This is a genomic window from Tardiphaga sp. 172_B4_N1_3, assembly GCF_052076035.1.
In the GTDB taxonomy this organism is placed as follows: Bacteria; Pseudomonadota; Alphaproteobacteria; order Rhizobiales; family Xanthobacteraceae; genus Tardiphaga; species Tardiphaga robiniae.
Genome location: NZ_CP197238.1, coordinates 6,145,850 through 6,259,378, shown reverse-complemented (window position 1 = coordinate 6,259,378; position 113,529 = coordinate 6,145,850). Strand labels below are relative to the sequence as shown.

At 62.7% G+C, this 113,529-nt stretch carries 110 protein-coding genes and 1 riboswitch (2 of these 111 only partly in view); of the genes, 41 read left to right on the top strand and 69 right to left on the bottom strand.

Going from position 1 to position 113,529, the window contains the following annotated elements; genetic code table 11:
• A protein-coding gene (locus tag AB7783_RS29525) for an outer membrane protein (RefSeq protein WP_068731146.1) crosses the window boundary here: on the top strand, positions 1-193 show its end. The gene continues 428 nt to the left of window position 1, outside the view; 193 of the gene's 621 nt are visible here — the last part of the coding sequence; the start codon falls outside the window, past its left edge; it ends in the stop codon at positions 191-193.
• A gap of 151 nt (positions 194-344) precedes the next feature.
• Here AB7783_RS29525 and AB7783_RS29520 read toward each other — a convergent pair whose 3' ends face one another.
• The 4 genes from AB7783_RS29520 to AB7783_RS29505 all read right to left on the bottom strand — a co-directional run bounded on the left by AB7783_RS29520 (position 345) and on the right by AB7783_RS29505 (position 2,946).
• Positions 345-560 (bottom strand): cold-shock protein, encoded by a 216-nt coding sequence (locus AB7783_RS29520; RefSeq protein WP_068731145.1) that lies wholly within the window; start codon positions 558-560, stop codon positions 345-347.
• A 253-nt stretch (positions 561-813) separates the two neighbouring features.
• Entirely contained in the window at positions 814-1,674 is an 861-nt protein-coding gene (locus tag AB7783_RS29515) for a 23S rRNA (adenine(2030)-N(6))-methyltransferase RlmJ (RefSeq protein WP_441279596.1), read from the bottom strand.
• 32 nt (positions 1,675-1,706) lie between these two features.
• Entirely contained in the window at positions 1,707-2,393 is a 687-nt protein-coding gene (locus AB7783_RS29510; RefSeq protein WP_439062927.1) for a ribonuclease T2 family protein, read from the bottom strand.
• Between the two features lie 82 nt (positions 2,394-2,475).
• Entirely contained in the window at positions 2,476-2,946 is a 471-nt protein-coding gene (locus AB7783_RS29505) for a hypothetical protein (RefSeq protein WP_089261833.1), read from the bottom strand.
• Between the two features lie 167 nt (positions 2,947-3,113).
• Here AB7783_RS29505 and AB7783_RS29500 point away from each other — a divergent pair, with 167 nt between their 5' ends.
• The 3 genes from AB7783_RS29500 to AB7783_RS29490 all read left to right on the top strand — a co-directional run bounded on the left by AB7783_RS29500 (position 3,114) and on the right by AB7783_RS29490 (position 4,907).
• Positions 3,114-3,407, top strand: coding sequence for a hypothetical protein (locus AB7783_RS29500; RefSeq protein WP_068731365.1), 294 nt, complete (start codon positions 3,114-3,116; stop codon positions 3,405-3,407).
• A gap of 101 nt (positions 3,408-3,508) precedes the next feature.
• The gene (locus AB7783_RS29495) at positions 3,509-4,000 is read left to right on the top strand and encodes a DUF3617 domain-containing protein (protein ID WP_441279781.1); all 492 of its coding nucleotides are present in this window, start codon (positions 3,509-3,511) and stop codon (positions 3,998-4,000) included.
• 115 nt (positions 4,001-4,115) lie between these two features.
• Complete coding sequence (locus AB7783_RS29490; protein ID WP_441279595.1) at positions 4,116-4,907, top strand: thioesterase family protein; 792 nt, start codon at positions 4,116-4,118, stop codon at positions 4,905-4,907.
• Between the two features lie 4 nt (positions 4,908-4,911).
• On the opposite strand, the gene AB7783_RS29485 is transcribed toward AB7783_RS29490, so the two are convergent.
• Together AB7783_RS29485 and hisS are read right to left on the bottom strand one after the other, a co-directional pair.
• Positions 4,912-5,115, bottom strand: a complete 204-nt coding sequence (locus AB7783_RS29485; RefSeq protein WP_068731140.1) for a tautomerase family protein — start codon at positions 5,113-5,115, stop codon at positions 4,912-4,914.
• A 132-nt stretch (positions 5,116-5,247) separates the two neighbouring features.
• Positions 5,248-6,756 (bottom strand): histidine--tRNA ligase, encoded by a 1,509-nt coding sequence (hisS, locus tag AB7783_RS29480; RefSeq protein ID WP_441279594.1) that lies wholly within the window; start codon positions 6,754-6,756, stop codon positions 5,248-5,250.
• Between the two features lie 184 nt (positions 6,757-6,940).
• On the opposite strand from hisS, the gene AB7783_RS29475 reads away from it, so the two are divergent.
• From AB7783_RS29475 to AB7783_RS29460, 4 genes are all read left to right on the top strand, one after another.
• Positions 6,941-7,534: a phage holin family protein gene (locus tag AB7783_RS29475; protein WP_441279593.1), complete on the top strand. Its 594-nt coding sequence runs from the start codon at positions 6,941-6,943 to the stop codon at positions 7,532-7,534.
• Positions 7,534-8,661 (top strand): YihY/virulence factor BrkB family protein, encoded by a 1,128-nt coding sequence (locus tag AB7783_RS29470; protein ID WP_441279592.1) that lies wholly within the window; start codon positions 7,534-7,536, stop codon positions 8,659-8,661. Before AB7783_RS29475 ends, AB7783_RS29470 begins: the two co-directional genes overlap by 1 nt.
• Positions 8,662-8,814: 153 nt before the next feature.
• Positions 8,815-10,284, top strand: a complete 1,470-nt coding sequence (locus AB7783_RS29465) for an EAL domain-containing protein (RefSeq protein WP_441279591.1) — start codon at positions 8,815-8,817, stop codon at positions 10,282-10,284.
• Positions 10,285-10,298: 14 nt separating this feature from the next.
• Positions 10,299-11,153 (top strand): TIGR01459 family HAD-type hydrolase, encoded by an 855-nt coding sequence (locus AB7783_RS29460; protein ID WP_441279590.1) that lies wholly within the window; start codon positions 10,299-10,301, stop codon positions 11,151-11,153.
• Between the two features lie 1,148 nt (positions 11,154-12,301).
• On the opposite strand, the gene AB7783_RS29455 is transcribed toward AB7783_RS29460, so the two are convergent.
• Positions 12,302-12,697: a response regulator gene (locus tag AB7783_RS29455; protein WP_089263591.1), complete on the bottom strand. Its 396-nt coding sequence runs from the start codon at positions 12,695-12,697 to the stop codon at positions 12,302-12,304.
• A 260-nt stretch (positions 12,698-12,957) separates the two neighbouring features.
• Here AB7783_RS29455 and AB7783_RS29450 point away from each other — a divergent pair, with 260 nt between their 5' ends.
• The 8 genes from AB7783_RS29450 (at position 12,958) to AB7783_RS29415 (ending at position 22,809) form a co-directional block, all read left to right on the top strand.
• Positions 12,958-13,929, top strand: coding sequence for a bifunctional riboflavin kinase/FAD synthetase (locus AB7783_RS29450; RefSeq protein ID WP_441279589.1), 972 nt, complete (start codon positions 12,958-12,960; stop codon positions 13,927-13,929).
• Complete coding sequence (locus AB7783_RS29445; protein WP_441279780.1) at positions 13,926-14,486, top strand: sugar O-acetyltransferase; 561 nt, start codon at positions 13,926-13,928, stop codon at positions 14,484-14,486. Before AB7783_RS29450 ends, AB7783_RS29445 begins: the two co-directional genes overlap by 4 nt.
• Before the next feature lie 179 nt (positions 14,487-14,665).
• On the top strand, positions 14,666-17,698 hold the full coding sequence (gene ileS / locus AB7783_RS29440) for an isoleucine--tRNA ligase (RefSeq protein ID WP_441279588.1): 3,033 nt from the start codon (positions 14,666-14,668) through the stop codon (positions 17,696-17,698).
• Positions 17,695-18,192, top strand: coding sequence for a signal peptidase II (gene lspA, locus AB7783_RS29435; RefSeq protein WP_441279587.1), 498 nt, complete (start codon positions 17,695-17,697; stop codon positions 18,190-18,192). Before ileS ends, lspA begins: the two co-directional genes overlap by 4 nt.
• Positions 18,193-18,292: 100 nt before the next feature.
• On the top strand, positions 18,293-19,006 hold the full coding sequence (locus AB7783_RS29430) for a hypothetical protein (RefSeq protein ID WP_089263592.1): 714 nt from the start codon (positions 18,293-18,295) through the stop codon (positions 19,004-19,006).
• 129 nt (positions 19,007-19,135) lie between these two features.
• Positions 19,136-20,533 carry a M16 family metallopeptidase gene (locus AB7783_RS29425; protein WP_441279586.1) on the top strand — a complete coding sequence of 466 codons (1,398 nt, stop codon included), beginning with the start codon at positions 19,136-19,138 and terminating at the stop codon, positions 20,531-20,533.
• A 29-nt stretch (positions 20,534-20,562) separates the two neighbouring features.
• Positions 20,563-21,897 (top strand): M16 family metallopeptidase, encoded by a 1,335-nt coding sequence (locus AB7783_RS29420; protein WP_441279779.1) that lies wholly within the window; start codon positions 20,563-20,565, stop codon positions 21,895-21,897.
• A 9-nt stretch (positions 21,898-21,906) separates the two neighbouring features.
• Positions 21,907-22,809, top strand: a complete 903-nt coding sequence (locus tag AB7783_RS29415; protein WP_441279585.1) for a ketopantoate reductase family protein — start codon at positions 21,907-21,909, stop codon at positions 22,807-22,809.
• Here the strand turns inward: AB7783_RS29415 and AB7783_RS29410 are convergent.
• Positions 22,806-23,489, bottom strand: coding sequence for an ROK family protein (locus tag AB7783_RS29410; RefSeq protein WP_441279584.1), 684 nt, complete (start codon positions 23,487-23,489; stop codon positions 22,806-22,808). The genes AB7783_RS29415 and AB7783_RS29410 overlap by 4 nt on opposite strands.
• Positions 23,490-23,644: 155 nt before the next feature.
• On the opposite strand from AB7783_RS29410, the gene arfB reads away from it, so the two are divergent.
• The 3 genes from arfB to mutL all read left to right on the top strand — a co-directional run bounded on the left by arfB (position 23,645) and on the right by mutL (position 26,492).
• Entirely contained in the window at positions 23,645-24,061 is a 417-nt protein-coding gene (gene arfB, locus AB7783_RS29405; protein WP_089263593.1) for an alternative ribosome rescue aminoacyl-tRNA hydrolase ArfB, read from the top strand.
• Between the two features lie 45 nt (positions 24,062-24,106).
• A complete protein-coding gene (locus AB7783_RS29400; RefSeq protein WP_441231683.1) occupies positions 24,107-24,502 on the top strand; it encodes a VOC family protein in 396 nt (131 codons plus the stop codon).
• Between the two features lie 169 nt (positions 24,503-24,671).
• Entirely contained in the window at positions 24,672-26,492 is a 1,821-nt protein-coding gene (gene mutL / locus AB7783_RS29395; protein ID WP_441279583.1) for a DNA mismatch repair endonuclease MutL, read from the top strand.
• Positions 26,493-26,603: 111 nt separating this feature from the next.
• Here the strand turns inward: mutL and AB7783_RS29390 are convergent, their stop codons facing one another.
• The 3 genes from AB7783_RS29390 to AB7783_RS29380 all read right to left on the bottom strand — a co-directional run bounded on the left by AB7783_RS29390 (position 26,604) and on the right by AB7783_RS29380 (position 30,393).
• Entirely contained in the window at positions 26,604-26,993 is a 390-nt protein-coding gene (locus AB7783_RS29390; protein ID WP_089261869.1) for a VOC family protein, read from the bottom strand.
• 23 nt (positions 26,994-27,016) lie between these two features.
• Positions 27,017-27,571: a 16S rRNA (guanine(966)-N(2))-methyltransferase RsmD gene (rsmD, locus tag AB7783_RS29385; protein WP_439062912.1), complete on the bottom strand. Its 555-nt coding sequence runs from the start codon at positions 27,569-27,571 to the stop codon at positions 27,017-27,019.
• 482 nt (positions 27,572-28,053) lie between these two features.
• Positions 28,054-30,393 (bottom strand): pseudouridine synthase, encoded by a 2,340-nt coding sequence (locus AB7783_RS29380; RefSeq protein ID WP_441279582.1) that lies wholly within the window; start codon positions 30,391-30,393, stop codon positions 28,054-28,056.
• A 159-nt stretch (positions 30,394-30,552) separates the two neighbouring features.
• Here AB7783_RS29380 and AB7783_RS29375 point away from each other — a divergent pair, with 159 nt between their 5' ends.
• Positions 30,553-30,999 carry a nucleoside deaminase gene (locus tag AB7783_RS29375; RefSeq protein WP_441279581.1) on the top strand — a complete coding sequence of 149 codons (447 nt, stop codon included), beginning with the start codon at positions 30,553-30,555 and terminating at the stop codon, positions 30,997-30,999.
• Here AB7783_RS29375 and AB7783_RS29370 read toward each other — a convergent pair.
• The 6 genes from AB7783_RS29370 to AB7783_RS29345 form a co-directional block, all read right to left on the bottom strand.
• A complete protein-coding gene (locus tag AB7783_RS29370; RefSeq protein ID WP_120288571.1) occupies positions 30,970-31,224 on the bottom strand; it encodes a DUF6894 family protein in 255 nt (84 codons plus the stop codon). The two genes, AB7783_RS29375 and AB7783_RS29370, sit on opposite strands and share 30 nt — an antisense overlap.
• 68 nt (positions 31,225-31,292) lie before the next feature.
• Positions 31,293-32,576 (bottom strand): phosphoribosylamine--glycine ligase, encoded by a 1,284-nt coding sequence (gene purD, locus AB7783_RS29365; protein WP_441279580.1) that lies wholly within the window; start codon positions 32,574-32,576, stop codon positions 31,293-31,295.
• A gap of 103 nt (positions 32,577-32,679) precedes the next feature.
• Complete coding sequence (locus tag AB7783_RS29360) at positions 32,680-33,183, bottom strand: DUF6622 family protein (RefSeq protein WP_441279579.1); 504 nt, start codon at positions 33,181-33,183, stop codon at positions 32,680-32,682.
• A 21-nt stretch (positions 33,184-33,204) separates the two neighbouring features.
• Positions 33,205-33,507, bottom strand: a complete 303-nt coding sequence (locus tag AB7783_RS29355; protein WP_120288568.1) for a winged helix-turn-helix domain-containing protein — start codon at positions 33,505-33,507, stop codon at positions 33,205-33,207.
• Between the two features lies 1 nt (position 33,508).
• On the bottom strand, positions 33,509-34,060 hold the full coding sequence (locus tag AB7783_RS29350) for a hypothetical protein (RefSeq protein WP_441279578.1): 552 nt from the start codon (positions 34,058-34,060) through the stop codon (positions 33,509-33,511).
• A 4-nt stretch (positions 34,061-34,064) separates the two neighbouring features.
• Positions 34,065-35,051, bottom strand: a complete 987-nt coding sequence (locus AB7783_RS29345; RefSeq protein ID WP_441279577.1) for an alpha/beta hydrolase — start codon at positions 35,049-35,051, stop codon at positions 34,065-34,067.
• A gap of 122 nt (positions 35,052-35,173) precedes the next feature.
• Here AB7783_RS29345 and xseA point away from each other — a divergent pair, with 122 nt between their 5' ends.
• Entirely contained in the window at positions 35,174-36,772 is a 1,599-nt protein-coding gene (gene xseA, locus AB7783_RS29340; RefSeq protein WP_441279576.1) for an exodeoxyribonuclease VII large subunit, read from the top strand.
• 120 nt (positions 36,773-36,892) lie between these two features.
• Complete coding sequence (locus AB7783_RS29335) at positions 36,893-37,120, top strand: DUF2093 domain-containing protein (protein WP_441279575.1); 228 nt, start codon at positions 36,893-36,895, stop codon at positions 37,118-37,120.
• 118 nt (positions 37,121-37,238) lie between these two features.
• Here AB7783_RS29335 and lpxK read toward each other — a convergent pair whose 3' ends face one another.
• The 6 genes from lpxK to AB7783_RS29305 form a co-directional block, all read right to left on the bottom strand.
• Positions 37,239-38,249 carry a tetraacyldisaccharide 4'-kinase gene (lpxK, locus tag AB7783_RS29330; protein ID WP_441279574.1) on the bottom strand — a complete coding sequence of 337 codons (1,011 nt, stop codon included), beginning with the start codon at positions 38,247-38,249 and terminating at the stop codon, positions 37,239-37,241.
• Entirely contained in the window at positions 38,242-39,546 is a 1,305-nt protein-coding gene (locus tag AB7783_RS29325) for a 3-deoxy-D-manno-octulosonic acid transferase (protein WP_441279573.1), read from the bottom strand. Before AB7783_RS29325 ends, lpxK begins: the two co-directional genes overlap by 8 nt.
• A complete protein-coding gene (locus AB7783_RS29320) occupies positions 39,539-40,252 on the bottom strand; it encodes a lysophospholipid acyltransferase family protein (protein WP_089261893.1) in 714 nt (237 codons plus the stop codon). The genes AB7783_RS29325 and AB7783_RS29320 overlap by 8 nt, the downstream gene beginning before the upstream one ends.
• Entirely contained in the window at positions 40,249-40,494 is a 246-nt protein-coding gene (locus AB7783_RS29315; RefSeq protein WP_441279572.1) for a DUF4170 domain-containing protein, read from the bottom strand. The genes AB7783_RS29320 and AB7783_RS29315 overlap by 4 nt, the downstream gene beginning before the upstream one ends.
• A 61-nt stretch (positions 40,495-40,555) precedes the next feature.
• Positions 40,556-41,365, bottom strand: a complete 810-nt coding sequence (locus AB7783_RS29310; protein ID WP_441279571.1) for a 3'(2'),5'-bisphosphate nucleotidase CysQ — start codon at positions 41,363-41,365, stop codon at positions 40,556-40,558.
• Positions 41,352-42,752, bottom strand: a complete 1,401-nt coding sequence (locus tag AB7783_RS29305) for a TldD/PmbA family protein (protein ID WP_441279570.1) — start codon at positions 42,750-42,752, stop codon at positions 41,352-41,354. The genes AB7783_RS29310 and AB7783_RS29305 overlap by 14 nt, the downstream gene beginning before the upstream one ends.
• 284 nt (positions 42,753-43,036) lie before the next feature.
• On the opposite strand from AB7783_RS29305, the gene AB7783_RS29300 reads away from it, so the two are divergent.
• Positions 43,037-43,561: a DUF6101 family protein gene (locus AB7783_RS29300; RefSeq protein WP_441279569.1), complete on the top strand. Its 525-nt coding sequence runs from the start codon at positions 43,037-43,039 to the stop codon at positions 43,559-43,561.
• Positions 43,562-43,588: 27 nt separating this feature from the next.
• Here the strand turns inward: AB7783_RS29300 and AB7783_RS29295 are convergent, their stop codons facing one another.
• The 7 genes from AB7783_RS29295 to AB7783_RS29265 all read right to left on the bottom strand — a co-directional run bounded on the left by AB7783_RS29295 (position 43,589) and on the right by AB7783_RS29265 (position 50,078).
• The gene (locus AB7783_RS29295) at positions 43,589-45,031 is read right to left on the bottom strand and encodes an FAD-binding oxidoreductase (RefSeq protein WP_441279568.1); all 1,443 of its coding nucleotides are present in this window, start codon (positions 45,029-45,031) and stop codon (positions 43,589-43,591) included.
• Between the two features lie 20 nt (positions 45,032-45,051).
• Positions 45,052-46,047, bottom strand: coding sequence for a Bug family tripartite tricarboxylate transporter substrate binding protein (locus tag AB7783_RS29290; RefSeq protein WP_441279567.1), 996 nt, complete (start codon positions 46,045-46,047; stop codon positions 45,052-45,054).
• A gap of 115 nt (positions 46,048-46,162) precedes the next feature.
• Entirely contained in the window at positions 46,163-46,759 is a 597-nt protein-coding gene (locus AB7783_RS29285) for a thiamine pyrophosphate-dependent enzyme (RefSeq protein WP_441279566.1), read from the bottom strand.
• Positions 46,747-47,289: a thiamine pyrophosphate-binding protein gene (locus AB7783_RS29280; protein ID WP_089261903.1), complete on the bottom strand. Its 543-nt coding sequence runs from the start codon at positions 47,287-47,289 to the stop codon at positions 46,747-46,749. Before AB7783_RS29280 ends, AB7783_RS29285 begins: the two co-directional genes overlap by 13 nt.
• Positions 47,290-47,436: 147 nt before the next feature.
• Positions 47,437-48,375, bottom strand: a complete 939-nt coding sequence (locus AB7783_RS29275) for a LysR substrate-binding domain-containing protein (protein ID WP_441279565.1) — start codon at positions 48,373-48,375, stop codon at positions 47,437-47,439.
• 19 nt (positions 48,376-48,394) lie between these two features.
• Positions 48,395-49,342, bottom strand: coding sequence for a 4-hydroxybenzoate octaprenyltransferase (gene ubiA, locus AB7783_RS29270; RefSeq protein WP_441279564.1), 948 nt, complete (start codon positions 49,340-49,342; stop codon positions 48,395-48,397).
• Between the two features lie 25 nt (positions 49,343-49,367).
• Entirely contained in the window at positions 49,368-50,078 is a 711-nt protein-coding gene (locus AB7783_RS29265) for a hypothetical protein (RefSeq protein WP_374725691.1), read from the bottom strand.
• Positions 50,079-50,280: 202 nt separating this feature from the next.
• Here AB7783_RS29265 and AB7783_RS29260 point away from each other — a divergent pair, with 202 nt between their 5' ends.
• From AB7783_RS29260 to AB7783_RS29240, 5 genes are all read left to right on the top strand, one after another.
• Positions 50,281-51,045: a 16S rRNA (uracil(1498)-N(3))-methyltransferase gene (locus AB7783_RS29260; RefSeq protein WP_175366453.1), complete on the top strand. Its 765-nt coding sequence runs from the start codon at positions 50,281-50,283 to the stop codon at positions 51,043-51,045.
• A 113-nt stretch (positions 51,046-51,158) separates the two neighbouring features.
• Positions 51,159-52,325, top strand: a complete 1,167-nt coding sequence (locus tag AB7783_RS29255) for an ATP phosphoribosyltransferase regulatory subunit (RefSeq protein WP_175366452.1) — start codon at positions 51,159-51,161, stop codon at positions 52,323-52,325.
• On the top strand, positions 52,322-53,299 hold the full coding sequence (gene hisG / locus AB7783_RS29250; protein WP_068733618.1) for an ATP phosphoribosyltransferase: 978 nt from the start codon (positions 52,322-52,324) through the stop codon (positions 53,297-53,299). Before AB7783_RS29255 ends, hisG begins: the two co-directional genes overlap by 4 nt.
• Before the next feature lie 90 nt (positions 53,300-53,389).
• A complete protein-coding gene (locus tag AB7783_RS29245) occupies positions 53,390-54,436 on the top strand; it encodes a glycosyltransferase family 2 protein (protein WP_089261913.1) in 1,047 nt (348 codons plus the stop codon).
• Positions 54,433-55,278 carry a ChbG/HpnK family deacetylase gene (locus AB7783_RS29240; protein WP_441279563.1) on the top strand — a complete coding sequence of 282 codons (846 nt, stop codon included), beginning with the start codon at positions 54,433-54,435 and terminating at the stop codon, positions 55,276-55,278. The genes AB7783_RS29245 and AB7783_RS29240 overlap by 4 nt, the downstream gene beginning before the upstream one ends.
• Here the strand turns inward: AB7783_RS29240 and AB7783_RS29235 are convergent.
• Both AB7783_RS29235 and AB7783_RS29230 read right to left on the bottom strand, forming a co-directional pair.
• Complete coding sequence (locus AB7783_RS29235; protein ID WP_116661113.1) at positions 55,275-56,243, bottom strand: tripartite tricarboxylate transporter substrate-binding protein; 969 nt, start codon at positions 56,241-56,243, stop codon at positions 55,275-55,277. The two genes, AB7783_RS29240 and AB7783_RS29235, sit on opposite strands and share 4 nt — an antisense overlap.
• A gap of 74 nt (positions 56,244-56,317) precedes the next feature.
• Positions 56,318-57,391, bottom strand: coding sequence for a tartrate dehydrogenase (locus AB7783_RS29230; protein WP_115034037.1), 1,074 nt, complete (start codon positions 57,389-57,391; stop codon positions 56,318-56,320).
• 206 nt (positions 57,392-57,597) lie between these two features.
• Between AB7783_RS29230 and AB7783_RS29225 the strand changes: the two genes are divergently transcribed.
• Complete coding sequence (locus AB7783_RS29225) at positions 57,598-58,503, top strand: LysR family transcriptional regulator (RefSeq protein ID WP_184513707.1); 906 nt, start codon at positions 57,598-57,600, stop codon at positions 58,501-58,503.
• Positions 58,504-58,639: 136 nt separating this feature from the next.
• The gene (locus tag AB7783_RS29220; protein ID WP_309947161.1) at positions 58,640-59,446 is read left to right on the top strand and encodes a DUF2076 domain-containing protein; all 807 of its coding nucleotides are present in this window, start codon (positions 58,640-58,642) and stop codon (positions 59,444-59,446) included.
• 255 nt (positions 59,447-59,701) lie between these two features.
• On the opposite strand, the gene AB7783_RS29215 is transcribed toward AB7783_RS29220, so the two are convergent.
• Positions 59,702-60,493, bottom strand: a complete 792-nt coding sequence (locus AB7783_RS29215; protein WP_441279562.1) for a L,D-transpeptidase — start codon at positions 60,491-60,493, stop codon at positions 59,702-59,704.
• Between the two features lie 296 nt (positions 60,494-60,789).
• Between AB7783_RS29215 and AB7783_RS29210 the strand changes: the two genes are divergently transcribed.
• On the top strand, positions 60,790-61,563 hold the full coding sequence (locus AB7783_RS29210) for a protein phosphatase CheZ (protein WP_089261924.1): 774 nt from the start codon (positions 60,790-60,792) through the stop codon (positions 61,561-61,563).
• A 29-nt stretch (positions 61,564-61,592) separates the two neighbouring features.
• Here AB7783_RS29210 and AB7783_RS29205 read toward each other — a convergent pair whose 3' ends face one another.
• Positions 61,593-62,801: an MFS transporter gene (locus AB7783_RS29205; protein WP_441279561.1), complete on the bottom strand. Its 1,209-nt coding sequence runs from the start codon at positions 62,799-62,801 to the stop codon at positions 61,593-61,595.
• 62 nt (positions 62,802-62,863) lie between these two features.
• On the bottom strand, positions 62,864-63,391 hold the full coding sequence (locus AB7783_RS29200; protein WP_068733601.1) for a hypothetical protein: 528 nt from the start codon (positions 63,389-63,391) through the stop codon (positions 62,864-62,866).
• A gap of 311 nt (positions 63,392-63,702) precedes the next feature.
• Between AB7783_RS29200 and AB7783_RS29195 the strand changes: the two genes are divergently transcribed.
• From AB7783_RS29195 to AB7783_RS29185, 3 genes are all read left to right on the top strand, one after another.
• On the top strand, positions 63,703-63,999 hold the full coding sequence (locus tag AB7783_RS29195) for a co-chaperone GroES (RefSeq protein WP_089261928.1): 297 nt from the start codon (positions 63,703-63,705) through the stop codon (positions 63,997-63,999).
• 155 nt (positions 64,000-64,154) lie between these two features.
• Complete coding sequence (gene groL / locus AB7783_RS29190; protein WP_068733597.1) at positions 64,155-65,810, top strand: chaperonin GroEL; 1,656 nt, start codon at positions 64,155-64,157, stop codon at positions 65,808-65,810.
• A 200-nt stretch (positions 65,811-66,010) separates the two neighbouring features.
• Positions 66,011-67,219, top strand: a complete 1,209-nt coding sequence (locus AB7783_RS29185) for a hypothetical protein (RefSeq protein WP_441279560.1) — start codon at positions 66,011-66,013, stop codon at positions 67,217-67,219.
• A gap of 220 nt (positions 67,220-67,439) precedes the next feature.
• Here the strand turns inward: AB7783_RS29185 and AB7783_RS29180 are convergent, their stop codons facing one another.
• Positions 67,440-67,835, bottom strand: coding sequence for an META domain-containing protein (locus tag AB7783_RS29180; RefSeq protein ID WP_441279778.1), 396 nt, complete (start codon positions 67,833-67,835; stop codon positions 67,440-67,442).
• A gap of 168 nt (positions 67,836-68,003) precedes the next feature.
• On the bottom strand, positions 68,004-69,671 hold the full coding sequence (locus tag AB7783_RS29175; RefSeq protein ID WP_441279559.1) for an L-lactate permease: 1,668 nt from the start codon (positions 69,669-69,671) through the stop codon (positions 68,004-68,006).
• A gap of 277 nt (positions 69,672-69,948) precedes the next feature.
• On the opposite strand from AB7783_RS29175, the gene AB7783_RS29170 reads away from it, so the two are divergent.
• Positions 69,949-71,694, top strand: a complete 1,746-nt coding sequence (locus AB7783_RS29170) for an ABC transporter ATP-binding protein/permease (protein WP_441279558.1) — start codon at positions 69,949-69,951, stop codon at positions 71,692-71,694.
• Positions 71,695-71,710: 16 nt separating this feature from the next.
• Here AB7783_RS29170 and AB7783_RS29165 read toward each other — a convergent pair whose 3' ends face one another.
• The 6 genes from AB7783_RS29165 to AB7783_RS29140 form a co-directional block, all read right to left on the bottom strand.
• Positions 71,711-72,223, bottom strand: coding sequence for an HPP family protein (locus tag AB7783_RS29165; RefSeq protein ID WP_439079505.1), 513 nt, complete (start codon positions 72,221-72,223; stop codon positions 71,711-71,713).
• 69 nt (positions 72,224-72,292) lie between these two features.
• Positions 72,293-73,285 carry a TorF family putative porin gene (locus AB7783_RS29160; RefSeq protein WP_439079504.1) on the bottom strand — a complete coding sequence of 331 codons (993 nt, stop codon included), beginning with the start codon at positions 73,283-73,285 and terminating at the stop codon, positions 72,293-72,295.
• Between the two features lie 466 nt (positions 73,286-73,751).
• Positions 73,752-74,360 carry a hypothetical protein gene (locus tag AB7783_RS29155; RefSeq protein ID WP_441279557.1) on the bottom strand — a complete coding sequence of 203 codons (609 nt, stop codon included), beginning with the start codon at positions 74,358-74,360 and terminating at the stop codon, positions 73,752-73,754.
• A 100-nt stretch (positions 74,361-74,460) separates the two neighbouring features.
• Entirely contained in the window at positions 74,461-75,774 is a 1,314-nt protein-coding gene (gene glcF, locus AB7783_RS29150; protein ID WP_441279556.1) for a glycolate oxidase subunit GlcF, read from the bottom strand.
• Positions 75,775-75,786: 12 nt separating this feature from the next.
• Complete coding sequence (locus AB7783_RS29145; protein WP_441279555.1) at positions 75,787-77,025, bottom strand: FAD-binding protein; 1,239 nt, start codon at positions 77,023-77,025, stop codon at positions 75,787-75,789.
• Positions 77,026-77,037: 12 nt separating this feature from the next.
• Complete coding sequence (locus AB7783_RS29140) at positions 77,038-78,531, bottom strand: FAD-linked oxidase C-terminal domain-containing protein (protein ID WP_441231653.1); 1,494 nt, start codon at positions 78,529-78,531, stop codon at positions 77,038-77,040.
• Between the two features lie 203 nt (positions 78,532-78,734).
• Here AB7783_RS29140 and cycA point away from each other — a divergent pair, with 203 nt between their 5' ends.
• A complete protein-coding gene (gene cycA / locus AB7783_RS29135) occupies positions 78,735-79,130 on the top strand; it encodes a cytochrome c-550 CycA (RefSeq protein ID WP_089261949.1) in 396 nt (131 codons plus the stop codon).
• Positions 79,131-79,198: 68 nt separating this feature from the next.
• Here cycA and AB7783_RS29130 read toward each other — a convergent pair whose 3' ends face one another.
• From AB7783_RS29130 to AB7783_RS29110, 5 genes are all read right to left on the bottom strand, one after another.
• On the bottom strand, positions 79,199-79,873 hold the full coding sequence (locus AB7783_RS29130) for a TetR/AcrR family transcriptional regulator (protein WP_092139147.1): 675 nt from the start codon (positions 79,871-79,873) through the stop codon (positions 79,199-79,201).
• 171 nt (positions 79,874-80,044) lie between these two features.
• Positions 80,045-80,362, bottom strand: coding sequence for an AzlD family protein (locus tag AB7783_RS29125; RefSeq protein ID WP_068733575.1), 318 nt, complete (start codon positions 80,360-80,362; stop codon positions 80,045-80,047).
• Positions 80,359-81,108 carry an AzlC family ABC transporter permease gene (locus AB7783_RS29120; RefSeq protein ID WP_441279554.1) on the bottom strand — a complete coding sequence of 250 codons (750 nt, stop codon included), beginning with the start codon at positions 81,106-81,108 and terminating at the stop codon, positions 80,359-80,361. The genes AB7783_RS29125 and AB7783_RS29120 overlap by 4 nt, the downstream gene beginning before the upstream one ends.
• Before the next feature lie 111 nt (positions 81,109-81,219).
• A complete protein-coding gene (locus AB7783_RS29115; RefSeq protein ID WP_115034027.1) occupies positions 81,220-82,344 on the bottom strand; it encodes a ribonucleotide-diphosphate reductase subunit beta in 1,125 nt (374 codons plus the stop codon).
• Between the two features lie 145 nt (positions 82,345-82,489).
• The gene (locus AB7783_RS29110; protein ID WP_441279553.1) at positions 82,490-85,420 is read right to left on the bottom strand and encodes a ribonucleoside-diphosphate reductase subunit alpha; all 2,931 of its coding nucleotides are present in this window, start codon (positions 85,418-85,420) and stop codon (positions 82,490-82,492) included.
• 119 nt (positions 85,421-85,539) lie between these two features.
• Positions 85,540-85,754, bottom strand: a riboswitch (cobalamin riboswitch).
• Between the two features lie 189 nt (positions 85,755-85,943).
• Between AB7783_RS29110 and AB7783_RS29105 the strand changes: the two genes are divergently transcribed.
• Positions 85,944-86,129 (top strand): hypothetical protein, encoded by a 186-nt coding sequence (locus AB7783_RS29105; protein ID WP_439062287.1) that lies wholly within the window; start codon positions 85,944-85,946, stop codon positions 86,127-86,129.
• Positions 86,130-86,135: 6 nt separating this feature from the next.
• On the opposite strand, the gene AB7783_RS29100 is transcribed toward AB7783_RS29105, so the two are convergent.
• Positions 86,136-87,101 carry a GlxA family transcriptional regulator gene (locus AB7783_RS29100; RefSeq protein ID WP_441279777.1) on the bottom strand — a complete coding sequence of 322 codons (966 nt, stop codon included), beginning with the start codon at positions 87,099-87,101 and terminating at the stop codon, positions 86,136-86,138.
• A 164-nt stretch (positions 87,102-87,265) separates the two neighbouring features.
• On the opposite strand from AB7783_RS29100, the gene AB7783_RS29095 reads away from it, so the two are divergent.
• A complete protein-coding gene (locus AB7783_RS29095) occupies positions 87,266-87,907 on the top strand; it encodes an HD domain-containing protein (RefSeq protein ID WP_439073091.1) in 642 nt (213 codons plus the stop codon).
• Here the strand turns inward: AB7783_RS29095 and AB7783_RS29090 are convergent.
• The 18 genes from AB7783_RS29090 to AB7783_RS29005 form a co-directional block, all read right to left on the bottom strand.
• Positions 87,879-89,075 carry a glycosyltransferase family 87 protein gene (locus AB7783_RS29090; protein WP_441279552.1) on the bottom strand — a complete coding sequence of 399 codons (1,197 nt, stop codon included), beginning with the start codon at positions 89,073-89,075 and terminating at the stop codon, positions 87,879-87,881. The genes AB7783_RS29095 and AB7783_RS29090 overlap by 29 nt on opposite strands.
• 165 nt (positions 89,076-89,240) lie before the next feature.
• Complete coding sequence (gene ftsH, locus AB7783_RS29085; protein WP_441279551.1) at positions 89,241-91,157, bottom strand: ATP-dependent zinc metalloprotease FtsH; 1,917 nt, start codon at positions 91,155-91,157, stop codon at positions 89,241-89,243.
• Positions 91,158-91,390: 233 nt separating this feature from the next.
• Positions 91,391-92,422, bottom strand: coding sequence for a tRNA lysidine(34) synthetase TilS (gene tilS / locus AB7783_RS29080; RefSeq protein ID WP_441279550.1), 1,032 nt, complete (start codon positions 92,420-92,422; stop codon positions 91,391-91,393).
• Between the two features lie 98 nt (positions 92,423-92,520).
• A complete protein-coding gene (gene ybgF / locus AB7783_RS29075) occupies positions 92,521-93,528 on the bottom strand; it encodes a tol-pal system protein YbgF (protein WP_441279549.1) in 1,008 nt (335 codons plus the stop codon).
• 163 nt (positions 93,529-93,691) lie between these two features.
• Positions 93,692-94,186 (bottom strand): peptidoglycan-associated lipoprotein Pal, encoded by a 495-nt coding sequence (gene pal / locus AB7783_RS29070; RefSeq protein WP_175366426.1) that lies wholly within the window; start codon positions 94,184-94,186, stop codon positions 93,692-93,694.
• A gap of 263 nt (positions 94,187-94,449) precedes the next feature.
• The gene (locus AB7783_RS29065; RefSeq protein ID WP_410001772.1) at positions 94,450-95,190 is read right to left on the bottom strand and encodes an N-acyl amino acid synthase FeeM domain-containing protein; all 741 of its coding nucleotides are present in this window, start codon (positions 95,188-95,190) and stop codon (positions 94,450-94,452) included.
• A 161-nt stretch (positions 95,191-95,351) separates the two neighbouring features.
• Complete coding sequence (locus AB7783_RS29060) at positions 95,352-97,679, bottom strand: putative bifunctional diguanylate cyclase/phosphodiesterase (protein ID WP_089261975.1); 2,328 nt, start codon at positions 97,677-97,679, stop codon at positions 95,352-95,354.
• Positions 97,680-97,865: 186 nt separating this feature from the next.
• Positions 97,866-99,191: a Tol-Pal system beta propeller repeat protein TolB gene (gene tolB, locus AB7783_RS29055; protein ID WP_441279548.1), complete on the bottom strand. Its 1,326-nt coding sequence runs from the start codon at positions 99,189-99,191 to the stop codon at positions 97,866-97,868.
• A 76-nt stretch (positions 99,192-99,267) separates the two neighbouring features.
• Positions 99,268-100,299, bottom strand: a complete 1,032-nt coding sequence (gene tolA, locus AB7783_RS29050; protein ID WP_441279547.1) for a cell envelope integrity protein TolA — start codon at positions 100,297-100,299, stop codon at positions 99,268-99,270.
• A 52-nt stretch (positions 100,300-100,351) separates the two neighbouring features.
• Positions 100,352-100,825, bottom strand: a complete 474-nt coding sequence (locus AB7783_RS29045) for a biopolymer transporter ExbD (protein ID WP_093759405.1) — start codon at positions 100,823-100,825, stop codon at positions 100,352-100,354.
• 37 nt (positions 100,826-100,862) lie between these two features.
• Complete coding sequence (tolQ, locus tag AB7783_RS29040; RefSeq protein ID WP_068733549.1) at positions 100,863-101,576, bottom strand: protein TolQ; 714 nt, start codon at positions 101,574-101,576, stop codon at positions 100,863-100,865.
• Between the two features lie 386 nt (positions 101,577-101,962).
• Entirely contained in the window at positions 101,963-102,442 is a 480-nt protein-coding gene (locus AB7783_RS29035; protein ID WP_441279546.1) for a DUF2852 domain-containing protein, read from the bottom strand.
• 107 nt (positions 102,443-102,549) lie between these two features.
• Positions 102,550-103,254, bottom strand: coding sequence for a TetR/AcrR family transcriptional regulator (locus tag AB7783_RS29030; RefSeq protein ID WP_092139180.1), 705 nt, complete (start codon positions 103,252-103,254; stop codon positions 102,550-102,552).
• Between the two features lie 163 nt (positions 103,255-103,417).
• The gene (locus tag AB7783_RS29025) at positions 103,418-103,843 is read right to left on the bottom strand and encodes a YciI family protein (protein WP_439073097.1); all 426 of its coding nucleotides are present in this window, start codon (positions 103,841-103,843) and stop codon (positions 103,418-103,420) included.
• 27 nt (positions 103,844-103,870) lie between these two features.
• Complete coding sequence (locus AB7783_RS29020; protein WP_315840746.1) at positions 103,871-104,287, bottom strand: YciI family protein; 417 nt, start codon at positions 104,285-104,287, stop codon at positions 103,871-103,873.
• Between the two features lie 190 nt (positions 104,288-104,477).
• Complete coding sequence (locus tag AB7783_RS29015; RefSeq protein WP_441279545.1) at positions 104,478-105,374, bottom strand: hypothetical protein; 897 nt, start codon at positions 105,372-105,374, stop codon at positions 104,478-104,480.
• A 251-nt stretch (positions 105,375-105,625) separates the two neighbouring features.
• Entirely contained in the window at positions 105,626-105,991 is a 366-nt protein-coding gene (locus AB7783_RS29010) for a nuclear transport factor 2 family protein (RefSeq protein ID WP_441279544.1), read from the bottom strand.
• Positions 105,992-105,996: 5 nt separating this feature from the next.
• Positions 105,997-106,644: a glutathione S-transferase family protein gene (locus AB7783_RS29005; RefSeq protein ID WP_441279543.1), complete on the bottom strand. Its 648-nt coding sequence runs from the start codon at positions 106,642-106,644 to the stop codon at positions 105,997-105,999.
• Positions 106,645-106,971: 327 nt separating this feature from the next.
• Between AB7783_RS29005 and AB7783_RS29000 the strand changes: the two genes are divergently transcribed.
• The 3 genes from AB7783_RS29000 (at position 106,972) to AB7783_RS28990 (ending at position 112,499) form a co-directional block, all read left to right on the top strand.
• A complete protein-coding gene (locus AB7783_RS29000; RefSeq protein WP_441279542.1) occupies positions 106,972-109,167 on the top strand; it encodes a TonB-dependent siderophore receptor in 2,196 nt (731 codons plus the stop codon).
• A gap of 96 nt (positions 109,168-109,263) precedes the next feature.
• Positions 109,264-110,067 carry an SDR family NAD(P)-dependent oxidoreductase gene (locus tag AB7783_RS28995; protein ID WP_441279541.1) on the top strand — a complete coding sequence of 268 codons (804 nt, stop codon included), beginning with the start codon at positions 109,264-109,266 and terminating at the stop codon, positions 110,065-110,067.
• A 182-nt stretch (positions 110,068-110,249) separates the two neighbouring features.
• Complete coding sequence (locus tag AB7783_RS28990; protein WP_441279540.1) at positions 110,250-112,499, top strand: TonB-dependent siderophore receptor; 2,250 nt, start codon at positions 110,250-110,252, stop codon at positions 112,497-112,499.
• Positions 112,500-112,532: 33 nt separating this feature from the next.
• Here the strand turns inward: AB7783_RS28990 and AB7783_RS28985 are convergent, their stop codons facing one another.
• Both AB7783_RS28985 and AB7783_RS28980 read right to left on the bottom strand, forming a co-directional pair.
• Positions 112,533-113,015 (bottom strand): anthrone oxygenase family protein, encoded by a 483-nt coding sequence (locus tag AB7783_RS28985; RefSeq protein ID WP_093759414.1) that lies wholly within the window; start codon positions 113,013-113,015, stop codon positions 112,533-112,535.
• Positions 113,016-113,055: 40 nt separating this feature from the next.
• Positions 113,056-113,529: the end of a multidrug effflux MFS transporter gene (locus AB7783_RS28980; RefSeq protein WP_441279539.1), read on the bottom strand. The gene runs 726 nt beyond the window's last position; only the last 474 of its 1,200 coding nucleotides appear in the window; its start codon lies off the right edge, out of view; the stop codon is at positions 113,056-113,058.

Sequence of the window (113,529 nt, the reverse complement as noted above, 5' to 3'; positions counted from 1 at the left end):
CGGCCTGCAGCAGTCCCAGACTTCGGTCGGCTGGACCGCCGGCGTCGGCGCCGAGGTCGGCATCTACCAGAACTGGACCGCCAAGATCGAATATCTCTATGTCGATCTGTCCAAGAACACCTACACGCTCACCGGCACCGACAGCGCGCTCAGCTTCGGCACTGTGCGTATCGGCGTGAACTATCACTTCTAAGTCCGGCTCCGGACGCCTCGCGTCCGGACCTCTACTCAAGTACTTCGTCTCCAGATACGTCGACTCCAAGTACAAGAAACCATTGCCATCCACTCCCGGCCGCGCTGCGGCCGGGATTTTTTTATGGCCCACTCCCAAGCTGGATCCGCCGCTATCCTGTGATGACCAGATTGACCGCTTTGGGGCCCTTGCCCTTCTTGTCGGGCTCGACCTCGAAGGTGATCCGCTGTCCTTCGATCAGGTCCTTCAGGCCAGCGCGCTCGACTGCGGTAATGTGCACAAACACGTCCCGTCCGCCATCGTCCGGCTTGATGAAGCCGTAGCCACGCTCGCCATTGAAAAACTTGACCGTACCGCTCATGCCCATCGGGTCCCTCCCCGCAATGCTCCGCCGCGGCGCTTTCGCGCTGCGACCGACCGGACATTCACTCCACGGAAGCTAGGCCTTGTTTCAATATCGATTTGGGCCACGTCACTCCGCCGCAACCATTCGCGGAAGCGGAACGTAAAGCCAGTCATAATGCCAGCAGCTTAATACGGTTCCGCCGGGATTGACTACCGTTTTTGGCGGCGCCGTTTGATAGTTGGAGTTTGCGTAGTTCGGCGCAGGCCGTGCGACGTCAGGGTTTGGCGGTCTCAAGCCGGAAGCGTCCGGCGCCGCCAAGGCCAAGCGGCTTCTCGAGTTGCGGCAGAATTTCCTTGAGCTCCGCAGCAAGCTTCCACGGCGGATTGACGATCAAAAGTCCCGTCGAGGTCAGCGGGCCATCCGCCGTTTGCGGTGCAACGCTGAATTCGAGGCGCAGGCATTTACCAGGTGTGGCAGATGCAGCAGCCGTCGCGGCGACGTGCTGCGCCAGCTCATCGGTGGCGCGGCGGCTCTTGGCGGGATACCACAGCATGTAAATGCCGGTCGCCCATTTGGCATAGACCTGCTCGAACACCGCAGCCATCCGCGCGAATTCGTTCTTGTCTTCATAGGGCGGATCGATCAGCACCACGCCGCGTCGTTCCTTCGGCGGCACATAGGCCGGCAGACCTATCCAGCCATCGATATCGACCACGCGCGCCTGCTCGTCCCTGCGCAGCGCTGAGATCAGCTTCTTGCGCGCCGTGGGCTCGACCTCGCAGCACACCATGCTGTCCTGCGGCCGCATCAAGGCGCGCGCGATCAGCGGCGAGCCGGGATAGGCCTTGAGTTCGCGCGGCGCATTGAATGACCGGACGATGTCGAGATAGGGCGCGACCAGCGGCACACTGGCTTCGCTGAACCGCGCCTGCAGGGCGCGCGCGATGCCGGTGGTCCATTCGCCGGAGCGCGTGGCTTCATCGCCGGTCAGGTCATAGAGCCCGGCGCCGGCATGACTGTCGATGACGCGGAACGGCGCCGGCTTCTCCTGCAGATGCGTCAGGATGCGGACCAGCACGATATGCTTGATGACATCGGCAAAGTTGCCGGCGTGAAAGGCGTGTCGATAATTCATGCGCCAGCAGTACGCTAGGAATGCCGGTTGAGCTAGCCGCCTCGCATCGGCGGCATCACCACCTGGTCGCGGCGGCAGGCGCGGCGATCGATCTCCTCGCAGGCGCGGAACTGGAGATCCTTGCTCATGCAGACCCGGACCTCGGTCAGGCGGTTACGATCGCAGGTCACGGCGATGGCCGAATTGCTGAGGCCCGGATTGACCTTGATGAAGGCTTCCTCGATTGCGTCCGGCGCAATCGTCTTGGCCTGCTGCAGATCGAGAAATTCGTCGGGAATTTTGATACCGGCGCGCGCCTTGCGGATGGCTTCGAAATAGGCGCGCTGGCCGAGGCCGGAGCAGGTGCCGTGCTTGTCCCATTCATTGAAGATCAGGCCGGGCGCCGGCATCAGGTCGAGCATCGACTGCATGATATTGCGCGCCAGCCGCGGGGCCGGACGCTCGCAGTAATTCGGGAAGCCGCGGTCATATTGCGGCCACAGGCCATGAACCACGAAAGAGTAAGGCCGGCCGCCGCATTGCATCTGGGCTGAGCGGTTGTTGCCGCCGCGCTCCTGGGCCGCCTCGCAGAAACTCGGCGACCACGACAGCGACAATACGTAAAAATCGAATTCGCCCGGCGCATTCTGCCGGCGGTCCTGTGCTGAGGCCGGATCGACGCTCAGCGCCGCGAGCGCCAAAAACCCAAGCGAAATGACAAGTCGAAATGCCTGAAACATGACGCGCCCCACCCCTGAGAAGGGCAAACCTAATCAGGCATCAAGAACAATTCAAGAACAAAATGGGTTGGATCCGCAAAGCTTAGTGCTTCGCGGCCCGGCAACGCGGGTTATAGGCCCAGTCGCGGTCGAGACCGACGACGCACCATTCCACGCCCTGGCCGTAGCCGGCAAAGCCGCCATCCTCGATGATCGAGTAATGCACCTGGCGCGTCTTGCCATCGGTCAGCATCGCGTCGGCGGTGCAGTAGCGGCGCGGGATGTTGTCGGAGGTCCAGGGGCGGAATGCCGTCTCATGGACGCGGCTGAAGCCGGTGATCTGCAGCGCCGAATTCCAGAAGGTGCTTTCCTTGTCCTGGAACTGCGACGAAATCGTCGAGAGCCCAGCTTCGCAATCTGCCAGACGGCCCTCGTAGTTCGGCCCGGACAGCCAGAAGTTCAGCTCGAGCAGGTTCGCAGCCTGTGCGCCGGGAGCCAGGGTCATAAGCCCGAGAACGGCGCCGGTAACGGCAGCCAGGACGGCTTTCTTCCAGGATGAAATGAGGTCGCGCATGGGGAATCCGCCGTCTGATGATTGTTCCCGGAACGTGCCGCGAAGCCCGTGCAGGGTCAAGTGCATCGCGGCCACACCCAGCGCACAACTCTGTCAGAACCTGGACGGCGTTCTTTTCAGCGTCGCCGATGCCCTCTAAGGTGCCCATAACGACGATGGAGACGGTGATGCGAATGATTCGGTTGGCGATTTTGGCTGCAGGTCTGAGCGGTGCGATCATGAGCAGCGCGGCCAAGGCCGACTGGGTGCCGCCATTCAAGGGCAACGACACCGGCGGCATCATCTCCACATCCCTGATCAGCCAGACCGACATTCGCGCCCTGGCGATCGATCATTGCGCGCGTTACGGCAAGGTCGTGAAATTCCTGAGCGCACCGCAGGAATATGGCGCCTACGTCTCGTTCGCCTGCCGCTGGGTGCCCTATGGCGCCTCGGATCGGCCGCTCCGCGTTCGCTACTGAACCTTTTTACGCGACACAGCGTCTCATCGGCTTGGGGAGAACCAAGCATGATGAGACGCTATGTTTCACTGTTGAATGTTTCCGTTTTGAGCGCGACTGCGATGTTGTGGGCAATCCCCGCCATCGCCGATCCCATCGAGTTGCCGGCGCGCAAGGCCGGGCTCTGGGAAATGAAGATGCAGGGCAGCGCCGGGATGCCCGGCATGACGATGCAGCACTGCACCGACGAGACCACCGACAAGTTCATGAACACGACCTTCTCGCCGATGGCGAAGGACATGTGTTCGAAGAACGAGATGAAGAAGACCGCGACGGGCTATGTCACGGATTCGGTCTGCAATATCGGCGGCACCACCAGCACGTCGCATGCCGAGATCACCGGCGACTTCAACTCCGCCTATACGATGAAGATCACGTCGCAGAGCACTGGCGGCGCCAAGGCTAATACTGGTGACAACACCACGCAGCTGGACGCAAAATGGCTCGGCGCCTGCAAGCCGGACCAGAAGCCCGGTGACATCATGATGCCCGGCGGCATGAAGATGAATGTCAAAGACATCGAGAAGATGAAGGGCATGCACCGGCCGCAATAGAGCCGCGCGCCCGCTGACTGGATGTTTCCCACCGTTGTGTTCCCCGCTATAGATGATGCTAATCATCCCAATGGCGCGTTACGACGCCGGCGACAGGAAACATCAGGAACACGCAATGACCGAATTCACCGCATTGATGTCGTCCATGACGCGCTCCGGCGACGGCTGGGCCGTCAGCGTCAGCGACGACTGGCTACAGGGCCGTACCGTCTATGGCGGTCTGGCCGCGGCACTGTGCATGCAGGCTGCGCTCAATGAATTCGGCGCCGTCCCGCCGCTGCGCTCGGCGCAGATCGCTTTCGTCGGCCCGGCCCCCGGTCCACTGCAGTTGCGGGCCAGCGTTCTGCGCAAGGGCAAATCGACACTGTTCGCCAGTGTCGATCTTGTCGGCGAAGCAGGCCTCGCGACCCGCGCCATGTTCTGCTTCGGCGCCGCGCGTGAATCGGCTTTTGCTCATGTGGTTACCGGGACGCCGGAACTGAAAGCACCGGAGCATTGCCCGGACTTCTTTCGCCGCGCGCCTCCGACGCTGCGTTTCCTGGAGCATATCGAAGGCCGGCATATGGGGGGCTCGATGCCGTTCAGCGGCAGCGAAGATCCGCAGATGATGCTGTGGCTGCGCCACCGCGAGCCCGGCATCCAGCCATCGCTGGTGGCGTTGCTGGCCTTGGCCGACGCGCCGCCGCCGGCAGCTTCCGTCCGATCCACAACGCCCTCGCCGATCAGCACGATGACCTGGTCGATCGACATGCTCACCGACGAGATCACCACCGATGACGGCTGGTGGCTGATCCGCAATGTCGCCGAGCAGATCGCCGGCGGTTATTCCAGCCAGGCGATGACGCTGTGGAATCGAAACGGCCGGCCCATCATGGCCAGCCGTCAGAATATCGCAGTGTTTGGATAGACGCTTACTTCTTCGCGGCGGCGGCGCGCTCGACGAAGGTCTGGCCACCCTTCATCTTGTTGTTGAGCGGCGCTTCGTTGATCTGGATGACGACGGCATCGGCGGTGACGCCGAGATTCTTCACCAGCGCCTGGGTGATGTCGAGCATCATGCCCTTCTTCTGCTCGTCGGTGCGGCCGGCCGCCAGGTTGATCGTGATCTCAGGCATTGATGTCTCCTTTTATGATTTCACTCTCGTCATGGCCGGGCTTGTCCCGGCCATCCACGACTTTCTCAATCGACCGTATCAAACAAGACGTGGATGCCCGGGACAAGCCCGGGCATGACGATCAACTGATGGTTATGAGCTCCACTTCACGCCGTGCTTGTCGAGAATCTTGCGGACCTCGCTCACGAGATCGTTTTCCGCGATTTTGGTCTGCGCCTCTGCCTGCTTCTGCAGATAGGCGTCGCGATCGCCTTCCAGATCCGACAATCCGGCACCGAGGATCAGATCCTTCAGCATCACTTCGCCGGTCGCCTTTTCGTCGGAGCCTTGAATGATCACACAGGGTGAATTGCGCCGGTCGGCATATTTCAGCTGGTTGCCCATGCTCTTGGGGTTGCCAAGATAAAGCTCAGCGCGGATGCCGGCATTGCGCAGGCTCGCGACCATCTTCTGATAATCGGCGACGCGGTCGCGATCGAACACGGTGACGACGACCGGGCCGAAATCCGGCGTGGTATCGACCTTGCCGAGCAACGTCAGCGCCGCCTGCAGGCGCGAGACGCCGATCGAGAAGCCGGTGGCCGGCACCGGCTCGCCGCGGAAGCGCGAGACGAGACCATCGTAACGACCACCGCCACCGACGGAGCCGAAGCGAACGGGACGGCCCTTTTCGTCTTTGGTTTCAAGTGTGAGCTCAACTTCATAGACCGGGCCGGTGTAGTATTCGAGGCCGCGGACGACGGATGGATCAATCTTGATGCGATCGGTTTGATAGCCCGCCGCAGTGAACAGCTTTTCGATCTCGGCAAGCTCGGCGCGTCCCTGCTTGTATGCATCGGAGCTATCGAGCTTCGCAGTCGGCTCGCTCGCAGCGTCGAGGCTTTGCAACACGGTTTCGGAATCGTCCGGCGAGAGTCCAGCACCTTTGGTAAAATCACCCTTGCCTTCCTCGCCGCCATCCCAGCGGCCGGGGCCGAGCAGCTTCTTGATCTCGTCGAGCGGAAACTTGTCCATCTTGTCGATGGCGCGCAGCACCGTAAGGCGTCGCCCGGCGTTCTCGTCGCCGCCGAGACCGATGCTCTCCATCACCCCATCGAGCACCTTGCGATTGTTGACGCGCACCACATAGCTGCCGCGCGGAATGCCAAGCGCTTCCATCGCATCGGCCGCCATCATGCACATCTCGGCATCCGCCGCAGGCGAAGCCGAGCCGACCGTATCGGCATCGAACTGCATGAACTGGCGGAAGCGGCCCGGACCCGGCTTCTCGTTGCGATAGACGTAACCTGCACGGTAGCTGCGATACGGCTTCGGCAGCGCGTCCCAATGCTCGGCGACGTAGCGCGCCAATGGCGCGGTCAGGTCGTAGCGCAGCGAGATCCACTGCTCGTCATCGTCCTGAAACGAGAACACGCCTTCATTGGGCCGGTCCTGATCGGGCAGGAACTTGCCGAGCGCATCGGTGAATTCCATGGTCGGGGTCTCGACCGGCTCGAAGCCGTAGCGCTCATAGACCTCGCGGATGGTGTCGGTCATCCGCCGGGTCGCGGCGATATCGGCAGGTCCGCGGTCGCCAAGGCCGCGCGGCAGACGCGCGCGCAGTTTCTGGGGTTTTTTGGGCTTTTCAGACTTTTCGCTCATAGCGGCGTGGTACCAGCGCAGGCAGGAACCGGCAAGCGTTCGGCCCCGCGATCACCTGAGGTTGGCCATGCGCGACGCCACAAGGTTCGCCACGGCGGAACCTTCGTCATGCCTCCCCGTTCAATTTCAAATGCCGGTCGCCGCAACATTCATATTTTGGCCGGCGCAGAACGAGGCTTTCCATATGCCACCGCTCGCAAGCGCCCTGGTGCGAACAGGGCTCGCGCTCAAGTTCAATCAGGTCAAGCGCGCCACGTCGTCCTATGTCCGTGACCGCAGTGAGCAGACCCAGGGCATCGCGGTCTCTTATGCGGTCGCTGCCGGACTTTATGCTGCCGCAGGCATCTTTCTGATTGCCACCTTGCTGGTCGGCGCCGCCGCGCTGTTTCGCTGGGTCGAATTGCGCTACGGCCTGTTTCAGGCCTTTGGCGCAACCGGCGGATTGCTGCTGGTGCTCGCTGCGCTCTTCGCCATCCTCGCCGCGAGCCGGCTGAAACGCCCGGCGAAACAGTTTCCCAGTCTCGGCAGCCGCTTGCGGGTCGCGATCAATGCGAGCCCCGGCAAGCATGAGCAGGTCACATCGGCCGCACCACATCGCGCGGCCGCGCCCAATGAATTCAGGCCGAGCACGCGCCCAGCTCAGCCCCTGCCAAACAATGGCCCCGTCAAAGCCGGCCTCGTTCTGGCCGCGACGCTTGCCGGCTGGGCTTTCGCCCGGCGCCGCAGCCTTGCGCAGCCAGCCCCTGCCCGCAGACCCGCGAGCAAAGCGAACGCCTGATGGCCGTCCGCCGATCCGATACGGACAGTCTGCTGCTTGTCGCAGCGACAACCTTCGCGGTGCTCGCATTGCAGAGCTTTTTCTCGACGCGCACGGTAGAGAGGTCCGTTGTCGATGAGCCGCAACCGATCGGCGACACCGACATCCCTCCACCAGCGACATTCACCCGCGAACTCGCCCAGTCCGGCCGCGGCCGCCATTCGTCCAGTCCGCTGCAGATTCCATGGACCGGCTGGAAGGACGTGCTGTGGCGGACCTATGAGCAGATCAATGAGGACCGGTTGCTGGCGATAGCGGCTGGGGTCGTATTTTTCGGCCTGCTCGCCGTCTTTCCGGCAATCACCGCACTGGTCTCCTGCTATGGGCTGTTTGCCGATGCTTCCACGATTTCGGACAACCTGCAGACGCTGGCGCTGATGCTGCCGGATGGCTCGTTCCAGATCGTGCAGGACCAGATCGCGCGCGTGCTCGCCAATGGTCAGGCCAAACTCGGCCTCACCTTCCTGTTCGGCCTTACGCTGGCGCTGTGGAGTGCCAATGCCGGTGTAAAGGCCGTGATAGATGCGCTCAATGTCGTCTATGGCGAGCGCGAGAAGCGCGGCTTCATCAAGCTCAATATGCTCTCGCTCGCTTTCACCACCGGCGCCATTGCCGCCTTGCTGCTGATGGTCAGCGCCGTGGTTGCGCTGCCGCTGACACTGGACCGGATCGGTCTCGCCACCGACAGCAAGACGATCATCAGCCTCTCCCGCTGGCCGCTTCTGCTGCTGGTGGTCGTGCTGGCGCTTGGCATTCTCTACCGCTTCGGTCCGAGCCGCCCCGGCGCGCGCTGGGAATGGCTCAGCATCGGCACCCTCGCTGCGGCACTGCTCTGGCTTGCCGGCTCGGCGCTGCTGTCTTGGTACCTGTCAAATTTCGGCAATTACAGCGCCACTTACGGCTCGCTCGGCGCCGCCATCGGCCTGATGATGTGGATGTGGATGTCGGCGATCATCGTTCTGTGCGGGGCCGAGCTGAATTCCGAGATCGAGCACCAGACCGCCGTAGATACCACCGTCGGACCTGGACGGCCGATGGGCGCACGTGGCGCCGCCATGGCCGATACCCTCGGCCGCGCCAGCACCTGAGGTGCAAAAGCACCGGTGGGCAAGTTCTCGCAGCCCTGCTTTCCGAATCAACAATAATGCTAAGGTTGGCCGGGTACTTAGCGCCGGGAGCGCTCGCGGCCGGACCTTTGTCGTGTCGTGCAGGAGTTTGGATTTGAGGATGTTGCGCGCGTTATGATCCGCATCTCCACGATTTTTGTCGGCATTTGCATGGTGCTGGTGTCAGCTTCGCTTGGCCTGGTGCTGTATGCGATCGCCGGCATCAGCGGCTACGAATCTGCCATCGTCGCACTGACAGCGCTGACCGTGATGATCCTCTACAACGCGGTGTCGATGCGCATCAAAGACCGCAACGAATCCACCGGCCAGATCACCGACCTGTCGCGCGGCACCGCCGACCTCGCTCGCCAGGTCGCCGAGTTCGGCCGCCGGCTCGCCGTGGTCGAGAGCAAGATCGCATCCGCCGGCACGGCCAATCAGGACCGTATCCAGACCGTCGCCGGCGAGATCGGCGAGTTGGGTGCGCTGGTGAAGCAACTCGCCACATCGGTCGCCACCCACGAAGACATGCTGACCGCGCTGCCAGCGACCGCGTCTGCCGCTATCGCGCCGCCATCGCCGCCGGTCAAACCCGTGACCGCTGCCGATGTGCCGCTCGCCGTCGAGGTCGCCGAAGACACCGTGACACCGACGGCGCCCGCTATCGTCGTCAAACCAGAGGCAAAGCCGGCGCGCGACAATGCGCAGTTCACCGCCATGGTGAAAAATGCCATCGCCGACAATCGCATCGACATCTATCTGCAGCCGATGGTCACGCTGCCGCAGCGCAAGGTGCGCTTCTACGAGGCGATGACGCGGCTGCGCGACGACAAGGATCAGGTGATCACGGCCGACGAGTTCATCGGCCCCGCAGAAGCCGCGGGCCTGATGGGCCAGATCGACCACATCGTGCTGCTGCGCTGCATGCAGGTGCTGCGCCGCCTGATGGTGCGCAACAAGGATGTCGGCGTGTTCTGCAACATGGCTGGCGCGACCCTGTCGAATGCCGAGACCTTTGCGCAATGCATCGACTTCCTCGAGGCCAACCGCGCGCTGGCGCCGTCCTTCGTGCTGGAATTCAAGCAGAACGTGTTCCGCAATCTCGGCCCGATCGAAAGCGAGCATCTCGCCGCCCTCGCCCAGCGCGGCTACCGCTTCTCCATCGATCACGTTACGGATTTGCGGATCGAGCCCCGCGACCTCGCCGATCGCGGCGTGCGCTTTATCAAGGTACCGGCAGCACTCCTGCTCGACCCCAAGCAGACGTCGAATTCCGACATTCATCCCGCCGATCTCTCCGACCTGCTCGGCCGTTTCGGAATCGACCTGATCGCCGAGCGAATCGAGGGCGAACGGGCCGTGGTCGACCTGCTCGACTTCGACGTCCGGTTCGGGCAAGGCTTCCTGTTCGCGGCGCCCCGCCCGCTCCGGCCGGAAACGCCGGCCAATGGCGGTGCGCCAAATCCCTCCGCCAAGGACCCCGCAAAGGCGCCCACCGACCCCAATGGCCTAGCGAGATCCGCCCCAACCACGCCTGCGCGGCCTGAGCCGCCGCGCACCACCGGCAATGCCGCGCTGGCGCGCCGCGCCACCGGCCCGAACTGATCGGCACTCAATTCATGACCACACTGCGTTTCGTCGAGCGCTTGCGCGACCTCACCGGACATGTCGACGTCGTCCTCAGCGATATCTGGGGCGTCGTCCATAACGGCCTCGAGTCCTTCCCCGAAGCCTGCGAGGCGTTGCATACGTTTCGCGCCAAGGGCGGCACAGTGATCATGATCACCAATGCGCCGCGCCCCGCCGACTCCGTGCAGCGGCAGCTCCGCAAGCTCGGCGTCGCTGACGACACCTATGACGCCATTGTCTCGTCCGGCGACCTCACACGCAATTTCGTCGCGGGCCGGCCGGGTCAGGCGATGTATCTGATCGGACCGGACCGCGACAGTTCGATCCATCGCGGCCTCGATGTGAAGCTCACCCAGCTGGAACAGGCCGATTACATCGTCTGCAGCGGATTGTTCGACGACGAGACCGAATCCGCCGACGACTATCGCGACATGATGAGCCAGGCGCTGGCGCGCAAACTGACGCTCGTATGCGCCAATCCGGACATCATCGTCGAGCGCGGCGACCGCTTGATCTACTGCGCCGGCGCGGTCGCTGAACTCTATCGCGAGATGGGCGGCGAGGTGATCTTCTACGGCAAGCCGCATCGGCCGATCTACGATCAGGCCATGGCGCTGGCCAAGGCGAAGCGCGGCAAGGACACGACGCTGGATCGCGTCCTGGCGATCGGCGATTCCGTGCGCACCGACCTCACCGGCGCGCACGCCTATGGCATCGACCTGCTGTTCGTCACCCGCGGCATCCATGCCGGCGACTTCGAAGGCATCGAACAGATGGGCGCCGCGGAAGTGAAAGAACTGTTCGGCCATCCACCGAAGGCGCTGATGCGCGAATTAAAGTGGTGAGCTGAAACATAGAATGAGATGACGCTCTCGGTCGTCATGGCCGCACAGCGCGAAGCGAGCTTCGCAATAATCCCAGGCTTCTCCCCACGTCATGGCCGGGCTTGACCCGGCCATCCACCTTGTCTTGTGCGACGGTGTGCGGGCCAAGCTGGATCCCCGGGTCGAGCCCGGGGATGACACCTGTGGGTGCGGCGCCTTCGTCGCGCCATCGCAGATTCAACTGTCAAACAGCCACTGCTCTTCAGACATGCGTCATCACCCCCATTGTTTGCGGCGCGGGGGCGCCGTCGTTGCTTGCATTCCCGCCCCCTTGTGAGAGGGCGTGCGGAACGCCAGGTGCCCGTTGCACCCTTGGGCCTGATGCGATGCGGTCTTCCGCAATTGTGAGTGCATCAGGACTTTCGGAGGCGCCGAGCAAGTGCCCGACGTTCCGCCTGCGGTGTTTTTTCGGTTGCCTGCACATCTGCCATGGCGAACGGTCCCATCACCAAAATTAATGTCCCAGGGCGGAGGGACAGGGTAGCCGCAAAGCACTTGGCCGAACGCGTTTCGATTTGGTCGTCCGTCACACTGTCCAGGGCTCTTTCCATCCCAAGGTCGGCCGTCTCCTTGCCAGTGGCAGTGCTGGCGCAGATCCGTCCTGCCCGAAGACAGACGTCACCCATGAACCGCGTGACGCCGCATCTCCGGCGTCCACCGCATCCCACCCCGCGAACGTGACGATCGCGATCGCCCCTCTCGGTGGGGCAGGACGAGGGGGGAATATAATCAAGAAAGGGATACTGTCAACGGGAAATAGGAAAATATGTCCGGGAACGTTCAGCCCGAGTCCATCCCACACTCGTCATTCCGGGGCGCGGCCGGCACTTCCCGGACGCGAACCCGGAATCCCGACATGGGAGTCTCCGTAGAGCCAAACACATCGGGATTCCGGGTTCGCACTTCAGCGGCTCTGCCGCTTGCGTGCGCCCCGGAATGACGAGTGGATCGAGATTCCCCGCCACTCGAATTGGAGTGGCTGAAGTTCGCCTGCGTGTGACGTCGTCGCATTCCGACGCCCCGGAATGACCGGGCGAGCCGAAACGCAAAATGCCCGGCACGAGGCCGGGCATTGCGAAACTCAAAAGCTCTGAGCGAAGCTGCGCGGCTTACGCTGGCACGGTGTCCGGGAACACGGCTTCGATCTTGGTCTTCAGCGTCGCCGCGTTGAACGGCTTGACGATGTAGTTGTTCACGCCGGCCTTCTTGGCGGCAATCACGTTCTCGGTCTTGGATTCTGCCGTGATCATGATGAAAGGGGTCTGCGACAGGTTGGGATCGGCGCGGACTTCCTTGAGCAGGTCGTAGCCCGTCATCGGCTCCATGTTCCAGTCGGAAATCACGAGGCCATACTTCTTGGTACGCATCTTTTCCAGCGCCATCGAACCATCGCTGGCATCGTCGATGTGTTCGAAACCAAGCTGCTTCAGAAGATTGCGAATGATGCGGATCATGGTGTTGTAATCGTCCACCACCAGCACCGTCATCGACAAATCAACCGCCATCTTCATTCCCCCTGAGGCACGATACGCAAATGCAAAAAATGATATTTGCCGTCAGGCAAACCGTTCCAACCGGGATTGGCGAGTATTGCTGTCCGCGGCTTGGGCCAAGAATTAGCAGGGTGGGTTAAATTTCCAGTTAACCGCCCCATGGCGCGAAATTCGTCAAATTCGAGAAGAAAGCCGATTTTACCTTCGCTTGACTTCGACGTGGTGGGCGCGCCACGGTCCCTCACCCGCCAAAACCACCAACGAATCCAATCATGACGACTGCTTTCAGCGTGATCCGCGACACAACGCCTGCCAATGCCATCCCGCGCGGATGCGTCGTGGCAATGGGTAATTTCGACGGCGTCCATCTCGGCCACCGCGCCGTCATCGGTGCTGCGTTACGCATGGCGGAACTGCATAAAACAAGCGCTTTGGCGGTGACCTTCGAGCCGCATCCGCGCAGTTTCTTCAGCCCCAACACACCGCAGTTCCGGCTCTCCGACGAAGCCGCCAAGCTGCGCCTGCTGGCAGGAACCGGCCTCGCCGGCGCCGTCGTGATGACGTTCGACAAGGGACGCGCCAGCACCACGGCGCAAGACTTCATTCACCACGATCTCATTGAGCGTCTCGGCATCAGCGGCATCGCCGTCGGCTACGACTTTCATTTCGGCAAAGGCCGCGTCGGTTCGCCCAGCCTGCTGGCCAACGAAGCGCCGCGCCTCGGCATCGAGGTCGACATCCAGCCGCATGTCGATATCGATGAGCGCCCGGTGTCTTCGACGGCCATCCGCATGGCCTTGGCTGAGGGCCAGGTGACCGAGGCCACGGAGATGCTGAACGGGCCGTGGTTCGTCACCGGCGAAGTGATCCACGGCAAAAAGCTCGGCCGCGACCTTGGCTATCCCACCGCCAATATCCGCCTGAATAACAATTGCGGCCTCAAGCACGGCATCTACGCCGTGCGGGTCGGCCGCGGAAACGAGCGCTTCGACGGCGTTGCATCCTTTGGCCGCCGCCCGACCTTCGATAACGGCGCGCCTTTGCTCGAAGTGTTCCTGTTCGACTTCAAGGGCGACCTTTACGGCCAGGCACTGGACGTCGCCTTCATTGCCTTCATCCGCGATGAAATGAAATTCGAGGGCATCGAACCCCTGATCCGCCAGATGGACGACGACAGCGCCAGGGCGCGGGCCGCGCTGGCGGCTGCACCGGATGCGTTTCCGAAACTGGGAGACATCGACTGACCAGGACCGAAAAGCAGAAAATGCTCGCCGGCGAACTCTATCGCCCCGGCAGCCCCGAACTGGTCGCTGACGAGAAGGCCAACAAGGCCTGGCTCGCGAAATACAACGCGCAGCTGGACCGGCCCGTGGCCGAACGACGGACACTGCTCGCCGAGCATTTCGGCAAGGTCGGCGCCGACTGCGTGATCCGGCCGCCGTTCTTCTGCGACTACGGCTACAACATCCATCTCGGCGACAGTGTTTTCCTGAATTTCAACTGCGTGATCCTGGACATCGTCGCGGTCACCATCGGCGACCGCACCCAAATCGGCCCGGCCGTGCAGATCTACGCCGCCGACCATCCCCGGGACGGCGAGACCCGCCGCAGCGGGCTGGAATTCGGCCGGCCGGTCAAAATCGGCGCCGATGTCTGGATCGGCGGCGGGGCCATTATCGTGCCCGGTGTCACCATCGGTGACGGCGCCGTGATCGGGGCCGGCAGCGTCGTGACCCGGGACGTTCCGGACGGCGCCACCGTGGCAGGCAATCCGGCCCGGGTGATTGGCAAACGGGGCTAATCCGACCCTTTGCGATCGTCTCCCCGGCTGCTATTGAGTGCCGGATGTCTGCACGGCGCCCCATCATAAGCATTATCGGCCCGGCTTCCGCCTGAGCTTCGCTCGGCGCAAGACCGGGACCGTCCAGTTTCATCGCGTTTTCACGCGTTTCAGCGCCATTCGAGCAAGCCAGAGCCATTATGTCCGACAAGCCCGCCAAATCTGATACCCACGACTATTCCAAGACCCTCTATTTGCCGCAGACCGAATTTCCGATGCGCGCCGGACTGCCGACCAGCGAGCCGAAAATGCTGGCGCGCTGGAACGAGATCGACCTCTACGGCAAGCTGCGCGAGACCGCCAAGGGCAAGCCGAAATTCGTGCTGCATGACGGCCCGCCCTACGCCAATGGCAACATCCATATCGGGCATGCGCTCAACAAGATCCTCAAGGACGTGGTGACCAAGAGCCAGCAGATGCTGGGCTTTGACTCGAACTACGTGCCGGGCTGGGACTGTCACGGCCTGCCGATCGAGTGGAAGATCGAGGAAGAGAACTACCGCTCCAAGGGCAAGGTCAAGCCGAACTTCAAGGACGGCGCGGCGATGATCGCGTTCCGCCAGGAATGCCGTGCCTATGCCAACAAGTGGCTCGACATCCAGCGCGAGGAATTCAAGCGACTCGGCATCATCGGCGACTGGGCCGGCCGCTACGCCACCATGGACTATTTCGCCGAAGCGCAGATCGCCCGCGAGCTGATGAAGTTCGCGGCCAATGGCACGCTGTATCGCGGATCGAAGCCTGTGATGTGGAGCGTGGTCGAGAAGACCGCGCTGGCCGAAGCCGAAGTCGAATATGAGGACTACACGTCGGATGCGGTATGGGTGAAATTCCCCGTGGCCGCCGAATTCGGCCGGCTCGCCAAGGCCGCGGTGGTGATCTGGACCACCACGCCATGGACGCTGCCGGCCAATCGCGCCATCTCGTTCTCCAGCAAGATCTCTTACGGCCTCTATGAAGTCACCGAGGCGCCGGAGGATAACTGGCTGAAGACCGGCGATCTGCTGATCCTCGCCGACGCGCTGGCCGAGAGCGTGTTCAAGCAGGCGCGCGTGACGTCCTGGAAGAAGAGCAGCGAGCTGTCGTCCGATATCCTCGAGGATCTGGAATGCCGTCATCCGCTCAAGGGTCTCGCCGGCGGCTATGACTTCATCGTGCCGCTGCTCGACGGCGATCACGTCACCGACGATACCGGCACCGGCTTCGTGCATACCGCGCCAAGCCACGGCCGCGACGACTTCGATATCTGGACGTCGAATGGCCGCCAGCTCACCGAGCGCGGCATCGCTACCACGATCCCCTACACGGTCGATGAGAACGGCGCGCTGACCGAACAGGCGCCGGGCTTCGCCGGCACCCGCGTGATCAACGACAAGGGCGAGAAGGGCGACGCCAACGAGGCCGTCATCAAGGCGCTGGTCGAGCGCGGCATGCTGGTGGCGCGTGCGCGCCTGAAGCATCAGTATCCGCATTCCTGGCGCTCCAAGAAGCCGGTGATCTATCGCAACACGCCGCAATGGTTCATCGCGATGGACAAGGACATTTTGGAAGTGAACGCTCCCGGCAAGCCGGGAGCTATGGCGGACGACGGCAAGGCGAAGCCCGGCGACACGCTGCGTCACCGTGCCCTCGAAGCCATCAAGGTCACGCAATGGGTGCCGGCCACCGGCCAGAACCGCATCAACGGCATGATCAACACCAAGCCCGACTGGGTGATCTCGCGCCAGCGCGCCTGGGGCGTGCCGATCGCGGTGTTCGTGCGCGAGAAAGGCGACGGCTCTGCCGAGATCCTGCAGGATGAGGCCGTCAACAAGCGCATTGCCGACGCCTTCGAGAAGGAAGGCGCCGACGCCTGGTATGCCGAAGGCGCGCGTGAACATTTCCTCGGCTCGCTTGCCAATGAAGAGTGGAAGAAGGTCGACGACATCTGCGACGTCTGGTTCGATTCAGGCTCCACACACGCCTTCGTGCTCGAAGACCCCGTGCACTTCCCCGGCCTTGCCGGCATCAAGCGCAAGGCCCAGGGCGGCGCGGACACCGTCATGTATCTGGAAGGCTCCGACCAGCACCGCGGCTGGTTCCAGTCGTCGCTGCTGGAGAGCAGCGGCACCCGCGGCCGCGCACCGTTCGACGTCGTGCTGACCCACGGCTTCACGCTCGACGAAAACGGTCGCAAGATGTCGAAATCGATCGGCAACACCATCGAGCCGCAGAAGATCATCAAGGACTCCGGCGCCGACATCCTGCGCCTGTGGGTCTGCGCCACCGATTATGCCGACGACCAGCGCATCGGCCCGGAGATCATCAAGAACACCATCGAGACCTATCGCAAGCTGCGCAACAGCGTGCGCTGGATGCTCGGCAGCCTCGCGCACTTCCACGACGAGGAGCGCGTCAGGGCAGACGATATGCCGGAGCTCGAACGGCTGATGCTGCATCGTCTCTCGGAAGTCGATGCGGTGGTGCGACAAGCCTATGCCGATTTCGACTACAAGACGGTGGTGGCCACACTCGCCGCCTTCATGAACACCGAACTGTCGGCCTTCTACTTCGACATCCGCAAGGACACGCTGTATTGCGACGCGCCGTCGTCGGTGACACGCAAGGCGTCGCTGACCGTGATCGATTACCTGTTCCGTTCGATCGTGACCTGGTTCGCACCCATTCTGAGCTTCACCGCCGAAGAAGCATGGCTGTCGCGCTATGGCAGCAGCTCCGTGTCGGTGCATCTCGAAACGTTCCAGAAGACGCTGCCGGCATGGCGTAACGAGGCGCTCGCCGCGAAATGGGAAACCATCCGCAATGTGCGCCGCGTCGTCACCGGCGCGCTGGAAGTCGAGCGCGCTGCCAAGAACATCGGCTCGTCGCTGGAGGCCTCACCGCTGATCCATGTCACAGACCCCGCGATCTTTGCCATACTGGCCGACGTCGATCTTGCGGAGATCTGCATCACCTCGAATGCGATGCTGACCAATGCCGAAGCACCCGCAGGCGCCTTCGCGCTGAACGACGTGCCCAGCGTTGCCGTGGTCGTGGAAAAGGCCGTCGGCACCAAATGTGCGCGGTCGTGGAAGATCCTGCCGACCGTGGGTGAGGACAAGGAGTATCCCGACGTCACCCCGCGCGACGCGCAAGCACTGCGGGAGTGGAAGGCGCTGGGAGTGGCTGTTTGAAACCAGCCGTCCGCTCCGGGCTGATCGCAGCCATCGTCATCCTGATCCTCGATCAGGCGACGAAGTTGTGGCTGCTCTATGCCTTCGATCTCGGCCATCGCGGCGTGGTCCCGGTCACGCCGTTCTTCGATCTCGTCCTGGCCTGGAATACCGGCATCAGCTACGGCTGGTTCTCCGATTCCGGCCCCACCGGCCAGGTCGTGCTGGTGGCCATCAAGGCGATCGCGGTGGTGGCGCTGGCCGTCTGGATGGCGAAATCGGAGACCAAACTGGCCACGATCGGGCTGGGGCTGATCATCGGGGGCGCGATCGGCAATGCCATCGACCGGTTCGCCTATGGCGCCGTGGTCGATTTCGCCCTCCTTCACGTGGAAATCGCCGGCAAGACCTACAACTGGTACGTGTTTAACCTTGCCGATGTCGCCATTGTTGCCGGTGTAGCGGCCCTGCTGTATGACTCTTTCTTCACGGTACCCGCCGCAAAAGCGCCCTGATCCCAGCCGATACGCAAGGCCAAGGGCGATACCAGCGGAACCGCACCAGGATTCTTCGGATTCTTGCCGATCCGCCAGATATTTGAACAGGATGAACACGATGCGCGAGACCGAAACCGGTTGGGCTCTGCACACTTCATCGGGCGCCTGGATGCGCGCCCTGCGCCTTACCGCCGTTGCCCTTAGCGTTGGTCTCGTGATGTCCGCTGGTGCCGCACGCGCCCAGGACGCCGAGGAAGAAGACCAGCCATTCGAGCAGAAGGTCATCAAGCAGATCATGACCGGTCTCGGCGGCACCAACATGGAAAACACCGGGATCGACTACCGCGAGCGCTCGCCGCTGGTGGTCCCGCCGAAGATCGACCTGCCGCCGCCGGATGCCAAGGGCCCCGCGCCTGTCGCCAACTGGCCGAAGGATCCGGATGTACAGCAGCGCCGCGCAGCCGCCGCCAACGCCAAGACCGGACGTCCGGAAGAAGTGCTGGAAGCCGCGCGTCCGTTAACCCCGCGCGAGATGGCGCCGAAGCGCGCACGTGGCGCCTCGTCCGCCGTGGACAATTCCTCACCAGGCGATCCGAACAAGAACATCGTGCTGAGCCCGAAGCAGCTCGGCTATGAGGGTGGCCTGTTCAAGAACATGTTCGGCAGCAACAAGGGTGAGACCGCCGAATTCAAGGGCGAGCCGACACGCGAGTCGCTGACCCAGCCGCCAGCCGGTTACCAGACGCCTGCCTCGGGCTATGCCTATGGCACCGGGCCGAAGGAAACCATGAAGAACGATTACAACATCAACCCGATGACGGGTAAGTTCTGATCGCAGCGCTCCCTTTGCGCCGCCATTCCAAAGACGTCCTTTCACTGCGATCAGCCTGCACGCGCGGATGTGTCCCGCGCGATGGCTTGGTCACGCCTTTCCCCATGCTTTGGAGCTGTTAGCCCCGCCATGACCTCTTCATTCCGACTTGCCGCACGATCCGTCGCAGTCGTCGCTTTGCTGCTCGCTCCCGCCCTCGCCATATCGGGCGCCCGCGCACAGACGGTGACGGCGAAACCGCCAACCACGTTCAAGCTCGATAACGGCATGCAGGTCGTGGTGATCGAGGATCACCGCACGCCCGTCGTGACGCAGATGATCTGGTATAAGGTTGGCTCGGCCGACGAGACGCCGGGCAAGTCAGGCTTGGCGCATTTCCTCGAACATCTGATGTTCAAGGGCACAGCGAAACATCCGGTCGGTGAATTCTCGCAGACCGTGCAGCGCGTCGGCGGCGAGGAGAACGCTTTCACCTCGACCGACTATACCGGCTACTACCAGCGCATCAGCAAGGACCAGCTGGGCAAGATGATGGAATTCGAGGCCGATCGCATGACCGGCCTGGTGCTGAAGGACGAGAACGTGCTGCCCGAGCGCGACGTCGTGCTGGAAGAATACAACATGCGCGTCGCCAACAGCCCGGATGCTCGGCTGTCCGAGCAGATCATGGCCGCGCTCTATCTCAACCATCCCTATGGCCGCCCGATCATCGGCTGGCATCAGGAGATCGAGAAGCTCGACCGCGAGGATGCGCTCGCCTTCTACAAGCGCTTCTACGCCCCCAACAATGCGACGCTGATCATCGCCGGCGATGTCGACCCGACGGAGATCCGCCCGATGGTGGAGCGCACCTATGGCGTGGTCCCGGCGCAACCGGCGATCCCCGAACGCCGCATGCGCCCACAGGAGCCGACGCCCGCCGCGCCGCGCACGGTGACGCTCTCCGATCCGCGTGTCGAACAGACAAGCCTGCGCCGCTACTATCTGGTGCCATCGGCCACCACCGCTGCGGCCGGCGAGAGCCAGGCACTCGATGTGCTCGGCCAGTTGATCGGCGGCGGCGCGAACTCCTATCTCTACCGCGCCCTCGTCATCGACAAACAGCTCGCGATCAATGCCGGTGCCAGCTATCAGGGTACCGCGCTCGACAGCGCACAGTTCATGATTTCAGCCTCGCCGAAGCCGGGCACCGAATTCGCCGATATCGAAAAGACCATCGACGCCGTGATCGCCGACCTCGCGACCAACCCGGTGCCGGCTGCCGACCTCGAACGCGTCAAGACGCAGCTCGTCGCCGAAGCCACCTATGCACAGGACAGCCAGGCCTCACTGGCGCGCTGGTATGGCGCGGCACTCACCACGGGCCTCAGCGTCGAGGACATCCGTAGCTGGCCCGACCGCATCAAGGCGGTCACCGCCGAACAGGTGCGCGCAGCCGCCCAGACCTGGCTCGACAAGAAGCGCTCGGTCACCGGCTATCTGATCAAGGATACATCTGCGCCGAAGCGCGAGGAGAAGCGGTCGTGAGCATCATCTTCAACGCCGGCCGCCTCGGCATTGCCGTCGCCACCGCCTTCTCACTTGTCACCCTGACGGTGACGCCATCTTTCGCCGCCGCCAAGGTGCAGCGGCTCGTGACGCCGGGCGGCATCGAAGCCTGGTTCGTGCAGGATGCAACCGTTCCCCTGATCGCAATGGAATATGCGTTCGGCGGCGGTGCGGCACAGGATCCGAAGGATAAATCCGGCACTGCCAACATGGTGGCCAGCCTGATGGACGAAGGCGCGGGCGATCTCGATTCCACGACCTTCCGCGATCGCATGGAACGCCGCGCCATCGAGCTCAACTTCAACGCCCAGCGCGATTACCTGCGTGGCTCGCTGCGCATGCTGAAAGAGCATCGTGACGAAGCATTCGACCTCGCCCGCCTCGCTTTGACGTCGCCACGCTTCGACGCTCCCGATGTCGAGCGCATCCGCGCGCAGATCATGTCCGGCCTGCGCCGCGAAACCTCGAACCCGAATTCGCTGGCGACGCGCAAGTTTCTGCAGGTGGCATTCGGCGACCATCCCTATAGCCGGCCGTCCAATGGCAGCCTGACCGACGTGCCGACCATCAATGTCGACGACATCAAGGCCTACAAGCAACGCATCGTCGCGAAAGACACGCTGAAGATTGCGGTGGTCGGTGACATCGATTCCGACACGCTCGCGACATTGCTGGACAAGACCTTCGGCGGCCTGCCCGCCAAGGCGACACTGACGCCGATCCCGGAAGTCACAGCGGCCAAGCCGCCGCAGAAGGAATCCGTGACGCTGGACGTGCCGCAGACGGTCATCACCTTCGGCAGCCCCGGCGTCAAACGCGACGATCCGAACTTCATGGCTGCCTATATCGTCAATCACATCCTCGGCGGCGGCACGCTGTCGTCGCGGCTGTATCACGAAGTGCGCGAGAAGCGCGGCCTGGTCTATTCCGTCAGTGGCTCGCTGCTGTGGATGCAGCATTCCGGCATCTATATCGGCAGCACCGCGACTCGCGCCGACCGGGCCACCGAGACGGTCGATACCGTGACCAGCGAAGTAAAACGCATGGCCGAGCAGGGTCCGACCCAGCGCGAGCTGGACGAGGCGAAGTCCTATCTCAAGGGTTCGCAGATGCTGGCGCTCGACACGTCGTCGAAACTGGCCGGCGCGCTGCTGCAATACCAGCTCGACAGACTGCCGATCGATTACATCGAGAAGCGCAATGCCGTGGTCGACGCTGTGACGCTGGATCAGGCCAAGGCGGCAGCCAAGAAGCTGTGGGCGGATGGCCTGCTGACCGTCGTCGTCGGCCGCGCGCCGCAGGCGGCCGCAGCGCCGGTGGCCCCGGCGCCGAAGGCCAACTGAGGCGCCGCCATGCGGATCGCGGTGATCGGTGCTGGCGCGGTCGGCTGCTACTATGGCGCCAAGCTGCTGCGCGCCGGCCATGACGTGACATTGGTCGGACGCCAGATCCATGTCGATGCGATCAATGCGCACGGCCTTCGGTTCGAGAGCGCCGAGTTCGACGGTTTCATTCCAGCGAAGGCGGTGACGCAGAGCACCGATCTCGCGCCGCCGGACCTCGTTCTGTTCGCCGTGAAGTCCGGCGATACCGACAGTTCGGCGGCCGCGCTGAAGCCGGTGCTCAAAGCCAATTCCATCGTGCTGAGCTTGCAGAACGGCGTCGACAATCCCGAGCGCCTGCGCGCCATCCTCAGCCAGCCGGTGATCGCTGCAGCGGTCTATGTGGCCGCCGAGATGCCGGGTCCAGGCCACATTAAGCACAACGGACGCGGCGAGTTGATCATCGGCGCATCGCCCGAGAGCGACGCGCTTGCGAAGCTGCTGTCCGATGCCGGCGTGCCGACCGCCGTCGCCGGAGACATCGACGCGGTGCAGTGGTCCAAGCTTATCAACAACTGCGCCTATAACGCGCTGTCGGCGGTGGCCGGGATTGCCTATGGCGAGATGTTCAAGGTCGAGGGCGTGCCTGACATCGTGACCGATGCCGTTACCGAATGCCTAGCTGTAGCGCGCGCCTGCGGCGTGTCGCTGCCCGCCGACCTCCTGGACAAGACCCTCGCCCTCGCCGCCAGCATGCCGCTTCAGCAATCGTCGACGTCGCAGGATCTCGCGCGTGGCAAGCCGTCGGAGATCGACTTCCTCAACGGCTTCATTGTCCGCAAGGGCCTGGAGCATGGGATTCCGACGCCAACCAACCATGCGCTGCAGGTCATGGTGAAGCTGGTCGAACGCAGCGGGTCACGGCGGTCCTAGCCGCGCTTCACGGGCTTCGGTGGATCCCAGAGCCGGAAGCCGCCTTTGAACGCATTCGCGTTGTCGCCGCGCCGGGTCTTGCGCGGGAGTTTGTCGAGCATCCACACATTGCCACCGCCGAGCACCGTATAGTCGGGCTCCAGCGCAGCCGTCAGATCAGCAACGACATCAGCCACGCGCTGCCGCCACTTCTTCTTGCCCAGCCGCTTCAGGCCGGCTGCGCCGACATAATCCTCGAATGTCTTGTGACGATAGGGCAGATGACCGAGCTCCATCGGCTCGGACAGACCATCGATGATCATGGCCGCACCCAGTCCGGTGCCGAGGCCGAGAAACAGCATCCGGCCGCCATCATAGCTGCCGACCGCTTGCATCATGGCGTCGTTCACAAGCTTCGTGGGCTTGCGGAATGCCCGTTCGAAATCGAAACCCTTCCAGCCCGTGCCGAGATTGTGTGGCTCCTTGAGCGGACGATTGCCGGCCACCGGGCCGGGATAGCCGGCTGAGACGACGTCATAGCGCCAGTCTTTAGTCAGCGCCTTGACCTTGCGCACCATTTCCTTCGCGGACAGGTCTGGACCGGATTCGAATTCGCGTTTGATCCCTTCACGGCTGGTCATCACCTTCACATGGGTACCGCCGATATCGATGGTGAGAATATTGCGGGGGGTCTTGGTCATGAGACGTCCGGATTGACTGATGGTGCAACGATAAGCCTCGGCAGGGCGCCAGTTCCAGCATTGCCGCTATGTCCCGGGCATATCTTTGCGATCTGCGATCAAGCGCACGGGTGCACCAAGCAAAACGCGGTATCCTGTGCTACGGAGACAGAATGCTGCTCCGGATCACCCGCTCCATCGCCATCGACGAAGACGATATCGATATCGTCTTCGTCCGCGCGTCCGGACCTGGCGGACAGAACGTCAACAAGGTTTCCACCGCCGCGCAATTGCGCTTCGACAGCCGCAAGCTGGCGCTGCCGGAGGACACCGCGATCCGCCTGCGCACCCTCGCCGGCCAGCGCATGACCAAGGACGGCGTGATCGTGATCCACGCCCAGCGCTTCCGCACCCAGGAGCGCAACAAGGCCGACGCCATCGAGCGGCTGGTCGAACTGATGCAGGAAGCCGCCTTCCGGCAGGCGCCGCGGCGGGCCACCAAGCCGACGCTCGGCTCGAAAATGCGCCGCCTCGACGGCAAGAAGCGCCGCAGCGACGTCAAGGCTGGCCGCGGCGGGCGTTTCGACGACTGAGCGGCGGAGCTACCACTCCGAACCATCTCTTCAAGGAATACCCCGATGGCCAAACCCGTTCACTCCATGATCCGCGTGCTCGACGAAGCGCGCGCACTGGACTTCTACAAACGCGCTTTTGGCCTCGAGATTGCCGAGCGCATCGCATTTCCCGACTTTGCGCTGATCTATCTGCGCCACCCCTCCTCGCCCTTCGAACTCGAACTGACGGTGAATTTCGACCGCACCGAGCCCTATGTGCTGGGCGACGGTTACGGCCATCTCGCCGTCGTCGTGGACGACGTGGCGGCGGAACATGCCCGCTTCGAGCGCGAGAAGCTCGCGCCCGGGCCGCTGCGCGATTTCAAGCATGAGGGCCGCACGCTGGCGCAGTTCTTCTTCGCCACCGACCCCGACGGCTACAAGATCGAGGTGATCCAGAAAGGCGGCCGATTCGCTTAAAGCGTTTTCGAGCGAAGTGGATACCGGTTCGCGTCAGGAAAACGCGTCGAAACAAAAAGCCAGAACCGGGGAAAAGCGGGCTGCGGCGGGGACATCAGGCGCCCGGGGCCATAGAATGGCGCTTCAGGTTCCCTACATATCCCCGACCCATCACCACGCCCCGAGATCCATGCCCGTCCGCCAATTACCCGAAACCATCGTCAACCGCATCGCCGCCGGCGAGGTGGTCGAGCGGCCGGCCAGTGTCGTGAAAGAGCTGGTGGAGAATGCCATCGATGCCGGCGCCTCCCGGGTCGAGATTTTCACCGATGGTGGCGGACGGCGGAAGATCGCCATCACCGATGACGGCGGCGGCATGACTCATGGCGATCTCACCCTGGCCGTGGACCGCCACGCCACCTCGAAGCTCGATGACGAGGACCTGCTGCAGATCCGCACCCTCGGTTTTCGCGGCGAGGCCCTGCCCTCCATCGGGTCGGTGGCGCGGCTGAGCATCACCACACGCCACGCGTCGGAACCGCATGCCTGGTCGCGTACCGTCGATGGCGGCGAGAAATCGCCGATCGCGCCCGCCGCGCTGTCGCAGGGCACCCGCGTCGAGGTCAGCGATCTGTTCTACGCGACGCCTGCCCGGCTGAAATTTCTCAAGACCGACCGCACCGAAGCCGACGCGATCCGCGAAGTCGTCCGCCGCCTCGCAATGGCGCGGCCGGATATCGCCTTCACCATGGCCGGCGAAGAACGCGCACCGGTGACATGGGCGGCGGCCCTGCCCGGGCCGGCCGGACAGTTGACGCGGCTTGGCGACATTCTCGGGCCTGAGTTTCGTCTCAGTGCCATTGAAGTGCGCAGCGAGCGCGAAGGCGTGGTGGTTGAAGGTTTTGCTGCGGCGCCATCGCTGACCCGCGCCAATGCGCTTGGACAGTATCTGTTCGTCAATGGCCGTCCGGTCCGCGACAAGCTGATCATCGGTGCGGTGCGCGCAGCCTATTCCGATTATCTGCCCCGCGACCGCCATCCGATCGTCGCGCTGTTCGTCACGCTCGACCCAACGGAGGTCGATGCCAATGTGCATCCGGCCAAGACCGAAGTGCGTTTCCGCAATGCCGGGCTGGTGCGCGGGCTGATCGTGCATGCCCTGAAAGAAGGCCTCGCCCGCGAAGGACGCCGCACCGCGGCAAATAGCGACGGCGCCGTGCTGGACTCGTTCCGCCCCAACTTCGCCCCGAATTTTGCGCCGCGCCCGAATGCGAACTGGGACTGGCAGCGCTCGCCGGCCTATCCGGTCAATCCAATGCCGGGCTTCGATGGTTCGGCGGCGTTTGCCGAACGCAGCCAGGCGGCATTCGATGTCGGCACGCCCACGGCCGATGTGCGTTTTGAAGAGACGCCGCAGACCGATCTGGTCGACCGGCCGCTCGGTGCCGCGCGTGCGCAGGTGCATGAGAACTACATCATCGCGCAGACCCGCGACGGCATGATCGTGGTCGATCAGCACGCCGCGCATGAACGTATCGTCTATGAGCGGCTGAAGGCATCACTGGCCGCCAATGGCGTGCAGCGACAGATCCTGCTGATCCCCGAGATCGTCGAAATGGACGAGGCCATCGTGGAGAAACTGTTCGATCGCGCCGAGGAACTCGCAAGCTATGGCCTCGCCATCGACAGTTTCGGCCCCGGCGCCATTGCCGTGCGCGAGACACCGTCGCTGCTCGGCAAGACCAATGCCGCGTCGCTGCTGCGCGATCTCGCCGAACATATGGCCGAATGGGACGAGGCGCTGCCGCTGGAGCGCCGGCTGCTGCATGTGGCCGCGACCATGGCCTGCCACGGCTCGGTGCGCTCAGGCCGCCGCCTGCGGCCCGAGGAAATGAACGCCCTGCTGCGCGAAATGGAAGACACGCCAAATTCCGGCCAGTGCAATCACGGCCGGCCGACTTATGTCGAGCTGAAGCTCAGCGATATCGAGAAGCTGTTCGGGCGACGATAGACCCCTCAGCCGTCATTGCGAGCGCAGCGAAGCAATCCAGAGCCGCAAGCGAAGACTGGATTGCCGCGTCGCTTCGCTCCTCGCAATGACGTGGACGGGCTGGTGCTCGACTCACGTATATTTCGGATCGCGCTCGAGCAGCTCGATCGACACGCCCTGCGGCGCGCGGATGAAGCAGATGCGCAGGCCGGGCTTCAGCGTATGGGGCTCCTTGGTGAACTCGACGCCCTTGGCCTTCAGCGAAGCGGCCACGGCATCGATGTCCTTCACCTTCAGGCCGAAATGATCGAGGCCCTGATAGGGCGTGACCGGCGGCGGGTTGACGCCCATTTCCGGCGTCACGGGGGCCAGGAAGATCATGCCGCCGCCGAGCCTGATATCGATGCGGCCAGGCGCGCGCAGAATCTCCGCGCCGAGCATGTCGGCAAACCACTGCGCGGTGGCTTCGGTGTCCGGCGTGCGGATATGGACGTGATCCCAGGTGTATTCGATCGCAGACATCGGCGGCTCCTTTTGACGTCTTCTTACACAGATCGCAGAAACGTAAACTCGGTATCGTCATAGGCCCGGCGCTCGAGTTCTTCGAACCCGTCGGGCGCCGCAAAGGCAGCATCCTTCGCCTCTTCCACCACCAGCAAAGCGCCCGGCGTCAGCCAGCCACCATCGCGCAGCGAGGCCAGCGCCTTTTCGGCAAGCTTCATGCGATAGGGCGGATCGAGGAACACAAGTGAGAACGGCTCGACCGGATGGGCGGGACCGAGATCGGCGGCGTCGCGGCGATACACTTTGGTCACGCCGCCGAGACCGAGCGCCTCGACATTGTTGCGGAGCAGCGCGCGCGCCTCGGACCCGTTGTCGACGAACAGCGTGAACTTGGCGCCGCGCGATACGGCCTCGATGCCAAGCGCGCCGGTGCCGGCAAACAGATCGAGCACGCGTGCGTCAGCGATCGGACTTTCGTAAGCGTGGATCAGGATATTGAACAACGACTCGCGCAGTCGATCCGCCGTGGGACGGATCGCCTGCGTCGTGGGCGACGCGATGTTGCGGCCCTTCAGCCGGCCACCGACGACACGCATCAGATGCCTCGCAACGAATACTGCGCCGCTGCCGCGGGCGCTGTGAACTCCCCTCCCCCTTGCGGGGAGGGGTCGGGGGTGGGGGTGCCCCACGGTAAGGCCTTCGCTCGTGGAGGGGCCCCCCCCCCCCCCCCCCCCCCCCCCCCGCGGGGGGGGGCCCCCCCCCCCCCCCCCCCCCCCCCCCCGGCCCCCCCCCCCCCCCCCCCCCCCCCCCCCCCCCCCCCCCCCCCCCCCCCCCCCCCCCCCCCCCCCCCCCCCCCCCCCCCCCCCCCCCCCCCCCCCCCCGCCCCCCCCCCTAGTGCCCCGCGGGGGGGGGGGGGGGGGGCGCCCCCCCCCCCCCCCCGGGGGGGGGGGGGGGGGGGGGGGGGCCCGCCCCACGGTAAGGCCTTCGCTCGTGGACCCCCCTCCCCGACCCTCCCCCGCAAGGGGGGAGGGAGCACAACTGCCGTCGCGATGTACATCGTATTTCTCTTTGACTTCTCTTACGCGTCCCGCGGCTTCAGATCGCGCTTGCCGTGATAGCCGCGCTTCGGCTTCTTCGGCGGGCCGCCGAAGGTAGCTGCGTCCTCGTTGCGGGCACGCGACTCTTCCGAGCCGGCGCGCTGCACCAGAATGCGACGGCCCTTGCGGTCTTCCACCGTGGAGCGCTTCAGAACCGGCTTCTTCACGATCACCGGGTCGAGCGAGACATCGCCTTTGCTCGGCAGTTGCCGACCGAAATCGGCGCCCGAGGCATCCGCGATCTTCTCACCAAGCTGCTCGCGCAGCACGCGGGTCTTCACCTCGTCGACCTCGCCTTCCTCGATCTCGCCGAGCTGGAACGGACCGTAGGAGATGCGGATCAGCCGGTTCACCTCGAGGCCCAGATGCGCCAGCACGTTACGCACTTCGCGGTTCTTGCCTTCACGGATCGCGAACACGATCCAGACATTGGCGCTCTTGTCGCGCTCCAGCGTCGCATCGATCGAGCCATATTTGACGCCGTCGACCTCGACGCCGTTCTTGAGCTCGTTGAGCTGTGCCTGCGTGACTTCGCCATGGGCACGCACGCGATAGCGGCGTAGCCAGCCAGTCTCCGGCAGTTCCAGCGTGCGCGCAAGGCCGCCGTCATTGGTCAGCAGGAGCAGGCCTTCGGTGTTGAAATCGAGCCGGCCGATCGAAATCAGACGCGGCAGGCCTTCGGGCAGATGATCGAACACCGTCGGCCGTCCCTCGGGATCGGCATGGGTCGTCATCAGGCCGCGCGGCTTGTGATACAGGAACAAGCGCGTGCGCTCCGGCGCCGGCAACGGCTTGCCGTCGACGGTGATCACGTCGTTGGTGCTGACGTCCAGCGCCGGCGAGTTGATGACGCGGCCATTGACGGCAACACGGCCCTGCGTGACCCATTCCTCGGCATCGCGGCGCGAGCACAGGCCCGCGCGCGACACGACCTTGGCGATACGCTCGCCGGCCTTCTTGGCCGCGGGAACGCGCGCCGGGCGGCGCGCTTCCGGATCGCGCTCGCGATATTCACCACGGCCGCCGAATGCAGGACGCTTGGCGAAAATCCTGCTGTCGTCCTCATTCTCGCGACGCGGACGCTCGTCGCCGTCGCGAGCCTCGCTGCGACCATGCTCCTGCCAGTCGGTGCGGCCACGCGGCTCGCGCGGACGATCGAAGCTTGGACGGTCCTCACGCGGACGCGAGAAACGCGGACGTTCGCTGTCGCTGCGCTCGGGGCGATCATCGCGCGGACGCTCGAATTTGGGCCTGTCGAATTTCGGCCGGTCGAAATTGCGCGCGCCATCGCGCGGCGGACGCGCGCTGCGGCTGCCGCGATCATCCGCCCCGCCTTCGCGCTTCTGCCAAGGCTTCTGCTCGCTGCGATCAGGGCCGCGCTCGAAATCACGCCCGCCACGATCACCGCGATCGGGACGATCGCCAAAGCTCTTGCGCGGGCCGCCGCGATCCGGCGCACCGCGGGAGAATTTCTTGTCGCCGCCGAACTTCTTCTCGGCGCTGAAGGGCCGGTCGCCGCGGGGGCGATCGCCATCACGCGACGGGCGCGGACTGAACGGACGATCGCCCTGCGGACGATCACTGCGATCACGCTGTGGGCGATCGTTGCGATCGCCTTGCGGGCGATCAAAGCGCGGACGCGGACGATCACCATCGCCGCCGCGAAAGCCTTCGCCGCGCGGCGTGTAGGGGCGTTTCTCACCGCCACCGTCGCGCGGCGCGTAGGGCTTCCGCTCGCCGAACTTCTTGTCGGAAAAACGTCCGGCCGGACGCGCATCGCCGCGGTCGCCACGCGGGGCGCGATCATCCCTGTTGAAATTCGGACGGTCGCCGCGCGGTGCCTCTCCGCGTGGGCTGTAGGGACGTTTGTCGCCGCCACCGGCGCCGGCGCGCGGTGAATAGGGACGCTTCTCGCGGTCACCGAAATCCTTACGCGGCCCACGGTCTGGACGATCACCGCCACCGCTGCGCGCGGGACGGTCGTCGCGGTTGAAGCGGGCCGGACGCGCATCGTCACGATCGCGTCGCGGCGCATCGCCGTAGTCGCGGCGCGGCGCACGGTCGTCATCGCGCTTGCCGGCGTAAGGCTTCGATCCAAAAGACTTGGCGCCAAAAGATTTGCCGCCAGAAGGCTTGCCACCGAAAGATCGCTTCTCGCCGCCACCGGCACCGGGCGGCTTCGGGGTATATGTGCCGTCGCGCTTGGCGAATTTCTTGTCGGGTCCACGTGCGGCGCCGGAGCGGCCCTTGCCGGCTCCGCCTTTGCCACCGGGTGGCCGGCCGCGCGAGGGGCCGTTGTTTTTGTCGTTGTCGCGGGGCATGAAGGTCTCACTGCAGCGGAAGCTGAATTGGGTTGAGCGGTGCGGACAGGGTTCGCGGGCCGAAAATGCGCGCTCATTGGGGCGCATTCTCACGCAAAACCAGTATCCACTTTTGCTGAATGCAACTCCGTAGCAGAGTTTTGCGCAGGAAACGAGCCGTTGACCGCACCTTCTTTCATGGATCTGGCGCTGAAAGCGGCCGAAAGGGCCGGAAATGCCGGTGAAGTCCCCATCGGCTGCGTCATCGTCGGGAATAACGAGGTGATCGCCACGGCCGGCAACCGCACCCTCCGGGACCGCGACCCGACCGCCCATGCCGAAGTCCTGGCGATCCGGGAGGCCGCCGCCAGGCTCGGCAGCGAGCGGCTGGTCGACTGCGACCTGTATGTGACCCTGGAGCCCTGCACCATGTGCGCGGGCGCAATCTCCTTCGCCCGGATCCGGCGGCTGTATTACGGCGCAGCCGATCCCAAGGGCGGCGGGGTCGATTCCGGCGTGCGCTTCTTCGCAGCAAAAACATGCCACCACGCGCCGGAAGTCTATCCGTCCGTGGGCGAAACCCAGTCCGCCACGCTGTTACGAGAGTTTTTTAAAGCGCGGCGCTGAGGCTTTGCTGGCGGCTATATCGACGGGAATACGGGTTACTTCGTGCCCGTCTTCGTGAATGACGCAAATATGGCGCTCATGGTCCTCATGCGTCGCCAATCGCGTGCTGACTTCGTCGGCGATCACATAAGCCTGTGCAATCGCTTCGGCGTCGCTGCGCAGCTCCCGACCAGCATGGTCGCGCTGTGTCGTGCCGTTCTTGAGGTCGAAATAATAGTGCGCCATGGGTACCTCACAGCCCCATCAACGCGCCATACAACCTTCGGTTCCCCAAGAGGAACCCCTGAATACCGTTATTTGCCCTTGCGCTCCCGCGCCACCGCCTGCCAGCCGATATCGCGGCGGCAGAAACCTTCGGGCCAGTTGATCAGGCCGATGGCTTCATAGGCACGGCGCTGGGCCTCAGCAACGGTCTTGGCGGACGCCGTCACGTTGAGGACGCGGCCACCATTGGCGAGAATCCAGTCGCCGGACGCCTTGGTGCCAGCGTGAAACACCTCGACGCCGTCGATCTTCTCGGCGCGGTCGAGCCCGGCAATCCGGGTGCCCTTCTCGTAGTCGCCGGGATACCCCTTCGCGGCCATCACCACGGTGAGCGCGGGATCGGGAAACCAGCGCAGGTCGAAATTCTTGAGCTGCCCGTCGCAGGAGGCGATCAGGGCCGGCAGCAGATCCGACATCAGCCGAACCATCAGCACCTGGGTCTCGGGATCGCCGAAGCGCGCATTGTATTCGATCAGCTTTGGGCCTTCTTCCGTGATCATCAGGCCCGCGAACAACACGCCTTTGTAGGGATTGCCCATCGCCTTCATGGCGCGCAGCGTTGGATAAATGATCTCGTTCATCGTGCGATCGCGGATCGCATCGGTAAAAACCGGTGCCGGCGAATAGGCGCCCATGCCGCCGGTGTTCGGCCCCTTGTCGCCGTCGAAGGCGCGTTTGTGATCCTGCGCCGCGACCAGTGGCAGTGCATGCTCGCCGTCGCACAGCACGAAGAACGAGGCTTCCTCGCCGGTCATGAATTCCTCGACCACCGCTTCCGCACCGGCTGCGCCGAAGCCGCCGCCCAGCATCATGTCGATGGCGTCTTCCGCTTCCTTCAGCGTCATCGCAACGACCACGCCCTTGCCGGCGGCAAGACCATCGGCCTTGATCACGATCGGCGCACCCTGCGCGCGGATATAGGCCTTGGCGGCGTCCGCATCGCTGAAGCGCTCATAGGCCGCGGTCGGAATGTTATTGGCCTTGCAGAGATCCTTGGTGAAGCCCTTGGAGCCTTCGAGCCGGGCGGCGGCCTTGCTCGGTCCGAACGACTTGATACCGGCAGCAGCCAGATCGTCGACGATCCCCGCTGCCAGCGGCGCTTCGGGGCCGACCACGACGAAATCGACCTTGTTGGTCCGGCAGAACGCAATCACGGCGGCATGGTCGGCGACATCCAGCGCGATACATTCCGCCTCTTTGGCGATGCCGGCATTACCTGGCGCGCACCAGAGTTTGGTCAGCAGTGGCGACGCGGCGAGTTTCCACGCCAGCGCATGTTCGCGACCACCGGAACCGAGGAGGAGAATGTTCATAACCAGCCAGACCAATTGCAATCAAACACGCCCACCGTTTAGCACGGCGCGTCGGGACAGCAATCAGTGGTCTGAGTAATCAACCGGCCAGGCGGCCAACCCGTCAAGCGACGGCGACATGTGTTTCCGCGCGATAGCGGCGGATCAAGCCCACCGTCCAGCCAAGGAAATAGCCGGCGCACGCCCCGGACACCAATTGGCCGATCAGCGGGACGGCAGCACCCGAACCCAGCTTCATCGCGGTTGCGACCGCCACGGCATATTGCAGGAGAAAGACCGACAGGTTGCGGATCAGCGGCAGCCAGCTCCCGGGGCGCAGAATGGTGCCGTCCTGTCGATCGACGGTCATCTCGCCGGGACCGATCCACAGAGCGACGGCCGCCATCACGATGGCCGCTGCCAGCCAGGCTCCGATCAGATGCGTTTGGCCGCCGGCAAAGATCAGCCGCGACAGCCCCATCAGGAGAAACACCATCGGAACGATCAGCAAGCGGCGCAGCTCTGTCTTTCGCGGCCGGAGCGACAGGCTTCCGAGCCAGATCAGCAATGCGAGCAACGCGAACACCCAGATCGGCGTGTTGGTCAGAATGCGCCACGCGACGTCCATGACAATCTCCCAGGCTTTGCTCTACTTGCCTTCCGCAGTTGCAATGATCTCACGCAACGTCGCGACGTGCCGCGCGAAGGCGCCACGTCCGGTCGCGGTGGCCGTCACCGTTGTCTGCGGCTTCTTGCCGACAAAGGCCTTTTCGACGCTGACATAACCGGCTTTCGCCAGTGTCTCGATATGAGCGCCGAGATTGCCATCGGTGGCGCCGGTCAGTTTCTTCAATCGCGGGAAATCCAGCCCCTGTGTCGGATGCAGAGCGTTCAGCGCTGCCATGATCTTGAGCCGCAGAGGCTGATGGATGATGTCGTCGAGTTCGGCCATGTCAGCTGCGCCGCATCCAGAGGCCACCGAGCAACAGGCCGCCACCATTGACGACAGCCATCCAGAGCGTGAACCACGGTCCGGCGAAGAAGTAACCGAGCAGCGTCAGCGCGATCACGCTCATGCCGATCACGACAAAGACGCGGCCGAACCAGAACCCTGTCATCACGTAAGGCAACATGAAGTAGGTCGTCCAGAACGCGCCGATCTGCCGCGGCGCCATGTTCCCGAAAACGATGCTCCACAGACAGCCGAAAGCCACGAACGCGATAAACGCTGCCGTTGCACGGGCATCGAAGGTACTGACGCCTTCGCGCTTCTTGTTGAGGGCCCCGATGATGATCGCGCAGATAACACCCGCGAGAATGACGACCGACCAGATGACGGGAGCCACAGCAGGCGCGAAGAACGAGAGCAGATAACCGATAAAAGTCGCAACGCCCCATAGAATGAGCATCGTGCTGGCGTGCCGATAGAACACCGACTGCCGGACCAGCCGACTGAGGCTCTCGATCTCCATCAACACAGCACTGGCTTCCTGGCTGTTGATCACGGTGTCACCTCGTTGCGAGATCGTCGGCAACGACGGCGACGAAACTTGCCGTGCTGACGACGTCCATGTGATTTGCGTCGTCGAGGACGCGCACGTCGATATTGGCTTTCGACTGCATCGCCTCGCGATATTTGTCGGCGAACATCAGCTCGTCATTGCGCCCGGCGATGACCGATATGGGCCCATTCGCCGGATCGAGATCCAGACGGTAGTCGCGATGCGTGCCGAAATTCTGCAGCAGCCGAAACGAATATTCGGACGTCAGAATGCGTGTCGACCCCGGTTGCACGGCAAAGGCAACCACCGGGAGCTGCGTACAGCATGTCACCCCGAACGACTGCAGCACACTGAGCGCGATGATGCGCGGCACACTTGGACTGGCCCATCCACCTGCGTTCTCGCGTGTGGATGGCGACTTCAGGCCGAGATAAGGTGACAGCAGAACGGTGCGTGCGAAAAGCCCCTGATTGACGGACCCCGCCACGCGCAGCGCAAACCCGCCGCCCGACGAATGCCCGGCGAGCGTCAGTGGCGACGCCAGCCCCTGCCCGCGCAAGTGGCCGACGAGATCTGCGAGATCATCGTCGAGCTGCCCGAGATAAGCGATATCGCCGCGGGTCCCCGACGCGCCATGGCCGCGCATGTCGGGAGCGATGCTTTCGACGCCCCGCGCGGCAAGCGCTTTCGCTAGGGCGTGCACCGCTATGCTGGATCCCGACGAGCCATGAATGAGGAGTGCGGCACGGTTCACGGACGGTCCGGATGGCGTGTAGCGCCGGTAGGCCAGATTCGAGCCGTCTCTCGCCTGGAAATACTGCAGTGGCGGCACGTCGCCGCGATACGCACTGCGCGCCGTGTCCGCAATGGAGGCCAGTGCCTTGGGCCGGGAAACCGGCACCGCAATCATGCCGGCCAGCACCAGGGCCGCCAGACCCACCGCAGCAAGGAGCCAAACGATGCCACGGACCGCGAAGGTCAATATCGACGCCATAATACCCGCCATTCTCTGAATACAGATTACTCTGTACAACAGAGTTATCTGTAAATCAATATCTGATTGGCGTTTTGCGACCGACATCCCTACTTTGCGACGATCCTGAAAGCCGAGATTCGATGCCCAAAGCCGCCGCCCCCCTCACCAATTCCCCCGAATTCACCGTCTCCGAGCTGTCCTCAGCCCTGAAACGGACGGTGGAAGACACATACGGGAACGTGCGGGTGCGCGGCGAAATCTCGGGTTTTCGTGGGCCGCATTCCTCCGGCCACTGCTATTTCTCGCTCAAGGACGAGAGCGCCAAGATCGAGGCGGTGATCTGGAAGGGCGTCCATGGCCGAATGCGATTCAAGCCGCAGGAAGGCCTTGAGGTCATCGCCACCGGCAAGCTGACCACCTATCCAGGCTCGTCGAAATACCAGATCGTCATCGAGGCCATCGAACCCGCAGGCGTCGGCGCGCTGATGGCGCTGATGGAAGAGCGCAAGCGAAAGCTCGGCGCGGAAGGCCTGTTCGACGAAGCGCGCAAACAGTTGCTGCCTTGGCTGCCGGAAGTGATCGGCGTGGTGACGTCGCCGACCGGCGCTGTCATTCGCGACATTCTTCATCGCCTTGAAGACCGCTTCCCGCGCCGCGTACTGGTCTGGCCGGTGAAAGTTCAGGGCGAAGGTTCGGCGGAGCAGGTCGCGGCCGCGATCCATGGCTTCAATGCGCTGCCGGTGGGCGGCACGATTCCGCGGCCGGATCTGCTGATCGTCGCGCGCGGCGGCGGCTCGCTGGAAGACCTGTGGTCGTTCAACGAAGAGATCGTGGTGCGCGCTGCGGCCGAGAGCATGATCCCGCTGATCTCGGCCGTGGGCCACGAGACCGACATCACGCTGATCGATTTCGCTGCCGACAAGCGCGCGCCGACGCCGACAGCGGCCGCCGAAATGGCGGTGCCTGTGCGCGCCGAACTGATGGTGGAGATATCCGGCTTCGAGCGCCGCATGATGCTGTGCTGGCAGCGCGGACAGGAATCCCGCCGCAACGAGCTGCGCGCCGCGGCACGTGCCCTGCCGGATCTCAGCGAATTGCTCGCGATTCCGCGCCAGCGTCTCGATGGCGCAACCGCATCGCTGCCGCGTGCGTTGAAAGCCAACACGCATGCGCATCATCGCCGCTTCGCGCAGGCCAGCGCCGGGCTGACGCTGCGCGTGCTGCACGCACAGATCGCCCATGCGACGCAGCGGCTGACGGTATCGGGCGAACGCTTGAGCCTCTCCGCGCGCGCCCTGCTTCGGCAGCGCCGCGATCGCTTCACTGGCCTTGAAGCACGATTGAAGGCCTCCAAGCTCGCCAATGCGCAGGCGCAGCGCAATGCCATCACGCGCGATCGGGAGCGCGCTCTGCGCCTCACTGAGCGCGCGCGCCGTGCGTTGACGACACTGGTGCAGCGCCAGCAGGCGCGGGTGCAGGCATCGAGCCAGTTGCTCAGTGCCCTCTCCTATCGCAGTGTGCTGGCCCGCGGCTTTGCGCTGGTGCGCGACGAGCAAGGCGCGGCACTGCATGCCGCCGCCACTGTCGGAGCGGGCGCCCGCCTGAGCATCGAATTCGCCGATGGCCGCGTCGGCGTGACCGCCGATGGCGACCGCCCGGCCGCTACGCGTGAAGCAAAGCCTGCGTCGCCGGCCGCGCCGAAAAAGGCGACGAAAATCGATCAGGGCAGCCTGTTCTAGAGGTTGCGCGGCCGCCTTTATTGGGCGACGCCGCGGCCCTATTTATGCTACGAGATGACGACATTCAGGGCCGGTGACCGATCCGGCAAGACGATTTAGTGACGATCCAGGAGACCAGCCGTGCTGAACAAATTTGGCCCCTCGGGCCACGGCGAAGCCCAGTTGCAATATCTCGACGGCGATTTTCGCGTGGTGTCGCCCGGCACCTATGTGACTTGCGCCGTCACAGGCGAACGCATTCCGCTGGATGAGTTGAAATACTGGAGCGTGGATCGGCAGGAAGCCTATGCGGTGCCGAATGCCGTGCTGGCGCGGCACTATCCGGATGCGGTGAAGGGTCAGAAGTAAGCTTGTAGGATGGGTAGAGCGTCTTCGCGAAACCCATCATCTCCCCGCACGAAAGGTGATGGGTTTCGCGGAGTTTATCATCGGGCGCGCTTCGCGCGACCCGTTGGCCCTATCCATCCTACCTTTTGAGTGATTTCACCCGCGCCTCATTGAGCTTCTCGATCACGAAAGCCTGCAGCGCCGCCTTGTCTTCAAAGGCCAGCGTGACGGCGAATGATACGATCTCCGCTGCGGCCGGCATGCTGCTGAGCTTGACGATGTCCTTCTCTGTCGTCACCAGCACTAGCCCATCACGCTTCGCTTGCAGGGCCAGCGCATCGATCTCATCGGATGCATACGGATGATGGTCGGCGAAGGCTTTCTCCACAGCCACGTCCACACCTGCATGACGCAACGTCCGGAAGAAGCGTTGGGGATCGCCGATTCCCGCAAAGGCCAGCACGCGCTTGCCGCGCAGGGCCGCCACTGACGTCTCGTCCGGCACGAGGCGCGCCGTCAACACCGGACCGCCCTGGCCCGCGACCAGCGCCGCAACGCCCGTCGCCGCAACACCATCGCCAATCACGACGAGCGCATCGGTGCGTGCGATCTGCAGATCGAGCGGCGCGCGCAAAGGTCCCGCGGGCAGCACTCGGCCGTTGCCGAGACCGCGATTGCTGTCGATCACAATAAACGACGCATCCTTGGCGATGGCCGGATTCTGGAAACCGTCATCCATCACGATGACGCTGGCGCCGGTCGAGCGCGCCAGTGCGGCGCCAGCGACGCGATCCCCGGAGATCACCACGGGCACCTGCCGTGCCATCATCAGCGGTTCGTCGCCGACATCTGCTGCCACATGCCTCGACGGATCGACTTTCACCGGGCCGCGCAACTTGCCGCCATAGCCGCGGCTGAGCACCACCGGCGTCTCGCCGAAATCGCGCAGCACTTGCACCAGCACCAATGTCGTCGGTGTCTTGCCGGCGCCGCCGACGTGATAATTGCCGACGCAAAGAACGGGAATGCCGACATCGACGCCCTTGCGCGCCATGCGGCTGCCTGCGATCTCGCCATAGATAGCGCCAAGTGGCATCAGCAGGCGCGACAGCCATGTCGATGGCGGCTGCCAGAACGCGGGCTCACGCATCATAGGCTCCCGCTTCAAGCCGGAGCTGCATCAAATAAGGCTCCAGCGCATGCAGGGTGCGATCGAGCGCGCCACCAAGCCGTTCAACCACGCGATGCCCGGCCTCGATCGCGGCATCGCGTGCCGCCTCGTTGCCGAGCATCTGGCCGAGCTGTTTCACCAATTGCTCCGAAGAGTCGGCGAGCTTCGCGCCGCCGGCGCCATCCAGCGCCTCATAGACGTCGGTGAAATTGAAGACGTGCGGGCCATGCACCACGGACGCACCGAGCTTCACGGCTTCAATCGGATTCTGCCCACCATGCGGCACCAGCGAGCCGCCGATGAACACCACCGGTGACAGACGATAGAACAGGCCGAGCTCACCCATGGTGTCGGCGACATAGATGTCAGTGCCTGCATGCGGCAATTCCTCGCGCGAGCGCAAGGCAACCTGCGCACCTGCCACCGTGATCATCTGCGCGATATCCGCTCCGCGATGGGCGTGGCGCGGCACGATGACCGTCAGCAATTTCGGGAAGAAACTGGTCAGCGCCTTGTGAGTCTCGAGGATGATCTCTTCTTCGCCGGGATGCGTCGACGATGCGACGATGATGGGGCGACCGCGCGTCACGGCCATGAGCTTGTCCAGCTTCACGGCGTCACCCGGCGGCGCCTGCACGTCGAGCTTCAGATTGCCCGTGACAACGACGCTGCGCGACCCCAACGCGCTGAAGCGCTCGGCGTCAGTTTCGGACTGCGCCAGGCAGATCTCGAAACGGCCGAGCAAGGCGCCGATGGTCGCCGAAAATTTCTGCCAGCGCGGGAACGAGCGCTGCGACATGCGCGCATTGATCAGCACCATCGGCAGACGGCGTTTGGCGGCGGAGATGATGAGGTTCGGCCAGAGATCGCTCTCGATGAACAGCGCCAGGCTCGGCTTCCAGTGATCGAGGAAGCGCGCCACGAAACGCGGTGAATCATAGGGAATGTATTGATGGATGATATCGGCCGGAAAGCGCTTGGCGATGATCTCGGCCGAGGTCACCGTTCCTGACGTCAGCAGGATGCGCATGCCCAGCGCGCGCAGCCGCTCGATCAGCGCTGCCGCCGCCAGCACTTCGCCGACGCTGGCGCCGTGAATCCAGACCAACGGCCCGGCGGGGCGCTCGAGCTGCGAGATGCCGCGACGCTCGTCGAGGCGCGCAGGATCTTCCTTATTATTCTTCAGACGTTGCCTGATCAGGACGGGCGCAAGCGGCGTCAGCACCGCCGACAGTCTGCGATAGGCGCGCAGCGTGATCGGCAGCGCGTTAGGCACGACGCGCACCTTCCGGCCGACCTACCGCATCATAGGCACGCTGCGTGGCCTCGTTCAGCGTGGCTTCGAGCTGCAGGCGCAGCGCCTCCATCGTGGCAGCGTCGGCATCGGCAGGAACGCTCAGCGGTTCACCGCCGACCAGCACGCCGCGACCGAAAGGCAGATTGATCGTGGTACGGTCCCAGTTGTTGAGCTGGACGTAGCGGCTGGTGGCCATGGCAAACGGCATAATCGGCCGGCCGCTTTCACGCGCCAGCATGATGATGCCCATGCCGGCGACACGCGAACGCTTCGGCACGTCGGCGGTCAGCGCCATATTGATGCCGCGCTCCAGCACCCGCACCATTTCCTTGAACGCACCGACACCGCCCTTGCGGTGAAACGCGCCGCCATGATCGCCGGAGCCGCGGACGGTGGCGATCCCAAGGCGCTCGGCGGCCAGCGCATTGAACTCGCCGTCGCGATGCTTCGAGATCAGCACCGCGCCGCGATAGTCCTTCTGCCGGATGAACGGCGTCATGAAGTGCTGGCCATGCCAGAACGCCAGGATGACCGGCATCTGCGGCTCGACAATGTCATAGACATCGACGGGATCGAAGGTGAAGGTGTTGGTCTTCCAGACCAGACGCAAAAATTCGGCCGCGAGAAACCCCGCGGCGCGCTGAACCCAGCTGCTGCGCAGCGTGTTTCGGAGCAGTCGTTTCAAGCGGTCGGCTTCACGTCTTGACCCGGATCGAGCAGCCGATGGAGATGGACGATGAAGTAGCGCATGTGGGCGTTATCGACGGTCTGCTGCGCCTTGGCCTTCCAGGCGACAAATGCCGTCGCGTAATTCGGATAGACGCCGACGACTTCAACCTGGCTGAGATCCTTGAACGTCGTCTCTTTCAGGTTGGTCAGCTCGCCCCCGATGACCAGATGAAGCAGTTGCTGTGGTGTGTCCGACATGAATCCTGTTCCTGCAGCGACCGGCTGCGATCCGATAAGTCAAAGATAGTGGTGCAGCCGGTTAAACCCGGCGATTCTGGAATTGCTCGACGATGTAAGCATGGCGATCGGCCCCCGCTGCCACCAGCAACCCGTGCGTGATTTCCCGGCGATTATAGAGGATGGGATCGCCCGAAAGCTCGGTCATCCTACCATTCGCTTCGTGCACGATCAAATCTGCGGCGGCCAGATCCCAGTCCCGGCTCTGCCCCCCGGCAAAGGCCGCATCCAGCCGGCCATTGGCGATCCAGCACAATCGCAGCGCCAGTGAGCCGATTCGCGGATAAAGCGTGATATCCTGTCTGGGATGGACCATCCGCTCGACCAGAGGTTTCGGGCCCGCCACGCGCGAAAAGTCCATCGCGGAACCGGTCGTGGCCCGAACCGGAACGCCGTTGCAGGTGGTACCGTGCCCACGGATCGCCAGGAAAAATTCATCTGTGGATGGCGCAAATACCGCGGCCATCACCGGCCGGGCATCCTCGACCAGCGCGACACAGACACACCAATCCTCGCGACCGGCGAGATAGCTGCGGGTGCCGTCGATGGGATCGATGATCCAGGTCAGGCGCTTGCCGAGACGAGACTCGTCATCGGCGCTCTCCTCCGAGAGCCAGCCGTAATCGGGCGTCGCCGCGCGAAGCCGCTTCTCGATCAGATCGTTGACGGCGATATCCGCTTCGGAGACGGGGGAGGATTCGCCCTTGGTCCATTTCTTGAGTTCTGTACCGAACATTGCGAGGCCGAGCTCGCCGGCCGCCCGCACTGTGTCCGCCATCAGGGCAACATCGTGCGCGAGCCGTTTGTCCGTGTCGAGATCAGCGTCCGGCAATCGTCAGTCCCTCGACGCGCACGGTCGGCGCGTTGACGCCGTATTTGAAAGTGAGGTCGTTCGCGGGGGTCATTGACTTGAATATCTCGAACAGATGACCGGCGATGGTGATCTCGCTGACGGCGTAAGTGAGCTTGCCGTTCTCGATCCAGAATCCGCCGGCGCCGCGGCTATAGTCGCCGGTCACGCCATTGACGCCCGAACCGATCAGATCGGTGACGTAAAAACCTTCCTTGATATCGGCGATCAGGTCTTCGGGGCTCACGTCGCCCGCTTCCATATGCAGGTTATACGCGCCGGGAGATGGTGACGACGACACGCCACGATGCGCATGGCCTGTGGTCGTCATGCCGAGTTCGCGCGCGGTCGCGCAATCCAACAGCCAGGTCGTGAGCACGCCACCATCGATGATGGCCTGCTGCTTCGTCGCGACACCTTCGGCATCGAAGGACTGCGAGCGCAGACCGCGCACGCGCAGCGGATCGTCGATGATGCGGATATTGCTGCTGAACAGCTGCTTGCCGAGACTATCCTTGAGGAAGGTCGTCTTGCGCGCGACGGACGCGCCATTGGCGGCGCCGATGACATGACCGACCAGCGAGTTCGAGACGCGCGGATCGTACACCACCGGCACCTTGCAGGTCGGCACCTTGCGCGGATTGGCCCGCGCCACCGTGCGCTCGCCCGCGAGCTTGCCGACGCTGGCCGGCGAGTCCAGATCGGATGCATGCAGCGCCGAGGTGAAGGCGTAGTCGCGCTCCATCTTGGTGCCGTCGCCGACGATCGCGGTCATCGAGACGCCCTGGCTCGATCGCAGATAGGAGCCGTGGAAACCAGTGGAGGTCACCAGCACCATGCCGCCAATGCCGGTCGAGGCTGATGCGCCGCCCGACTTTGTCACGCCCTTCACCGCGAGTGCGGCTTCTTCAGCTTCGACAGCGCGGCGTTCGAGCTCTGTGACCGATGGCACGACGGGATCGAGCAGATCGAGATTTGCAAAGTCGCGCGCAAGCAGCGCTGGGTCGGCAAGGCCGACATATTGATCATCGGGTGCGACGCGCGCCATCGCGACAGCACGTTCGGCCAGTTGTGCGACATTGTCGCCGGACATGTCATTGGTGGAGATCACCGCCTGACGGCGACCGACGAACACGCGCAGCCCCATGTCGTCGCCTTCCGAACGCTCGGAGGCTTCGACCTTGCCGTCACGCACTTCGACGCCATGCGACACCCCGCGCACCGCGACCGCATCGGCGGCATCCGCACCGGCCTTCCTGGCAGCCTCGACGAGACGCTGCGCCAGCGTGGAGAGTACGGACTGATCGAGCAGATCGGAATTGTCGGATTTCGTGGAGACAGACGACGATGCGTTTGGTGAAGAGTTCACGAACAAAATCCCAACATTGAGAGACGATTTCAACAGGTCCGAAGCGGCGATGGCCGCTGTTAGAGATGTGCTTATTTCGCAGGGACTTCAAGCATTTGCCGCGCCGAAAAGGAAAGAATTTCAGGGCTCTCGCAACGGTTCGTCAATCATGCCTGCCAAGCTTCTGTCAATCATGAAGGGCAGTCGGATTCGATTAACCAGCCTTTTTAAGCCGATTCCGAACCGGCTCTGGCAAGGTCTCCCCATCGACCGGGAACATAATTCCGGCGGGGAGATAAAAAGCCGTGAGGCATCAAACAGCGACAGGTGGGGCCCATGCCCCGGGATCGAGCAGCGCATTGCGGCTCGATCCCCATTCACTTCCGGTTCGTTTCGAGGCGCATGATACCCGCGCCGACGGAGCGATCCGCCATATCGAACTGCATCGTACCCGCGTCGTCCTGCATCGTGCCGTCGGCGGCATGCGCATGGCGATCAATGTGCGCGTCAGCGATTTTCTCGGCGTCACCTTGCGCGGTCTCGACGACGGCAAGATGCTGATGCTCGCGCATCGCGATCCTTCACTGTCGATTCCATTGCTGGTCAGTTCGGATCGCGAAGAAATCGACATGGCCTGGCAGATGTGGAGCGAGATCTTCGCGCTTCCGCAATTGCCGGAAGAGAAGACTTACGAACCGTCTCAGCGCCGCCGTCGCCGCAATGCGATTCGCGAACGTCGCCCGAAATTTCTTGTGCGTCGTCGTCCGGGCGCTTTGCTCGGCGAAGCCGGCAGCTACAAGGGCGAGCGCGAGATCATCGCGCGACACTAAGAAGACAGGCAGGAGCCTCCTGCCGTCTTACTCTCCCGGCAGTCGCAACACCTTGACCGGATTCATCATCCGGTCCGGATCGAGTGCGAGTTTCACGCGCCGCATCAGATCGAGCTCGACTTCCGACGTGTAGAGCGGAAGCCGATCGATATGCATGCGGCCGATGCCGTGCTCGGCGCTGATACTGCCGCCACAGGCGACGCTTTCCTGATGCACAATGGTGTTGGCCTCGTGCGCCGCAGCCTCGCGCACCTGCGCATCGCCGATGTCGTAGGGAAACACGACGATCACATGCACATTGCCATCGCCGACATGCCCGCAATGCGCGACCTGTGCATTCGGCAGCTCGCGCAGCAGCCGACGCGTGACGCGATCGATAAATTCCGGCAGCGCCGAGATCGGCACCGACGTATCGTTCGACACCGTGAAGCCTTCGCGCTTGTTGGATTCCGAAATCGTGTGGCGCAGGTTCCAGATCCGGTCGGCCTTGGCCTGATCGGTGGCGATCACCGCATCGCCGATGAGCCCTTCCTCCATCGCTGCTGCCAGTGCCGTCTCCAAGCTTTCCACGGCACTCCAGTCCGCGGCGCTGTCCGCCAGTTCGAGCAGCACATACCACGGTGCTTCATCTGCCATCGGGCTGCCGCTCCCCGAGCCATGGCGCAAAACGATCTGCAACTGGCTCTGCGACATCAGTTCAAAGGCCTCGACACGACCGCCCGTCGTGCGCTGCAGATACTGCAATAGCGCAATCGCCTGGCCGACCTCGTCCATCGACACCATTGCCGTCGCTGACACCATAAGCTTCGGATACAGTTTCAGCACAGCGGCAGTGACGATGCCGAGCGTGCCCTCAGCGCCGATGAAGAGCTGTTTCAGGTCGTAGCCGGTATTGTCCTTACGCAGCGCCTTGAGGCCATTCCAGATGCGACCGTCTGCCAGCACCACTTCCAGCCCGAGCACTTGCTCGCGCATATTGCCGTAACGCAGCACACCGGTGCCGCCGGCATTGGTGGAGATCAGTCCGCCGATCTCGCAACTGCCGACGCTGCCGAGCAACACGGGAAACTGCCGGTCATGCCGGTCAGCCAGCGCACGCACATCCGCCAGAATGCAGCCGGCTTCCAGCGTCACCGCATTGTTGAGCGGATCGACATTGCGCACGCGATTGAGCCGCGAGACATTGACGATCAGGCAATCCAGCCCATCCGGCGCAATGGCGCCGCCGGTGAGCCCGGTATTGCCGGCTTGCGGCACGACCGCCACACCGAAGCTGCGGCAGACGCCCATCAGTGCCGCAACTTCCTCCGTACTTCCCGGCAGGGCTACAGCGACAGCAGCCCCGCGATAACGGGCGCGCCAGTCTTGCTGATAGGAATCGGCATCCGCACCAGTACGCACATATTTGCCGCCAATAACTGCGGCCACGGCAGCAAGAAATGCAGCAGGATCAGCTTTCAGAGACGTCAAAACGCTATCCTTCCGCAGAGCTACTCAGCCTTCAGACCGGCGGCCTGGATGATCGGGCCCCACTTCACGCCCTCGGCCTTGACCTGTGCTTCGAGCTCGGCGCCGGTCGAGCCCACCGGATCACCGCTCAGCTCGCGCAGTTGTTTCGCCACGTCCGGATCCGCCACGGCCTTGCGGAACTCTGAACTCAACCGCTCGGCCAGCGCCGGCGCCATGCCGGGCGGGCCGAACACCGCGTTCCAAGTGTAGGTCTCGTAATCAGGCAGGCCGGACTCGGCAACGGTCGGGATATCAGGGAAGGACGGCGACCGCTTCTTGGTCGTGACGGCCAGCGTACGGATCGAGCCCGCCTTGATGAACGGCGCCGCGCCGCTGAGCACATCGAACAGAACCGGGATTTGTCCGCCCATCAGGTCGTTCATGGCCGGCGCACCGCCGCGATAGGGCACGTGCTCCATCTTCACGCCCGCCTGCACCTTGAACAGTTCTCCCGACAGATTGGGCGGCGTTCCCACGCCCGACGACCCGTAACTATATTTGGTCGGATCGGCCTTGAGCAGCGCGATGAGTTCCTTCACGGTGGTCGCTTGCACCTGCTTGGACACCATCAGCACATTGGGCACGGTCACCAGCATCGAGATCGCCGTGAAATCCTTGACCGGATCGTAAGGCGGCACCTTCGCCATCAACGGATTGATGGTGTGGGTGGAGATCGTGCCCATCAACAATGTCAGCCCATCGGGCTTGGCGCGCGCGACCCGCGTGGCACCGACCACACCGCCTGCGCCGCCGACATTTTCAATGAGGATGGTCTGCCCGAGTTGATCGGAGACCTTCTTGGCGACATGCCGACTAACGATGTCGGTGGCCCCACCGGCTGCGAAAGGCACGATCAGCGTGATCGGGCTTTTCGGCAGGTCTGCCTGCGCCCAGACACTGGTACCTGGAATCATCATGCTGGACGCCGTAACGGCTGCCGAGCGGCAGAACGTGCGGCGCGTGATCTTGCTCGCCATTGTTTCCCTACCCTTGATGATGTTTTTGTTTCCCACACTGGTTTTCCAGCATTGGGTCTTCCAGCGATCGTCAGAAGGGCGCCGCATCTACTTCGATGGGCGCCCTTCCGTTGGTTCAGAGCGGCGCGTGTCCGAGCGCTGCGCGGAATCGGTTTTTCACATAGACGCCGTCGCGCGGCGGCAGCACGCGCGGCGGGTTTTCCGCTTTCACTTTGATGGTCGCGAGCTTGACGCCGTCGCGCGACGACAGGCGACCGCGCAGATCATCGACTCCAGCCATGTCGCGGATCTCACGCGTCCAACCGAAACCGCAGGCCTGCGCCACGCGATCGAGATTGACGCCAAGCCCTGCGTGGCTGACCTGCATGCCGGTTTCGCCGAAATGTCCGTTGTCGAGAATGGCAATCGTCAGATTGGCAGGTTTACGCGTGGCGATGGTCGCGAGTCCGCCCATGCCCATCAGCATCTCGCCGTCGCCGGTGATGACCAGCACCGAATGGTCGGGCTTCGCCGTGGCCAGCCCGAGCCCGACCATGGCGGCGCTGCCCATGGCCGCCCAGAGATAGTAGTTGTTGTCGTGGTCGCCGGCAGCCATCACGTCATAAGACGGTGAGCCGAGGCCGGTGACCACGAGCAGATCCTTGCGGCCGGCCAGCAGCTTCTGCACGACCTCGCGGCGGTCGAGCGCGCCAGTTTCGTTTACTTGACCCACTGCTTCTCTCCGATCAAACGCTGCCCCAGGAGCAATGCGCAGGCCGCATCGCCATTGAATGCCATCGACGCGGCACCATGCAACAGCGGTGCTACATCCTGCGGCTCATCGGCGCGCCAGGTCAGCACGCCCATCAGGTTGAGCGCCTTCTCCGTCGCCTGCCCCATCGGGTTCTGCCACGCATTGAACTCCGCCCAGTCGCCGCGCATGGTCACGACCATCAGAAGCGGGAAGCGCGTGCAGGCCTGCAGCGCCAGCGTGTTGATACAGTTGCCGACGCCGCTCGACTGCATCAGCAGCGCGCCGCGCTCGCCGCCGAGCCAGGCGCCTGCGAGATAGCCGATGCCTTCTTCCTCGGTCGTCAGCACAACGGAATTGATCGCATTGTCCTCGTCGGCGAGACGGATCGCCGTGGAGTGTCCGGCATCGGGCACATAGACGATGTGCTTGACGTCGGCCTCCTTCAGGATGCGGAACACATCGTGCCGCCAATCCACCTGTGAACCGGGCGTGGGCCCTGCATCTGACATTCCAGTCTCCGTTGCTTGCAGCATAGCGCTGACTCACGCTTAGCCCAAAGCAGACGGCCCGACGCATACCGATTTGCTCGAAGAGATATGCCGAGATTTGATCTCTGGCGTTGCAGCACTCGACAGCGCGCGAATGGTGCGACGCAGCTACGTTTTCCTGGGATCGATCATGTGTCCAACCCAGATATTCCGGGCGACGAGATCGGCCGCGATCTCCGTGAATGTATCGCCGACAAAGCGCGCCGCCGCGCTGACCGAACGGTCTGCCGGATAGGCCAGCACCAGCTTGCGCGCCGGCGTCGGATCGACCAGTGGCGCCGCACAGAGCACGCCGCTCTCGACCAGCGCGTGGATCGGCGCGAGCGGCAAAGCAGTGGAGCCAACACCGTTGCGCACCAGATCGATCATCGCACCGAAGGAATCCGCCTCGACACTGCCGCGCAATTGAATGCCGGCCTGCCGCGCACACTCTTCCATGATTCCGCGCAGGCCATGGCGCAGGCTGGGGAGAACCAGCTCTTCGTGGGCCAGCGCTGCGAACGGAACGGGACGGTCCATCCGCAATCCCTTGCTGCCCGCGCTGACGAACAGCAAGTTCTCCATCATCACCGGCACGATGCGCAGTGAACGCAGCGGCTGCGGATCATAGGACACGGCGAGTTCGAGCTCGCCGCGCTGCAGCCAATCGAGCAAATGGCCGGTGAAAGCCGATGACAGCCGGATCGAGAGCTGCGGATGCACCTCCTTGATCTTCTTCACCAGGGGAACGGTGACGATCTCGGCCACGGTCGGCGTCGTGCCGATGGAGACAAGCCCCTTGAACGACGCGCTCTCCTCCGAGGTGACATTGCGGATGGCATCGAGCTCGGTCATCACGCGGGTGGCGTGGTTGAGAACGTCGCGGCCCATCTCCGTGATGACCATGCCGCGCCCGTGCCGTTCGAACAGCACGGCGCCGAGCTCTTTTTCCAGGAGTCTGATTTGCCGGCTCAAGGCCGGCTGCGCGATACGCAGGCGATCGGCGGCCTTGCTCAGGCTTCCCAGTTCGGCCACGTGGATGAGTGTCTTGAGCTGCGCGACGTCCATCTCTGTGGTCCACCAATGCTTAGGAAGGCGCGATTACGCCGCCCCGCATGATGGCATCCACAAGCAATCCTGCAAACAGCAGCAGTCCCGCGTCGCGGTTGGACTTGAACAGCCGCAGGCATAGCGCGGAGTCGCTGATATCGGTGCGTGCGACCTGCCAGACCAGATGCAAGGCGAATGCCGCGAGGCCGAGCCATGCCGGCCAGCGTGCGCCAGCCAGTGCTAGCGCCGCGCCGATCAGCAACACGGCAAGCCCGTAGAACAGCGTCAGCGCGGCCTGCGTGCGTTCCCCAAACAGCAGCGCGGTGGACTTCACTCCGATCAGCGCGTCGTCCTCGGTGTCTTGATGAGCGTAGAGCGTGTCATAGGCGATCACCCAGCAGATCGAACCCGCGTACAAAGCCAGCGCTGTTGCATCGATGCGGCCGAACACGACAGCAAAGCCCATCAGCGCGCCCCACGAGAAGGCGAGGCCCAGCACGCTCTGTGGCCAGTAGGTGATGCGCTTCATGAAGGGATAGGCGGCAACGATGCCAAGCGAGGCGACGCCGGTGGCAATGGCGAAGGTGTTGAACTGCAGCAGCACCGCAAGGCCGATGAGGGCCTGCAGCACCAGAAATGCAAAAGCCTGTTTCGCCGTGACCTGCCCGGCCGGAATCGGCCGCGAGCGCGTGCGCTCCACCTTCGCATCGAGGTCACGATCGGTGATGTCGTTCCAGGTGCAGCCGGCGCCGCGCATGACGAACGCACCGATAAAGAACAGCGCGATCATCTTGGGCAATTGATGGATATCGTGCGCCATGCCGGAGGCGAGCGCCGCCGACCACCAGCACGGCATCAGCAATAGCCATGAGCCGATCGGACGATCGAAGCGCGACAGCCGCAGATAGGGTCGCGACCACAACGGCGCCGAGCGATCGACCCAGTTGCCGGTCGCATCCGCAACGCGGGCGGCCGCGTCGCTCATTGGACCAGAATGATCTGCCACCCGATCATCGGGTGAGCACGTTGCCGTTCAGCGTATCGAAGGTGGTGCCGCCGCTCTTGCGCGCATTGTTCGCTTCCGGCAGCGATGCCGAGGAGCCCAGCACGTCGCTGAGGCGCGGCGCTGCCACCGGGCCGCCACCACCGCCACCCCGTTGCTGCTGCGCGACGCTGCAGACCTTCTGCCGCATGCCTTCAGTGTTCTTGTGGCCGGTCTTCATCTGTTCGCCGACATTGGGCGGAATGCCGCACTTCTGCGCATTCGCCTCGATGTATTTGATCATCTTGACTTCGGTCTGCGAGAAAGAGGTGATCAGCTTGCAGGCCTCGTCCGGAGGCGCGCGACGCTCGCTCGCAGCCTTGATGGCAGCGCCCTTCTTTTCGGCGTCCTGGCGCAGGGGCAGAAAGCCCTTCATGCAATCTTCGCCGCCGGGCGGGCCCGCCTGTTGCTGCGGAGGAGCGCCGAAGCCGCCACCACCGATCGGTGCAGCGCCGTTGGAGGGAAACGCGCTGGGCGCAGCCGCCGCACCATTGACCGGCGGAAATGGCGATGCGCTGGCAGGCGCACCGTTCACCGGCGGAAACGGCGACGAACTCGCAGGCGCAGCCGAGCTGTTGCCCGGCAGCGGCGCGGGAAACGCGCCCTGGGCATGAACTTCGATAGCCTGCATGGCGAACACGGCCATGGACAGCGGCACAATCAAACGACGGATGATCACAGATATTCCTCCGGCAGCTCAGTGCCCCGATTGATCGGGGGCGAAGCCCATCCTGATTCAGGACTTTCTACGATTCCTGCCAAGCCTTAACAACCCACCAACAGCACGCGGATTCGGGCGGCAGCGCGGCGCAAACCCGCGTTCTCGCATGATAATTCGTCGCAGTTGGGCTAAAGCTCGCCCTCTGAATGGAACATGAACGATGCCGCAAGCCGATTTCCGCAGCCCCCGCCTCTTTGTCGATGCGCCTTTTGCAGCCGACGCAACCATTTCGCTCGATCGCAACCAGAGCAATTACCTCGGCAATGTGCTGCGGCTGGGCTCCGGCGCCTCGGTGCTGGTGTTCAACGGCAAAGACGGCGAATGGCAGGCCGCCATTTCCGGCGGCAAGCGGGCAGACCGCCTGACCCTGCTGACCCAGGTCCGGCCACAGGATACCCTGCCCGACGTGACCTATGTATTCGCCCCACTGAAACATGCACGGCTCGATTACATGGTCCAGAAGGCCATCGAAATGGGCGCGGCGGCACTGCAGCCTGTCATGACGCGCTTTACCCAGGCCAGTCGGGTGAATACTGAGCGGATGCGCGCCAATGCGGTCGAGGCGGCCGAACAATGCGGAATTCTGAGCGTGGCCAGCGTCGCCGAGCCGCTGAACCTGCCCAAATATCTCGACCAGCGAGACGCCAAGCGGCTGCTGATCTTCTGCGACGAAGCCGCCGAAGTGGCCGATCCCGTGGCGGCGCTGACCGGTGCCCGGGAGGCCGCAGCGAACGGAATCGACGTCCTCATCGGCCCAGAAGGCGGTTTTGCCGAGGAAGAGCGGGCTCTTCTGCTGAAACAGGCCAATATTCTCCGGCTGGCGCTGGGACCCCGGATCATGCGCGCCGATACGGCGGCGGTGGCTGCGCTGGCGCTCGTGCAGACTGCCCTTGGTGACTGGAATGGTAACCAAGTAGGCAAATAGCCCGCTGCCATGACCCGACATTAAGGCCACCGGGCGATGGTGGTCGAAACGTCGCAACCGCCATGCTATGGGCTGCGCCAACGACCACTCTGTTGAGATTGCTGGACTTCGAGATGACCAAACCCGCCGCCCCTCGCGCGACCGGATCCGCCGCCTGGGCGGATGCGCTGCTGTTGTCGTTTGCCGAGGCCGGCTACGCCCATGCCGAGCCGGCGATCCTGCAGCCGGCCGATCCGTTCCTCGACATGTCCGGCGAAGACATCCGCAAGAGCCTGTATCTGACGACCGACGCGTCGGGCGAAGAGCTATGCCTGCGGCCGGATCTCACGATCCCCGTGGCGCGCGATTATCTCTCCTCGCCGCAGGCCGGCCAGCCCGCGGGCTTCAGCTATCTCGGCCCGGTGTTCCGCTATCGTCAGGGCACGCCCAGCGAATTCCAGCAAGCCGGCATCGAATCCTTCGGCCGTCAGGATCGCGCCGCCGCCGATGCCGAAATGCTGGCGCTCGGCCTGGAGGCAACGGCCGCCTTTGGCCTCAGCGATATCGAGATTCGCACCGGCGACGTCGCACTTTTCGCGGCGCTGATTGAGGCGCTCGACCTCTATCCGGTGTGGAAGCGCCGGCTGATGAAGGACTTCAACCGCAAGATCAGCCTGACCCACGATCTCGACCGGCTGACCCTCGCGGAGTCGCCGGTCCGCAACGAATACGAAGGCGTACTCGCCGCGCTCGCGGGCTCCGACCGCAAGGCGGCGCTGGCACTGGTCACCGACCTGATGTCGATCGCCGGAGCGACAAATGTCGGCGGCCGTTCGGTGGCAGAAATCGCCGATCGCTTCCTCGAACAATCGACACTCAAGGGCGGCGCACTGCCGCGCGATGCGCTGGTACTGATCAAGCGCTTCCTCGCGATCTCAGGCGATCCCGACGATGCCCTGCAGCAACTGCGCAAGCTCGCCTCCGATGCCAAACTCAACATCACGGCCGCCATCGACGAATTTGAAAGCCGCATCGGCTTCATGGCGGCGCGCGGTATCGATACCACCAAGACGCGTTTCTCGACCTCATTCGGCCGCGGCGTCGACTACTACACCGGCTTCGAATTCGAACTACACCGCAAGGGCAACGGCACCGAGCCGCTGGTCGCCGGCGGCCGGTATGACGGACTGCTGACGCAGCTCGGCTCCGCTACGCCGATCCCTGCGGTCGGCTTCTCGATCTGGATCGAAGCCCTCACTCACAACGCGTCCTCGGCGCTGGTTTCCGGGAGCGCGTCATGACCGCACCATTCGTCCTTGCCGTTCCCTCCAAGGGACGCCTGCAGGAAAACGCCGAAGCCTTCTTCACCCGCGCCGGTCTGACGCTGGCGAAGCCGGGCGGCGTGCGCGATTACCGCGGCACCATTGCCGGCTTCGACAATGTCGAAATCGCCTATCTCTCGGCCAGCGAGATCGCCTCGAACCTGGCGCGCGGCGCCGTGCATCTCGGCATCACCGGCGAAGATCTGCTGCGCGAAAGCATTCCCGACGCCGACAAAAAGGTCGCTTTGATCGATGGCCTCGGCTTTGGCAGCGCCAATGTGGTCGTCGCGGTGCCGCAGGCCTGGATCGACGTCCGCACCATGGCCGATCTCGATGACGTCACCACCGGCTTCCGCGCGCAGCACAATCGCCGCATGCGCGTCGCCACGAAGTATATCAACCTGACACGTAACTTCTTCGCGTCCCATGGCGTGGTCGACTATCGCATCGTCGAAAGTGCCGGAGCCACCGAAGGCGCACCGGCCACCGGCACGGCCGAACTGATCGTCGACATCACCACCACCGGCGCGACCCTCGTCGCCAACGGCCTCAAGGTACTCGATGACGGCGTCATCCTGCGCAGCCAGGCCAATCTGGTCGCCTCGCGCGCCGCCGACTGGTCGGCGCAGTCCTTGGAAACTGCGCGCATCATTCTCGACCACATTGCCGCGCGCGCCCGCGCCAGCAAATACAAGGAAGTGCGCACCCGCTTCGCCGGCTGCAATCAGGCGCTCCTCACTGAGGCCCACAACCGTTTCGGCGTGGTGTCGCCGTTCGGCGGCCCGACCTCGTCGGGCATGATCACCCTGCACTGCCCGCCGGCGCAGCTTTACGCGCTGAGCAGCTTCCTGCGTGCCAACGGCGCAGATACCGTCTCGGTCGCCTCGCTCGACTATGTGATGGATCGCGAGAACCCGCTGTTCGCCAAACTTGAGGCGTTCTTGCGGCAGTAACACGCAGCGCGGCGTTTCGCCTTGCTGGCGGACGCGCCGGCTGATTACCATATGATTCATGAGCATATTTTGGATATCGGAATCTGATCGATGATGCTGGGCAGCGACGTATCGAGCCTGTCGACCGATGCCGCGACCGCCGCGGCACAAGGCCTGTCGATCGTTGTGCCTGTTTACAACGAGGCGCCCGGCCTTGCTCTGTTTCATGAGCGGCTGGCTACGCTTGCGACGACACTGAAAGAACGCCACGGCCTCGCCTGCGAAGTCGTCTATATCGATGACGGCAGCGCCGATGGCACGCTGGCGGTTGCGCGCAGCCTGCAAGCCACGTCGCTCGACGTTCAGGTCGTGTCGCTGTCGCGCAATTTCGGCAAGGAAGCCGCGCTGATGGCGGGGCTCGACCATGTCACCAAGGGCGCGGTGCTGTTCATGGATGGCGACGGCCAGCATCCGCCGTCACTGGTCGAACAGCTGGTGCGGCACTGGATCGTCGAAGGTTATGACGTCGTCTATACGGCCAAGGCGCATCGCGACAACGAGTCCTTCCTGCGCCGCCAGGCCGTGCGCGGCTTCTATGCGCTGATCAACTGGGGCGCGCGGCAGAAGATCCCGGAAGATGCCGGCGACTTCCGTCTGCTGTCACCGCGTGCGGCTGCGGCGTTGCGCCAGTTGCCGGAGCGCAACCGGTTCTTCAAAGGACTGGCGACCTGGATCGGCTTCCGCCAGCTCCGCGTCGACTACGAACCGGCGGCACGCGAGCACGGCGTGACATCGTTCAATCCGAAGCAGTTGATCGGCCTGTCGATCGAGGGCCTGACCTCGTTCTCGGTGGCTCCGCTGCGTTTCGCCAGCCTGCTCGGTCTGCTGCTCGCCTTCGGCGCGTTCCTGTTCGGTCTGTCGATCCTGTGGGAGACATGGGTCTCCGGCAAGTCGGTACCGGGCTATCCATCGCTGGTCGTCGGCCTGATGACCCTCGGCGGCGTGCAGCTGATCATGATCGGCGTGCTCGGCGAATATATCGGCAAGATCCTGTCCGAACTGAAGGCGCGGCCGATCTATTTCGTCGCCGAACACAGCGTGAAGCGCAACACCCCCGATAGTGTGACGCAAACCACCGACCGGACCGCTGCCGAATGACCGGCGCATCCCTGCGCCGCATCACACTCTGCGCCGACGATTACGGCATCAGCCCCGGCGTCAATCAGGGCATCCGCGAACTCATTGCGCTTGGACGCCTCAACGCCACATCCGTGATGGTGGTCGGACCTGCTATTTCGCGCGATGACGTGAGTGCGTTGCAGGACGCCGTCGCCAAGAATCCGAATTGCGAGATCGGACTCCACGCGACGCTGACCGCCCCGTTTCATCCACTGACGATGCATTACCGCCCGCTGCTCGATGAACTGTTTCTGCCGCTCGGCAGGATGCTGCGTTTCAGCCTGTTGCGAAAACTCGATCGCGAGGCGATCGAGACCGAGCTGACGACGCAGATCGCGAAGTTTGTGGCCCTGTTCGGGCGCGCCCCCGACTATATCGACGGACACCAGCATGTGCAGACGTTCCCGCAGGTGCGCGATGCGCTCCTCGCCGCAGTGAAGAAAAATGCGCCGAAGGCCTGGGTCCGCCAATCCGGCCGCGTGCTACCGTTGGGCCAACGCCTCGATAATCCGAAGGCGCTGTTGCTCGACACGCTCAGCGCCACGTTCCGCCGACGTGCGACGCGCGCCGGCGTGACGTTCAATCCGGGCTTCGCCGGCGCCTATGATTTCACCAAGCACGCCGACTTCGGCACGCTCATGGCAGGTTTCCTCAACGACCTTCCGGATGGCGGACTGGTGATGTGCCATCCCGGCCATGTCGACGAGATCCTGATCGACCTCGATCCGTTCACCGACCAGCGCGAGCGCGAATATCAATATCTGGCAAGCGATGCCTTCGCGCAGTTGCTGGTGGCAAATAACGTCACGCTCGCACGCTAGTCCGCGAACTGTCCGCTCGCCTTGATGATCGGCGCCCAGCGATCGACCTCGCTGTCGAGCTGCTTCTTCAATGCCTGCGGCGTCGCCTGATCCTGTGGCACCGGATCGGTGTTGATGTCGTTGAAGCGCTTGATCAGTTCGGGATCGCGCAACGAATCCTGCAGCACCTTCGCCAGTTTCTGCACGATATCGTCAGGCGTTCCCTTTGGCGCATAGATGCCGTGCCAGGCGCCAGCCTCGAAACCCTTCAATCCAGCTTCGTCCGCAGTGGGCAGATCCGGCATCGACGACAGGCGCGTCTTGGTGGTGATGGCGTAGCTCTTCACCAGCTTGGCTGCGATCGGGCCGGTGGTGTTGGTGGTCTGATCACAAGTGAGATCGATTTGGCCGGCGATCAGGTCGTTCATGACGGGGCCGTTGCCCTTGTAGGGCACCGACAGGATCTGCTTGTCGATGGCATTCATGAACATCAGGCCGCAGAGCTGCGAGGCCGCGCCGAGGCCGGCATTGCCGAAGGTCATCTTGTCGCCGTTGGCCTTGATATAGGTGATCAGCTCGGCGAGCGTGTTCGGCGGCAGGTTCGGCCTGGAGATGATGGTCATCGGCGCATTGGTGACGAGGCCGATCGGCGCGAAGGCGGTCTTGGTGTCGTAAGGCAGTTTGCGATACAGCGTCGCAGCCGTAGAAATTCCGATGTGATGGATCAGGATCGTGTAGCCGTCCGGCTCGGCGCGGGCCGCGCGTGCGGCGGCGATGGTGCCGCCGGCGCCTGTGGCGTTTTCGATGATGATAGTCTGGCCGAGGATCTTCGACATTGTCGCAGCGGTGACGCGTGCAACGGTGTCGGTGGCGCCACCGGCCGCGAACGGCACCAGCATGGTGATCGGCCTGTTGGGATAGCCCTGCGCGAAGGCAGCGGAGCTTGCCAGCGTAATCGCAAACGCAAGTGTAGCTGTGGCTTTCATGAGATCCTCCCTGAATATTGTTTTGATTATTGAAAGCGAACGCCCCGGTGAGACCGGGGCGTTCGGAAATCGCGTCAGACGTTCGAACTATGGATCGCGTCCACCACAGCGTCGGTCACTTCTTTCGTTGTGGCCTTGCCGCCGACATCCGGCGTGATGATGCCCGCTTCGCAGACCTTCTCCACCGCACGCATCAACCGCGCCGAGGCATCCGGTTCGCCAAGATGATCGAGCATCTGTGCCGCAGTCCAGAAGCTGGCGACAGGATTGGCGATGCCCTTGCCGGTGATGTCGAAGGCCGAACCGTGGATCGGTTCAAACATCGACGGAAAGCGGCGCTCCGGATCGATATTCGCTGTCGGCGCGACACCGAGGCTGCCGGCCAGTGCGCCGGCGAGGTCGGAGAGAATGTCGGCGTGAAGATTGGTGGCGACGATGGTGTCGAGGCTCTGCGGCTTCAGCGTCATACGCACGGTCATGGCGTCGACCAGCATCTTGTCCCAGGTGACGTCAGGGAAGTCCTTCGACACTTCGTCAGCGATCTCGTCCCACATCACCATGCCGTGGCGCTGCGCGTTCGACTTGGTGACCACGGTGAGCAGCTTGCGCGGACGTGACTGCGCGAGCTTGAACGCGTAGCGCATGATCCTGACCACGCCGACCCGGGTGAACACCGAGACTTCGGTACCGACTTCCTCCGGCAGCCCGCGATGCACGCGGCCGCCGCAGCCGGCATATTCGCCTTCGGAATTCTCGCGCACGATCACCCAGTCGAGATCGCCGGTTTCGACACCGCGCAGTGGCGAGGTGATGCCGGGCAGGATCTTGGTCGGGCGTACATTGGCGTATTGATCGAAGCCCTGGCAGATCGGCAGCCGCAGGCCCCACAGCGTGATGTGGTCGGGGACATCAGGCGCGCCGACGGCGCCGAAATAGATGGCGTCGAATTTCTTCAGTTTCGGCAGGCCGTCTGCCGGCATCATGACGCCGTGCTTGCGGTAATAGGCTGAGCCCCAGTCGAAGGTCTCGACATTGAAAGTCACGTCGCCGACCCGCTTCTGCAGGGCTTCGAGCACACGGGTGCCGGCGGCGATAACTTCGGGGCCGATCCCGTCGGCCGGAATGGCCGCGATGGAATATTCGCGCATGGTGAGATCTCTGCTGGGTTGAACTGGCTCTCCCCACCCTGCAGGCGAGCCGCTCTCGGCTCAATCTAGGTTTTTTATATAAATAAATGATATAATGGTCTGTACTCGTCATGGCCGGGTCTATCCCGGCCGTCCACGCCTTTCTTCGGTGTGGCCAAGACGTGGATACCCGGCACAAGGCCGGGCATGACGAGGAGGGACCGCCGATGGATCTGCACCAGTTGCGCTGTTTCGTGACGGCGGCGGACGAACTACATTTCGGCCGCGCGGCGCAGCGGCTCGAGATGATGCCGTCGGCACTCGGCCGCTACATCCGCCTCCTTGAGGACGATCTCGGCACACGCCTGCTGACGCGCACGACGCGCAGCGTCGCCCTCACCGATGACGGCGTCGAGTTTCTGAAACAGGCGCGCGACCTGCTCGCCCGCGCGGATCAGATCGCGTCGTCCTTCCGCGCACGCGTGCGTGCCCGTGCAGCCACGATCCGGGTCGGCGCAATCGACAGCGCCGCCGCCGGGCTTCTGCCGGCGCTGCTTCACGATCTTCGCGAACGCGCCCCTGACCTTGCCATCAAGCTGGATGAGGACAAGACGATCCGGTTGCTGCCGCGCCTGCTGTCGGGCCGGCTCGATCTCGCTTTCGTCCGACCGCCCGAGAGTGCCGACAAGCGGCTGGAATTCATGTTTCTGTTTCACGAGACAGCCGTCGTGGCCGTCTCCGAGCGCCATCCGCTGGCGTCGCGCACGCATCTGACGATCGCCGATATCGCCGACGAGCCGCTAATCGTGCCGGAGCGACGGTCGCGGCCGCACAGTCACGACCTGACGATGAAGCTGTTTGCGGAATCCGGGCTACAGGCGAATGTCGTTCAGATCGCCGACGAGAAGCAGACCATCGTCAATCTCGTCGCCGCCGAAATCGGGCTGGCGATCGTGCCGCGCTGGACATCTCGCATGCCCGCACGCGGCGTTCGCTATATGCCGCTAGGCATGGCGGCAATGAACAGGCTTCCGCTCGCCGCGGCGTGGGTCAGAGGGACCCGCGATCCGGCACGGGATCAGATTCTCGACATGCTGAAGGCCAATCTGGCGCGCTACGCGCTGGAAGCATGACAAGAGGAAGCACGACAAGGCTTGCCGGTCGTTTTGTCGCATAACTAAATTTAATCCAGGCGGCACTTATTGCGACACAAAGCGTCACTACATCTCCAGCGCGCAAAGCAAGCGCGCTTTGAAGACAGAGGACGCCATGACACCGCAAGAACGCCAACTGGTTGACGATCTCTTTGACCGGCTCAGCAAGGTCGAAGGCGCGCCACGCGATCCGGACGCACTCGACGCCATTGCGCAGGGCCAGCGCCGCGCACCCAATGCGCTGTATGCGCTGGTGCAGACCGTATTGCTGCAGGACGAAGCGCTGAAGCGCGCCCATGAGCGCATCCAGCAACTGGAAGGCAACGGCGCCCCGGAACAGGCCGCTCAGGGCGGTTTCCTCGACTCGATGCGGGACGCCCTGTTCGGTCAGGGTCAGAACCCGAACCAGCCGCGCGGCTCCGTGCCGAGCGTTCGCCCGCCCGAGCCGAGCCGTCCCGCCTGGAACACCGGGCAGGTCATCGGCCAGCCCCAGCCACAGGGTGGCTATGGTCAAGGCGGATACGGCCAGGGTCCGGGACCGGGCCAGTTCGGCCAGCAACAACCGCAAGCCGGTGGTGGCGGTTCGTTCCTGGGTACAGCGGCTGCGGCAGCAGCCGGCGTGGTCGGCGGCTCGTTATTGCTCGGCAGCATCCGTTCGATGATGGGCGGCAGCCATCAGCAAGGTTTCGGTGACGCCGCCAATGCCAGCGAGAGCAAGAGCCCGTGGAGCTCCGGTTCGGATTCGTCCGGCGGCAACCTCGGCAATCAGGCCGGCGTCAATGATATCGGTTCGTCCAGCGGCTCCCGCGCCGGATCGTTCGATCAGGCGCAGGCCGATGCCGATCAGGACCAGGATCAAGACCAGGACGACGGCGATTATGACGCCATGGACATGGATTCCGACGACAGCGATTTGGCATAATTGTCGGGCGACGCAGCCTTAACCTCTCCCCGTTTTTTACGGGGAGAGGTCGGCCGGCGAAGCCGGACGGGTGAGGGGCATCGCGCGATATGAGCCTCGGTCGCTCAACTATCGGATCGGATTTTAGCAGCAAAAGATGGCCGGCCGCGTAACGGTGGGATCGACAGTCCCTTCGTGATGAGAGCGCATGCCCCGCCCCTCACCCGGCGCTGCGCGCCGACCTCTCCCCGCACAGCGGGGAGAGGTTAAGTAAGATCAGATCACGACGACCCGGGCGCCGACGCCGACGCGGCCATAGAGATCGATGACGTCCTCGTTGCGCATGCGGATGCAGCCTGAGGAAACGTTGGTGCCGATCGTCCATGGCTCGTTGGAGCCGTGAATACGGTACAGGGTCGAACCGAGATACATCGCGCGTGCGCCGAGCGGATTTTCCGGACCGCCTTCCATGTAACGCGGCAGATCAGGACGGCGCGCCAGCATTTCCTTTGGCGGCGTCCACGACGGCCATTCCTTCTTCGCCGTGATCGTCTTTACGCCGGACCAGGTGAAGCCCGGCCGGCCGACGCCGATGCCATAGCGCATCGCCTTGCCGCCACCCTGTACCAGGAACAGGAACTTGTTCGGCGTATCGACGACGATGGTGCCGGCGCTTTCGCTGCCCTGATACTCGACCATCTGCGGCTGATACTTGGGATCGAGCGCGGGGCGTGCGGCATCTGCCGTCTCTTCCTGCTGATAGACGCGCTGTTGCGGATCCATCGGCGGCAGCAGCGAACGCCGCTGCTCGTAAGAGTAGTCCGGCTGTTGCTGATAACGCTGGCCCTGCTGCGCCGGACCGTCGCTGAACAGAAACTCGATGAAGCCGCCGCCCATGCGCGAGCGTTCGGCATAGGCCGTGCGCTGCATGGGGCGCTGCGGCTGCTGCGCATACACCACCGGAGGCTCGGCGAATTGCGCCGCGGCTTCCACCGCAAGCGTCTGATGCGATCCAGCGGCGATGAAAGATGCGCTGGCAAGAAGCGTGAGAGAGAACTTTCTGAACATCGACGTACTCTGCACTGTTTCGTCGTGCGCGTTCTCACCTGAGAAGCGCTTTGCACACTCCGACTTAAGGTTAAAATCGCCTCGGTTTAGTAAACACAATCGCCGTTTGGATTCACCACGTCGTCAAACTGCGCAGTTCTATTTGGTAGCGTTTATTTTGGATGAACGCGAAAGCCCCATGGTTAACTAACAGTTTGCGCAGCGATTATCGGCTATCGGTGCGATGTTCCCGCGTGAACTTCACGTTAAACTCGTGGGTATACGAATGGGGGATTGATTGAACGTTGGGGGACCTGATGTCTGTTCGTCGCAAGCGATTTCGCATTGAAGAAGTTTTCGGTACCGCGCCTATGCCCAATGAAGTGGTGGGCAGCAGCGAGCCGATGCCCATGCATCGCGAAATCATGGCTGAGCTCCGCGCGATCCGCGCGCAGATGGGAGCGCCGGCCCGCAACGCCGTGACAGATCAGGTCGGCGCCGCCGCCGATCAGCAGGTTGCGGAAGCGCAGGCGCTGCTGGCCACCTATCGCGCTCAGATCGAGCAGTGCGAAAAGCTGAAGATCGAACTCGATCTGATCCACGACGCCATTACCCGTACCAAGATGGAAATCGCAGTTCTTCACGGCAAGAGCTTCGAAGGCGACGAAATGGCGAAGGTCAACGGTGAACTCGGCGCCGTCGTCGGCGGCACCGAAGAAGCCACGCAGCAGATTCTCGCCGCAGCCGAAGCCATCGATAATGCATCGACAGCGCTCGGCAAGGTGACCTCACCCGATCAGCAGAAGCAGATGCTAGAAGAGATCGGCGATAACGTCGTCGCGATCTTCGAAGCCTGTAACTTCCAGGACCTCACCGGCCAGCGCATCAGCAAGGTGATGACCACGATGAAGTTCATCGAAAACCGCATTACTGCGATGATGGACATCTGGGGCGGTGTCGACGAGATCAAGGCGCATGCGCCGGCCAAGGTCGACGACCGTAGCGAAGACGACAAGCTGCTGAATGGTCCGAAACTGGACGGCGACGTCGGCCATGCTTCGCAGGACGATATCGACGCGCTGTTCGGCTAAGATAATTTTCGACCACAGTTAGAGATCGCTTAACGCCGGGCAGCAATGCCCGGCGTTTTTATCATCACGAAACAGAGCAGCACCGCCAGCGCCAACACGGTCCCAAGCAGCAGCACCATGCGGTCGGACAGTGTCTCGACTGCGGACGCCACCACGAATGGCGCGAAGGCCTGCACGAACAAAGCCGGCCGCGCGATACGGCCGATCACACGGCCATACCCCGCCGGGCCGAACATCAGAAGCGGCAGCGCACCGCGCGCGATGGTCATGACGCCATTGGCCGCTCCGAAGCCGATAGCGAACAAGGCCGCCAGCGGAAACGAAATCCCCGCAAAGGCCAGCATTGCGAAGGCCGATACTACAAGCACCACCGCCCCGCGCGCGATCCACAGCGGATGGGTGCGCCCCGCCAGCATGAAGTCCGCCAGCCGCGATGCCACCTGCGCCGGTCCGAACATCGCACCGATGGTCACCGCCGTTGCAGCACTGAGCCCGCCGCGCTCCAGCAGCGCCAGCAGGTTCGAGGTCACGCCCGACAGAATGAAGCTGTAAAGCGAGAACGCCGCCGCCAGCAGGATGAACGGCCAGCCTTCCGGGCGCAGGGTTGCCTGCTGGGGGACGACAACGGCGTCCACCACGGGCAGAGGCGCAACGGCGACATGACGCGGCAATGCAAAAGCATGAAGCGGCGCAACGACAAAGGCGAAGATCGCTGCGAAGGTCAGATAGGTCCCGCGCCAGCCGACAGCCTCAAGCAGAAGATGGGTCGCCGGCCAGCCGACCGTCGAGGCGAAGCCGCCTGCAAAGGTCACGAAGGTGATCTGCCGCCGCGCCGAGGCACCGAAGATGCGCGTCAGCGTGGCGAAGGCGGGATCGTAGAGCGACGCCGACATTGCAGCGCCGAGCAACAGCCAGCAGGCCAGATAGGTCGCGGGATGATCGGCGACTGAAAATAGAGCGAGACCCAAGGCGCCGGCCAACGCGCCCGATGCCATGACGACATTGCCGCCGTGGCGGTCGATCAATCCACCAACCACCGGCGACAGCAGTCCCGATACAATCAGCCCCAGCGAAAAGCCCGCCATGCCGAAGGCCAGCGACCAGCCATGTGCCGCCGTGACATGTGGCATGGTCAGCACCGGTGGATAGATCAGGATGCCCCAGGTCAGGATCTGGGTGAATGCCAGCACAAGGACCGCACGGCCCGGTCCGAAAACAAGGTCGCGCAATCGGTGCATGGGCTCACGTCTTCAAGGGAGTGGCGGGACCCGCCCTACGCCTCAGGTCAGGCCTTGTCAGGTCAGGCCTTGGGTGCGCAACGGACATAGACCATGTTGCCGTAGCGAACCGCAGCGTCCTTGTCGATGAAGCGTGTGACGAGAATCCGACCGTCGAAGGAGACGATCTCGCGATCCTTCTCACCACCGGCGGGACCGGGCGGGCCGATATAGTTCTTGCCGCTCGGCGAGCCCTTGAGGCGCAGTTCCTGCGGCGTCGCCTCGTCGGCAAGATGCATGATGACCCCGCCGGTGGCGCCCTGGCCGATGATATAGGGCTGCTTGCACTGGCCGCGCGCGGCATTCTCGGTGCGAACGCGATCGTTGGGATTCATGTAGGACGCCAGGCCCCAGCGGCCGACGAGTTCTTCCGAGCGGATCGAGGCTGGCAGTTCCGGCGCCGGCGGGGGCTCCGGCGGCGGTGTCGGCTGCGAGTTCCCAAAGCTGAACCCGCCCAATCCACCAGACGTGCCGCACCCGCCCAATGACAGCGCCAAAGTTGAAACGATCGCCAGATGGGCAACCGTGCGGGCGTAGCGTGACCTGATCATATTATCCCCTAGAGCAAATTCCCCGGCTGCCCGTCCCGGCAGCCAAGCGCAAAACACCTGACGGCGCAATGAGGTCGGCAGAATTACGCCGACTCTCCATTATGGTTTCCAGATCATCCTATATTGGCCTCACCAAGGCCTTAAGGCCTCGCTTGACTCAAAAAGCGTCTGGCCATATTTCCCGGACGCTCAATTAGCACTCCCGGAGCGCGATTGCTAAGGGAATGAGCCGGCCGCCTTGAGCGTTCCGGCTGGATTCCCGCCCGCCTCCGAGATGGCAACGAAATCGCAAACCCTAAAGGGACACTCCCATGGCCAAGACCAAATTCCGCCCGCTGCACGACCGCGTCGTCGTCAAGCGCATCGTCGCCGACGAGAAGACCAAGGGCGGCATCATCATCCCGGACAGCGCCAAGGAAAAGCCGTCTGAAGGCGAAGTCGTCGGCGTCGGCCCCGGTGGCCGCGACGAAGCCGGCAAGCTGATCCCGATCGACATCAAGGTCGGCGACAAGGTTCTGTTCGGCAAGTGGTCGGGCACCGAGATCAAACTCGATGGCGAAGAACTCCTCATCATGAAGGAGTCGGACATCATGGGCGTGATCGCCTAAGCGACTCGCTTCAGCCTCCCCACACGCCGTCGTCACCGGGCTTGTCCCGGTGATCCACGTCTAGGCCGCAAGCTCGGCAAGGCGTGGATGGCCGGGTCAAGCCCGGCCATGACAGCGTTTTAATTTCAAATTCCCATCACTTGGAGCACCATCACATGGCAGCCAAAGACGTTAAATTCTCTGGAGACGCGCGCGATCGCATGCTGCGCGGCGTCGACATTCTCGCCAACGCCGTCAAGGTCACGCTCGGTCCGAAGGGCCGCAATGTCGTGATCGAGAAGTCGTTCGGCGCTCCGCGCATCACCAAGGACGGCGTCACCGTCGCCAAGGAGATCGAGCTCGAGGACAAGTTCGAGAACATGGGCGCGCAGATGCTGCGCGAAGTTGCCTCGAAGACCAACGACACCGCAGGCGACGGTACCACCACCGCCACCGTGCTGGCCCAGGCCATCGTCCGTGAAGGCGCCAAGTCGGTTGCCGCCGGCATGAACCCGATGGACCTCAAGCGCGGCATCGATATCGCCGTCGCCGCCGTCATCAAGGACATCACCAAGCGCGCCAAGCCGGTTGCGTCTTCGGCTGAAGTCGCTCAGGTCGGTACCATCTCCGCCAACGGCGACGCCGCCATCGGCAAGATGATCGCCCAGGCGATGCAGAAGGTCGGCAACGAAGGCGTCATCACGGTTGAAGAGAACAAGTCGCTCGAGACCGAAGTCGACATCGTCGAGGGCATGAAGTTCGATCGCGGCTACCTGTCGCCCTACTTCGTCACCAATGCCGAGAAGATGACCGCCGAGCTCGAGGACGTGTACGTCCTGCTCGTCGAGAAGAAGATCTCCAGCCTGCAGGCCATGCTGCCGGTGCTCGAAGCCGTGGTGCAGTCGGGCAAGCCGCTGCTGATCATCGCTGAAGACGTCGAAGGCGAAGCCCTCGCCACCCTCGTCGTCAACCGCCTGCGCGGTGGCCTCAAGGTTGCTGCCGTCAAGGCACCGGGCTTCGGCGATCGCCGCAAGGCGATGCTGGAAGACCTTGCGATCCTGACCGGCGGTCAGCTCGTCTCGGAAGATCTCGGCATGAAGCTGGAAAGCGTCACGCTCGCCATGCTCGGCCGCGCCAAGAAGGTCGTGATCGACAAGGAAAACACCACCGTCGTCAACGGCGCTGGCAAGAAGCCGGCGATCGAAGCCCGCGTCAACCAGATCAAGGCACAGATCGAGGAAACCACCTCGGACTACGACCGTGAGAAGCTGCAGGAGCGTCTGGCCAAGCTGGCTGGCGGCGTCGCGGTCATCCGCGTCGGTGGCGCGACCGAAGTCGAAGTAAAGGAAAAGAAGGATCGCGTGGATGACGCGCTGAACGCGACCCGCGCGGCCGTTCAGGAAGGCATCGTCCCCGGTGGCGGCACTGCGCTGCTGCGTGCCAAGAAGGCCGTCGGCCGTCTCACCAACGAGAACGCCGATGTGCAGGCCGGTATCAACATCGTGCTGAAGGCGCTGGAAGCTCCGATCCGCCAGATCGCCGAAAACGCCGGCGTTGAAGGTTCGATCGTGGTCGGCAAGATCCTGGACGAGAAGTCCGAGACCTTCGGCTTCGACGCGCAGACCGAAACCTATGTCGACATGGTCGCCAAGGGCATCATCGATCCGGCCAAGGTGGTGCGTACTGCACTGCAGGACGCCGCCTCGGTTGCCGGCCTGCTGGTGACCACCGAAGCCATGGTCGCCGAACTGCCGAAGGAAGCTGCACCGGCGATGCCGGGCGGTGGCGGCGGTATGGGTGGCATGGGCGGAATGGGAGGCATGGGCTTCTAAGCCCTGCTTTCACGCTCAACTGCATTGTGATCGAAGGCCGCCTCCGGGCGGCCTTCTTTTTTGCCCTGATACAATGCGCCCGCGACTTATGGCCTTTCGCCTTGGTCGCGGTTCTGATTCAATCCGGTGATTAATCTCGCATGGGCGGAATCAGATAAATCCGCCCGGAGACACGTCGATAACGTCCAGGGACTTTTGAAATGCGCGCGCTTCATCTTTGTCTGCTCGGCCTTACGGTCACCGCCTCGGTTGGGACCGTCCACCACGCCTTCGCGCAGGTGAAAGCCGCGCCGAAGAGCCAGCCGGCAGGCCCCGAGACGCGCTATTTCACCTCGATCGACGGCGTCATGAACGGCAATGCCGACGTGATCCTCCGGGAGACGCGGCAGGGCAAGGCCGTCACGGCCGCGACGCTTGATGTCTGCTATCCCGCCGAGAAGGGCAGCGACCGCAAGGATCGCTTCGTCGCCAATCTCACGGTCAGCGGGTCGACGCTGACCGGCGCAACGCAGACCCAGGTCGACAAGCTGCCGGTGACCATCAAACTGAACCGCCGGCCGACCGGCGACACGTTCGAATTCAAGGGACAGATCTCGGTCGGTCAGACCAACAACAATGTGACGTCTTCGGACAATTCCGATCAGAGCGAAAAGGAATTCCAGGACAATCAGTCCACCGACGACAATATCGCGCCTGCGCCGAAGGATTTCACCGAAGTCTCGCCCGAAGCGATCGCGGTCAAGATCAAGCTCGAAGCTGCGCTCGATTTCGTCCGCACGCTGCGCGGGCAGAATGTCGAAGTCGCGTTGAACAGTCTGACCGTGTCGTGCGATGCGCTCCGCGCCGGCGAGCAGGTCATCAGCCTCGCCATCGATCCGGAACGCGCTGCGGCTTTCGTCGCCAAAACCAAGACCTATCCCGGCGTCGTTAATGTCGGCTGGACCACGGGCGCTATCGACATGGATCGTACCGTGCGCTTTGCAGTCGCCGACTGGCGCGATGGCGACAAGATCAATCGCGACAAGGTTGCGACCACGCTGGCGAATGTGCTCGCCAGAACCATGTCGGGCAAACCTGCCGCCGCGTCATGGGACGACGAGACCGGAAAGCTGAAGCTGACCTTCAAGCGCCCGAGTCAGGTTCTGCCCGCGCTCGAATTGACGGAGACCGTCGAGGTCAGCGCGATCATCGCTCCCGACAAGCCCGGCACGACGGATAAGCTGATCCTGTGGGTCAGCACACCGTCAGTAACAACCGCGGATGAGAACTCGGGCGCGAAGCTGGCTCTCGCGGATTCGCCGACGGCCGATGAAGAGAGCGATCCGCGCGATGACAACGGCGCGGTTGCAGCTGTCGCGGCGGAGTTCAAGGCACAGCGTTGGGATGCAGATAATTCGAACTGGAAGTAGCACGTAAGACTACGCTCTTTCTTCCCCTCTCCCCCAGCGCAGCAAAGCTGCGCGCCGCGGGAGAGGGTGCCTGAGCGCAGCGAAGGCGGGAGAGGGCCGGAGTTCGTGGCGCCCCTCTCCCGTCTCGAACCGCTTTGCGGTTCGATCCACCCTCTCCCGCCTGGCGGAGCTGCGCTCCGCGGGGGAGAGGGGAAGTGGAGCGCCTTCGCAGCTTAAGCTATCAATTCGTATTCAGCCGAAACCGCAGCGACTTCGGCCCGACGAACGTCACTGCATCACCGCGCCGCTGCCAGTTGGTGGCCGCGCCGAGATCGGCGATCAACTGATCGTCCATCGCGGCCTGCGCGTCCGAGCAACTGCGGTTCTCCATCGCGCCGGCGACGAAGACGACGGTGTTGCCGGCGACCGAGAACTGCCCCTTGCCGCCCTTGCACCACAACTCCACCCGCGCCTCGCCGGCCTCGCCGATTTCCAGATTGGGAATCCGCTTCGAGCCGGGCTGACGCTGTGCATCCAGAGTCATTTCCATGCCGAATGGAAACTCTTCGGCGGCATGCGCAGGGACAACAATCAGAAACGCCGCACCGGCAAGAGCGGCCCGCAGCAAAGTGGTCATGGCAGTCATAAGAATTCTCGGCGTGATCGTGGATGGCGACAATGGCCGCGGTTCTACGCGCGGCCGCGACGGTTGACCAGAACCGTCGGGAAACAATATGGCGCGACAACGAAAAATCCCCGCGGCCTTGCAGCCGCGGGGATTCGTCATTGGTTCGTTGCGTGCACCCTACGGCGCCAGGACCATCAACGTGAACGGATAGACATAGGCCTGTAGCATCACGAACAGGCCGACCATGCAGGCCAGCACGATCGAGTGCCAGAACACGAAGCGCAGGATGGTGCCCTCATGCCCGAACCAGTTGGTTGCGGTGGAGGCCACAACGATTGATTGCGCGTCGATCATCTTGCCCATCACGCCGCCGGACGAGTTCGCCGCGCTCATAAGGATCGGCGACAGACCGAGCTGTTCGGACGTGATCCTCTGCAGGTTGCCAAACAGCACGTTCGATGCGGTATCCGAACCGGTGAGCGCCACGCCGAGCCAGCCAAGCAGTGTGCCGAAGAACGGGTACAGCACGCCGGTGGCAGCGAAGGCCAGACCGAGCGTCGCGTCGACACCCGACAGACGCGTGAGCGTGCCGATGGCCAGCATCGCCGAGATGGTGATCAGCGAGTAGGCACAGATCTTGATGGTGCGGCCATATTCCACAATCATCTTCGCAGGCGAAAAGCCCATGATGAAGCCGGAGATGATCGCAGCCAGCAACATGCCGCTGCCGGTATAGGAGACGTAGGTGAACGCGAACACCGCGCCTTCCGGCGTCGGCTTGGCGGCCACCGGCGGCACCTTGTTGATCATGTTGTGCAGTTCAGGCACTGGAAAATTCCAGGAGAAGATCGGGTTGACGATCCCCTTGAACCAGTTGGTGCCCCAGACCAGCAGGATGACGCAGAGGATGATCCATGGCGTCAGCGCGCTCCAGACCTGAGCCGAGGTCAGCTTCTCCGTGCTCATCGATTTCACCGGCGGCACGGTGGACGCGGAATCGTCGTGCTGGCGCAGCGCGGCCGAGGTCCAGATCGTCTTGGGCTGCCAGACCTTCAGGAACAGGATCAACGCGCCCATCGAGATCAGCGAGGCGCCGATGTCGACGATCCACGGATTGATGAAGTTCGAGATTACGAATTGCGGGATCGCGAAGGAGAGTGCGGTAACGAGGATGGCAGGCCAGACTTCCTTCATGCCCTTCCAGCCGGCAAAGGCCCAGACCACCCAGAACGGGACGATCATGGAGAAGATCGGCAACTGTCGACCGACCATCGCGCCCAGAATGAAGGGGTCGAAGCCGGTGACGGTGGCGAGGCCCTGGATTGGCGTGCCGAGCGCGCCATAAGCGACGGGCGCGGTGTTCGCGATCAGCGACAGGCCCGATGCTGCCAGCGGCGAGAAACCGAGGCCGATCAGCACGGCGCCGGTGACGGCCACCGGCGTACCGAAGCCCGACGCGCCCTCGAAGAATGCGCCGAACGAAAACGCGATCAGCAGGATCTGCAGGCGGCGGTCATTAGTGACGCCGCCGATGGCGCGTTGCAGTACCTCGAAGCGGCCGCTATCCACCGTGAGGCGATACATGAAGATGACGTTGAGGACGATCCAGCCAATCGGGAAGAAGCCGGTGACGACGCCGAGCGCCGATGCGCGAAGCGACATATTGGCGGGCATCGTGAATGCGTAGATCGCCACAAGATTGGCGAGCACCAGCGCAATGATCGCTGCGATATGCGCCTTGACCTTGTTGGTGGCGATCAGCACCAGCAGGACGACCACCGGTATCGCGGCCACAAGCGTCGAGATCGTCGAGCTATTGAATGGATTGTAGACCTGATTCCACATGGCCGTTTTCCCCCTTTATATTATTGCAGCGGCTCGATCGTTATCGATCGGCAAATTGCTGATTGTTCACTTGCGAGGGCATCCACGATCGGTCAAAGCCGATAGCGCCCATAGGCTACGCGAATGCGAGGCCCCCATGCCTCGCTTTTCGTCATGCTAGGGTGAATCACAGTTTCGCGACAAGGTGCCGCAGGCCATCAAACCAGCTACTTTAGTCTAAACGCTGGAATTCATTTTTGATCCTAAGGGCTTAGGGCCCTCCTCCCGGAGACGACCTGTGAATAACATCCGCTCTACGCTCGCGACCGTCTGGCGGATCGCGGTTCCTTATTTTCGTTCCGAGGACAAATGGGCGGGACTCGGACTCCTCACGGCGGTGATCGCCATCGAGCTGGCGGTGGTCGGTCTCAGCGTTTTGTTCAATCGCTGGAACAACACCTTCTACAACGCACTGCAGGACAGAAACCTCGACGTCTTCACCTATCAGCTCGCTTACTTCAGCGTGCTTGCCGCGATCAACATCGCACTCAAGGTCTATCAGCTCTACCTCAACCAGTGGCTCCAGATCCGCTGGCGGCGCTGGATGACCGAGCGCTATCTCGGCAACTGGCTCGCCGACGCCAACCACTATCGCATGCAGCTGCAGGGCGACGCTGCCGACAACCCGGATCAGCGCATTGCCGAAGACGTGAAGCTGTTCGTGGAGAAGACGCTCGACATCGGCATCGGCCTGTTGAGTTCGGTCGTCACACTGTTCTCCTTCGTGATCATCCTGTGGGGCCTGTCCGACGCGGCGCCGCTGCATGTGTTCGGTCGGGATATCCCGATCCCCGGCTATCTCGTCTGGGGCGCGCTTGTTTACGCCGTGATCGGCACCGCGCTGACCCACTATATCGGCGCCCCATTGATGGCACTGAACTTCCAGCAGCAGCGCTATGAAGCGGACTTCCGCTTCAATCTGGTGCGTGCGCGCGAAAATGCCGAGCAGATCGCTCTGCTGCGCGGCGAACCGATTGAGCGCCAGCGACTCTCGACCCGCTTCCAGCTCGTCGTCGGCAACTGGATCGACATCATGCGCCGCACCAAGAAGCTGACATCCTTCACGGTCAGCTATCAGCAGATCGCGATCATCCTGCCCTATGTTCTGGTCGCGCCGGCCTATTTTGCGGAGAAGGTCCAGCTCGGCGCCGTGATGCAGACTGCGGATGCGTTCGGCACCGTGCAGGGTGCGCTTTCATTCTTCGTCACCGCCTATCGCACACTGGCGGAATGGCAGTCCGGCGTGATGCGCCTTGATGGCTTCGAGACAGCCATTGCCAACGTACAGGCGCTGACGACCAAGGCCGATATCGTTCACGCCACCGAGACCCGCACCAGTGACATCGCGCTGAGCGATCTGACGCTCACCCTCCCCAATGGCGCTCCCATGGTGCAGACGCCGGGCTTCAGCTTCCGCCGCGGGGAACGCACGCTGTTTACGGGCCCATCGGGCTCCGGAAAATCCACGCTGTTTCGCGCCATCGCCGGCATCTGGCCATTCGGCAAAGGCAAGATCTCGATCCCCGCGGATGCGGCGATCATGATGCTGCCGCAGCGGCCGTACTTCCCGGTCGGTACATTGCAGGATGCGGTGGCTTATCCTGCCGGGACCGACGCGTTCAGCCAACAGGAGGTCGCCGATGCCGTCAGGGCCGTGGGTCTGCCTGCGCTGGCGACCCGGCTTGATGAAGATGGCCACTGGAATCGCATGCTGTCGCTCGGTGAACAGCAGCGCCTCGGCGTCGCCCGCGCGCTGCTGCAAAAGCCGCAATACCTCTTCCTTGACGAGGCGACCGCATCGCTCGACGAGCCCTCGGAAGAAGCACTTTATCGGCTGCTCGAAGACAAGCTGCCTGGCACGACCATCGTGTCGATCGGCCACCGCAACACGCTCGATGACTTGCATCAGCGCAAGGTGTCGCTAACGCGGTCCGGCGATCACTTCGCGCTGGGAGATGCAAAGGTCAGGACGGAAACCGCCTGAGGCGTGACACGCCCCGCTAAAGCCAGTGCCGCGGCCAGTCGCGGCCTGCCGCATAGCGATGCCAGACAAACGTGAAGCTCGCGAGCAGCAGCGCGCCGACCAGCACCGGCGCCAGCAGGAACGTCCACGGTAGTGCGTGAGACACCACCAGCAACGGGTTGATCCCGGCAGGCGGGTGGAATGTGCCGGTCACATACATCGCCAGCACGGCGAGGCCGACTGCCATGGCGGCGGCCCAGGCATGGGGGCCGGTCAGCTTGAGCACCGCGAGCCCTACCAGCGTCGCGACGATGTGTCCGCCGACCAACGCGCGCGGCTGCGCCGGCTCGGCTTCGGGTGAGCCGATCACGAGGACGATCGAGGTCGCAAAGGGGATGATGACCAGCGGATAATGCGCAACGGCCGAGAAGAACTCCATCACACCGATGGCAATCCCCGCCCCCAGCCCGGCAACGGCGCCGGCCAGCGCATTGCGATGATTGTTGCGACGGATCGTGTTCGCTGCGCGCCGCAACCAGTCCCGATTCATGGAAGCTCTATCCCAAAAGAAAAGGGGCGGCAGATTGCTCTGCCGCCCCTTCGATCTCAGTCGAAGTTCTTACTTCAGGTTGGTCATCGCGGTCAGGTCAGCCGACAGCTTGACGATGCCGGTGGCGCCGCACCAGCTCGAGCCAGCGCCCGACGGGTTGATCGCGGTGACGTTGTTGGTGCCCGAAGCAGTGAAGTCCGAGGTGAAGGCGTTGCAATCACCCTTAGACAGGTTGGTGTCCGAGTAGCGCAGGTCCAGCGTGAAGACCTTGTAGGTGAAGCCGATGCCAATGTTCCAGGTGTTGTAGTCGGCGTACTTGATGCCATTCGGGAACTGAGCGGTACCGTAGAAGGCATCCGAGGTGCCCAGCCACTGACGACCGAACTCACCCGAGACGTAGGAGCCGATGCCGGTCGAACCGAACCAGGTCGACGGCGCGATCACCTTACCGGTGATCGAAGCGTAGGTGCCATCAGCGCCGGTGTTCAGGAAGTTCGGCGAGTAGAAAGCGTTACCGCCGAGCGAGAAGTAGTCGTTGAAGGTGTAGTTAACCTTCGCGTAACCCTCGTAGAAGCTGACGTTCTTCTTCATGACGTTGAAGGCAGGACCAGCAACGTTCGAGCCGACCGGGCACACGCCGCCGCCGCCAACGACGGAGTCGATGCACTGGCCACCCGGATAACCGTAGTACCAGAAGCCGAAGTCGAACGCGGCTGCGCCCCAGGTCGGGCGGATACCGAAGTAGCCGTCGAGCTCCATGGAAGCGCGGTTGGTGAACGAGATGCTCTCACCGGCGACACCAGCGTAGATCTGGACGTCCTTGGTGATGTTGTAGCGCGGCTCGAAGTAAGCTGCGACTGAGCCCTTCTGGCCGTTGGACTGGGTGATACCACGGAACACGTAGTTGCTCATGATCGCGCTGCCGAACGCGATGTCCCAAGGATCGTAGGCAGCCACGATCGGCGGCGCCTTCTTGTACATCTTCGCGCCCAGATCGGCTGCGGAAGCCGAGCTCATCCCCATGGCGAGCACCGCAGCAGAGGCGACAACAATTTTCTTCATGACATTCCCCATCACTTTTGAAACCAGAGGCAGTTCCGTGTCCGAAAGACGGCGAGACCGCGAAATTCATCGACTGAACGCAACTTTGAGGCGCAAAGTCGCAGTGGTGAAGGAAAAAAAACGAGCAAGTGCCGCCTAAATAGGCGTTCTGACGTTTCCGTGAGAGGTTGTGGCGCGGTGTTGCAAAAGCACAACGTTTTTGGAGGGATTCCAGCCCGAAAATACCACCACGGGGAATTACCACTGACTGGGAATTGTGGATTGCCGTCCGTGGAGCGGTTAACAGCTGCCCGTCAGGGCCTCCGGGCCGACGATCACTCGAATCGCCTGCAAATTCAGGACACCCGGGCATCGGTTGAAATACGCATGCGCGACAGAGCCTGACCAAGCAAAAACCGCAGCGGCGAGCGCTGCGGTTTTCCGAAGTTTATTGGCGAGTCAGGAACGCGGACTTAATCCGGTTCGACTATCTGGTTTCGTCGTGATCGGGCGACGTATCGCCAGGAGATTCGATTGCCGTCGTCTCGCCTGAAGAATGCCCTTCGACCGGTGACGGATCAGGCTCCGGCGTCGCCCAGCTCGGTGTCTCAGCGATTGCCGGTGCGACCGGCTTGGGCTTGGGAGCACGCGGCTTGCGCGGCGGCTTCGGCGGCATTGCAACCGGCACCGACGCCTCGACCACGGCCGGCGCAGGCGCCGTGCTGGTCAGGAGCGCGGAAGGAACCTTCACCGCCTTCTTGGCTGCCTTCTTCGGCGCAGCTTTTTTCGGTGACGCTTTCTTGGCGGCCTTTTTCGGCGCGGCCTTCTTCACCGTCTTTTTGGCGGGAGCTTTCTTCGGCGCCTTCTTGGCAGACTTCTTCGCGGCTTTCTTGACGGTCTTCTTGGTGGCTTTCTTGGCCGCCTTCTTCACCGTCTTCTTGGCTGATTTCTTCGCAGCCTTCTTGGTCGCTTTTTTCACAGCCTTCTTCGCGGATTTCTTGACTGACTTCTTGGAGGACTTCTTCGCGGGTTTTGCCGCCGTCAAAAGCTTCTTCTGCTTTTTCTTGTCCTTCTTCGACTTCTTGCCTTTAGCCATCGTGGTCCTCCTGTTGGCGCCGATCCAAAAGGGACCGGCGTTTCAAGTCTTCCGCGCCAGCGCGGGGCCAGTTTAACGCGGGGCCGTTGTCACAATTAGATCAGTTCAATCCTGGCCTGGGACCGCCTGTCGCCCAATCGAGTAGCTCAATCGTATGTACGACCGGGACTGACGTCCCTCCGGCGATCTGAACCATGCAGCCGATGTTGCCGGCAGCGATGATATCCGGCTTGACCATCGCGATGTTGGCGACCTTTCGATCGCGCAACCGGCTCGCAATATCAGGCTGGAGAATGTTGTACGTCCCCGCCGAACCGCAACACAAATGGCTCTCTGGGATATCTTTCACCACGAATCCATTCTTGGAAAGCAATTCTTTGGGAGCCTGTGTGATTTTCTGCCCATGCTGCAGCGAACACGCCGAGTGATAGGCGACGACGAGGTCGCTTTGTTTGTCAGGCTTCGGCAGATCCATGGCGCTGACATACTCGCTGATATCCTTCGCCAGCGCAGAGACCTTGGCGGCCGGCGCGGCGAACTCAGGGTCCTCGCGCAGCATGTAGCCATAGTCCTTGATGACGGTTCCACAGCCGGACGCCGTGACCAGGATGGCGTCGAGACCGCCCCGGTCTGCCTCCCCGAGCCAGACGCCGATATTGGCCCTGGCCCGCGCCAGCGCATCTCCGTCGCGGCCGAGATGATGGGTCAGCGCACCGCAGCACTGTTCGTCCCGGACCAGCACGACCTCAACGCCATGGCGGGTCAAAAGGCTGATGGCGGCCTGGTTGATCCGCGGCGCCAGCACCTGCTGGGCGCAGCCCTGCAGGAGTGCGACCCGGCCACGGCGAGCGCCGATCGCGGGAAAAACGCTGCCACCAGACGGACCGGCGGCGGGTAACTGCTTCGGCGCCATCGTCAGCATCGCCTTCACGCGGCTAAGCAGGTTCGGGTTGGATTGCTTGCTGGTCGAAGGCAGCAGCGCCGCCAGCGGCCGCGCCAGCCGGGCCATTGTCATGCTCAGGCGAAACAGACCGGGGCGTGGCAGTACCCAGGCCAGCACGTCACGCAGCAATCGCTCGGAGAGCGGCCGGGTGTAGTCCTTCTCGATCTTGACCCGCGCCTGATCGACCAGATGCATGTAGTTCACGCCGGACGGGCAGGTCGTCATGCAGGCCAGACACGACAGGCAGCGGTCGATATGCTTGACCACCTCCTGAGTCGGCCTCTGGTCCTTTTCCAGCATCTCCTTGATCAGGTAGATGCGGCCGCGCGGACTATCGAGTTCGTCGCCGAGCAGCACATAGGTCGGACAGGTCGCCGTGCAGAATCCGCAATGCACGCATTTGCGCAGGATCTTGTCGGCCTCGGCAATATCCGGATCGGCCAGTTGGGTCGGAGTGAATTCGGTTTTCATGTCGCAAGTCTTTCAAGTACCAAGGCCACGCGACATCCGGCCGCGATTGAGAATGGTCTTCGGATCGAAACTGTGACGCACACGCTCGCCGAGCGCCGCGATGCCTTTGGGCTGCGGATGAAACACATCAACGGCACGGCGCACATCTTCCGGCGCGCGGATCAGCGTCGCATGGCCACCGGCTGCATTGACCAGCTTGCGGAGCTGCGCTGCCTGCGCATCGGCCGATGGCGGTAGTGCCGCCCAGATTAACCCGCCGCCCCAGTCATAGATCACCTCGCCTTGCGAGCCCTTGGCGATGGCTTGGCCAAGTGCACCGCCGGATGCCGGCGGCGTCACGATGCGCCATACCGGCCACATCGCGCGCGGACCGCTGGCTGCGAATGGCGTCACGTCACGGACAGCCGCCCACAGCACCGCGGATGCAGTGTCTTCAAGTATCTCGGCCACGCCGAATGACTTCAGCGTCGTGCTCAGTGACACCGCACGCTGCGACGCAGACGCGGTGATGCCTTCAAGGCGGATCAGCGTCGCCGACTGGTCGGGCGACGCGATCTCGCCAAGCGCCCCCTGCGTGGTGCGTAACGCCGAGCCCGGCAGATGCGCGGCACCTGAGACATCGAAGGGCGACCCCAGCGCTGCGGTCATCGCCTTGTTGGCTGCGATATCATCGAGCCCGCGCAGCACCAGGGTGCGCTCGCTCTCCGCACGCGGCATCACCTTGAGCGTCACCTCCGTCATCACGGACAGCGTGCCCCACGCGCCGGCGAGCAGCTTGCAGACATCGTAGCCGGTGACATTCTTCACCACCCGGCCGCCGGCCTTGTAGCTGTCGCCGAAGCCGGAAACCGCATGCACGCCGAGCAAATGATCGCGCGCACCGCCGGCCTGAATGCGCCGTGGCCCGGCGAGCCCGGCCGAGATCATGCCGCCGATGGTGCCGATATCCGGCGTGCCCAGGAGCTGTGACGTGTTCATCGGCTCGAACGAAAACTGCTGATTCTTGGAATCGATCAGCGACAGCACGTCGGCCATCGGCGCGCCGGCCTGCACTGTGAGGATCAATTCGTTCGGCTCATAGGACGTCACCGCATTCAGCGCCGACACGTCGAGCACCGCATTGGTCGCAATGGGCTGGCCGACCATGCGCTTGCTGCCATGACCGATGATCTCCAGCGGCTGCTCGCTTGCAATTGCCGCGCGCACCGCCTGCTCGACGTCCTGAGCGTCTCTGACTTTCAAAATATCCACGGATGCGTCCAACTAAAATCGCGGCAGATCGGGAAACGCCAGCTTGCCGCCATGCACATGTACGCGGCCAAGTTCGGCGCAGCGATGCAGTGTCGGAAACACCTTGCCGGGATTGAGCAGACCCTGCGAGTCGAAAGCGCATTTGATACGCTGCTGCTGATTGAGATCGACCTCGCTGAACATCTCCGGCATCAGGTCGCGCTTCTCGATGCCGACGCCGTGCTCGCCGGTCAGCACGCCGCCGACCTCGACGCACAGCCTCAGAATATCTGCGCCGAAGTCTTCAGCTAGCTGCAACTCGCCGGGCTTGTTCGCATCGTACAGGATCAACGGATGCAGATTGCCATCGCCGGCGTGAAACACGTTTGCGACGCCAAGACCGTATTTGGCTGACATCTCCTTCATGCGGCGCAGCACCAGCGGCAAGGCCGCACGCGGAATGGTGCCGTCCATGCAGAGATAGTCCGGCGAGATGCGGCCCACCGCGGGGAAGGCCGCCTTGCGGCCGGACCAAAACAGCAAGCGTTCCTGTTCGGAGGTCGATATCTGGCAGGTGGTCGAACCGCAGCCGAGCGCGATCTTCTCGACGCGCTTGATGAGTTCGTCGACTTCGACGCCTGGGCCGTCGAGCTCGATGATGAGCAAGGCTTCGACGTCCAGCGGATAGCCTGCGTGCACAAACGCTTCCGCGGCATGGATCGCCGGCTTGTCCATCATCTCCATGCCGCCGGGAATGATGCCGGCGCTGATGACATCGGCAACGCACTGGCCGGCCTGCTCGACCTCGGCGAAGCCGATCATCAGCGCACGCGCCGTTTCCGGCTTCTGCAGGATACGCACGGTGATTTCGGTGATGACACCCAGCAGACCTTCGGAGCCGGTAATGATCCCCATCAGGTCGTAACCCGATGTCTCCGCGGTCTTGCCGCCAACGCGAATGACTTCGCCCGACATCAACACGATCTCGCAGCCGAGCAGATTATTGGTGGTCATGCCGTATTTGAGGCTGTGCACGCCGCCGGAATTCTCCGCGACATTGCCGCCGATCGAACAGGCGATCTGGGACGACGGATCCGGCGCGTAGTAGAAGCCCGCATGCGCCACCGCCTGGCTGATGGCGAGATTGGTGACGCCGGGCTCGACGACGACGGCGCGGTTGTCGAAATCGATCTCGCGCACGCGCTTGAACTTGCCGAGACCAAGCAGTACCGCGTCGGCCAACGGCAGCGCGCCACCGGACAGCGACGTGCCCGAACCGCGCGGCACCACCTTGATGCCGTTCTCGTGACAATATTTCAGAACTTTGGAGACTTGCTCAGTCGTGTCGGGCAACACGACGACCATCGGCGGCTGGCGATAGGCCATCAGCCCATCCGACTCATAGGGCAGCATTTCCGCAGCGCTGGAGATCACGCCCTCGCCCGGCACCAGCTTGTGCAGCGCAGCGACAATGGCCTCGCGCCTTGCGAGGACAGCCTGATCCGGCGCGGGCATCATGATGGTCATTGAACGCGCACTCCCGAAGATCGCAGCGATCACTCGGCTGCTTTGCCATGAATCAACCACGTCCGTGCGGCTTTGGGTAGCTTACCAAAGCATGACGCGTCGCATGGTGCCGGAACGCGCGGCAGCCGCCATCGCACTTGTGGACTACTCGGAGCGTGTGCAACAAACTAAGCTGGAAAGCCAACCAACAAAAAGAGCCATCCATGAAGTCTGTCACTTTCGGCGCCCTGATCGTCCTTGCCGCCTCGACCGCCTCCTCCTTCGCACTTGCACAGGACGTCGCCGCCGGGAAATCCTCCTTCAACAAGTGCCTCGCCTGCCACGCTGTCGGCGACAACGCCAAGAACAAGGTCGGTCCGGAACTCAACGGGTTGAACGGCCGCAAATCTGGAACCGCCGAGGGCTATTCCTATTCGGACGCCAACAAGAATTCCGGCATCACCTGGGATGAAGCGACGTTCAAGGAATACATCAAGGACCCGAAGGCCAAGATCCCGGGCACCAAGATGGCCTTTGCCGGCATCAAGAAGGAATCCGAGGTCAACGACCTGTGGGCCTTCCTCGCGCAGTTCGACAAGGACGGCAAAATCAAGCCGTAAGCGCTGAAGCCTTTTGTTTTGACGCGTTTTCTTGATGCGAACCGGTGCTCACTGCGCTTGAAAACGCGCTAGGCGCCGGCCGCCATCTTGGTCGGCAGCACCGCCTGCACCACAAGCCCGCGTGCGCGGGCATCCATCACGCCGACGGCGCGCAGCGCCAGCAGCGTGACGGTCTGCACCGCGTCGCGCAGCTTGGCCTGATCTTCGAGATTGTCGGGCGCCATCGGGCCGACCAGCGCTTCATGCAACGCGCCGAGCAGTGCAGCGGCTGCGAGCGCCGTATCCTGCGCCGGCAAATGACCGGCGCGAATGGCTGCCGCGATGCGGGATTCGATCTCGCCGGCGATCTCGCGGCGGCTGGCCAGCCGCGATTCCGTCACATCGACCTCGACCGGCTCGGCCAGGATGCCCCACGACAATTTGCGGTGTGACACGACATGCACAGCCACCGTGGTCACCGCAGCAGCCAGCGCCGATGACGGTCCCGGCGCAGCATCCGCAGCCCGGCGGATCGCGGCGAGTTCGTCGCGCGAGACGTCAGCGATGAGTTCGGAAATCAGGTCGGCCTTGGACGGGAAATACCGATAAACCGTGCCCGCCGCGACATTGGCGCGAACCGCAACCGGCGCAATCTGAACCGCCGCCATGCCACCTTCGGCACAGGTTTCGCGTGCCGCCGCCAGAATGGCGCTGCGCCGCGCCGCAAGCCGCTTCACGACTTGATGGGTCCGTCGGTAAACCATGAGCGTCTCATCCCCGGCACCCCTTGGCCAACCTGACGGCTGTCATAAATAAGGCGCGTAACTTCAAGGTTTTGAGCGAGCTTGAGGGTGCCCGCGATAAGAACTGAACACTAGTTCAGACTCGTTGACAAGGTGTTTTGCGCATAGCGGGATTCAACTTTTCGGGTAGATCTAGCCGCCAAACCCGAGCGCCCGGGCGGCCGCGGCTACCGCCATCCCGGTGATGACGGCAATGAAGTCGTTGCGGCGGATGATGGTCACGGCCATCGCGGCGAGGATCGCGAAAACCACCACCGGCCCGCCATTGACGGCCACGGGCAGCGCGGCGGCGACGATGATCGAGCCCGGCAATGCATCGAGCATCCGGCGAACCCGCGGCGTGACGTTGACGTAGCCCATTAGCCAGTAGCCACCGAGGCGCGAGGCCACTGTGACCGCGGTCATGACCGCGAAGGCGATCATCACGTCGCTGCGCAAAAATTCCGTCATGCGGACACGCCCGCCAGATGTTGCGGTTCGGGTTCGTCCATGAGCCCGGCACTGATCGCTCCCGATAGCGCGCCGGCGATGATGAACCACCAGCCCGGCACCAACCAATGCACCGCGAGGGCAACGACGCCCGACACGACCCAAGGGATGGCACGGCGGGGGCCCTTCCATGCGGGCACCAGCATCGCGGCATAGAAGGCCGGCATCACCAGATCGACACCATACTTTCTTGGGTCAGTGAGTTGTTCGGCGAGCAGGAAACCGGGGATGGCCGAAAACAGCCAAGTGAAATACAGCACGATGCCGCCGCCGAGATAGAACGACGCATCGGCCCCGCCGTGATCGCGGTAGCGCATCGCGGCGAGCCAGCCGCCATCGGTGACCAGCAGCATCGACGGGTAGGCCTGCCATGCGGGCAACGTGCCGAACCACGGGCGCAGTGTCGCGCTCATCAGGAAGAAGCGGATGTTTACGGTGAGTGTGAGCAGCGCCAGCGTCGCGATCGCGCCCGGCGTCAAAACATCAGGCCATGACTGCACCGCAACAAATTGCGAAAGCCCGCCATAGACCGTCGCCATCATCACCTCGACTTCGGCAAGCGAGAGGTTCTTCTGCGCGCACAGCGCACCGAATGCCATGCCGAAGGCCAGCGTGCCGGGCAGCATCGGACCGATGGCAATGATGCCTGGCACGATGGCGGCCTTCGACCAATAGGCTGGTGCTTTAGGGATGTGGGTGGCGTGCATCGACTGATCCGCATGACGCCCGCAGGCCAATCATGCCTGCGGGCATCACGCGATCAGGTCAAGCGATGCGGATTCATATGCGCCATGCAGCGGCGGATATGAGACCAAAGACTACTCCCAATTCAGCGCGCCACCATTCTGGTATTCGATCACCCGGGTCTCGAAGAAGTTCTTCTCCTTCTTCAGGTCCATGGCTTCTGACATCCACGGGAACGGATTTTCCGTCTCCACGAACACCGGCGCGAGGCCGATCTGGGCGCAGCGACGGTTGGCGATGAAGTGCATATAGGTCTCGCACAGCGCCGCATTCAGTCCAAGGAAGCCGCGCGGCATGGTGTCCCGCCCGTAGGCCGCCTCGAGCTCGGCCGCGGTGCGGATCATGTTGCGGATTTCCTCCTGGAACGCCTTGGTCCAGAGATGCGGATTTTCGATCTTGATCTGGTTGATCACGTCGATGCCGAAGTTCAGATGGATCGATTCATCGCGCAGGATGTACTGATACTGTTCGGCGATGCCGACCATCTTGTTGCGACGGCCGAGCGACAGGATCTGCGCGAACCCCGTGTAGAACCACATGCCTTCGAAGATCACGTAGAACGCCACGAGATCGCGCATGAAGGCCTGATCGGTTTCCGGCGTACCGGTCTTGAAGTCGGGATCATCGAGATGCTGAGTGTGCTTGAGCGCCCAGGCAGCTTTCTCGGTGATCGAGGGCACCTCGCGATACATGTTGAATAGCTCGCCCTCATCGAGGCCGAGACTCTCGACGATGTACTGGAACGTGTGCGTATGCACCGCCTCCTCGAACGACTGCCGCAGCAGATACTGGCGGCATTCCGGATTGGTGAGATGGCGATAGATCGCCAGCACGATATTGTTGGCGACGAGGCTCTCCGATGCCGCGAAGAAACCGAGATTGCGCTTGATGGCGCGGCGCTCGTCTTCGGTCAGACCGTCGCGCGACTTCCATAGCGCGATATCAGCCTGCATCGAGACTTCGGTTGGCATCCAGTGATTGTTGCAGCCGGCGAGATACTTCTCCCACGCCCATTTGTATTTCAGCGGCAGCAGCTGATTGACGTCAGCCCGGCAATTGATCATGCGCTTCTCGTCCACCGAGACGCGGCCGCCGGAGCGGTCGATGGTGCCAAGGCCGGTGGCGTCGGTGGGAGATTGCGGGATCGGGATGAAGGCGGGGGTTTTGGGAGCGGATGAGGTATCGGACCAGTCGAGCATAGGTGTTCCTTGCGTATTTGTTCGGCCCTCATGGTGAGGAGCCCGCTTCTTCAGCGGGCGTCTCGAACCATGAGCGTGGGGCCATCCTTCGAGACGCGGCCAAGAAGCCGCTCCTCAGGATGAGGTCAATGTGTTTGGCGCACCCTTACTGGCACGCCTCGCATTCGGGATTGTCGATCGAGCAGGCCATCGCGACATTCAACTCCGGCGCCGTGACGGATGACTGAACGAGGATCGGCGCACCTGCTGTCTTCGCTGCTGCGCCTGTTGCCGACACCGCGTTGAGCTTCCCGTCGGTGCCCTTCAGCGTCGACTTCTCCACATGCGTCGCGCTGCGCGAGCGCAGGTAGTAGGTCGTCTTCAATCCCAGCGTCCAGGCCAGGCGATAGAGCTGGTCGAGCTTCTTGCCTGAGGGATTGGCGATATAGAGATTGAGCGACTGCGCCTGATCGATCCACTTCTGACGGCGCGAGGCTGCCTCGATCAGCCACGCGCTGTCGATCTCGAATGAAGTCGCATAGAGCGCCTTGAGATCGTCGGGCACGCGATCGATCGATCCGACGCTGCCATCGAAATATTTCAGGTCGGAGACCATCACCTCGTCCCACAGGCCCCTCTTTTTCAGATCGCGCACAAGGAAGGCGTTCACCACCGTGAAATCGCCCGACATGTTCGATTTCACATAGAGGTTCTGATAGGCCGGCTCGATCGACTGCGCGACGCCGCAAATGTTGGAAATCGTCGCCGTCGGCGCAATCGCCATCACGTTGGAATTGCGCATGCCCGTCGTCCTCACACGGTCACGCAGACTGCTCCAGTCGAGCGTCGTGGAGCGGTCCATCTGCACACCACCGCGCGCCTCCGCAAGGATCTCGATGGAGTCGATCGGCAGGATGCCACGGCTCCACAGCGATCCGTCGAAGGACGGATAGCGGCCGCGCTCGGCGGCAAGATCCACCGATGCCGAGATCGAATGGAAGGCAATCGCCTCCATGCTGGTGTCGGCAAAGGCCACGGCCGCATCCGACGCCATCGCGATGCCCTGCGCCTGCAGTGCATCCTGGAAGCCCATCAGACCGAGACCGACCGGACGATGCTTGAGGTTGGAACGGCGCGCTTCCGGGATGGTGTAGAAATTGATGTCGATGACATTGTCGAGCATCCGCATCGCCGTGGTCACGGTACGCTTGAGCCTGATGTGATCGAGACCATCCTTGCCGATATGATTGAGCAGGTTGACCGAGCCGAGATTGCAGACCGCGACTTCATCGTCCGACGTATTCAGCGTGATTTCCGTGCAGAGATTCGACGAGTGGATGACGCCGGCATGCTGCTGCGGCGAGCGCAGATTGCAGGGATCCTTGAAGGTGATCCAGGGGTGGCCGGTCTCGAACACCATGGTCAGCATGCGGCGCCACAGGTCAGTCGCACGCACTGTCTTGAACACGCGGATCTCGCCGCGCGCAGCTTTTTCCTCATAGGCTGCGTAGCGCTCGGCAAACGGCTTGCCATAGAGATCGTGCAGTTCCGGCGTCTCGTCCGGCGAGAACAGCGTCCATTCGCCATCAAGCTCGACGCGCTGCATGAAAAGATCCGGCACCCAGTTGGCGGTGTTCATATCGTGGGTGCGGCGGCGGTCGTCGCCGGTGTTCTTGCGGAGATCGAGGAATTCCTCGATGTCGATGTGCCAGGTCTCGAGATAGGCGCAGACTGCGCCCTTGCGCTTGCCGCCCTGGTTGACGGCGATGGCCGTATCATTGGCGACCTTCAGGAATGGCACGACGCCCTGACTCTCGCCATTGGTGCCCTTGATATGCGCGCCGAGACCGCGCACCCGAGTCCAGTCATTGCCGAGACCACCGGAATATTTCGCCAGCAGCGCATTGTCCTTCACCGACTTGAAGATGCCGTCGAGATCGTCCGCCACCGTGGTGAGGAAGCAGGACGACAGCTGCGGCCGCTGCGTACCCGAATTGAACAGCGTCGGCGTCGAGGCCATGAAGTCGAACGACGACAGCAGATTGTAGAATTCGATGGCGCGGGCTTCGCGGTCGATCTCGCGCAGCGCGAGGCCCATGGCGACGCGCATGAAGAAGGCCTGCGGCAGTTCGATGCGATTGCCCTGCACATGCAGGAAGTAGCGGTCATAGAGCGTCTGCAATCCCAGGAACTGGAACTGAAGGTCCCCTTCCGGCTTTAGCGCGGCGGCGATGCGCTTGAGATCGAAGCGCGCGAGTTCGGGATCGAGCAGCTCGGCCGCAATGCCGGTCTTGATATAGGCGCCGAAATATTCAGCGTAGCGCGTGGTCATGTCGGCCTGCGACGCGTGGGTCGGCGTGGCCCCGACAAAGGACAGGACTTCGGTACGCAGTTTGTCGAGCAGCAGGCGGGCGCTGACAAAGGTGTAATTCGGCTCCTGCTCCACCAGCGTGCGCGCGGCCATGATGCCGGCCAGTGCCAGCTCATCCAGCGTGATGCCGTCATAGAGATTGCGGCGGGTTTCCTCGAGCACCGGGGCGGCATCGACGCCGTCAAGGCCGGCGCAGGCCTCGTTGACGATCAGCGCCAGACGCGCCGAATCGAGCGGGGCGCGGGTGCCGTTGGCGAGCGTGACATGCAGCACCGGTGCGGTGGAGACGAGCGCCGGCTTCGCGGCCAGTTCTTCGGCGCGGGTGCGAGCGCGCTCCTCGCGGTACAGCACATAGGCGCGCGCCACCTTGTGGTGCTCGCTGCGCATCAGCGCCAGTTCGACCTGATCCTGGACGTCCTCGATATGGAAGGTGCGGCCTTCACCGACGCGGCGCGTCAATGCAGCCACGACTTCGCCGGTCAGTTGTTCCACCGCCTCATGGACGCGGCGCGAGGCCGCTGCCGTGTGGCCCTCGACGGCCAGAAAGGCCTTGGTCATCGCGACGGAAATCTTGCTGCCGTCGAAGGGCGACACCGTGCCGTTGCGCCGGATGATCTGCATTGAGGGTTCGCGCGCAGGCGCAGCGAGCGTTTCCGGCGACAGTTGAATCAGCGGCGCATGAGCCGCATCGCGTCCGTTGGACAAAACAGAAGAGGAAGTAGGCATCGGCAAGACCCCGTGTGATGCATCAAGCAATGGGGGCTGGGGCCGAAAGGACGCTGCAAAATACACGGCGGAGATCCGCCGGCATTGCCTGCAAGCGACCGCTGGGACACCCCGCCCATGGACGTTCTGGTGTCGCGGCAGGTCTCCTGGCTCGCAGGTCAATGTCTGTTTCAGCCTTCCCGATGCTTGCGCATCAGTGACTTCAATCGAAACAGACTCACTGCTTACAGTTGCGGGGGCAGCGCCGGAATATGACGCAAAACAGCGTCTTTACCGGCTTCCCTCTTAGCCACCAAGTCTTGCGACCAGGCGGACCGTGACATCTACATTTGGTGTGACCCGCGGTGAAGTGTCAAGCGAGCATTGGCGCCGAACGCAACAAATTCGGTAGGGCTGTTGGTTCAGTGGACAACCGCTTGCGTGGCGGAAACCGCGGGGTCGTTGGCGGTTTCTGCACGATGCGATTCGTTGCCGCCGAGCACCGCGAAGCGCAGAACATCGTGATCAACCGATGGAGGATGCGATGCGCGACCTGATGACGACCACTGAAAGGATCAACTTCAGCGCTTTCGTAGAGCGAGCCGGTGCGCTCACGGCGTTCGAGACGAGGGATCAGATCGCCCGGCGCCGCCTCGACGAGATGCTGAACGAAGCGCTGATGGACAGCTTTCCTGCGAGCGATCCGATTTCTTCGCTGCAACTCGCCTGAGCAGAATCAGACCGCGCGAAAGCTGGCCCGATACTGGCTGGGCGTCAGGCCCAGCCGTCGCACGAAGACCTGACGCATATGTTCGGCGGTGGTGAAACCGGATTCATAGGCCACGACCTTGAGCGGCAGATCGCTGCCTTCGAGGCGGTTGCGTGCCGTGTCGATCCGGGCGCCCTCGACAAAATCTGCCGGCGTCATTTTGGTCTCGAGCTTGAACACCCGCGCGAAGGTGCGCGCGCTCATGCCCGCCACATCGGCCAGTTCATCCACGCTGTGTGCGTCACGCAGATGCGCCATCACATGGGCATGGACTCGCGCGATCGGCGAGTCCGGCTCGGCCGGCGGTACCAGATAGGGACTGAATTGCGACTGGCCACCCTGGCGCTGCGCCACCACAACCAGACGCTTGGCTACGGCCAGCGCGACATCCGCGCCATGATCTTCCTGGACCAGTGCGAGACCGAGATCGATCCCTGCGGTGACGCCGGCCGACGTCACCAGCGCGCCATCGCGGCTATAGATGCGATCGAACTCCACATGCGCCTTGGGGAAACGCAACGCCAATAGCGGCGCATTCTGCCAGTGCGTCGTCACAGTCTTGTCGTCGAGCAGGCCTGCATGGCCGAGCGCGAATGCCCCGGTGCACACCGAACCGTAACGCCCCGCTTGGAGCGCCGCATTGGCCAGCCACTCTGTAAGCTGCGGGTCGGGCTCTGCCGTCGGCAGCCCAGACCCGCCGGCCACCAGAACCAGATCCCAGGGCTTGTCCGCATCACTGAACGCCAGATCGGCCGATATCCGCAAACCGTTCGATGCACGCAGCGGCGCGCAGTCTGCAGCGACAAGTGTGATGTCGTAGCCGTCGCCCGGCGCAACGAAGCCATTGGCCTCCATGAACACATCAAGCGGACCGGCTACGTCCAGCGACTGGACGCCCGGAAAGATCGCAAGAGCAACGGTCTTCATGGTGATGCTTCATTCCGACGGCGAGGAAAGGCCCAAGTCAATCTGAATAGATAGTCGTCTTGCGGCAGGAAATCACGGGCGAATGGCAGCTTTGCAGGGCGCGGCGCGATTGCGAGGACACCGCCCGCCGGCGACAACGGATGCATCACCCCCCCCGCAAGGAGCATCTCATGAGCAAAACCATCGCCGGCATCAAAGTGCCCGACAGCGCCCTCGCCCGCCAGGTCGATCAGCTGGTGCGCGACACCGAAAGCGATCTTCTGTATCATCATTCCAATCGGGTTTTCCTGTTCGGCGCGCTCGCCGGACAGCGCAAGGGTCTCAAAGTCGATTCCGAGTTACTTTATGTCGGCGCGATGTTTCACGACATGGGCCTGCAGGCGCCCTATGCGAGCAAGGAGGAGCGCTTCGAAGTCGATGGCGCAAATGCTGCCGCAGACTTTCTGCGCAGCCACAGGATCGATGAGCGCGACATCGACGATGTCTGGGACGCCATCGCGCTTCACACGACACCGGGCATTCCCAAGCACAAGCGGCCCGTGGTGGCGCTCGTCACGGCCGGTGTTGAGATGGATGTATTGGGTCTGGAGTATGATGCCTTCACCGCCCATCAGCGCCACGAAGTGTGCGTCTGCCATCCGCGTGGCCATGACTTCAAGAACGGGATCATCGATGCGTTCGCTGCGGGGACGATCCACAAGCCGGACACGACCTTTGGCAACGTGAAGGCTGACGTGCTCGACCTCCGCGACCCCACCTACAAGCGCGCGAATTTCTGCAGCATCATCCTGAACTCGGCGTGGAGCGAATAGACTCCCGCACGCGCATGGCGATCAACGCTGCCACCAGCAGCGTTGCGCCAAAGCCCGTGGGAGCGCCGAGAAATGGATAGGCGATCAGCAGCGCAGCAGCGAGACCGAGCACCGGCAGTTCGTGACGGCGAAAGCCTTCCGCGAGACCGATACGGGCGATGAAGCCGATGGCAATCGCAAGCACCATCACGTCGTACAGGAAAAGGTAGGGCGTCGTGAGCAAGGCGCCGACGGCCAGCGCAGCGGCTTTCAGTTCATAGCGCACGCTGCTGCGCCACAACGGCACCAGCACCGCTACGACGGCACCAATCATGATCCACTGGAACGTCCAGGCCAGCGGCTCGCTGCCGTCGAAATAGCGCACCAGTGCAAAGATGCTCTGCATCTTGCCCCATGGCGCGCGGCCTTCGGTGAGGAAGGCCTGCGAGAACATCGGCATCCAGTGAATAAACGCCTGCCAGCTCTCGGTGCCGAAAGCGAGCCACGACACCGCGGCCAGCAGCACGGTGGTGATGCCTGCGCTGACAAACGCCTTCCATTGCGACGCTGCGATCAGCATCAGCGGAAACAGGAAACCATATTGCGGCTTGTAGCTGAGCAGACCCAGACAGATTCCCGACAGGATCGGCCGCGTCGGCAGCAGCACCAGCATGCCGCCGATCAGCGCCGCGGTCAGAAATCCATTCTGCCCGACAAGGCCGTTGGTCATCACCACCGGAAAAGCCGCAGCCAATAAAAGGCCGAAGGGACGACCGACGATCGCACGCATCGCCGCCAGATACGGCACGAAGCTGACCGCAGCCCAGCCGGCAAAAGCTACAGCATAAGGCAGCTTTGCGAGCAGTGCCGCGATGAACAGGAACGGCGGCGGATAATGCCAGGCGAAATTGCCGGGATAGCTCTGACCGAGAACCGCAATCTGGACCTTTTTCTGGATGTCCCAGTCATAAGCCCAAGCCGGATGACCATCGAGCACCAATCGCCCGGCAGACCACACATTGACGAAATCGGTGGGCGAGCCGAGGCCGTCTTCATAGATCCAGCCGCGACCGTAGAAGGTCGGGAAGAAGGCGAGATGCAGCATCGTCAGGATCGTGCAGACGATCAGCAGCGCCGGCGGAACAGGGCCACGCCCAGGTATCGAAGTCATCGTGAGCGGCGCTGGCATAGGGTCCCCAATGCGCATCAAGGGCGCCGGGCGACAGTGCCGATGGAAGTTTGAGGAAGGTTTAAGTGGGACGTGGTCCCCGCATCGGGCCTCGCTCCATTCGAGCTACAGATAACAAAAAACGCGGCCTTTCGGCCGCGTTTTGCATGTTTGCGTGTGACGACTTTACGCCTGCGGCTGCGGCTCCAGGCCACCGTCCGGACGCGGGCGCGGCTTGCCAGCGGGCGGCACAGCCGAGGTGCGCGGGCCCGACGGCTCCAGCACCGACTCGCGGTTCGGCTTCTTGCCGTTCAGCAAATCCGTGATCTCGTCGCCCGAGAGGGTTTCGAATTCGAGCAAGCCCTTGGCCAGCGTTTCGAGGTCATCGCGCTTCTCGGTGAGGATCTTGGTCGCTTCGTCATAGCCTTCGGCGACCAGACGCTTCACTTCGGAGTCGATCTTCTGCGCCGTGGATTCCGAGACCGCCTGGGTGCGGTTCATCTGCATGCCGAGGAAGACTTCGTCGTTGTTCTCGCCATACGACACCGTACCGAGTTCTTGCGACAGGCCCCAGCGCGTGACCATCATGCGAGCCAAGCGCGTGGCCTGCTCGATATCGGAGGACGCACCCGAGGTGACCTTGTTGCGGCCGAAGATCAATTCTTCAGCAACGCGGCCGCCCATCATGATGGCAAGGCGCGAGGTCATCTGCTCCAGGGACATCGACATCTTGTCGCGTTCCGGTAGCTGCATGACCATGCCGAGCGCACGGCCGCGCGGAATGATAGTCGCCTTGTGGATCGGGTCGGTGGCGATGACGTTGAGGCCGACGATGGCGTGACCGCCTTCGTGATAGGCCGTCAGCATCTTCTCTTCCTCGGACATCACCAGCGACTTGCGCTCGGCGCCCATCATCACCTTGTCCTTGGCCTCTTCGAACTCGCTCTGCGTCACCATGCGCTTGTTACGGCGCGCGGCGGTCAGGGCGGCCTCGTTGACGAGGTTCATCAGGTCAGCGCCGGAGAAACCGGGCGTGCCGCGGGCAATGGTCTTGAGGTTGATATCCGGCGCCAGCGGCACCTTGCGCACATGGACCTTGAGGATCTGCTCGCGACCGACGACGTCCGGATTCGGTACCACGACCTGACGGTCGAAACGGCCCGGACGCAGCAGCGCGGGATCCAGCACGTCCGGACGGTTGGTGGCGGCGATCAGGATCACGCCTTCATTGGCTTCGAAGCCGTCCATTTCGACCAGCAACTGGTTGAGGGTCTGTTCGCGCTCGTCATTGCCGCCGCCGAGACCGGCGCCACGATGACGACCGACGGCGTCGATTTCGTCGATGAAGATGATGCAGGGCGCGTTCTTCTTGGCCTGCTCGAACATATCACGCACACGGGATGCGCCGACGCCGACGAACATTTCAACGAAGTCCGAACCCGAAATGGTGAAGAACGGCACATTGGCTTCGCCCGCGACCGCACGCGCGATCAGCGTCTTACCGGTGCCGGGGGGGCCGACCAGCAGCACGCCGCGCGGGATACGTCCGCCGAGGCGCTGATACTTGCCGGGGTCGCGCAGGAATTCGACGATTTCCTGCAGGTCCTGCTTGGCCTCATCGACACCGGCGACGTCCTCGAAGGTGACGCGGCCATGCGCTTCCGTCAGCATCTTGGCGCGCGACTTGCCGAAGCCCATCGCCTTGCCGGCGCCGCCCTGCATCTGGCGCGACAGGAAGATCCACACGCCGATCAGCGCGATGAACGGCAGCCATGAGACGAGCAGCGACACGAACCACGGCACGTTGTCGCCCGGAGCCTTGGCGGTGATCGAGACCTTGGCGTCATAGAGACGTTTGATCAGGGTCGGGTCGCTCGGGGCATAGGTCTGGAAGCTGGAGCCGTTGGTGAAGGTGCCGTGAATCTCGGGACCCTGGATTACGACATCGCGGACGTGATTTTGATCAACTTCGGTGAGGAGCTGCGAGAACGAAATGTCCTGCGAGGCGGTGCGCTGACCAGGATTCTGGAAAAGCGTGAACAGCGCGAGCAGCAACAAAACGATAATGACCCAGAGGGCAAAATTGCGCAGGTTCGCGTTCATCGATCTTCCTTCGTCGCCGCGCGAAATCGCGGCCTTATTCCCTTGTGAGTCGCCACAAGGGTTCACCCTGGGTCGGTCGGATACAATCTAGGTGCGACCGAGGGCGCTGCCAAGGGAACTGGGATGGACTATTTAACGCATCTACGCGCATTTCCGGTTCAAATAATGGCAGTGCTGACAGGGTTTTCCCACGGTGGTTAAGGTACTGTGGGGCCACTGGTAGGTCTTTGCACTCAATCGGCGCGGCGACGCCTGGGCGGCGCCGGAACGATTCTCAGGCGGTCCTGCGTCAGCGTGATCATGGCACCGGCGAGCGTCTGCTTCAGCAGAGTACCTTTCCCGCCCGATCGCGTGGCCTTAACGATGGCGAATACAAGCGTTTCGACCTTGCCGAGCTCGGCCGGCCCTTCGTGCCCGACCTGATCGATCATCCGCAGCAACAATCGAACGCGAATTTCCTCCGCCAGCCCCGCAAATGCTCCCGCATCGATGGCTTCGGGCACCCTGCCCGGGCTGTGCAGTGCCAGAAACCGCTCTGCCCCGTCGACCATCAGTTCCAGCGCCGCATCGGCACGCCGCAGCCGCGTCGCCAGCCGGGCGAGATTTCGCGCATCGAAGCCCTCGGACGCCAGCGCCGGCATCAGAGCCCGCAGCCGCGGACGGGTGTAGCTCGGATCGGAGTTACTCGGATCGGTCGCGAAGTCGATTTTCGCTTTGGTCAACGTCGCAACAAGTTGCACTTTCGCGATGTGCAAAAAGGGACGCGCGAGCTGGATGCCGTCACGCTCGGTCAGCCGCGCCATGCCTGCGAGCCCGGCGATGCCGCTGCCGCGCGCCATCCGCATCAGCAGGGTCTCGGCCTGATCGTCGCGGGTGTGGGCAGTCAGTACATGGAATGCTCCGACGCTGCGCGCGGCCTTAGCCAGCAGCAGATAGCGCGCATCGCGAGCCGCGGCAGGCAGTCCGGTTTTCGGCTTGGCGCCAGTCCAGCGGAGAGTGCGGTGAGGAATATCGAGAGATGCCGCGAGCCGCTTCACGTCGCGGGCCTCGCGGGCCGCTTCAGGCCGCAAACCATGGTCGATGGTCACCGCAATAAGGTCGGGGCCGCGTTTGAGCGCACGCCGCCAACGCGCGGCGAGCCACATCAGAGCGACGGAATCAGGACCGCCGGACACGGCAAGGACCAATGCTGGCGCGGACGCCCAGTCAGCGAATAGCTGCTTCGCCATCTGGACCGAAATCGGCGACTGGTCGTCGTCGGACATGCGCGTCAGAACCGGTTGCGACCCGCCTGATTGTCCGGGTCGATTTGCCAGGGCGTGATCTTGTCCGAAAACCGGGCTCCACTTTTCGGGATCACGCCTTAGCACTTAACGCGTTTTTGCTCGCGGTCCACGCCCTGTTTCACGCCGGCCGAGGCACGGGGATATTTCCGTGTCACTTCACCGAAGGCGGCACAGGCCGCTTCCTTTTCCTTCAGCGCGGCCAGCGACTGGCCAAGCCGCAGCAAGGCATCGGGCGCCTTGGCGGAGGTGTCGTATTTCGTGGTCACGCCCAGGAATGTCTCGGCGGCATCGCGATATTTCTGGCGCTGGAAGAAGCTCTCGCCGAGCCAATACTGCGAATCCGCAATCATTGGATCGCCAGGATATTTCTGGGCGAAGTTGCGCATGGTCTCTTCGGCCAGCGCATAATCACGACGCTGCATATAGCCGATGCCGAGATCGAACTCGTCCTTCGGGGTCGCGCCCGGCGGCAACGTCGTCAGTGCTGGCGCAGCTCCGCCCTGGGCGGCATTGCCCAGCGGGAGCGGCTCGCCGGCCCCACGACCGCCCTGTGCACCGACCGGTGCGTTTGCGGGCATCGGCTGTTGGCCACCGCCGAGTGCACGCGGCACGCCCGGCGCGTTCGGGTTCGCATTGGGATCGAACGCATCGTTACGACGGCCAGCGCGAGGAGCCGGCGCGGGATCCTGAGCAATTGGTGCAGGAGCCGCGATCTGCGGCTGTTGCTGATTGTAACCGGGCTGCGGCGCCTGCTGCACTGGGGCGGCAGCGATATTGGGCCGGCCACCGGCAGCACTGGAAGGCGCACCGGCCGGGGCGCCGCCAGCCTGCAACTGCCGAAGCTGATCTTCGAGCTGGCGGTTACGGAACTGCAGCTCCTCGTTCTGGCCGGTGAGCTGCCGCAGCTGGTTCTGCAACCGCTCGATCTGCAAGCCCTGATCGGCATCGTCGTCGCCCGACTGCTGGCCGTAGCCCTGCTGACGGGGAGCCGGTTGACCGAACAACTGCGCCCAAACCGGCGAAGCCGTGACGAGCAGCATGGAGACGAGTGCAGCGCCGGCGAGCGAATGAGATCTGGATGACATTTGAGCCTGAAAATGACCGGTTTCGCGCCCCATTGGCGCGCATCACGATGAGGATTTCACTACGCCAAAAATGTGACTTTCGACAGCGACAAAGGCGCCTGCCCTAAACAAAAACGGCGCCTGCCCCGGGGCAGACGCCGTTTTGTTTGATATCAGACGTCGCTTACGCGCCGGCGTTCAGCACGGTAACCGCACGGCGGTTCTGCGACCAGCACGAGATGTCGTTACACACCGCGACCGGACGTTCCTTGCCGTAGGAGATGGTGCGCATCCGGCTGGCATCGATCCCGCGCGAGGCCAGGAAGGTGCGAACCGACTGGGCACGGCGGGCGCCGAGCGCAATGTTGTATTCGCGAGTGCCGCGCTCGTCCGCATGACCTTCGATGGTGAAGGAGTAGCGGTTGTACTGCTGCAGCCACTGCGCCTGCTTGTCCAGGGTCGCGATCGCCTGCGGCGACAGTTCGGTCTGATCGCTCTCGAAGAACACGCGATCGCCGACATTGACGACGAAGTCCTGCTGGCTGCCCGGCGTGGCGGCATTGGCCATCGCGCCATCGCCACCCAAACCGTTCTTGTTGGCGCAGGCGCCCATCGACAGCGCCACGGCCAGCACTGCAGCCAGTTTTAATCCCTGGAGGATACGCATCTGATGCTTCATTCCCGGAGCCTCCACGCTCACGCTTTACCCAACTGTCATTCGGTCTACAGGGCGTTGGTTAAGCGAACGTTCCGTCAACCTTGATGAGGTGTTGCCAAAACCGATCAAAAGCCACAGGCCGCGAAAAAGCAACGACGTGGTTAATGGTTGGCAAATGTGGCGCGACGGTGAAGGTTCTGAGAAAGCAGCTGGTTTTAGGCAGAATCCCGCTGCAGGGACTGCTGAGAAGTCAGCAATGACCGACGACGGGACTGTCGCCCCCTTCAGCTGCGGGGCAACACCGCGGCCTGGGCGATATGGAACTCGGATGAATGGAGATCCGGCGCCAGGGGCTCGCTCTTGCGCTCGAACAGAGCCCGCTGCTCGAAGAGACTGGAGCGGAAATGTGGGTAGCGCATGAAAATGCGTTCGCGCACCGCGGCGTAGTCGGCCGCCATCAGGCATAGCGGCTTGGTCAGCGTCGGATAGGGCCGCGGCTCGCACATCGGCGTCTGCAGGAAAACCTTGCGATAGAACGCGCGATGCTCGGCGCGCACGGTCGCCGTCCCGATATCAGCCTTGAAATAGCCGCAGGCGACATAGCCCAGCCGAACCGTCATATAGGGCAGTTCAGGAAACTTGGTGCGGTTGTTCGGGTCGGCCACGAAGCGGTTCGGGTCGACGATGATCTTCCCTTTGTCCAGCTCGGGACGCAACAGGTCTCCGAATGCATCGACGGCAGGCGTTTCCGGATTGTCCGGCGTCGCTACGCTAACGCGCAGCGAACTGGCGAGCTCGCCATCAACGAATATCCCGAAAGTCCATGAATTCGGCAAATCATCGAAACGGTCGGCGAGACGGCGATCCGCCCGAGGCTCGATGGCCCCCTCATGGAGATAGGCTCTATAGCGCAGGCTATAGATCGCCTCTTTCTCAGCTTCGGTTTCGGCAAGACGGTAGTCAACCCGGTCGAGAATATCGCTGCGCTTCGAAGCTTCAGTCGCTTGATCGGCCGAAGCCATCATTCCGTCTCCTACGCACCAACGCCATGACTACGCGAGTAAGGAAAGGTTAAAGCTTTCTTAAAAGTTGTCAAAGGTTCTGCCACAATGTGGTTAACCCTTTTGGCCTATTCGGCGTGCGAAACGAATGGAAATGGAAATTCGAGAGTGTGGCCCGCGGCTGGTCAGGCCGGCGCGCGCGTGGCCTCGACATTGGCGCCGGGCTCGATCACGCGACGTCCGTGGGATGCGTCCAGGAGCTGCCTGATCCGGGTCGCAGGCACCGGGCGGCTGAACAGATAGCCCTGCGCCTCGCTGATCGTGCCGTCGGCACTGATCAGCTCGAGTTGCTCGTTGGTCTCGATGCCTTCGACGACAACTGTCATTCCCAGATCGGCACTGAGGCGCGCAACGCCGCGCAGCAGCGTCAACGGACGGTCCGTATCGATCCCTTCGAGGAATGAGCGATCGATCTTCACCTTCTGCAGCGGGAAATTGTGCAGATAGCTCAGGCTCGAATAGCCGGTACCGAAATCGTCGAGCGAAATCCGACAACCTGCTGCGTGAAGCTGCGCGAGGGCATCGTGGGTCCACTGCGTATTACGCAGCAGCGACGATTCGGTGATCTCGATCTCGAGACGACGCGCCGGCAGCCCGGACACATCGAGGGCGTAGCGTACCTCGCTCAACACATCGCGCTGATGAAACTGCTGCGACGAGAAGTTGACGGCGACGCTGACCGCGTCCGGCCACTTCATGCATTCGATACAGGCCTTGCGCAAAATCCAGCGGCCAAGATCGACGATCAGGCCCATGTCTTCTGCGACGGGAATGATATCGACCGGCGAAACAGTGCCGCGGACAGGATGATTCCAGCGCAGCAGCGCTTCGCATGTCGAGATGCGTCCCGACTTCAGATTGACCAGTGGCTGGTAGTAAATCTCGAATTCTTCATTGGCGAGCGCCTGGCGCAGATCCAGTTCGAGCACGCGGCGCGCCTCGACCGTCTGGGCCATCTCGTCGCGGAAGAAGCAGAAGGTGCCACGGCCGGAGGCCTTCGCACGATACAACGCCATATCGGCGTTCTTCAAAAGGTTGTCAGCGCTGACGTCGGGTTCCGTCAAGGCGATGCCGACGCTGGCGCCGATCTCGACCTGATGATTGTCGACCTCGTAGCGCTCACTGAGCCGTTCGACGATGCGACGCGCCAGATCGGCTGCATCATGATTTGTCTTGATGGCACGTTGGAACACGACAAATTCGTCACCGCCAAAACGGGCCACGAAGTCATCCGCGCGCAACATTTCGCGCAGCCGATCGGCGACCATGCACAACAGCTGATCGCCGCATGGATGACCAAGCGTATCGTTGACCTGCTTGAACTGATCGAGATCGACGAACAGCAGGGCCGACAGCGTGGATTGGTCCGAGCTCTTCAGCATGCGGCCGATTTCATTCCGGAAACTGACCCGGTTCGGCAGCCCCGTCAATTCGTCGAAACGCGCCATGTGGCTGATACGCGCTTCGGAATTGCGGCGCTCGGTAATATCTTCAAGCAGAACGACCGTGCCGCCGCCGACCATCGGCTGAAACTTCCACGACAATGCACGTTCACTCTCGTGGGCATGATCAAGGGTCGTGATTTCGGCCGCCTTCGAGCTTTCAATCTCGGTGATGATGGTCATCGCGCTGGCCGACGACACCGTCCCCGCATTGACGCAGAGCGAGACGACTTCGCGCGCAGTCACGCCGCGCTGCACGAGATCCTCTGAAATCTCCATCATCGCGGTAAAGCGATTGTTGAGCACCGCCAACCGACCATCGGCGCCGAACATGCACAGGCCGTTGGGCATATTGTTCAGCGCCGTATCGAACTGGCCGGCGATGGAGCCGACCCGCTCGGTGGCCAGCAGCGCCTTGACGTAGACGTCATGCAGACGAAGCGTGATCCGGCGCAGGCCGACAAAGAACAGGACGTTCAGAAACGCAAAGCCGATATAGTAGAAGTCACCGTGGATAATCAGTGCCAGCGCCATCGGACCGCACGCCAGCAGCACCTGCAACTGCGCGATCTTCGGACGGCCATAGGTTCGGCCGGCGCCGGCCGCGATATAGGCGACGGTCACTGCCGTACCCAGCATATGCGCGACCGGATCATCGCTGCCAAGCAAAACAACCCAACACCACAGGCCCAACGCGGCTGCATAGAGCGAGCCGCCAACCATGTAATTGAATTCCCAGCGGATCGCCTCGTCAGGCGTCAGCGCGGTCTCGCGCTTTTCATAGCGGCTAAGCTGAAGGGCCCGCAAAGCGCCAATGACGATGATCAGGGCGGCGCATGGCCACAGCAAAGGGTTGCCGGTCTTCACCGCAGTCATGACTGCGCCGGTCCCGGCGCAGACCGCACCGGCCAGCATCGGAATCGGGTTTTCGAACAAGGAATCGACGAGCGCCGTGTAGATCGACGGCGACATCGATTTGCTGTTCGTCCGGTTGTGGTCGGCGAGCTGCATCGGGCGTAAATGCGTCCTGTTCAGGCGCACATTGGTACCGGGTCCTGATGAAGTCTTTCTGAGGGAACATCGTTAGCGAACTGTTTACGCATTCGCATAAACAGCAAATCTGCTCGTGATTTCAGCGCGGTGGGCAAAGTTTGCCGGGAATAGCCGGTAATCCGCCCGTCGTCGCCAATCGTTTGTTTACGATAGTAATGGCGACCAGGCCGGGTCGGACGCGAAGCCGGGGGTCGGGACCTTGAGCTCGTTGCGGCCGGACACGTCGACCGTAAACAGGGACGGGCCCCCGCCCGCATCGCGGAAGAACATGATCACGCGGCCATTGGGCGCGAAGGTCGGACCCTCATTATGATAGCCGGACGTCAGCAGCCGTTCGCCGGACCCGTCGGGCTTCATGATGCCGATCGAGAACTGACCACCACCCTGCTTGGTAAAGGCGATATAGTCGCCGCGCGGCGACCAGACCGGGGTCGAATAGCTGCCTTCGCCGAACGAGATGCGCTGAGCACCGCCGCCGGTTGCCGCCATCGTATAGATCTGCGGCTTGCCGCCGCGATCGGATTCGAAACAAATCCGTGCCCCGTCCGGCGAATAAGACGGCGAGGTATCGATCGCCGGCGTATCGGTGAGCCGCGTCGTGGACTTCGACCGCAGGTCCATGACGAAGAGGTTGGAATTGCCGCCCTGCTGCAGGCTCATGATGACACGCTGGCCATCCGGCGAGAAACGCGGCGAGAACGACATGCCCGGGAAGTTGCCGACGACCTCGCGCTGACCCGTCTCGATGTTGAAGAGATAGACCTTGGGGTCACCCTGGCCGAATTCCATATAAGTGATCTCTTGCGTGGACGGCGAGAACCGCGGTGTCAGCACCAGATCCGCCCCGCGCGTCAGGTAACGCACATTGGCGCCGTCCTGATCCATCAGCGCCAGTCGCTTGACGCGGCGCTCCTTGGAGCCCGTTTCGTCAACGAAGACCACGCGGCTATCGAAATAGCCTTTCTCGCCTGTCAGACGCTCATAGATCTGATCGGAAATGATGTGGGCGATACGACGCCAGTATTCCGGCGAGGTGAAATATTGCTGGCCGGCCAATTGCTGACCGGTGGCGACATCCCACAGCCGGAATTCGGCCTTCAGGCGACCATCGCCCTGCCGGGTCATGCGGCCAGTGACTAGCGCCTGCGCATTGACGGTCTTCCAGTTCACGAAGTTCGGCGGCGCGTCGATATTGATGGCCTTCTCGACGAAGGCCGCCGGATCGATCGGCGCGAACAGACCGCTGCGCTTGAGATTGTTGGTGATGACCTGCGAGACGCCGACGCTCACCTCATTGTCCGCGCCAGTGCCAGCGGAGAAATTGGGGATTGCGATGGGCAGCGGCGCGACATTGCCTTCCGTGATCTGCACACGCGCCTGTCCGAAGGCGGTTCGCGCACTGGTGCCCATCAGCAGACCGGTCGCCGCCATTCCTGTGATGATCTGTCGGCGGCTTGGGCGAAACAACATCGGGGGCAATCCATTCTTGTCGGTCATTATTGCGGGCTTTGCTCGGTATTCGTGATCGTCACCAGGAGTGACGTGCTCATGACCGTCGTTCGGTGAAAACGGGTTCGAAAAACTTCCATTCGTCAAAAAACGCCGTAGGCAGTTTATACGGCGCACATTCGATAATCGCACGCAGTGCGCTCTCCTGATAGACGCGGAAATACGGCGTCGTTGGATTGCTGATGGCAACCGGCGTCGTTTCCAACGACCCGTCACGCTTCAGCTTGACGCTGAAAATCGACTCGGTCATCTGCGCTTCGATGCCGCCATAGGGCTTCTTCCAGCAGCGCTCGACCTGCGACTTGAACATTGCGCCCCAAGTGGCGACGTTGTTGCTCGCATTGCCTTTCGCCAAACCCAGAGCCTCGTTCGGATTGAGGTCGGACCCCGTCACCGAATTCCGGGTCGGATCGCGCTTGTCGATCAGCGCCGCGATCTTCGACTGATCGAACACGCGCTCGGCCTTCTTGGCCTCTGCTGCCTTGGCCTGTGCTTCCGCCTTGGCCTTCGCGTCGGCGTCAGCCTTGGCTTTGGCCTCAGCCTTCGCTTTGGCTTCTGCTTTAGCCTTGGCTTGCGCTTCGGCCTTCGCCTTGGCTTCCGCCTGCGCCTTGGCGTCAACCTCGGCCTTCGCTTCAGCCTCTGCCTTGGCGTCGGCAACTGCCGCCGCTTTGGCTTCTGCCTTTGCCTTGGCATCGGCCGCGGCTTTCGCTGCAGCCTCGGCTTTTGCCGCAGCCTCCGCTTTCGCCGCTTCGGCCGCCGCCTTCTCGTCAGTCTTCGGCTGTTCCTTCGGCGCCGTCTCGGTGATCACCGGCGGCTTCTTGTCGTCGATCTTGCCGACGGTATCCTCGACCGGCGGCTTGGCCTCGGCGACCTTCTCCACCTTCGGCTTCGGATTTTCCTTCTTGCCGGTCTTTTGACCGACCATGGACTGGCTTTCGACGCTGATGTCGACCCCGACGGAATCCTCCGGCATCACTTCCAATGCCTTGGAAGAGAACGTGAGAAGTCCCCACCCGATCACGATGACGTGCAGGGCTACCGATGCGATGAGTGTCTTGTCGACCTTCACGATCAGATTTCCAATCCTGCTCCTGCCCAGATCAACCGGCTGTTCCACGAGCTTACGTCCCCTGCTCCGGCAGGATCACGATATTGGCCTTGAATCCGGCAGAGCGAACGGTGCCGAGCAATTTCATCATGTCCGTGTAACAGACGTCCTTGTCACCACGGAGAAACACGGTGTTGTCTGTCTCCGAACGCGTCGCCCGGATCGCCTTGATCTTGGCGTCGAGCTCACTCACCGGCACCAGGGCGTCGCCGACATACATTTCGACCGCCGAATTACAGCCACCGCCGGTGCGCTTCACCGACACGGTGAGCGGCGGAGCATTCTGCGATATCGACTTGCCGCCGCTCGCGATCGGCAGGTCGATATCGATGGTCGAGGTCATCAGCGGCGCCGACACCATGAAGATGATCATCAACACGAGCATGACGTCGACCATCGGGGTGACGTTGATTTCGGCCATGACGGCAGCACGCCGGCGCCCGCGCCGACCTCCGCCACCACCGCCCGAGCCCATATTCATCCCCATGACAGGGTGCTCACTTCAAGGTTCAATTCGTCACCCATCAGACGCGCTCGTCGATCTGGCGCGACAGGATCGCTGAAAACTCGTCGGCAAACCCCTCCAGGCGCTGGGCCTGTTTGTTCACTTCTGACGTGAATTTGTTGTAGAAAATAGTCGCCGGGATGGCGGCGATAAGGCCGATGGCCGTGGCGAACAGCGCTTCGGCGATGCCCGGCGCGACCACCGCCAGCGATGTGTTCTTGGACGCCGCGATCGCCTGGAAGCTCGACATGATGCCCCAGACGGTGCCGAACAGGCCGACGAAGGGGCCGGCCGAACCGACGGTCGCCAGCACCAGAAGGCGGCGCTCGAGGCGCTCGACCTCGCGGGCGATGGAGACGTTCATCACCTTGTCGATGCGCATCTGCAAGCCGGTGAAGGAGCGCGCCTGGCTTTCGAAAGACCGCTTCCACTCGCGCATCGCCGCGACGAAACACGCCGCCATCGACTGCGTCGGCTTGGCGGACAGCGCGCGGTACAGATCCTCGATGGACTCGCCGGACCAGAACGCCTGCTCGAACCGGTCCATGGCGCGGCGTGTGCGCGAATACAGGAACATCTTGTCGATCGCGATCGCCCAGACCCACACAGAACAGCCCAGCAGTCCCAGCATGACCGCTTTCACGATCCAGTGGGCCTGCAGGAACAGCGCGATCAGCGAAACGTCGGATGAAGCCAGCGGCAGGGCTGACTGCGCCACATCGGCCGGATTCATGAACGGTATCCTCTCAACGCAAAAATCCTCAATTTGCCAGCGACTTGCTCATCGCTGGTCGCGGCCACGCATCGCGCGCGGCGCGGAACGCCAGTGCAATGTTCTTGTTGTGTCGCATGGAGGGCTTGTCCGAAGCCGAGCCCTAAATTCCCTGCCAACATGTCAAAACAAGGGCTTGCACGCGTTTCTGCGGCTTTTACCAGACGCCAGTCATGGTTAATGCGGAGTTACCAAAGCGTGTTTTGGCCGAGAAATGAAGCGGTATTCGCTTGTTCGTGAAGGGCCCGTGACAAAGCAAAACCGCCCGCCTGAATGATCAGACGGGCGGCGATGTCGGCATCGGGCGAAGGGGGCGCTACCGCCTGACGCCTATCAGTTCCGGGCTGTTAGCCCTGCGGCTGATTGTTATCCGATGGCGGGGTCGGCTTTGGACGGTGTTGCGCCATGAACTGGTCGAACTCTTCCTTGTCCTTGGCGTGACGCAGACGATCGAGGAAGCTCTTGAATTCGTGCTGTTCTTCCTCGAGGCGGCGCAGGGTTTCGACGCGATATTCGTCGAAGGCGCGGTTGCCCGAGGTCGGCGGGCCGAAGCCGAAGCCCGATCCGAAGCCTGAGCGCTCCATGCGGCTGCGCATGCGCTCCATCTTGTACTGCATCCGCTCCATCTTGTTCTCGAAACGGCCGTTACGATCCCAGCAACCCATTTTTCTGCTCCCGAGTGTGAAGAAGAGAAGTGCGAGGCCAACCGGCCACCAGATGATAAAACCGAGCACGATCAATACGATGTGCCATGGTGAGCGCATCTGGTAGGACACCCGATCATCGGCGGGTGGACCCCATCGATTGTAATCTGCAGCGTTGGCCATTTTCCTCTCCATCAGCGGCACCATGCCGCTTGTGAATGTAAATAACATTTACATACGTAGCTCACGGCCGGATTTTGTCAAGGCGACCGCAAGGGGAGCGCCGCGAATTATTTTGGGGCGGTTCCCCAAGGACCCGATTTGGGCGCTGTAGATGTGTCGGACTTGTGGACGTTTTGGTCGGTTGGAAAGCCCAGTCCGCGCAAATAAATCAGCGCGCCGGCTTCCAGCAGGTCGTCCGGCGACATCGGCAGCTTGCGCCGCGCGGCATCGCCGCGGCCAAACAGCGAGGCCACGCCGTGCGCCAGCGACCAGATATGCAGCGCCATCATCATCGCCGGCGGACGCGTCACACCGGGCGGCGTCAAGGCGGCCAAACGTTCTGCCGCCGCACGGATCACACCGAAGGCACGTTCTCCCGCCGCGGCCAGTTCAGGACTGGAATCTACGGGGATTCCGGATTCGAACATCGCCGAATAGAAGGCCGGTTCAGTGCGGGCGAAGTTCAAATACGCCTTGCCGATCCGCTCGAAGGCCGTGACCGTATTCGGACGGCCATCATCCCACGCCGCCGTCAGCACCTGCTCGAACTGCTCGAAGCCACGCTGCGCGATGCTGGCGAGAAGATCGTCGCGATCGCGGAAATGGCGATAGGGCGCGGCCGCGCTGACACCGGCCGTGCGCGCGGCATCGGCGAAGGTGAAACCCGCGGGCCCCTTCTCCGCAATCAGCCCGAGCGCTGCCTGCAGCAGGGCCTCTTTCAGATTTCCGTGGTGATAACCGCGCTCGCCGCGGCTGTCTTTGCGCCAGCTCATGTGAAGGGCTTTAACATGAGCCGGGCCAAAAGGTCACACCAAAACGGTGTGACCGGCGCAAATTCCCTCAACAAATCAACGCCGGCCGCATGCGGAAATCCTGCGGCAGGCATGCGGCCGTGTTGCGACACGACCGTTTCATGCCCGTCGCAGTGATTTTGCCTCAGCCGAGCCGCTTTGCGGTGGTCTGCATTTCCTCAAATCCCGAGGCGACGGCCTGCACGTCCTCCGGATAATCAGCCATTTCCTGCACCTGGCGAATCTCGATCACCTCGTTGGGCGTCGCCGGGCAGCGACTGGCCCAGGCGATGGCCTCATCGCGCGAGGCGACGTCGATCATCCAGTAGCCGCCGAGCACTTCCTTGGATTCCGCGAACGGCCCGTCGGTCACCACCGGCTTGCCGGATGGAAAGGACACCCGCGCGCCCATCGATGGCGGGTGCAGTCCATCGCAGGTGATCAGCACACCGGCATCCATCAGCGCCTTGTTATAGGCCATCATCAACGCGACGCGCTCGACATCCTCCGGCACGGTGCCCGGCGCCGCAGTTTCATAGCCGCCGGGGATCATCAGCATCATGAATCGCATGGTCACTATCCTCGTTGAACTCGTCGCTTATTTCCTGGCGGCTTGCGCGCGCAGGCGCTCTTCCTTCTCGCGCAATTCGGGCGTGAGGGCGTCGCCGAAATCCTCGGCCGCAAACACCTGACGGATTTCGATCTCGTCGCCGGCCGCAAACGGCGCGCGCTTCATCCACGCGATCGCCTCGTCCTTCGAGGCGACGTCGATCAGCCAGAAGCCCGCTATCAGATCGCGCGTCACATCGAACGGCCCCTGCTTCACCACTGGCTCACTGCCGGTAAAGGCGATGCGCGCGCCCTTTGAGGTCGGATGCAGCCCCTCGCCGGCCTGCATCACGCCGGCATTGCACATCTCCTCATTGAACTTGCCCATCGCGGTCAGCAGTTCCGTCGTCGGCATCACGCCGGCTTCGGTGTCCTTGTTTGCATGCACAATCACCATGAAACGCATCGGTCTCTCCTTGTTCACTAGCGGTCCATGGCCTTGCCCAACGAACCCTCTGTAACTAGACGAACGGGATTGTGCGGCACCGACACGTTTACGAAATAATTTCGGGAGCGGCACTTCTAGCCCGCCCTAGGCACGGCGAAATCCTCGCGTAAACGAGCGACGTACCCGACATAACTGACGGTACTCTTCGTTACAGGTCGAACACCGCTACATTTGCCTGCCCCGGAAACGAAAACGAATCGATTAAATCAAAAATGTCAAGAATAGTGATGAATGCATAATCGAGCATCATCGCAGATTCAGAAGCAGAAAGCTGCTTTTCAGTAATTAGGTTCATGGGGGTCGAGTGCAGCAACCTGCTCGTATAGGCGTAGAGAAAATTGTACTGTTCAATCATCCCGACGTCATTGGCGCGATCTTTCCAGTTCCAACGCACCTTAGACAAACGAAACATAGGCTCGCTAAGAATACTCGATTTCGCGCTGCAAAGTTTATCAAGACTCTTCTGTATTTCCGCGAGCTGTAAGAGCTGACGCGGCAACTCCTTCTCTCGAATGATGTTACATTGATATCCATAGCCATTGAATTTTGCTGCGCTAGCGTAAATGGAAAAGGCGCGACGCGCCTTATTATCAAGATCATCGGTCAAATTGCGGTGAGTAACCTGCGCTGCCTGAATTTCCTCGTCTGTTGGATTACCCTCCAAAACCGAAAAGAATGAAAAGTCGAGATTTTCTCCATCAATTCTCTCAAACTCGTGAAAGAGAGATATCTCGCTATTGGCCTTGGCTATGAACATTTCCGTATTTTGCTTTTGTTGCTTGAGAAGCTGCTCGTAAAACAGCAGCCCATACTCTCTTTCTCTGTTGAAGAGGCGAAGCCAAATAACATTCTCGAATAAATTGCGAGCGATTGCTAATAGTTCAAAAGTTCCAGGCTCAGCTTCCAGAGCGAACGAGCTCTTCATCTTGTCGAGAGTGCCAAGCTGGGCCTGAAGAATCCAAAAGACTGAAGAGTGATTTCGCTCCACTCCTTCAGGAAGAGATGGGCTTAAGAACTGCAACTTGCCCCGCACACGGGCTCGCACCAATGACTCACGCGCTGCAATCGTGGCTCGAATCTCCGCAACTACGTTCTTAGAGTTTGAAGTTAGCACCGCGCACCCCGCCAATTCTTCTCATGCAAATCTACAACGTTAATTCCACTATACACAGCCCGAATGAATCCTATACCACTCAAGCTATTCTTCGCGATTGGATAGTTGCGCAGCTCCGCATACTTCGGCTGCAATCTTCGCTTTGCCCCTTACCTCTTTTTATTCTTGCTGAAGAATGAGCGCTAAGATTTCCACTTCAAAAACAACCCATTCCTATGCGTCGCACCGAAATACACATCGATCGACCGGATGAGATCGCCCTGGAAGCCGAAGATTTCGGTGTTGCGAAAGCTCTTGCCGTCCTTCGCCACGCAACGATAGGTCACGAAAGCCACATCGCCATCGACCGCGATACGCTCAAGATCATGCTGCGCGATCCAGTCGGCGACACGCCAGCAGCGGGCGAAATAGGTAGGCTTGTCGATCCCGTCATCGAACGGGCTCGTAAAGGTGAAGTCGTCCGTGAACGCATCTTCGACGGCCTTGCGGTCATTGCGCAAATAGGCTGCAAACAAGTCTTGGATGATCCTGGCCTTGTCGGCACTCATGATGCTCACTCCTCGGGAAACATGTGTGCGTACGGCTCCGCCTCCTTCACCACCCGTGCGAATGATGGACGCGCCAGCAACCGGCCCAGATAGGCCGAGACGTCGCGATGCGCGTCTCCGAACGGATGCACCTTGTTCGCGTAATAGAGCGCCGGCGCAGCCGCGCAGTCGGCGAGCGTGAACGCTGTGCCCATCGCCCACACGTTCGTCGCCATCTGCCTGTCGATCATGCCATAGGACGTGGTGAGCTGGGCCCGCGCCATGGCGACGCCATGCGGATCCTTCTTGTCAGCCGGCACCAGACGGTCGCCGACGATCTTCTGCGTCGGCGTGTGCACATAGAGATCGTAAAAGCGATCGCGTAACCGCATCTGCAGGCCGGCGTCGCCATCGGGGATGAAACGCGTGCGGCCGGGGAAATGCCGGTCGAGATACTCGATGACGATGGAGGACTCCGGCACGATCGCGCCGCGCTCATCATCTTCCAGCACGGGGAATTTGCCGATCGGCCACAGTTTCAACAGCGCCGCGCGCTCGGCCTCATCGCCGAGATTGACCATATGCGGCGTGAACGGCGTGTCGTTCTCGTAGAGCGCGACCAGCGCCTTCCAGCAGTAGGACGACAGCGGATGGAAATGCAATGTGAGGGACAAGGGAACCTCCTATCGGTGAACGATATCGCTCGCAAACGACGCCGACAGGTGGCGCCGTGCACAGGACGAACGAGATTTTCTATTGCCGACATCCCATGGCCCTTTTTCGATGTGGCGGACGCAGAAGTCATGCAGCCGGGCCTCGGGAACAATCAAGGAATTCCAAACTGGAGCAATACTAAACTCGCGGTCTGTGGAAACGATGGTTTGCCGTTCACACCGCCTCACGCGCGCGTTACCGCCTTAGCTGAAAATTAGCTAAGGAGCGTAAGCGTGGCCATTTCCCAAACCTCACAGCGACTCTTCGGAGCGTCTGTCGCAGTTCTTATGACCTTCGCGATCGAAGCTCCGACGCAGGCGCAGAGCCAGCTTCCGCCCGTCGTTGTCGAGCAGGCCAAACCGCGTGCCACGCCGGCACGTCCGCAGCGGTCGCAGACGACGCGCTCCGCCGCCAGCCGTCGAACTGCAGCGCGGGGGCCGACGGCGCCGGCCGCGACCGCCGCTCCGGCTGCTGCAGCTTTCGAATCCGGCACGGGTCCGGTCCAGGGCTACCTCGCCGGGCAGAGCACCACTGGCATGAAGACGGACACGCCACTGCGCGAGACGCCGCAGTCGATCACGGTGGTCACGACCGATCGCATGGCCGATCAGGGCGCGACGAGTGTTCAGGATGCCCTGCGCTATATCCCGGGCGTCTTCGCCGACGCCTACGGTGTGGACTCACGCGGCGACTATCCGCGCATCCGCGGTCAGGACCCCAATATCTATCTCGACGGTACGCGCGCGGCGGACGCCTATCGGTTCAACGAATGGCGGCCCGATCCCTATACGGCCGAGCGCATCGAGGTGATGCGCGGACCGGCGTCCGTACTGTACGGCGACACGTCCACGGCGGGCCTGATCAACCTGATCTCGAAGCGCCCGCAGGCGGAAGCGGCGAGCGAGATCGGCGTTCAATTTGGCAGCTTCAACCGCAAGCAGGTGCAGATCGATACGACCGGCAAGCTGACCAAAGATGGCGAGTGGTTGTATCGCTTCGTCGGCGTCTTCCGCGACAGCAACATGCAGACCGACTTCACCAAGGACGACCGCATCGTGCTGGCACCGTCACTGACCTGGCGGCCGACCAACAACACCAGCTGGACTGTGCTCGGCACCTATCAGAAGGACACGAGCGGCAGCTCTACGGCGTTCCTGCCGCATGAAGGCACGCTGTTCGCGGGGCCGAACGGCTTCATTCCGGTGAATCGCTTCGCGAGCTATCCCGGCTACGACAAATACCAGACCGAGACCGGTGCTTTCAGCAGCCTGTTCGAACACAGCTTCAACGATGCTGTGAAAATCACCCAGAACCTACGCTTCACGCATGTCGAAGGCATCTATCGGACGGCCTACCCGGATTCCTACTCAAATCCCTCGAATCCGTTTCTGGATCCGGAGCACCGAACGGTGGCGCGCTACATTTCCAGCCAGGAAGTGGCCAAGGACAGCCTGACCATGGACAACAATGTCCAGCTCAAGCTGATGACCGGACCTGTTTCGCACAAGATGCTGTTCGGCCTCGACTATCGCGACCTGAACCAGCGCACACGTTCAGGCGGTGGCTTTGATCCAACACCGTTCGATCTCTATGCTCCCGTCTACACCAGTCTTACGGCGCCTGTGTTGTCCGACACCCCCGCGGTGCGGCAAAGCCAGCTCGGCCTGTACGCGCAGGACCAGATGCGGCTCGGCCCCTGGCTCGCCACGGTCGGCGTTCGACAGGACTATGTCAGCAACCGCGTCGCAGGCAGCCCCGACGAAGACACCAAGGCCACAACGGGCCGCGTGGGCCTGATGTATGAAACGCCTGTTGGCTTCAACCCCTACGTCACCTACGCGCAGTCGTTCAATCCGATCTTCGGCGCCAATGTCTGCGCCGAGATCTGCAAGGCGCAGCGCGGCGAGATCTACGAGGTCGGTTTCAAGTACAATCCATTCCCGGGCACCGCGATCAATGGCGCTATTTTCGACACAGTCGAGAAGAACCGGCTGGCCTCAGGATCCGTGCCCGATGCAAATGGTTTCATCGCTTCGATCCAGACCGGACAGGTGCGTATCCGTGGCGTGGAGCTCGAGGTCATCACCCAGGTGACGCCCGACCTCAGACTGATTGGCAGCTACTCCTATCTCGATGCCAAGGTTGAAAGCGGCGACAATGTCGGCAAGCATGTGGAAACCGTGCCGGATCACCAGGCATCGCTGTGGGGCACCTATCGCTTGACGTCGCTGGGTCTGCGCGACGTCACCCTCGGCGGCGGCGTGCGTTATATCGGCGAGTCCTGGGACGGCACGGATACGCTCCGCACGCCGGACTACACGCTGTTCGACGCCATGATCAAATACGAGACAGGCCCTTGGCGTTTCCAGGTCAACGCCAGCAACATCACCGACAAACGGCACCTCGCCACCTGCCTCGCGCGTGGCGACTGCTTCTACGGCATCGGGCGCACAGTGCTGGGGTCAGCGACCTACCGGTTCTGAGTGGTCAGACCTGCCACAACCAGTTCGCGGCCGGGCTTGTCCCGGCCGTTGTCGTTCTCTAAACAGCCCTGAAGTGATCAAGACACAGGGCAGGACATGACCAAGGCTGACGGCAAGGAACAGATTCGCAAGGTTGCACTCGTCACGGGCGCCGCACGCGGCATCGGCCTTGCCGTGGCCAAGCGCTTTCTCGGCGAGGGCTATCGCGTTGCGCTGCTGGATATCGAGGGCGAGCTGCTCGATGCCAGCGTCAAGGCGCTGAACGATCCCGACAACACGCTGGCGCTGCATACGGATGTCTCCGACGCCGCTGCTGTCGACAAGGCCTTTGCCGCCACGCAGGCTCGCTTCGGCCGGCTCGATGCGCTGGTCAACAATGCCGGCATCGCGAATTTCAAGCCTCTGCTCGAGACGACGCTGGCGGAATGGGAACGCATCATGGCCGTGAACCTTACCGGCCCGTTCCTGTGCACCAAGGCGGCGGCCCCCTTGATGCGCGAGCATGGCGGCGGCGCCATCGTCAACATCGCCTCGATCTCGGCGCTACGCGCGTCCACGCTGCGCGTCGCCTACGGCACCAGCAAGGCCGGCATCATTCACTTCACCAAGCAGTCCGCCGTCGAGCTGGCGCTGCTCGGCATCCGCGTTAATGCGGTGGCGCCGGGCCCGGTGGAAACCGCGATGGCCAAGGCCGTGCATACGCCCGCGATCCGCGCCGATTATCACGATGCGATCCCGCTCAATCGCTATGGCGGCGAGGACGAGCTCGCCGACGCCATCTTCTTCCTGTGCAGCGACCGGTCGAGCTATATCACCGGCCAAATGCTGGCGGTCGACGGCGGTTTCGACGCCACAGGCATCGGCCTGCCGACGCTGCGGCGCGAGGGCATCAACGGCTAGCGAAGGTCAGCGCCCGGATGACGCGCAGCATCATCCAATTGCACGGCTGCCGATTCGATCGCGCAGCTTTGCCACCTTAGAGAGATACTAATTCCAGACTAATTGTATGACGCCCCGGACGTCTTACGGCTGCGTCGCTGCGTGATAAGTCGCCTGCATCACTTGGTATGGGGTGCGGGCAAATGACATTCAAATCTTCCACACATCTGGGATGGCTGGTCGGGACGGCACTGCCGATGCTGGCGTTGATCACGACGCCATCGCAGGCGCAATCGCCGCAAGGCAGCACGGCATTGCCAGCCGTGGTGGTGGATCAACCCGTTCGCCCAGCCGCACGTGCGCGCGCGACCCGCCTATCGACGGCGCGCGCGCGTGCAACGCGCCAGGCTGCGGCGCGCAACAATGCGCCAGTTGCTGCTGCCACCGCGGCTGCCGGTGTTCGTGCGGAAACCGCCACCGGCCCGGTTCAGGGCTATCTCGCCAATCGCGGCATGGGCGGCACCAAGACCGACACGCCACTCCGCGAGACGCCGCAGTCGATCTCGGTCGTGACCGCCGATCGCATCACCGACCAGGGCGGCCTGTCTGTCCAGGAAACCCTGCGCTATGTGCCAGGCGTCACCGCCGATCCGTTCGGCGGCGATGCCCGCGGCGACTACACGTTGATCCGCGGCCAGGAGCCGAGCCGCTATCTCGACGGCATGCAGGGCTCGCGGCCCAGCCAAGTGCTGGAATGGCGCCGCGATCCCTATGCGCTGGAGCGCATCGAGGTGCTGCGCGGGCCATCGTCCGTGCTGTATGGCGGCTCGTCCACCGGTGGCGTTCTCAACGAAGTATCGAAGCGCCCGCAGGCCGAATCCCGCAACGAGATCGGCGTGCAGTATGGTTCCTTCGACCGCAAGCAATTGCAGATGGACTCCACCGGCAAGCTGACCAAGGACGGCGAGTGGCTGTATCGCTTCGTCGGCGTGCTGCGCGACTCCAACTCGCAGGTCGATTACGTGCCGAACGACCGCATCCTGCTGGCGCCGTCGCTGACCTGGCGCCCGACCAATGACATCTCATGGACCGTGCTCGGCAACTACCAGAAGGACAGTTCCAGCTCTTTCAGCGCCTTCCTGCCCATCGAGGGCGTGCTGAAGCCCGGCCCCAACGGCTATATCCCGGTCAACCGCTTCGCCGGCGAACCGAATTACGATCGCTACAACATCACCACCGGCGGCATCACCAGCCTCTACGAGCAGAGCTTCGGCGATGTGCTGAAGATCAAGCAAAGCTTCCGCTACAGCCACACCGACGGCGATTACGCCATCATGTATCCGGACCTGTATTCCAACCCGACCAACCCATTCCTCGACGCCGGCCGGCGTACCGTGCAGCGGATCTATTATGCCCGTCAGGCCGCGAAGGACGCCTTCACCTCCGACAGCAATGCCGAAATCAAGCTGCAGACTGGCGCAGTGTCGCACAAGGTGCTGGTGGGCATCGACTATCTCGGTCTGCACGAGAAAACCCGCAGCGGCAGCGGCCTCGATCCGCGGCCGTTCGACCTGTATGCACCGGTCTATAGCAGTTTCTCCGCGTCGCTGACCGACGATCCCCAGGCGCAGCAGGGCCAGACCGGCTTCTATGCCCAGGACCAGATGCGGCTGGGCCCGTGGCTGGCACTGCTCGGCGTGCGGCAGGACTATGTCAGCTATAGTGTCGAGGGACTGCCCACCCAGAATGACAGGGCCACCACCGGCCGCGCCGCGCTGATGTATGAGCTGCCGTTCGGCGTGACGCCCTATGTGTCCTGGGCGCAATCGTTCAATCCGATTTTCGGCGCCGGCACCTGCGCCGCGTTCTGCAAGCCGGTGCGCGGCGAGCAGTATGAGGTCGGCGTCAAGTACAATCCGTTCGCCGGCACAGCGATCAATGTCGGATTTTACGACACCACCGAGAAGAACCGGCTGTCCGGCGACCCGTCCAATCCGATCTTCTCGATCCAGACCGGCCAGGTGCGGATCAAGGGCGCCGAACTGGAAGTGCTGACCAGCGTCACACCCAATCTCGACCTGATCGGCGCCTATGCCTATACCGACGCGCGGATCGAGTCCGGTGACAATGCCGGCAAGCGCGTCGCCAGCGTGCCGCAGCAGCAGGCCTCATTGTGGGGCAAATATCGCCTGGCCTCGCTCGGCCTGCCTGAGGTCACCGTCGGCGCCGGCGTGCGTTACATCGGCGAATCCTGGGACGGCATCGACGTGCTACGCACGCCCGACTACACGCTGTTCGACGCCATGGTGCGCTGGGACAACGGCCCGTGGCGGCTGCAGTTCAACGCCACCAACATTGCCGATACCCGCAACATCGCCACCTGTCTGTCGTTCGGCGACTGCTTCTACGGCATGGGCCGCACGCTGCTGAGCACCGCGACGTATCGGTTCTGAGGCGAACCGATACCCATTTTGCTCGAAAACGCTCTAGAGAACGCGGAGCCCCAGCATAAAAAAGGCCAGCGCGCCGGTGGATGCCGCCGTGCGCACGTGGTTCCAGCCGGTCCAGACCGACAGATAGCGCGTCCACAGACTTGCAGTCTCGGCGCTGTCGGCGGGTGCGGCAGCGAGCGCGTCGTTCAGCGGCACGTTGAAGACAACGGTGACGAGGAAGGTACCGACGGTATAGAGCAGCGCACCCGTGACGAGATAGGGTGACGCCGGATGCGACCAGTTCAGTACCGCGATCACAGCGATGATGACGCAGAGCAGCACCGTGCCCATAAAAGCGGTGAGGAACAGCGGGCTGAGAATCGTGCTGTTGATCGACTGCATCGCGGCAATACCGGCCGGTGCCGGCAACTTGCCGAGCGCGGTCATCACCGTGACCGAGAATACGAAGAACAGCCCGGCCATCAGGCCGGAGCCTATCGCTGCCGCAAATGTCAGGCCGAACGACATTCGTCCCATCCTCACCTCGACCCTGTCGGTGCTCAGCCTAGCAGTTTTACTACTCCGCGAGCTGCGGCGAAAGTTCGCGCGGGCGCAGCGTGGCGATACTGACGGCAAGCGCACCAACCGCCGTGCAGGCGATGGTCGCAACCATCGGCAACGAGGTGCCGTCAAAGAACAGGCCGGACACGCCGATCATCACGCCGCCACTGACCATCTGCAGCGTACCGCCCAGCGCCGATGCGATGCCCGCGATGGGGCCGTGGTTCTCCAGCGACAGCACCATGGTGGACGGGATCACCACACCGAGGAAGGCGAAGGACACGAACAGCAGCGGAATCAGCACGGCAAGGCTGGTGAAGCCGGCCAGTGTCAGCGCCAGCAGCACGACTGCGAAAAACGCATAGGCCGACACCGCCGCCATCACCACGCGGCCCATGCCGAAGCGGCCACCGAGGAAACCCGCGAATTGTGAGGCGCCGATGAAGCCGATGGCGTTGACCGAGAAAGCCAGGCTGTATTGCGTCGGCGT

What these genes read in the sequence shown, in the direction of transcription:
- AB7783_RS29240 (WP_441279563.1), top strand. Translation starts at nt 54,433, where the DNA reads ATGACCGGCGCATCCCTGCGCCGCATCACACTCTGCGCCGACGATTAC.
- AB7783_RS29450 (WP_441279589.1), top strand. Translation starts at nt 12,958, where the DNA reads ATGACGACTGCTTTCAGCGTGATCCGCGACACAACGCCTGCCAATGCC.
- AB7783_RS29255 (WP_175366452.1), top strand. Translation starts at nt 51,159, where the DNA reads ATGACCAAACCCGCCGCCCCTCGCGCGACCGGATCCGCCGCCTGGGCG.
- AB7783_RS29520 (WP_068731145.1), bottom strand. Translation starts at nt 560, where the DNA reads ATGGGCATGAGCGGTACGGTCAAGTTTTTCAATGGCGAGCGTGGCTAC.
- AB7783_RS29155 (WP_441279557.1), bottom strand. Translation starts at nt 74,360, where the DNA reads ATGGCTAAAGGCAAGAAGTCGAAGAAGGACAAGAAAAAGCAGAAGAAG.
- AB7783_RS29180 (WP_441279778.1), bottom strand. Translation starts at nt 67,835, where the DNA reads ATGACCACTTTGCTGCGGGCCGCTCTTGCCGGTGCGGCGTTTCTGATT.
- AB7783_RS29130 (WP_092139147.1), bottom strand. Translation starts at nt 79,873, where the DNA reads ATGGTTTACCGACGGACCCATCAAGTCGTGAAGCGGCTTGCGGCGCGG.
- AB7783_RS29485 (WP_068731140.1), bottom strand. Translation starts at nt 5,115, where the DNA reads ATGCCTGAGATCACGATCAACCTGGCGGCCGGCCGCACCGACGAGCAG.
- AB7783_RS29515 (WP_441279596.1), bottom strand. Translation starts at nt 1,674, where the DNA reads ATGAATTATCGACACGCCTTTCACGCCGGCAACTTTGCCGATGTCATC.
- tolQ (WP_068733549.1), bottom strand. Translation starts at nt 101,576, where the DNA reads ATGAATCCGGCCGATGTGGCGCAGTCAGCCCTGCCGCTGGCTTCATCC.
- AB7783_RS29165 (WP_439079505.1), bottom strand. Translation starts at nt 72,223, where the DNA reads ATGAATCGGGACTGGTTGCGGCGCGCAGCGAACACGATCCGTCGCAAC.
- AB7783_RS29290 (WP_441279567.1), bottom strand. Translation starts at nt 46,047, where the DNA reads ATGGCGAGCAAGATCACGCGCCGCACGTTCTGCCGCTCGGCAGCCGTT.
- AB7783_RS29060 (WP_089261975.1), bottom strand. Translation starts at nt 97,679, where the DNA reads ATGCAGCTCGCCGACCACAACCGGACGAACAGCAAATCGATGTCGCCG.
- AB7783_RS29105 (WP_439062287.1), top strand. Translation starts at nt 85,944, where the DNA reads ATGCGCGACCTGATGACGACCACTGAAAGGATCAACTTCAGCGCTTTC.
- AB7783_RS29280 (WP_089261903.1), bottom strand. Translation starts at nt 47,289, where the DNA reads ATGTCAGATGCAGGGCCCACGCCCGGTTCACAGGTGGATTGGCGGCAC.
- ybgF (WP_441279549.1), bottom strand. Translation starts at nt 93,528, where the DNA reads ATGTCATCCAGATCTCATTCGCTCGCCGGCGCTGCACTCGTCTCCATG.
- AB7783_RS29490 (WP_441279595.1), top strand. Translation starts at nt 4,116, where the DNA reads ATGACCGAATTCACCGCATTGATGTCGTCCATGACGCGCTCCGGCGAC.
- AB7783_RS29425 (WP_441279586.1), top strand. Translation starts at nt 19,136, where the DNA reads ATGACCTCTTCATTCCGACTTGCCGCACGATCCGTCGCAGTCGTCGCT.
- AB7783_RS29125 (WP_068733575.1), bottom strand. Translation starts at nt 80,362, where the DNA reads ATGACGGAATTTTTGCGCAGCGACGTGATGATCGCCTTCGCGGTCATG.
- AB7783_RS29175 (WP_441279559.1), bottom strand. Translation starts at nt 69,671, where the DNA reads ATGTGGAATCAGGTCTACAATCCATTCAATAGCTCGACGATCTCGACG.
- AB7783_RS29370 (WP_120288571.1), bottom strand. Translation starts at nt 31,224, where the DNA reads ATGGCGCACTATTATTTCGACCTCAAGAACGGCACGACACAGCGCGAC.
- AB7783_RS29345 (WP_441279577.1), bottom strand. Translation starts at nt 35,051, where the DNA reads ATGGCGTCGATATTGACCTTCGCGGTCCGTGGCATCGTTTGGCTCCTT.
- tolB (WP_441279548.1), bottom strand. Translation starts at nt 99,191, where the DNA reads ATGTTGTTTCGCCCAAGCCGCCGACAGATCATCACAGGAATGGCGGCG.
- AB7783_RS29225 (WP_184513707.1), top strand. Translation starts at nt 57,598, where the DNA reads ATGGATCTGCACCAGTTGCGCTGTTTCGTGACGGCGGCGGACGAACTA.
- hisG (WP_068733618.1), top strand. Translation starts at nt 52,322, where the DNA reads ATGACCGCACCATTCGTCCTTGCCGTTCCCTCCAAGGGACGCCTGCAG.
- cycA (WP_089261949.1), top strand. Translation starts at nt 78,735, where the DNA reads ATGAAGTCTGTCACTTTCGGCGCCCTGATCGTCCTTGCCGCCTCGACC.
- AB7783_RS29020 (WP_315840746.1), bottom strand. Translation starts at nt 104,287, where the DNA reads ATGCGTTTCATGGTGATTGTGCATGCAAACAAGGACACCGAAGCCGGC.
- AB7783_RS29500 (WP_068731365.1), top strand. Translation starts at nt 3,114, where the DNA reads ATGCGAATGATTCGGTTGGCGATTTTGGCTGCAGGTCTGAGCGGTGCG.
- AB7783_RS29140 (WP_441231653.1), bottom strand. Translation starts at nt 78,531, where the DNA reads ATGACCATCATGATGCCCGCGCCGGATCAGGCTGTCCTCGCAAGGCGC.
- AB7783_RS28995 (WP_441279541.1), top strand. Translation starts at nt 109,264, where the DNA reads ATGACCAAGGCTGACGGCAAGGAACAGATTCGCAAGGTTGCACTCGTC.
- AB7783_RS29430 (WP_089263592.1), top strand. Translation starts at nt 18,293, where the DNA reads ATGCGCGAGACCGAAACCGGTTGGGCTCTGCACACTTCATCGGGCGCC.
- AB7783_RS29065 (WP_410001772.1), bottom strand. Translation starts at nt 95,190, where the DNA reads ATGATGGCTTCGGCCGATCAAGCGACTGAAGCTTCGAAGCGCAGCGAT.
- AB7783_RS29045 (WP_093759405.1), bottom strand. Translation starts at nt 100,825, where the DNA reads ATGGGGATGAATATGGGCTCGGGCGGTGGTGGCGGAGGTCGGCGCGGG.
- pal (WP_175366426.1), bottom strand. Translation starts at nt 94,186, where the DNA reads ATGAAGCATCAGATGCGTATCCTCCAGGGATTAAAACTGGCTGCAGTG.
- rsmD (WP_439062912.1), bottom strand. Translation starts at nt 27,571, where the DNA reads ATGCGTGTCGTCGGTGGCCGGCTGAAGGGCCGCAACATCGCGTCGCCC.
- AB7783_RS29275 (WP_441279565.1), bottom strand. Translation starts at nt 48,375, where the DNA reads ATGGACGTCGCGCAGCTCAAGACACTCATCCACGTGGCCGAACTGGGA.
- AB7783_RS29230 (WP_115034037.1), bottom strand. Translation starts at nt 57,391, where the DNA reads ATGCGCGAATATTCCATCGCGGCCATTCCGGCCGACGGGATCGGCCCC.
- AB7783_RS29410 (WP_441279584.1), bottom strand. Translation starts at nt 23,489, where the DNA reads ATGACCAAGACCCCCCGCAATATTCTCACCATCGATATCGGCGGTACC.
- AB7783_RS29220 (WP_309947161.1), top strand. Translation starts at nt 58,640, where the DNA reads ATGACACCGCAAGAACGCCAACTGGTTGACGATCTCTTTGACCGGCTC.
- AB7783_RS29505 (WP_089261833.1), bottom strand. Translation starts at nt 2,946, where the DNA reads ATGCGCGACCTCATTTCATCCTGGAAGAAAGCCGTCCTGGCTGCCGTT.
- AB7783_RS29260 (WP_175366453.1), top strand. Translation starts at nt 50,281, where the DNA reads ATGCCGCAAGCCGATTTCCGCAGCCCCCGCCTCTTTGTCGATGCGCCT.
- AB7783_RS29455 (WP_089263591.1), bottom strand. Translation starts at nt 12,697, where the DNA reads ATGGCGGTTGATTTGTCGATGACGGTGCTGGTGGTGGACGATTACAAC.
- AB7783_RS29000 (WP_441279542.1), top strand. Translation starts at nt 106,972, where the DNA reads ATGACCTTCGCGATCGAAGCTCCGACGCAGGCGCAGAGCCAGCTTCCG.
- AB7783_RS29460 (WP_441279590.1), top strand. Translation starts at nt 10,299, where the DNA reads ATGACCACACTGCGTTTCGTCGAGCGCTTGCGCGACCTCACCGGACAT.
- AB7783_RS29235 (WP_116661113.1), bottom strand. Translation starts at nt 56,243, where the DNA reads ATGAAAGCCACAGCTACACTTGCGTTTGCGATTACGCTGGCAAGCTCC.
- purD (WP_441279580.1), bottom strand. Translation starts at nt 32,576, where the DNA reads ATGAACATTCTCCTCCTCGGTTCCGGTGGTCGCGAACATGCGCTGGCG.
- AB7783_RS29025 (WP_439073097.1), bottom strand. Translation starts at nt 103,843, where the DNA reads ATGCGATTCATGATGCTGATGATCCCCGGCGGCTATGAAACTGCGGCG.
- AB7783_RS29120 (WP_441279554.1), bottom strand. Translation starts at nt 81,108, where the DNA reads ATGCACGCCACCCACATCCCTAAAGCACCAGCCTATTGGTCGAAGGCC.
- AB7783_RS29495 (WP_441279781.1), top strand. Translation starts at nt 3,509, where the DNA reads ATGTTGTGGGCAATCCCCGCCATCGCCGATCCCATCGAGTTGCCGGCG.
- AB7783_RS29115 (WP_115034027.1), bottom strand. Translation starts at nt 82,344, where the DNA reads ATGCTCGACTGGTCCGATACCTCATCCGCTCCCAAAACCCCCGCCTTC.
- glcF (WP_441279556.1), bottom strand. Translation starts at nt 75,774, where the DNA reads ATGAAAACCGAATTCACTCCGACCCAACTGGCCGATCCGGATATTGCC.
- AB7783_RS29245 (WP_089261913.1), top strand. Translation starts at nt 53,390, where the DNA reads ATGATGCTGGGCAGCGACGTATCGAGCCTGTCGACCGATGCCGCGACC.
- AB7783_RS29110 (WP_441279553.1), bottom strand. Translation starts at nt 85,420, where the DNA reads ATGCCTACTTCCTCTTCTGTTTTGTCCAACGGACGCGATGCGGCTCAT.
- AB7783_RS28990 (WP_441279540.1), top strand. Translation starts at nt 110,250, where the DNA reads ATGACATTCAAATCTTCCACACATCTGGGATGGCTGGTCGGGACGGCA.
- AB7783_RS29160 (WP_439079504.1), bottom strand. Translation starts at nt 73,285, where the DNA reads ATGAAGAAAATTGTTGTCGCCTCTGCTGCGGTGCTCGCCATGGGGATG.
- AB7783_RS28985 (WP_093759414.1), bottom strand. Translation starts at nt 113,015, where the DNA reads ATGGGACGAATGTCGTTCGGCCTGACATTTGCGGCAGCGATAGGCTCC.
- groL (WP_068733597.1), top strand. Translation starts at nt 64,155, where the DNA reads ATGGCAGCCAAAGACGTTAAATTCTCTGGAGACGCGCGCGATCGCATG.
- tilS (WP_441279550.1), bottom strand. Translation starts at nt 92,422, where the DNA reads ATGTCCGACGACGACCAGTCGCCGATTTCGGTCCAGATGGCGAAGCAG.
- AB7783_RS29355 (WP_120288568.1), bottom strand. Translation starts at nt 33,507, where the DNA reads ATGGCCGAACTCGACGACATCATCCATCAGCCTCTGCGGCTCAAGATC.
- AB7783_RS29035 (WP_441279546.1), bottom strand. Translation starts at nt 102,442, where the DNA reads ATGGCCAACGCTGCAGATTACAATCGATGGGGTCCACCCGCCGATGAT.
- AB7783_RS29010 (WP_441279544.1), bottom strand. Translation starts at nt 105,991, where the DNA reads ATGAGTGCCGACAAGGCCAGGATCATCCAAGACTTGTTTGCAGCCTAT.
- ftsH (WP_441279551.1), bottom strand. Translation starts at nt 91,157, where the DNA reads ATGAACGCGAACCTGCGCAATTTTGCCCTCTGGGTCATTATCGTTTTG.
- AB7783_RS29400 (WP_441231683.1), top strand. Translation starts at nt 24,107, where the DNA reads ATGGCCAAACCCGTTCACTCCATGATCCGCGTGCTCGACGAAGCGCGC.
- AB7783_RS29360 (WP_441279579.1), bottom strand. Translation starts at nt 33,183, where the DNA reads ATGGACGTCGCGTGGCGCATTCTGACCAACACGCCGATCTGGGTGTTC.
- AB7783_RS29415 (WP_441279585.1), top strand. Translation starts at nt 21,907, where the DNA reads ATGCGGATCGCGGTGATCGGTGCTGGCGCGGTCGGCTGCTACTATGGC.
- AB7783_RS29200 (WP_068733601.1), bottom strand. Translation starts at nt 63,391, where the DNA reads ATGATCAGGTCACGCTACGCCCGCACGGTTGCCCATCTGGCGATCGTT.
- AB7783_RS29185 (WP_441279560.1), top strand. Translation starts at nt 66,011, where the DNA reads ATGCGCGCGCTTCATCTTTGTCTGCTCGGCCTTACGGTCACCGCCTCG.
- AB7783_RS29475 (WP_441279593.1), top strand. Translation starts at nt 6,941, where the DNA reads ATGCCACCGCTCGCAAGCGCCCTGGTGCGAACAGGGCTCGCGCTCAAG.
- AB7783_RS29465 (WP_441279591.1), top strand. Translation starts at nt 8,815, where the DNA reads ATGATCCGCATCTCCACGATTTTTGTCGGCATTTGCATGGTGCTGGTG.
- mutL (WP_441279583.1), top strand. Translation starts at nt 24,672, where the DNA reads ATGCCCGTCCGCCAATTACCCGAAACCATCGTCAACCGCATCGCCGCC.
- AB7783_RS29195 (WP_089261928.1), top strand. Translation starts at nt 63,703, where the DNA reads ATGGCCAAGACCAAATTCCGCCCGCTGCACGACCGCGTCGTCGTCAAG.
- AB7783_RS29390 (WP_089261869.1), bottom strand. Translation starts at nt 26,993, where the DNA reads ATGTCTGCGATCGAATACACCTGGGATCACGTCCATATCCGCACGCCG.
- AB7783_RS29510 (WP_439062927.1), bottom strand. Translation starts at nt 2,393, where the DNA reads ATGTTTCAGGCATTTCGACTTGTCATTTCGCTTGGGTTTTTGGCGCTC.
- hisS (WP_441279594.1), bottom strand. Translation starts at nt 6,756, where the DNA reads ATGAGCGAAAAGTCTGAAAAGCCCAAAAAACCCCAGAAACTGCGCGCG.
- xseA (WP_441279576.1), top strand. Translation starts at nt 35,174, where the DNA reads ATGCCCAAAGCCGCCGCCCCCCTCACCAATTCCCCCGAATTCACCGTC.
- AB7783_RS29210 (WP_089261924.1), top strand. Translation starts at nt 60,790, where the DNA reads ATGTCTGTTCGTCGCAAGCGATTTCGCATTGAAGAAGTTTTCGGTACC.
- AB7783_RS29215 (WP_441279562.1), bottom strand. Translation starts at nt 60,493, where the DNA reads ATGTTCAGAAAGTTCTCTCTCACGCTTCTTGCCAGCGCATCTTTCATC.
- ileS (WP_441279588.1), top strand. Translation starts at nt 14,666, where the DNA reads ATGTCCGACAAGCCCGCCAAATCTGATACCCACGACTATTCCAAGACC.
- AB7783_RS29470 (WP_441279592.1), top strand. Translation starts at nt 7,534, where the DNA reads ATGGCCGTCCGCCGATCCGATACGGACAGTCTGCTGCTTGTCGCAGCG.
- AB7783_RS29380 (WP_441279582.1), bottom strand. Translation starts at nt 30,393, where the DNA reads ATGCCCCGCGACAACGACAAAAACAACGGCCCCTCGCGCGGCCGGCCA.
- AB7783_RS29090 (WP_441279552.1), bottom strand. Translation starts at nt 89,075, where the DNA reads ATGCCAGCGCCGCTCACGATGACTTCGATACCTGGGCGTGGCCCTGTT.
- AB7783_RS29030 (WP_092139180.1), bottom strand. Translation starts at nt 103,254, where the DNA reads ATGAGCTGGCGCAAAGACAGCCGCGGCGAGCGCGGTTATCACCACGGA.
- AB7783_RS29205 (WP_441279561.1), bottom strand. Translation starts at nt 62,801, where the DNA reads ATGCACCGATTGCGCGACCTTGTTTTCGGACCGGGCCGTGCGGTCCTT.
- ubiA (WP_441279564.1), bottom strand. Translation starts at nt 49,342, where the DNA reads ATGAGCGACGCGGCCGCCCGCGTTGCGGATGCGACCGGCAACTGGGTC.
- lpxK (WP_441279574.1), bottom strand. Translation starts at nt 38,249, where the DNA reads ATGCGTGAGCCCGCGTTCTGGCAGCCGCCATCGACATGGCTGTCGCGC.
- AB7783_RS29095 (WP_439073091.1), top strand. Translation starts at nt 87,266, where the DNA reads ATGAGCAAAACCATCGCCGGCATCAAAGTGCCCGACAGCGCCCTCGCC.
- AB7783_RS29315 (WP_441279572.1), bottom strand. Translation starts at nt 40,494, where the DNA reads ATGTCGGACACACCACAGCAACTGCTTCATCTGGTCATCGGGGGCGAG.